The 114,860-nt window shown below is 72.6% G+C and carries 100 protein-coding genes and 2 CRISPR repeat arrays (1 of these 102 running past the window's edge); of the genes, 46 read left to right on the top strand and 54 right to left on the bottom strand.

Annotated features, from left to right (window positions below):
* The 3 genes in view from treZ to treY are tightly spaced (at most 51 nt apart) and all read right to left on the bottom strand, a layout consistent with a single transcriptional unit that may run on beyond the window.
* Window positions 1–1,492, bottom strand: the 5' portion of a protein-coding gene (gene treZ, locus PWG71_RS22815) for a malto-oligosyltrehalose trehalohydrolase (protein WP_274811987.1). Its footprint begins 311 nt before the window's first position; the window shows 1,492 of its 1,803 coding nt (coding positions 1–1,492); its start codon is at window positions 1,490–1,492; the stop codon falls past the left edge of the window.
* Between the two features lie 51 nt (window positions 1,493–1,543).
* A complete protein-coding gene (locus PWG71_RS22810; RefSeq protein ID WP_274811986.1) occupies window positions 1,544–2,425 on the bottom strand; it encodes a putative RNA methyltransferase in 882 nt (293 codons plus the stop codon).
* 40 nt (window positions 2,426–2,465) lie between these two features.
* On the bottom strand, window positions 2,466–4,856 hold the full coding sequence (gene treY / locus PWG71_RS22805) for a malto-oligosyltrehalose synthase (RefSeq protein ID WP_274811985.1): 2,391 nt from the start codon (window positions 4,854–4,856) through the stop codon (window positions 2,466–2,468).
* A 218-nt stretch (window positions 4,857–5,074) separates the two neighbouring features.
* On the opposite strand from treY, the gene pstS reads away from it, so the two are divergent.
* Window positions 5,075–6,193 carry a phosphate ABC transporter substrate-binding protein PstS gene (gene pstS / locus PWG71_RS22800; RefSeq protein ID WP_274811984.1) on the top strand — a complete coding sequence of 373 codons (1,119 nt, stop codon included), beginning with the start codon at window positions 5,075–5,077 and terminating at the stop codon, window positions 6,191–6,193.
* 186 nt (window positions 6,194–6,379) lie between these two features.
* Here pstS and PWG71_RS22795 read toward each other — a convergent pair whose 3' ends face one another.
* The 5 genes from PWG71_RS22795 to PWG71_RS22775 form a co-directional block, all read right to left on the bottom strand.
* Entirely contained in the window at window positions 6,380–8,047 is a 1,668-nt protein-coding gene (locus tag PWG71_RS22795; RefSeq protein WP_274811983.1) for a glycosyltransferase, read from the bottom strand.
* A gap of 148 nt (window positions 8,048–8,195) precedes the next feature.
* Window positions 8,196–8,363, bottom strand: a complete 168-nt coding sequence (locus tag PWG71_RS22790) for a hypothetical protein (protein WP_274811982.1) — start codon at window positions 8,361–8,363, stop codon at window positions 8,196–8,198.
* A gap of 21 nt (window positions 8,364–8,384) precedes the next feature.
* Complete coding sequence (locus tag PWG71_RS22785; protein ID WP_274811981.1) at window positions 8,385–9,386, bottom strand: C40 family peptidase; 1,002 nt, start codon at window positions 9,384–9,386, stop codon at window positions 8,385–8,387.
* 475 nt (window positions 9,387–9,861) lie between these two features.
* Complete coding sequence (locus PWG71_RS22780; RefSeq protein ID WP_274811980.1) at window positions 9,862–11,760, bottom strand: S9 family peptidase; 1,899 nt, start codon at window positions 11,758–11,760, stop codon at window positions 9,862–9,864.
* Window positions 11,761–11,989: 229 nt separating this feature from the next.
* Window positions 11,990–12,472 (bottom strand): Rv3235 family protein, encoded by a 483-nt coding sequence (locus PWG71_RS22775; protein WP_274811979.1) that lies wholly within the window; start codon window positions 12,470–12,472, stop codon window positions 11,990–11,992.
* A 155-nt stretch (window positions 12,473–12,627) separates the two neighbouring features.
* Here PWG71_RS22775 and PWG71_RS22770 point away from each other — a divergent pair, with 155 nt between their 5' ends.
* The gene (locus tag PWG71_RS22770; protein ID WP_274811978.1) at window positions 12,628–13,443 is read left to right on the top strand and encodes a glycerophosphodiester phosphodiesterase; all 816 of its coding nucleotides are present in this window, start codon (window positions 12,628–12,630) and stop codon (window positions 13,441–13,443) included.
* A gap of 12 nt (window positions 13,444–13,455) precedes the next feature.
* Window positions 13,456–14,841, top strand: coding sequence for an MFS transporter (locus PWG71_RS22765; RefSeq protein WP_274811977.1), 1,386 nt, complete (start codon window positions 13,456–13,458; stop codon window positions 14,839–14,841).
* A 52-nt stretch (window positions 14,842–14,893) separates the two neighbouring features.
* Here the strand turns inward: PWG71_RS22765 and PWG71_RS22760 are convergent, their stop codons facing one another.
* Window positions 14,894–15,769: a DUF1963 domain-containing protein gene (locus tag PWG71_RS22760; protein ID WP_274811976.1), complete on the bottom strand. Its 876-nt coding sequence runs from the start codon at window positions 15,767–15,769 to the stop codon at window positions 14,894–14,896.
* A gap of 256 nt (window positions 15,770–16,025) precedes the next feature.
* Between PWG71_RS22760 and PWG71_RS22755 the strand changes: the two genes are divergently transcribed.
* From PWG71_RS22755 to PWG71_RS22745, 3 genes are all read left to right on the top strand, one after another.
* Window positions 16,026–18,947, top strand: coding sequence for a DEAD/DEAH box helicase (locus tag PWG71_RS22755; RefSeq protein WP_274811998.1), 2,922 nt, complete (start codon window positions 16,026–16,028; stop codon window positions 18,945–18,947).
* Window positions 18,944–19,621 carry an SWIM zinc finger family protein gene (locus PWG71_RS22750; protein WP_274811975.1) on the top strand — a complete coding sequence of 226 codons (678 nt, stop codon included), beginning with the start codon at window positions 18,944–18,946 and terminating at the stop codon, window positions 19,619–19,621. Before PWG71_RS22755 ends, PWG71_RS22750 begins: the two co-directional genes overlap by 4 nt.
* Window positions 19,622–19,967: 346 nt before the next feature.
* A complete protein-coding gene (locus tag PWG71_RS22745; RefSeq protein WP_274811974.1) occupies window positions 19,968–20,807 on the top strand; it encodes an SAM-dependent methyltransferase in 840 nt (279 codons plus the stop codon).
* Between the two features lie 220 nt (window positions 20,808–21,027).
* Here PWG71_RS22745 and pcaD read toward each other — a convergent pair whose 3' ends face one another.
* The gene (gene pcaD, locus PWG71_RS22740) at window positions 21,028–21,807 is read right to left on the bottom strand and encodes a 3-oxoadipate enol-lactonase (protein ID WP_274811973.1); all 780 of its coding nucleotides are present in this window, start codon (window positions 21,805–21,807) and stop codon (window positions 21,028–21,030) included.
* A 183-nt stretch (window positions 21,808–21,990) separates the two neighbouring features.
* Between pcaD and PWG71_RS22735 the strand changes: the two genes are divergently transcribed.
* Window positions 21,991–22,809: an IclR family transcriptional regulator domain-containing protein gene (locus PWG71_RS22735; protein ID WP_274811972.1), complete on the top strand. Its 819-nt coding sequence runs from the start codon at window positions 21,991–21,993 to the stop codon at window positions 22,807–22,809.
* A 329-nt stretch (window positions 22,810–23,138) separates the two neighbouring features.
* Here the strand turns inward: PWG71_RS22735 and PWG71_RS22730 are convergent, their stop codons facing one another.
* Entirely contained in the window at window positions 23,139–23,660 is a 522-nt protein-coding gene (locus tag PWG71_RS22730) for a CGNR zinc finger domain-containing protein (RefSeq protein WP_274811971.1), read from the bottom strand.
* A gap of 25 nt (window positions 23,661–23,685) precedes the next feature.
* Between PWG71_RS22730 and PWG71_RS22725 the strand changes: the two genes are divergently transcribed.
* Window positions 23,686–23,838, top strand: coding sequence for a hypothetical protein (locus PWG71_RS22725; RefSeq protein WP_274811970.1), 153 nt, complete (start codon window positions 23,686–23,688; stop codon window positions 23,836–23,838).
* Between the two features lie 455 nt (window positions 23,839–24,293).
* Complete coding sequence (locus PWG71_RS22720; protein WP_274811969.1) at window positions 24,294–25,172, top strand: aldo/keto reductase; 879 nt, start codon at window positions 24,294–24,296, stop codon at window positions 25,170–25,172.
* Window positions 25,173–25,233: 61 nt separating this feature from the next.
* On the opposite strand, the gene PWG71_RS22715 is transcribed toward PWG71_RS22720, so the two are convergent.
* The 3 genes from PWG71_RS22715 to PWG71_RS22705 form a co-directional block, all read right to left on the bottom strand.
* On the bottom strand, window positions 25,234–25,755 hold the full coding sequence (locus PWG71_RS22715; protein WP_274811968.1) for a GNAT family N-acetyltransferase: 522 nt from the start codon (window positions 25,753–25,755) through the stop codon (window positions 25,234–25,236).
* 598 nt (window positions 25,756–26,353) lie between these two features.
* The gene (locus tag PWG71_RS22710) at window positions 26,354–27,106 is read right to left on the bottom strand and encodes a thioesterase II family protein (protein ID WP_274811967.1); all 753 of its coding nucleotides are present in this window, start codon (window positions 27,104–27,106) and stop codon (window positions 26,354–26,356) included.
* Between the two features lie 89 nt (window positions 27,107–27,195).
* On the bottom strand, window positions 27,196–28,383 hold the full coding sequence (locus tag PWG71_RS22705) for a DNA cytosine methyltransferase (protein WP_274811966.1): 1,188 nt from the start codon (window positions 28,381–28,383) through the stop codon (window positions 27,196–27,198).
* Window positions 28,384–28,487: 104 nt separating this feature from the next.
* Between PWG71_RS22705 and PWG71_RS22700 the strand changes: the two genes are divergently transcribed.
* Window positions 28,488–28,871: a very short patch repair endonuclease gene (locus PWG71_RS22700; protein WP_446725081.1), complete on the top strand. Its 384-nt coding sequence runs from the start codon at window positions 28,488–28,490 to the stop codon at window positions 28,869–28,871.
* Between the two features lie 35 nt (window positions 28,872–28,906).
* On the opposite strand, the gene PWG71_RS22695 is transcribed toward PWG71_RS22700, so the two are convergent.
* Window positions 28,907–29,194: a hypothetical protein gene (locus PWG71_RS22695; RefSeq protein WP_446725079.1), complete on the bottom strand. Its 288-nt coding sequence runs from the start codon at window positions 29,192–29,194 to the stop codon at window positions 28,907–28,909.
* Between the two features lie 32 nt (window positions 29,195–29,226).
* On the opposite strand from PWG71_RS22695, the gene PWG71_RS22690 reads away from it, so the two are divergent.
* Window positions 29,227–29,877: a hypothetical protein gene (locus tag PWG71_RS22690; protein WP_274811996.1), complete on the top strand. Its 651-nt coding sequence runs from the start codon at window positions 29,227–29,229 to the stop codon at window positions 29,875–29,877.
* Between the two features lie 201 nt (window positions 29,878–30,078).
* On the opposite strand, the gene PWG71_RS22685 is transcribed toward PWG71_RS22690, so the two are convergent.
* Window positions 30,079–31,074, bottom strand: coding sequence for a LacI family DNA-binding transcriptional regulator (locus PWG71_RS22685; RefSeq protein ID WP_397222478.1), 996 nt, complete (start codon window positions 31,072–31,074; stop codon window positions 30,079–30,081).
* Between the two features lie 210 nt (window positions 31,075–31,284).
* Here PWG71_RS22685 and PWG71_RS22680 point away from each other — a divergent pair, with 210 nt between their 5' ends.
* The 10 genes from PWG71_RS22680 to PWG71_RS22635 all read left to right on the top strand — a co-directional run bounded on the left by PWG71_RS22680 (window position 31,285) and on the right by PWG71_RS22635 (window position 40,269).
* Complete coding sequence (locus PWG71_RS22680; protein ID WP_274811964.1) at window positions 31,285–32,565, top strand: ABC transporter substrate-binding protein; 1,281 nt, start codon at window positions 31,285–31,287, stop codon at window positions 32,563–32,565.
* 101 nt (window positions 32,566–32,666) lie between these two features.
* Complete coding sequence (locus PWG71_RS22675) at window positions 32,667–33,470, top strand: carbohydrate ABC transporter permease (RefSeq protein WP_446725080.1); 804 nt, start codon at window positions 32,667–32,669, stop codon at window positions 33,468–33,470.
* Window positions 33,467–34,375, top strand: coding sequence for a carbohydrate ABC transporter permease (locus tag PWG71_RS22670; protein ID WP_274811962.1), 909 nt, complete (start codon window positions 33,467–33,469; stop codon window positions 34,373–34,375). Before PWG71_RS22675 ends, PWG71_RS22670 begins: the two co-directional genes overlap by 4 nt.
* Window positions 34,376–34,494: 119 nt before the next feature.
* Window positions 34,495–35,118, top strand: coding sequence for a GTP cyclohydrolase II (locus PWG71_RS22665; protein ID WP_274811961.1), 624 nt, complete (start codon window positions 34,495–34,497; stop codon window positions 35,116–35,118).
* Window positions 35,119–35,131: 13 nt separating this feature from the next.
* Window positions 35,132–35,914, top strand: a complete 783-nt coding sequence (locus PWG71_RS22660) for a CDP-alcohol phosphatidyltransferase family protein (RefSeq protein WP_274811960.1) — start codon at window positions 35,132–35,134, stop codon at window positions 35,912–35,914.
* 40 nt (window positions 35,915–35,954) lie between these two features.
* A complete protein-coding gene (locus PWG71_RS22655) occupies window positions 35,955–36,929 on the top strand; it encodes a zinc-dependent alcohol dehydrogenase (RefSeq protein WP_274811959.1) in 975 nt (324 codons plus the stop codon).
* 10 nt (window positions 36,930–36,939) lie between these two features.
* On the top strand, window positions 36,940–37,323 hold the full coding sequence (locus PWG71_RS22650) for a 6-pyruvoyl trahydropterin synthase family protein (protein WP_274811958.1): 384 nt from the start codon (window positions 36,940–36,942) through the stop codon (window positions 37,321–37,323).
* The gene (locus PWG71_RS22645; RefSeq protein WP_274811957.1) at window positions 37,320–38,354 is read left to right on the top strand and encodes a glycosyltransferase family 4 protein; all 1,035 of its coding nucleotides are present in this window, start codon (window positions 37,320–37,322) and stop codon (window positions 38,352–38,354) included. The genes PWG71_RS22650 and PWG71_RS22645 overlap by 4 nt, the downstream gene beginning before the upstream one ends.
* Window positions 38,351–39,139 carry a methyltransferase domain-containing protein gene (locus tag PWG71_RS22640; RefSeq protein ID WP_274811956.1) on the top strand — a complete coding sequence of 263 codons (789 nt, stop codon included), beginning with the start codon at window positions 38,351–38,353 and terminating at the stop codon, window positions 39,137–39,139. The genes PWG71_RS22645 and PWG71_RS22640 overlap by 4 nt, the downstream gene beginning before the upstream one ends.
* On the top strand, window positions 39,136–40,269 hold the full coding sequence (locus PWG71_RS22635) for a lysylphosphatidylglycerol synthase transmembrane domain-containing protein (protein WP_274811955.1): 1,134 nt from the start codon (window positions 39,136–39,138) through the stop codon (window positions 40,267–40,269). The genes PWG71_RS22640 and PWG71_RS22635 overlap by 4 nt, the downstream gene beginning before the upstream one ends.
* On the opposite strand, the gene PWG71_RS22630 is transcribed toward PWG71_RS22635, so the two are convergent.
* The gene (locus PWG71_RS22630; protein ID WP_274811954.1) at window positions 40,156–40,881 is read right to left on the bottom strand and encodes a creatininase family protein; all 726 of its coding nucleotides are present in this window, start codon (window positions 40,879–40,881) and stop codon (window positions 40,156–40,158) included. The two genes, PWG71_RS22635 and PWG71_RS22630, sit on opposite strands and share 114 nt — an antisense overlap.
* 325 nt (window positions 40,882–41,206) lie before the next feature.
* Between PWG71_RS22630 and PWG71_RS22625 the strand changes: the two genes are divergently transcribed.
* From PWG71_RS22625 to PWG71_RS22610, 4 genes are all read left to right on the top strand, one after another.
* Window positions 41,207–41,335 (top strand): SAM-dependent methyltransferase, encoded by a 129-nt coding sequence (locus PWG71_RS22625; RefSeq protein ID WP_274811953.1) that lies wholly within the window; start codon window positions 41,207–41,209, stop codon window positions 41,333–41,335.
* A 173-nt stretch (window positions 41,336–41,508) separates the two neighbouring features.
* Window positions 41,509–42,060 (top strand): dihydrofolate reductase family protein, encoded by a 552-nt coding sequence (locus PWG71_RS22620; protein WP_274811952.1) that lies wholly within the window; start codon window positions 41,509–41,511, stop codon window positions 42,058–42,060.
* A 142-nt stretch (window positions 42,061–42,202) separates the two neighbouring features.
* Complete coding sequence (locus PWG71_RS22615) at window positions 42,203–43,480, top strand: purple acid phosphatase family protein (RefSeq protein ID WP_274811951.1); 1,278 nt, start codon at window positions 42,203–42,205, stop codon at window positions 43,478–43,480.
* Window positions 43,481–43,633: 153 nt separating this feature from the next.
* The gene (locus PWG71_RS22610) at window positions 43,634–44,503 is read left to right on the top strand and encodes a putative protein N(5)-glutamine methyltransferase (RefSeq protein ID WP_274811950.1); all 870 of its coding nucleotides are present in this window, start codon (window positions 43,634–43,636) and stop codon (window positions 44,501–44,503) included.
* A 211-nt stretch (window positions 44,504–44,714) separates the two neighbouring features.
* On the opposite strand, the gene PWG71_RS22605 is transcribed toward PWG71_RS22610, so the two are convergent.
* The gene (locus tag PWG71_RS22605) at window positions 44,715–45,314 is read right to left on the bottom strand and encodes a LysE/ArgO family amino acid transporter (protein WP_274811994.1); all 600 of its coding nucleotides are present in this window, start codon (window positions 45,312–45,314) and stop codon (window positions 44,715–44,717) included.
* A gap of 97 nt (window positions 45,315–45,411) precedes the next feature.
* Between PWG71_RS22605 and PWG71_RS22600 the strand changes: the two genes are divergently transcribed.
* Entirely contained in the window at window positions 45,412–46,308 is an 897-nt protein-coding gene (locus PWG71_RS22600; RefSeq protein ID WP_274811949.1) for a LysR family transcriptional regulator ArgP, read from the top strand.
* Between the two features lie 324 nt (window positions 46,309–46,632).
* On the opposite strand, the gene PWG71_RS22595 is transcribed toward PWG71_RS22600, so the two are convergent.
* Window positions 46,633–47,544 carry a serine hydrolase gene (locus tag PWG71_RS22595; protein WP_274811948.1) on the bottom strand — a complete coding sequence of 304 codons (912 nt, stop codon included), beginning with the start codon at window positions 47,542–47,544 and terminating at the stop codon, window positions 46,633–46,635.
* Window positions 47,541–48,452: a LysR family transcriptional regulator gene (locus PWG71_RS22590; RefSeq protein ID WP_274811947.1), complete on the bottom strand. Its 912-nt coding sequence runs from the start codon at window positions 48,450–48,452 to the stop codon at window positions 47,541–47,543. The genes PWG71_RS22595 and PWG71_RS22590 overlap by 4 nt, the downstream gene beginning before the upstream one ends.
* Window positions 48,453–48,611: 159 nt before the next feature.
* Between PWG71_RS22590 and bla the strand changes: the two genes are divergently transcribed.
* Window positions 48,612–49,544: a class A beta-lactamase gene (bla, locus tag PWG71_RS22585; protein WP_274811946.1), complete on the top strand. Its 933-nt coding sequence runs from the start codon at window positions 48,612–48,614 to the stop codon at window positions 49,542–49,544.
* A 459-nt stretch (window positions 49,545–50,003) separates the two neighbouring features.
* Window positions 50,004–51,410: a helix-turn-helix domain-containing protein gene (locus tag PWG71_RS22580; RefSeq protein ID WP_274811945.1), complete on the top strand. Its 1,407-nt coding sequence runs from the start codon at window positions 50,004–50,006 to the stop codon at window positions 51,408–51,410.
* A 13-nt stretch (window positions 51,411–51,423) separates the two neighbouring features.
* Window positions 51,424–52,437: a CRISPR direct-repeat array (repeat unit 29 nt; unit sequence GGGACCATCCCCGCGTGCGCGGGGAGCAG).
* 555 nt (window positions 52,438–52,992) lie between these two features.
* On the opposite strand, the gene PWG71_RS22575 is transcribed toward PWG71_RS22580, so the two are convergent.
* A complete protein-coding gene (locus tag PWG71_RS22575) occupies window positions 52,993–53,160 on the bottom strand; it encodes a DUF397 domain-containing protein (protein WP_274811944.1) in 168 nt (55 codons plus the stop codon).
* Window positions 53,153–53,965 (bottom strand): helix-turn-helix domain-containing protein, encoded by an 813-nt coding sequence (locus PWG71_RS22570; protein ID WP_274811943.1) that lies wholly within the window; start codon window positions 53,963–53,965, stop codon window positions 53,153–53,155. The genes PWG71_RS22575 and PWG71_RS22570 overlap by 8 nt, the downstream gene beginning before the upstream one ends.
* A gap of 431 nt (window positions 53,966–54,396) precedes the next feature.
* On the opposite strand from PWG71_RS22570, the gene PWG71_RS22565 reads away from it, so the two are divergent.
* Window positions 54,397–54,780 carry a hypothetical protein gene (locus PWG71_RS22565; RefSeq protein WP_274811942.1) on the top strand — a complete coding sequence of 128 codons (384 nt, stop codon included), beginning with the start codon at window positions 54,397–54,399 and terminating at the stop codon, window positions 54,778–54,780.
* A 77-nt stretch (window positions 54,781–54,857) separates the two neighbouring features.
* Window positions 54,858–56,657: a CRISPR direct-repeat array (repeat unit 29 nt; unit sequence GGGACCATCCCCGCGTGCGCGGGGAGCAG).
* Window positions 56,658–57,064: 407 nt separating this feature from the next.
* Here the strand turns inward: PWG71_RS22565 and PWG71_RS22560 are convergent.
* The 3 genes from PWG71_RS22560 to PWG71_RS28710 are packed head-to-tail and all read right to left on the bottom strand — an operon-like array spanning window position 57,065 to window position 59,404.
* Window positions 57,065–57,877 carry a siderophore-interacting protein gene (locus PWG71_RS22560; protein ID WP_274811941.1) on the bottom strand — a complete coding sequence of 271 codons (813 nt, stop codon included), beginning with the start codon at window positions 57,875–57,877 and terminating at the stop codon, window positions 57,065–57,067.
* A complete protein-coding gene (locus PWG71_RS22555) occupies window positions 57,874–59,172 on the bottom strand; it encodes an MFS transporter (protein ID WP_274811940.1) in 1,299 nt (432 codons plus the stop codon). Before PWG71_RS22555 ends, PWG71_RS22560 begins: the two co-directional genes overlap by 4 nt.
* Window positions 59,120–59,404: an SDR family NAD(P)-dependent oxidoreductase gene (locus tag PWG71_RS28710; protein WP_342456000.1), complete on the bottom strand. Its 285-nt coding sequence runs from the start codon at window positions 59,402–59,404 to the stop codon at window positions 59,120–59,122. Before PWG71_RS28710 ends, PWG71_RS22555 begins: the two co-directional genes overlap by 53 nt.
* Window positions 59,405–59,873: 469 nt before the next feature.
* Here PWG71_RS28710 and PWG71_RS22545 point away from each other — a divergent pair, with 469 nt between their 5' ends.
* Window positions 59,874–60,221: a DUF3817 domain-containing protein gene (locus PWG71_RS22545; RefSeq protein ID WP_274811939.1), complete on the top strand. Its 348-nt coding sequence runs from the start codon at window positions 59,874–59,876 to the stop codon at window positions 60,219–60,221.
* A 282-nt stretch (window positions 60,222–60,503) separates the two neighbouring features.
* Here the strand turns inward: PWG71_RS22545 and PWG71_RS22540 are convergent, their stop codons facing one another.
* Window positions 60,504–63,785, bottom strand: a complete 3,282-nt coding sequence (locus PWG71_RS22540; protein ID WP_274811938.1) for a BTAD domain-containing putative transcriptional regulator — start codon at window positions 63,783–63,785, stop codon at window positions 60,504–60,506.
* A gap of 104 nt (window positions 63,786–63,889) precedes the next feature.
* Between PWG71_RS22540 and PWG71_RS22535 the strand changes: the two genes are divergently transcribed.
* Entirely contained in the window at window positions 63,890–64,642 is a 753-nt protein-coding gene (locus PWG71_RS22535) for an SDR family NAD(P)-dependent oxidoreductase (protein ID WP_274811937.1), read from the top strand.
* 129 nt (window positions 64,643–64,771) lie between these two features.
* Here the strand turns inward: PWG71_RS22535 and PWG71_RS22530 are convergent, their stop codons facing one another.
* A complete protein-coding gene (locus PWG71_RS22530; RefSeq protein ID WP_274811936.1) occupies window positions 64,772–65,233 on the bottom strand; it encodes a GNAT family N-acetyltransferase in 462 nt (153 codons plus the stop codon).
* Window positions 65,234–65,373: 140 nt separating this feature from the next.
* Between PWG71_RS22530 and PWG71_RS22525 the strand changes: the two genes are divergently transcribed.
* Entirely contained in the window at window positions 65,374–65,871 is a 498-nt protein-coding gene (locus tag PWG71_RS22525) for a hypothetical protein (protein WP_274811935.1), read from the top strand.
* A gap of 550 nt (window positions 65,872–66,421) precedes the next feature.
* Here the strand turns inward: PWG71_RS22525 and PWG71_RS22520 are convergent.
* On the bottom strand, window positions 66,422–69,481 hold the full coding sequence (locus PWG71_RS22520; RefSeq protein ID WP_274811934.1) for an NACHT domain-containing protein: 3,060 nt from the start codon (window positions 69,479–69,481) through the stop codon (window positions 66,422–66,424).
* Between the two features lie 253 nt (window positions 69,482–69,734).
* On the opposite strand from PWG71_RS22520, the gene PWG71_RS22515 reads away from it, so the two are divergent.
* The gene (locus PWG71_RS22515; protein ID WP_274811933.1) at window positions 69,735–69,950 is read left to right on the top strand and encodes a hypothetical protein; all 216 of its coding nucleotides are present in this window, start codon (window positions 69,735–69,737) and stop codon (window positions 69,948–69,950) included.
* Between the two features lie 52 nt (window positions 69,951–70,002).
* Here PWG71_RS22515 and PWG71_RS22510 read toward each other — a convergent pair whose 3' ends face one another.
* On the bottom strand, window positions 70,003–72,543 hold the full coding sequence (locus PWG71_RS22510) for a M14 family zinc carboxypeptidase (protein ID WP_274811932.1): 2,541 nt from the start codon (window positions 72,541–72,543) through the stop codon (window positions 70,003–70,005).
* Between the two features lie 431 nt (window positions 72,544–72,974).
* Here PWG71_RS22510 and PWG71_RS22505 point away from each other — a divergent pair, with 431 nt between their 5' ends.
* The 3 genes from PWG71_RS22505 to PWG71_RS22495 all read left to right on the top strand — a co-directional run bounded on the left by PWG71_RS22505 (window position 72,975) and on the right by PWG71_RS22495 (window position 75,163).
* Window positions 72,975–74,294: a multidrug effflux MFS transporter gene (locus PWG71_RS22505; RefSeq protein WP_274811931.1), complete on the top strand. Its 1,320-nt coding sequence runs from the start codon at window positions 72,975–72,977 to the stop codon at window positions 74,292–74,294.
* Between the two features lie 57 nt (window positions 74,295–74,351).
* Window positions 74,352–74,870 (top strand): pyridoxamine 5'-phosphate oxidase family protein, encoded by a 519-nt coding sequence (locus PWG71_RS22500; protein WP_274811930.1) that lies wholly within the window; start codon window positions 74,352–74,354, stop codon window positions 74,868–74,870.
* An 86-nt stretch (window positions 74,871–74,956) separates the two neighbouring features.
* Window positions 74,957–75,163 (top strand): hypothetical protein, encoded by a 207-nt coding sequence (locus PWG71_RS22495; RefSeq protein ID WP_274811929.1) that lies wholly within the window; start codon window positions 74,957–74,959, stop codon window positions 75,161–75,163.
* Window positions 75,164–75,203: 40 nt separating this feature from the next.
* On the opposite strand, the gene PWG71_RS22490 is transcribed toward PWG71_RS22495, so the two are convergent.
* The 4 genes from PWG71_RS22490 to gvpK all read right to left on the bottom strand — a co-directional run bounded on the left by PWG71_RS22490 (window position 75,204) and on the right by gvpK (window position 79,604).
* Complete coding sequence (locus tag PWG71_RS22490) at window positions 75,204–77,495, bottom strand: exo-beta-d-1,3/1,6-glucosidase (protein ID WP_274811928.1); 2,292 nt, start codon at window positions 77,493–77,495, stop codon at window positions 75,204–75,206.
* A gap of 377 nt (window positions 77,496–77,872) precedes the next feature.
* Window positions 77,873–78,340, bottom strand: a complete 468-nt coding sequence (locus PWG71_RS22485; RefSeq protein WP_274811927.1) for a hemerythrin domain-containing protein — start codon at window positions 78,338–78,340, stop codon at window positions 77,873–77,875.
* Window positions 78,341–78,404: 64 nt separating this feature from the next.
* Complete coding sequence (locus PWG71_RS22480; RefSeq protein ID WP_274811926.1) at window positions 78,405–79,376, bottom strand: alpha/beta hydrolase family esterase; 972 nt, start codon at window positions 79,374–79,376, stop codon at window positions 78,405–78,407.
* Window positions 79,377–79,502: 126 nt separating this feature from the next.
* Window positions 79,503–79,604: a gas vesicle protein GvpK gene (gvpK, locus tag PWG71_RS22475; RefSeq protein ID WP_274811925.1), complete on the bottom strand. Its 102-nt coding sequence runs from the start codon at window positions 79,602–79,604 to the stop codon at window positions 79,503–79,505.
* 313 nt (window positions 79,605–79,917) lie between these two features.
* Here gvpK and PWG71_RS22470 point away from each other — a divergent pair, with 313 nt between their 5' ends.
* Both PWG71_RS22470 and PWG71_RS22465 read left to right on the top strand, forming a co-directional pair.
* Window positions 79,918–81,348, top strand: coding sequence for a hypothetical protein (locus tag PWG71_RS22470; protein ID WP_274811924.1), 1,431 nt, complete (start codon window positions 79,918–79,920; stop codon window positions 81,346–81,348).
* Window positions 81,345–82,556 carry an ARPP-2 domain-containing protein gene (locus tag PWG71_RS22465; RefSeq protein ID WP_274811923.1) on the top strand — a complete coding sequence of 404 codons (1,212 nt, stop codon included), beginning with the start codon at window positions 81,345–81,347 and terminating at the stop codon, window positions 82,554–82,556. Before PWG71_RS22470 ends, PWG71_RS22465 begins: the two co-directional genes overlap by 4 nt.
* A 19-nt stretch (window positions 82,557–82,575) precedes the next feature.
* Here the strand turns inward: PWG71_RS22465 and PWG71_RS22460 are convergent, their stop codons facing one another.
* Window positions 82,576–83,295 carry a TetR/AcrR family transcriptional regulator gene (locus tag PWG71_RS22460; protein WP_274811922.1) on the bottom strand — a complete coding sequence of 240 codons (720 nt, stop codon included), beginning with the start codon at window positions 83,293–83,295 and terminating at the stop codon, window positions 82,576–82,578.
* 71 nt (window positions 83,296–83,366) lie between these two features.
* Between PWG71_RS22460 and PWG71_RS22455 the strand changes: the two genes are divergently transcribed.
* Window positions 83,367–85,142 carry a CPBP family glutamic-type intramembrane protease gene (locus PWG71_RS22455; protein ID WP_274811921.1) on the top strand — a complete coding sequence of 592 codons (1,776 nt, stop codon included), beginning with the start codon at window positions 83,367–83,369 and terminating at the stop codon, window positions 85,140–85,142.
* A gap of 70 nt (window positions 85,143–85,212) precedes the next feature.
* Here PWG71_RS22455 and PWG71_RS22450 read toward each other — a convergent pair whose 3' ends face one another.
* The 4 genes from PWG71_RS22450 to PWG71_RS22435 all read right to left on the bottom strand — a co-directional run bounded on the left by PWG71_RS22450 (window position 85,213) and on the right by PWG71_RS22435 (window position 88,512).
* Complete coding sequence (locus tag PWG71_RS22450) at window positions 85,213–85,629, bottom strand: VOC family protein (RefSeq protein ID WP_274811920.1); 417 nt, start codon at window positions 85,627–85,629, stop codon at window positions 85,213–85,215.
* A gap of 10 nt (window positions 85,630–85,639) precedes the next feature.
* On the bottom strand, window positions 85,640–86,059 hold the full coding sequence (locus tag PWG71_RS22445; RefSeq protein ID WP_274811919.1) for a helix-turn-helix transcriptional regulator: 420 nt from the start codon (window positions 86,057–86,059) through the stop codon (window positions 85,640–85,642).
* A gap of 187 nt (window positions 86,060–86,246) precedes the next feature.
* Window positions 86,247–87,533 carry a PucR family transcriptional regulator gene (locus tag PWG71_RS22440; RefSeq protein WP_274811918.1) on the bottom strand — a complete coding sequence of 429 codons (1,287 nt, stop codon included), beginning with the start codon at window positions 87,531–87,533 and terminating at the stop codon, window positions 86,247–86,249.
* A gap of 64 nt (window positions 87,534–87,597) precedes the next feature.
* Window positions 87,598–88,512, bottom strand: a complete 915-nt coding sequence (locus tag PWG71_RS22435) for an alpha/beta fold hydrolase (protein WP_274811917.1) — start codon at window positions 88,510–88,512, stop codon at window positions 87,598–87,600.
* Between the two features lie 459 nt (window positions 88,513–88,971).
* Here PWG71_RS22435 and PWG71_RS22430 point away from each other — a divergent pair, with 459 nt between their 5' ends.
* From PWG71_RS22430 to PWG71_RS22400, 7 genes are all read left to right on the top strand, one after another.
* Complete coding sequence (locus PWG71_RS22430; protein ID WP_274811916.1) at window positions 88,972–89,928, top strand: ABC transporter substrate-binding protein; 957 nt, start codon at window positions 88,972–88,974, stop codon at window positions 89,926–89,928.
* 72 nt (window positions 89,929–90,000) lie between these two features.
* Complete coding sequence (locus PWG71_RS22425) at window positions 90,001–90,966, top strand: ABC transporter substrate-binding protein (RefSeq protein ID WP_274811915.1); 966 nt, start codon at window positions 90,001–90,003, stop codon at window positions 90,964–90,966.
* Window positions 90,963–91,802: an ABC transporter permease gene (locus tag PWG71_RS22420; RefSeq protein WP_274811914.1), complete on the top strand. Its 840-nt coding sequence runs from the start codon at window positions 90,963–90,965 to the stop codon at window positions 91,800–91,802. Before PWG71_RS22425 ends, PWG71_RS22420 begins: the two co-directional genes overlap by 4 nt.
* Complete coding sequence (locus PWG71_RS22415) at window positions 91,799–92,698, top strand: ABC transporter permease (protein WP_274811913.1); 900 nt, start codon at window positions 91,799–91,801, stop codon at window positions 92,696–92,698. Before PWG71_RS22420 ends, PWG71_RS22415 begins: the two co-directional genes overlap by 4 nt.
* Before the next feature lie 74 nt (window positions 92,699–92,772).
* Entirely contained in the window at window positions 92,773–93,558 is a 786-nt protein-coding gene (locus PWG71_RS22410) for an ABC transporter ATP-binding protein (RefSeq protein WP_274811912.1), read from the top strand.
* Between the two features lie 57 nt (window positions 93,559–93,615).
* A complete protein-coding gene (locus tag PWG71_RS22405) occupies window positions 93,616–95,076 on the top strand; it encodes an aldehyde dehydrogenase family protein (RefSeq protein WP_274811911.1) in 1,461 nt (486 codons plus the stop codon).
* 226 nt (window positions 95,077–95,302) lie between these two features.
* Window positions 95,303–95,749, top strand: a complete 447-nt coding sequence (locus PWG71_RS22400) for a carboxymuconolactone decarboxylase family protein (protein WP_274811910.1) — start codon at window positions 95,303–95,305, stop codon at window positions 95,747–95,749.
* Between the two features lie 157 nt (window positions 95,750–95,906).
* On the opposite strand, the gene PWG71_RS22395 is transcribed toward PWG71_RS22400, so the two are convergent.
* The 16 genes from PWG71_RS22395 to PWG71_RS22320 all read right to left on the bottom strand — a co-directional run bounded on the left by PWG71_RS22395 (window position 95,907) and on the right by PWG71_RS22320 (window position 113,577).
* Window positions 95,907–96,710 carry a methyltransferase domain-containing protein gene (locus PWG71_RS22395; RefSeq protein WP_274811909.1) on the bottom strand — a complete coding sequence of 268 codons (804 nt, stop codon included), beginning with the start codon at window positions 96,708–96,710 and terminating at the stop codon, window positions 95,907–95,909.
* The gene (locus PWG71_RS22390) at window positions 96,707–98,311 is read right to left on the bottom strand and encodes a class I adenylate-forming enzyme family protein (protein WP_274811908.1); all 1,605 of its coding nucleotides are present in this window, start codon (window positions 98,309–98,311) and stop codon (window positions 96,707–96,709) included. Before PWG71_RS22390 ends, PWG71_RS22395 begins: the two co-directional genes overlap by 4 nt.
* Complete coding sequence (locus tag PWG71_RS22385; RefSeq protein ID WP_274811907.1) at window positions 98,308–99,948, bottom strand: CoA transferase; 1,641 nt, start codon at window positions 99,946–99,948, stop codon at window positions 98,308–98,310. The genes PWG71_RS22390 and PWG71_RS22385 overlap by 4 nt, the downstream gene beginning before the upstream one ends.
* Window positions 99,945–101,552 (bottom strand): class I adenylate-forming enzyme family protein, encoded by a 1,608-nt coding sequence (locus tag PWG71_RS22380; protein ID WP_274811906.1) that lies wholly within the window; start codon window positions 101,550–101,552, stop codon window positions 99,945–99,947. The genes PWG71_RS22385 and PWG71_RS22380 overlap by 4 nt, the downstream gene beginning before the upstream one ends.
* Window positions 101,549–102,898, bottom strand: a complete 1,350-nt coding sequence (locus tag PWG71_RS22375; RefSeq protein WP_274811905.1) for a protoporphyrinogen/coproporphyrinogen oxidase — start codon at window positions 102,896–102,898, stop codon at window positions 101,549–101,551. Before PWG71_RS22375 ends, PWG71_RS22380 begins: the two co-directional genes overlap by 4 nt.
* Window positions 102,895–104,187 (bottom strand): UbiA family prenyltransferase, encoded by a 1,293-nt coding sequence (locus PWG71_RS22370; protein WP_274811904.1) that lies wholly within the window; start codon window positions 104,185–104,187, stop codon window positions 102,895–102,897. Before PWG71_RS22370 ends, PWG71_RS22375 begins: the two co-directional genes overlap by 4 nt.
* On the bottom strand, window positions 104,184–105,338 hold the full coding sequence (locus PWG71_RS22365; RefSeq protein ID WP_274811903.1) for a DegT/DnrJ/EryC1/StrS family aminotransferase: 1,155 nt from the start codon (window positions 105,336–105,338) through the stop codon (window positions 104,184–104,186). Before PWG71_RS22365 ends, PWG71_RS22370 begins: the two co-directional genes overlap by 4 nt.
* The gene (locus PWG71_RS22360) at window positions 105,335–106,540 is read right to left on the bottom strand and encodes a DegT/DnrJ/EryC1/StrS family aminotransferase (protein ID WP_274811902.1); all 1,206 of its coding nucleotides are present in this window, start codon (window positions 106,538–106,540) and stop codon (window positions 105,335–105,337) included. The genes PWG71_RS22365 and PWG71_RS22360 overlap by 4 nt, the downstream gene beginning before the upstream one ends.
* Window positions 106,541–106,624: 84 nt before the next feature.
* The gene (locus tag PWG71_RS22355) at window positions 106,625–107,155 is read right to left on the bottom strand and encodes an EF-hand domain-containing protein (protein ID WP_274811901.1); all 531 of its coding nucleotides are present in this window, start codon (window positions 107,153–107,155) and stop codon (window positions 106,625–106,627) included.
* 152 nt (window positions 107,156–107,307) lie between these two features.
* Complete coding sequence (locus PWG71_RS22350; protein WP_274811900.1) at window positions 107,308–107,778, bottom strand: DUF6917 domain-containing protein; 471 nt, start codon at window positions 107,776–107,778, stop codon at window positions 107,308–107,310.
* Complete coding sequence (locus tag PWG71_RS22345) at window positions 107,775–108,695, bottom strand: Gfo/Idh/MocA family protein (protein ID WP_274811899.1); 921 nt, start codon at window positions 108,693–108,695, stop codon at window positions 107,775–107,777. Before PWG71_RS22345 ends, PWG71_RS22350 begins: the two co-directional genes overlap by 4 nt.
* The gene (locus PWG71_RS22340) at window positions 108,692–109,849 is read right to left on the bottom strand and encodes an Ldh family oxidoreductase (protein ID WP_274811898.1); all 1,158 of its coding nucleotides are present in this window, start codon (window positions 109,847–109,849) and stop codon (window positions 108,692–108,694) included. The genes PWG71_RS22345 and PWG71_RS22340 overlap by 4 nt, the downstream gene beginning before the upstream one ends.
* Entirely contained in the window at window positions 109,846–111,126 is a 1,281-nt protein-coding gene (locus tag PWG71_RS22335) for a M20/M25/M40 family metallo-hydrolase (RefSeq protein WP_274811897.1), read from the bottom strand. Before PWG71_RS22335 ends, PWG71_RS22340 begins: the two co-directional genes overlap by 4 nt.
* The gene (locus PWG71_RS22330; protein ID WP_274811896.1) at window positions 111,123–112,022 is read right to left on the bottom strand and encodes a sugar phosphate isomerase/epimerase family protein; all 900 of its coding nucleotides are present in this window, start codon (window positions 112,020–112,022) and stop codon (window positions 111,123–111,125) included. Before PWG71_RS22330 ends, PWG71_RS22335 begins: the two co-directional genes overlap by 4 nt.
* A complete protein-coding gene (locus tag PWG71_RS22325) occupies window positions 111,994–113,040 on the bottom strand; it encodes an oxidoreductase (RefSeq protein ID WP_274811895.1) in 1,047 nt (348 codons plus the stop codon). The genes PWG71_RS22330 and PWG71_RS22325 overlap by 29 nt, the downstream gene beginning before the upstream one ends.
* Before the next feature lie 228 nt (window positions 113,041–113,268).
* On the bottom strand, window positions 113,269–113,577 hold the full coding sequence (locus tag PWG71_RS22320) for a hypothetical protein (protein ID WP_274811894.1): 309 nt from the start codon (window positions 113,575–113,577) through the stop codon (window positions 113,269–113,271).
* Window positions 113,578–114,860: the final 1,283 nt, after the last annotated feature.

Raw genomic sequence — 114,860 nt, 5'->3', positions numbered from 1 at the left:
AGTCCAGCACCGCCGCGTCCCGGGTGGCCGGGTCCATCGGGTCGGGGATCTCCTCCTCGTCCCAACCCAGCGCGGCGAACTCCCGGCGACGTCCGTTGCGCACCCCCTCCACCAGGTCGGGGTCGGTGAAGGAGGCGAAGAACGGCCACGGGGTGGTGGCCGCCCATTCCTCCCCCATGAAGATCATCGGCGTGTAGGGCGAGCACAGCAGGAGCGCGGCACCGCAGACGAGCAGCCCCGGGGGGACGTGCTCGCCCATGCGGTCGCCCCGGGCCCGGTTGCCGATCTGGTCGTGTGTGGACAGGTAGCCCAGGAAGCGGTGTCCGGGCACCCGGGCGAGGTCCACCGGGGCCCCGTGGGTCCGGCCGCGGAACGACGAGTACGTACCGGCGTGCCGGAACACCCGGCTCAGCACGGTGGGCAGCGCCTCGGGGTCGGCGAAGTCGGCGTAGTAGCCGTGGGTCTCCCCCGTGAGCGCGACGTGCAGCGCGTGGTGCAGGTCGTCGGACCACTGGGCGGTCATCCCGGTGCCGCCGGCCTCCCGGGGAAGCACCGTGCGCGGGTCGTTGCGATCGGATTCGGCGATCAGCGACAGCGGTCGGCCCAGGCCCGTGGCCAGCGCCTCCACCTCGGCCGACAGCTCCTCCAGGATCGGCACCGCCCGGTCGTCGCGCAGGGCGTGCACCGCGTCCAGCCGCAACCCGTCCAGGTGGAAGTGGCGCAGCCACCCCAGGGCGTTGTCGATGACGTGCCGGCGCACCGGGTCGGAGTCGGGGCCGTCCAGGTTGAGGGAGGGCCCCCAGGCGTTCTCCCCGGAGAAGTAGGGACCGAAGCGGGGCAGGTAGGCGCCCGAGGGGCCCAGGTGGTTGTGGACCACGTCCAGCAGCACGGCCAGTCCGCGTCCGTGGCAGGCGTCGACGAACTCCTTGAAGGCGTCCGGGCCGCCGTAGGGTTCGTGCACCGCGTACCACAGCACCCCGTCGTACCCCCAGCCGTGAACGCCGTCGAACGCGTTGACCGGCATCACCTCCACGTGGGTGATGCCCAGGTCGACCAGGTGGTCGAGCCGGTCGATCGCCGCCTTCAGGGTGCCCTCGGGGGTGAAGGTGCCCGTGTGCGCCTCGTAGACCACCGCGCCCGCCAGCGGCCGCCCCGTCCAGGCGTCGTCGGTCCAGACGAACGCCCCGTGGTCGTACACCCGGCTCGGGCCGTGCACCCCGCCCGGCTGGTACGGGGAACGCGGGTCGGGCAGCGGGACGGGGTCCTCGTCGAGGAGGTAGGCGTAGTCGGTGCCGGGCCCGGCGCCGTCGACCCGGGCCCGCCACCACCCGCCCCGGTCGCGCTCCATGTCCACCACCCGGGGCGCGGGGTCGTCGGCCGCCCCCAGGCGCAACCGCACCCGGTCGCGGTGGGGCGCCCACACCGCGAAATCGCCGTCCACGCCCGATCCCGGTGTGGTGGACCCGGTGGTGATGATCTCCGATCGGCTCACATGGAACGGTCTACCCGAGCCGCGCGGGGGCGACCCGCGCGACACACCGGTTCAGCGCGGCCGGTACAGGTGAAGGCGCGTCGACGCGGTCACCGCGACCGGCGCGGGCAGGGCGGCGATGCGCGCGTCCAGGTCGGCGGGGTCGAGGTGGCGGGCGCTGGGGCCCATGCCGACCACGGTGGCGACGTCCTCGCGGGCGAGTGCGAGCGTGAACCGGAGCGGTTCCACCGCGACGGGCTCGAAGACCCCGTGCAGGCTCTTCTCCAGGCGTTCGTCCTTGCGGGGGTCCACCGACAGCAACCCCAGCGGGGCGCGCAGCTCGGCCAGGTGGCCGGCGTCGGGGACGACCACCACCAGGATCCCGCCGGGCGCCAGGACGCGGGCGAACTCCTCGGCGTTGCGCGGCGCGAACACGTTGAGCAGCGCGTCGACCGTGCCGTCGCGCAGCGGCAGCCCCCGCCAGGCGTCGGCGGTGACCGCGCCGGCCCGCGGGTGGGCCTTGGCGGCGCGGCGGGCGGCGAACTTGGACACGTCCACGGTCAGCCCGGTCGCGGTGGGCAGCGCGTCGAGGACGTGCGCCAGGTAGTGGCCGGTGCCGCCGCCGACGTCGGCGACGAACGGGGCGTCGGTGGTCTCGCGGGCCACGACCCGGGCCAGCGCCGCGCCGATGGGCGCGTAGTGTCCGGCCTGCTGGAACCGCACCCGGTCGGCGACCATCGCCTTGTCGTCGCCGGTACCGGGCGGGGTCGCGCCGGTGAGCAGGCTGACGTACCCCTCGCGGGCCACGTTGAACACGTGCCCGGCCGCGCACCCCATCCCCCGGTCGGCGGCGGTGAGCGGATGTCCGCAGGCGGGGCAGGCCAGGGCGTCGGCCACGGTCTCGGGCATGCGCGGGCGAGGGCGAGGGCCGCCGGCGGTGTTCGTACTCGTCATGATCGCCCGTCAGCCTACCGGCGCCCCGGCCGGTCCCGGTTCAGCGCCGGCGCAGCACCGCCACCGGGTAGTGGTCCAGCAGGTCGGCGAGCGGCGGGGCGGTGAGGCCGTCGACGCTCGTCGGGGCGATCTCCCGGTCGGTGAGCAGGTCGGTCCAGGTTCCGGGACCCGAGGGGAGCGGCAGCACCGTGCCGGCCCACCCCCCGGCGTCGTCGAGCGTCAACGGCAGCCGGGTGGCGACCACCGCCAGGTCCGGGTGGGCGGCGCCCCGTGAGGTGCGGGCGAAGGCCAGGGCGTGCCGGGCGGCCGGGCCCGAGGCCTCCAGCGGCAGGTATCCGCGCGGGTCCAGGTCGCGGCGGGCGCGCAGGCAGGTGCGCACCAGGTGCAGTTTGGCGGCGCCGGTGTCGTCGATCGGCGGACGCCACCCCGACTCCAGGCGTTCGAGGATCTCCTCGCGCAGCGCGTGGTCCACCGGGCGGCGGTTGTCGGGGTCGACCAGGGACAGGTCCCACAGTTCGGTGCCCTGGTAGACGTCGGGCACGCCCGGTCCCAGCAGCTGCGCCGCCTTCTGGCCCAGCGCGTTGGACCACCCGGCCTCCCGGATCGAGCCCACCACCGACAGCACCTCGCCGAGCAGGGCCCGGTCCCCCAGCACCCGGCCCGGCCAGGCACGGACGCGGTCCTCGAAGTCGGGCTCCGGGGCGATCCAGGAGGTGCCCAGCCGGGCCTCGCGGGCCGCTTTGAGCAGGTGGTCGGTGAGCCGGTCGGCGTCGATGGGCCAGGCGCCCACCAGGGTCTGCCAGCCCAGCAGGTTCAGTGACGGCTCGGGCAGGGCGCACCGGTCGGTCCAGCGCCGCACCGCCTCGGTGAACCCCTCGGCCACCTCCGACAGCGCGGCCAGGCGGGCGCGCACGTCCTCGGAGCGTTTGGTGTCGTGGGTGGACAGCGCCGTCATGGTGTGCGGGGTGTGCGCCTCGCGCAGGGCGGCGTCGGTGTGGAACTCCTCCGGGGCGACCGCGAAGTCGGCCGGGTCCCCGCCCACCTCGTTGAGCGCGACGAACCGGGTGGCCCGGTAGAACGCGGTGTTCTCGGTGCCCATCGCCACGACCATGCCGCTGGTCTGCTGAAGGCGTCGGGCGAGTTCGCCGCGCGGGTGGGCGCGGACCCGGTCGTCGATGACCTCCAGATGCGTTTCCAGGTCCGGGCGGCGGTGCGTCGCCGTCTCCACCGCCCGTGTCCAGGCGGCCTCCCCCTCGGGCAGGTAGGAGCGGTACACGTCGAAGGCGCACAGCAGTTCGACGACCGCGTCGCGGCGTCGTTCCCAGGCGACCGCGTCCAGGGTCCGGCCGTCGCGGGGCGGCCGGGGCGGCACCAGGGCGCAGATCCGCCGCACCTCGGCCGCCAGCAGGTCGGTGGCCGCCGCGTGGCGCGCGTGGGCGTCCACCGTGACGACGTCCACCTCCACCCCCTGGTCGGCGGCCAGGGTGGTGAGGTCGGCCTCGCCCGACGGGGAGGTGAACACCCCGCCCGTCACCCGCAGCGCGTCGTAGCCGGTGGTCCCCGCGACCGGCCACGATCGGGGGATCTCCTCTCCGGGCGCCAGGATCTTCTCCACCACGATCCAGCCGGGGAACCGGGCGGCCAGGGTGCGCAGGTACCCGCCCGGGTCGGTCAGCCCGTCCACGTGGTCGATCCGCAGGCCGTCGACGCGGCCCAGGTCGGCCTGGCGCAGGATCTCGGCGTGCACCGCCTCGAACACGCCCGGGTCCTCCACCCGTACCGCCGCCAGCTCGCTGACGTCGAAGAACCGCCGGTAGGTGAGTTCGGAGTCGCCGCGCCGCCAGGACACCAGGCGGTAGTGCTGGCGCTCGTGCACGGTCGCGACGTCCTCGCCCGGGGTGTGCGTGCCCGGGGCGATGGGGTAGTGCTTGTCGTGGTAGGCGATGGAGCCGTCCACGATCCGCAGGTCGGCCAGGGCGGCCCGGCCTCCGTCGCCGTCGTCGCCCAGCACCGGGATCGGTATCGGTCCGGTGTCGAAGTCGATGTCGAAGCACCGCGCGTAGGCCGACGCCCGGCCGCGCTCCAGCACGTCCCACCACCACGGGTTGGCGTCGGGCCGGGCCACCGACATGTGGTTGGGGACGATGTCCACCACCACGGCCATCCCGGCCTCGTGGGCCTTGGCCGCCAGTGCCGCGAAGGCCTCCTCGCCGCCCAGTTCGGCGGAGATCCGTGTGGGATCGACCACGTCGTACCCGTGGTCGGAGCCCGGGGCGGCCTGGAGGATGGGTGACAGGTACAGCGCGCCCACACCGGTGCGCGCCAGTCGGTCCACCGTCCCCACCGCGTCGACCAGGGTGAACCCGGGGCGCAGTTGCAGGCGGTAGGTTGACGTCACGGGAACGGCGGCGGAGATGTCATACGTGCTCATCACGCCTGTACCCGTGCCCGCCGCGCCCGCGTGTCATGCACGCGGATCCGTCGTGTCCGGCCCCGAACGGGGCCGTCAGGGGCCGGTGCGGGTCGGTACGGGCGTGATGGTTAAATCTTCGGCGGTGTTCCATCACCTGCCACAACGCGCCCACGACGGGCGACGCGTCGGTGGCCACTGGGGCTCACCGACATCGACGAAAGGGTGAGAAGCAAGCCGTGCTCCCGTCCAACAAGCGCAACCGGACCCACGCCGCCGCCGGTGCCGTCCTCGCCGGGCTGCTCCTGGCGACCACCGCGTGCGGCAGCGACGACGCCGTCCGCGACAGTGCCGCTCCGGCCGTCCCCGACGACCTGGAGTGCTTCTCCGGCAGTATCTCCGGGGCCGGGTCCAGCGCCCAGGAGAACGCGATGACGACCTGGATCGCCGGATACCAGTCGGCCTGCGACGACGCCCGCGTCTACTACGACTCCATCGGTTCGGGGGGCGGCCGCAACCAGTTCATCGACGGCGCGGTCACCTTCGCCGGCACCGACGCCGCCGTGGGCCCGGAGGAGAACGAGGACGCCCGCGCGCGCTGCGAGGGCTCCGACACCATCAACCTGCCGGCCTACGTGGTGGCCATCGCGGTGGTGTTCAACCTGGAGGGCATCGACTCCCTCGACCTGCGCCCCGACACCATCGCGAAGATCTTCGACCAGAAGATCACCCGGTGGGACGACCCGGAGATCGCCGAGACCAACCCCGACGTCGAGCTGCCCGACCTGGAGATCACCCCCGTCAACCGGGCCGACGACTCCGGCACCACCGAGAACTTCACCCGGTACCTGGAGGAGGCCGCGAGCGAGGCCTGGCCGCACGAGGCCGACGGGCAGTGGCCGATCACCCCGCGCGAGTCCGCGCAGGGCAACAGCGGCATCGCCGACACCGTCAAGCGCGCCGAGGGTTCCATCGGCTACGTGGAGATGTCCCACGTGCACGACATGTCCACCGTCGCCGTGGGCGTGGGCGGGACGTTCGTGGAGATCTCCCCCGAGGCCGCGGCCCAGGTGGTGGCCGACTCCCCGCGCAGCGAGGACGCCAGCGGCGAGTACGACCTGGCCCTGGACCTGGACTACGGCACCACCGCCGAGGGCGCCTACCCGCTGGTCCTGGTCAGCTACGAGTCGGTGTGCCTGGACTACCCCGACGACAAGGAGGCCGAGCGGCTCAAGGGCTTCCTGCGGTACCTGGTGAGCGAGGAGGGCCAGCAGGCCGTCTCGGACGAGACCGGCTCCACCCCGGTCAACGACACCCTGCGCGAGCAGTTGCTGGCGTCCATCGACGCCGTCTCCTGACCCGGGCGCGGGTGAGGGCGCGTCGCCGGTGCGGCGCGCCCGTTCTCCGCACCGCATCGGGTACCTTACGTACTGGCAACGTCGCAACGGGTGAGGACCTTGAGGTCGGCGCGCCTTCGGAGGGGTCCGCCCGCCTCCGGGTCGGTGTCTTCCCCCATCTGCCCGCCGCGGTCGGACCCCCGAGACCTACCGGTGCCGCCACCGTCGCGTCAGCGTCCTCCACCGGTCACGCCACCGAACGATCGTTCCCCGCTCCCCGTTCCCCCGGTCGTCGTCCTCTTCCTCCCGTTCCGCGAGGTCGGCGGCGGGCACCGCCTTCACCGTCGCCCGCGCCCGGACCGGCGGCCCGGCCGGGTCGGATCCACTGCGCGGCGGCGGTGGCACCGAGCGGTACAGCGACAGGTCGGTGAGCGTCTCCTCCCCCGCGTGGATCCGGTAGCGACCGTGCAGTTCGGCCACCACGTTCCCCAGGTCCTCGCCCTCATCGCACACCCGCATCGCCCGGGCCAGGGCCCGGGTCCGCCACAGCCGCACGCCCGCGTCCCGGGTCGGCGAGGCCGCCGGGAACAGCTCGGTGAGTCCCGCCCGGGAGCGCTCGGCGCCGGCGAGCAGGCGCGACAGGGCCACCTGGCCCAGCCCCCACGCCACCGGGACCTGCAATAGGAACGGAGAGGGGAACCCGGTGCGCGGCGCCCGGGAGGCGAAGGAGATCCGGGGTTCGCGCAGGTAGTTGGCTTGGATGAGGCGCAGGTCCAGGTGCGGGCCGCCCGGTCCGCCCGAACGGCCGCCCGCGCCCTCCCAGTCGGCGACCAGGGTCAGCGCCAGATCGGTCTCGGCGCTGTCCAGCAGCCGGTCCGCGCATCCGCGGACCAGGTCGTAGGGCGCCCCCGACACGTCGACGACGGCGTGCACCAGCGGTACGCGCCGACGGTGGGCCGGGACCCGTTCGCGGTAGGCGTGCGGGTGGGGCATGACCTCGGCCAGGACCTCGGTGCGGAACCGTTGGGACGGGATCCGGGTGCGGGCGGTGCCGGCCGGCCCCACGTGCCAGGCCGTGGCGGCGGGTTCGGGCACCATGACCGCGCCGGCCTGCCACAACCGGTAGCCGAACTCGGTGTCCTGCCCCAGGTCCAGGTCGGGGTCCACGCCCCCGGCCGCTTCGTACAGGCTGCGCCGCACCGCGGCCGCCGCTCCCACGTAGGCGTGGAATCCCAGGTGGTCGGCGTCGCGCAGGTCGTCGCTGTCGGCCAGGACGCGTTCGATCCACTCGTGGCGGCGGCCGTGGTCCGGCTCCTCGCGCAGGGTGCCGGCCCGCACCCGGGCGAGGACCTCGGCGGGGCTCTCGGGGACGGTCTCGGCGAAGCGGACCCGCCCCAGGGTGACGGCCTCGGCGTGCACGTGGTGCCACCGGGCCTGGGCCTCGACGAACTCCCGGTCCACGATCATGTCGGCGTCCAGCCACACCAGGATGTCGCCGGTGCCGGCGTGCGCGCCGTAGGCGCGGGCGTAGCCGGCACCCCAGACGCCCTCGGGCGTGGACAGGATCCGACAGCGCCGGGGCCGCAGGGCGGGCAGGCGCAGCGGTGGGGAGGAGTGGTCGTCGACGACCAGGACCTCCATCAGGTGCTCGGGGTAGGTCTGGCCGGCGAGCGCGGCCAGGGTCAGGTCGAGCCGGGCCTGTCCGCCGCGCGCCGGGATGACGACGCTGACGCTCAGGTCGGGGGTCCATCCGCCGATGTCGGGGGGTGTCAGCGCACTCCAGTCGTTGCGGAAGACACGGGTGAGGACCCGCTCGACCCGCCCGCGGTGCGAAACCCCGTCGACATGAGACCCTACGTGTTTATTCAGTGACACAGAGTCACTATAGCCCTGTTTCGCGGCATCGTGGGGAGCCTTGCCCCGGTGTCCCCGGACCCTCCCGCCTTCCCCGCACACGCATCACACGCGCGAAGGCGCCCCGCGGCCCGTGCCGCGGGGCGCCCCGGGCGCGCGGAACAAGGGATCAGGAACGCCGCCGGGCCCGCACCATCGCGATCCCCAGGGCCGCCAGACCGATCACCGAAGCGGCCATCACCCACCACACCAACAGGCCCACCAGCGACGACAGCACCCAGAGGAGCAGCAGGGCGACCACGAGACCGGCGGAGACCTTGATCAGCAGACGTCCCATGAGCGGAGAATACGCCCCCGGTCAGCCGACGCGGACGGCGGCCGTGAAGACACCGTCCCAGTACGCGGCCAGGGACACCTCCTCCAACGGCTTGGAGGGGTTGGAGCCGTGGATCATCATCCCGTTGCCCGAGTAGATCCCCACGTGGCTGGGCGCCGACTCGCTGTAGAAGAACAGCAGGTCGCCGGGCTGCACCTGGTCGCGGGAGACGCGCGTGCCGGCGTTCACCTGGTCGTAGGTGGTCCGCGGCAGGTTCACGCCGGCCTGACGCCAGGCGGCCTGGACCAGACCCGAGCAGTCGTACCCGTTCGGTCCGGTGCCGCCCCACACGTACGGCTTGCCGATCTGGGCGCGGGCGAAGTCGAGCACCGCCCGCACGTCGCCGGAGGCGGCCACCGCGGCGGTGCCGCCGGAGTCGGCGGTCCCCACCGAGGTCGGGTCCACACCGCCCAGGCTCTCCAGCACCTCGGCCTGTTCGTCCAGGGCCTCCTCGCCCCGGGCCTGGGCGGCCTCGGCCGACTCCAGCGCCTCGGCGGCGTCCTCCTCGACCTCGGCGGCCTCGTCGTGCAGCCTCTCGCTGCCCTCGACCTCTTCGATGTAACCGGCCAGCACGTCCTGCTGCCCCTCGGAGAGGTGGTCCAGGTCGGCCACGTTCTGGAGCGCGCTGTCCGGCGCACCCCCGAACAGGACCGTGAAGGTGCTGTAGGGCGAATCGGTGTAGGCGACCCGGGCGATCCCGGCCACCTTGCCCGCCATCGCGTCCAGCTCCTCCTGTGCCTCGGTGAGCCGGTCCTCGATGTCGTCGAGCTCGGCCTGCGCCGCCTCGTGGTCCTCCTGCGCCTGGTTGTAGGTCTCGTTCAGCTCCGACAGCTCCTCCTGGAGCCGCTCGTACCGCTCACGGGCCTCCTCCTGCGTCGGCTCCGCCGCGGCGATGCCCGAGGAGAGCAGGACCGCGCCCAGCGCCGCGAAGCCCGCCGTCGCGAAACGACGGCGCGCGCCACCGGATTCAGGGTTGCGAGTCAAGGGACCGACTGCCTTCCTCCCACACCCGCCTACCGGCGCAGGGCATCCCGAGGGCACGCCCGGTGGGGGCGCGCAGGGGATGCGGGAGCGAGGGGGTCCCGACGGACGACGCGGGGGACCGCGGGTGTCGGGCGTTCTGCGGCGGCCTCCGCTCCTGGGAAAAGGACTCTGGAGCGAGCGGAGCGCGGCGGCACCGGGTGCCGTCGCCCTGGTGGCGACTCACGGGGGCGACCCGGTCTGAGGGAACAGTAATCCACCCCCTGGACCGGACGCGACCCTTTCGTTACTTTTCCTTGGGCAACCTTCCCACCTGCGAGGTTGCTTCGGAGATGCGGGAAAGCCCACCGATGGGCGGAAACGACCCGTGTTCATGCCCGACGAAAAAGACCCAAAACAAGGTCAAAACCACCGAAAATGTGACGTGCATCATGTGAACGAAAGGAAGGGGGCGGGGATCCCCCGCCCCCGGCCTCCGTCACAGGTACCGCGACCACCAGTCGAGGATCGCCTCGAACCGCGCCACCCGGTGGCTCGGCAGCCCCGACCGCGACAGCTCGTGCCCCTCACCCGGGAAGAGGAGCATCTCCGTCTCGGCGCCGCGCGCCTTCAACGCCACGAACAGGCGCTGCGCCTGCTCCACCGGGCACCGCCAGTCCTCCTCCGAGTGGATGATGAACACCGGGATGTCGATCCGGTCCGCGTAGGTGAGCGGACTCTGCTCCACCCAGGTCTCCGCCGGCCCGTACAACGGCTCGGGGAACAGCGAACCGATGTCGGACGACCCGCGGAAGCTGTCGATCGCGTTCACCGCGCGCTCGCTGACGGCGGCCCGGAAACGGTCGCCGTGGTGGGCCGACATCCACGTCGTCATGAACCCGCCGTGCGAGCCGCCCATCACCCCCACCCGGGACGCGTCCAGGCGCTCGTCCTTCAGCGCCTCGTCCAGGAACGCCAGCAGGTCGCGCGCGCTGATCTCGCCCACCGCGCCGATGATCGCCCGCCCGTGCTCCTGGCCGTAGCCGGAGGAGCCGCGCGGGTTGCACATCACCACGGCGTACCCGGCGGCCGCGTAGACCTGGGTCTCGTCGAAGAGCTGGTGCCCGTAGGGCGCGAAGGGGCCACCGTGGATCATCAACAGCACCGGGTGCGGCCCCTCGCCCTCGGGGACCGCCACCCAGCCGTGGACCGGGTACCCGTCCTCGGCGTGCGCGACCAGTTCCGTCATCGGCAGCGGGTCGACGCCCTCCGCGAACGACGTCAACGGCCGGGTCCCCGACTCCGAGACCACCACCAGCTCACCGCTGCCACGACCGTCGGAGACCACCGCCACGGTGGTCCCGCCCGCGGTGTCGAACGACTGCACCTGCGCCTTGTCGGCGAGCACCTCGCGGAGCCCACCGCCCTCGAAGGGCACCAGGAGCAGGTCCACCGCGCCGCGCCGCTCCGCCAGGACCAGCAGGCCCTCCGACGTCACCTCGGGGACGCCGGACAGGCGCGGGTCCTCCTCGGGGGTGAGCCGCCTCGGCGCCGCCGACCCGTCGGCGGGCACCGACCAGGCCGCCGTGGTCCGGCCCACGAAGTCCGTGAGGTCGTCGCCCAGACGGTCACCGAGGAAGAACACGGTCGACCCGTCCGCGGAGTACCTCGGCGCGCCGGCGTCCAGGGTCCCGTCCGTGACCCGACGCGGCGTCGCGCCCTCCTCCGGGGCCGCCGCCCACAGGTCCACGACCAGGTCGACGTCCCGATCCTCGTGACGGGCCGCCGCGAAGACCAGTTCACGGCCGTCCGGGCTCCAGGCCACGTCGGAGTGGTCGAAGTCGCCCTCGGTGACCCGCACCGGCTCGCCCGCATCCCGGGCGGGGTCGATCGGCGCGGACACGAACACGTGCGAACGCCGATCGCCGAAGAAGCCGAGGCCGTCCAACCGGTACTTGAACGAGGTGATCCGGCGCGGCGGCTCCTTGCCCGGCTCCACGTCCACGTACCGGCCCGGCTCGGGGACGCGGGCCGTGTACGCCACCCGGGTCGAGTCCGGGCTCCACACGGGGACCCCGGCGCCCAGCGGGTGCGCCGTGATCCTCCACGCCTCACCGCCCCGGGCGGGCAGGACGTGGATCTGCGGGCGCTTGTCCCCGTCCGGTCGCAGGAACGCGATCCACCGGCCGTCGGGGGAGAAGACCGGGGCCCGGTCCCGGTCGCCCCGGGTCAACCGGCTCGGCGCCTCCGAGCCGTCGGTGGGCACCGACCAGAGGGACCCGAGGTAGGCGTCCTCGTCCAGGTCCGGACGGACCAGCGAGAAGACCGCGCGGGCGCCGTCCGGCGCCAGGGTCGGCGCGCCGACGGTGTGCAGATGAACGATGTCAGTGGGTTTCATACGGTCACGGCGCTCCCGGCACGGGGGCACGAGCGCGCCCTCTCCTTGTTCGTTCGGCGGCGGACCCGCCGTCCGGGACCACCGCGTACCGGGCACGACCGTGGGGTGCGGTCGGCCTGTCCGCCAGGGGACGGCCCCGATCCGGGCGCCGGTCCCCCACGGACACTATCGGCGCCGCCCCGGGAAGATCCAGGGAGTTTCGAACACCGATCCGCCCGCACCCCGGCGCTCACAGCGAACCGTCGGTCTCCAGGTCGGTGCACACCCACGCCCCGCCCCGACGGCGGGCCCCGAACGCGAACGCCCGGGAGCGCAGATCGCAGGCGATCACGGCGCCGACCTCCAGCCGATCCCCCGACCGCTGGTGGAAGACCCGTTCCAGGCGGGGCGCCGACCGGCACGGCAGCGCGCCCCGCAGACGGCGCAGTTCCTCGCGCACGGCCGGGCTCGACCGGTCGCGCAGCGCCTCGGGGGCGCGCCGCCCCACCAGCACCTCGGCCATCTGCTGCGCCAGCAGGCGTATCTCGCCCGGGGTCCGGTGCCCCTCCAACACGGCACGGCAGCGGCCGGGGAGGGGACGGCGCACCGGGGTCCGGCCCGGTGTGATCATCGGCCGGTAGGGGTCGGCGGCACGGCCCCGGCGGGCGTGCGGGGCGACCGTGCCCGCGCAGACCGGGCGGGGGCACCGGTGACGGTCGGGAGAGTGGGACATGAACGTTTCCCTTCCACATGGACGACATCCGGTCACATCCACCTACAGAGCACGCTCCTCCGGCCCATCGCCACCTGGAATACCAGGTTTCGTTTCGGCCACCGACCGATCCGCCACGAGGCACGACGTCCCGGTCAGGAGGCATACTGCCTAACGTGACTCACGCGTACCTTTCCTCCCCCGGCCCGCTGGCCCTCGCCCATCGGGGCGGCTGGCTCACCGACGACCAGGGTGTGCGCCACACCGAGCTGGAGAACACCGCCGTGGCCTTCCAGCACGCCGTCGACATGGGCTACACCCACCTGGAGACGGACGTCCACGCCACCTCCGACGGTGTGCTGATGGCGTTCCACGACGACACCCTGGACCGCACCACCGACATGAACGGCGCCATCGCCGACCTGCCCTACCGCGAGGTGGCGCGCGCCCGGGTCGGCGGCCGCGAGCCCGTCCCCCTGCTGGAGGAGCTGCTCGGGTCCTGGCCGCACGCGCGGTTCAACATCGACCTGAAGTCCGACGGGGCCGTGGTACCCCTCATCGAGGTGCTGCGCCGTACCGACGCCTGGGACCGGGTCTGTGTGGGCTCCTTCGACCAGAACCGCCTCGACCGGGCCCGTCGGCTCCTCCCCCGCCCCGTCACCACCTCGTGCGGGCCCGTCGAGGTCGCCCGGTTGCGCGTGGCCTCCCTGTCGGGGCTGCTGCGCCCGTTGGCCCCCCGGGCCCCTCGGTGCGCGCAGATCCCCCTCTGGCAGGGTTCCTTCCCCGTGTTGAGCCGCGACCTGATCCACACCGCCCACCGGCTCGGCGTCCAGGTCCACGTGTGGACCGTCAACGAGCCCCAGGTGATGGAACGCCTCCTCGACGCGGGGGTCGACGGGATCGTCACCGACAACATCACCGCCCTCCGGGACGTCCTGGTCCGCCGTGGCCGATGGACCGGCGACACCGCCACCGCGCACCGCAACCGATAGGAAACCCCCACCATGACCGAAGCCTCGGAGGCCACCGCGCACTCCGGCCCCTCCCCCGACCCGACACAGCGCAGACGTGAGCAACGCGGCTGGTACCTGTACGACTGGGCGAACTCGGTGTTCATCACCTCGGTGGTCACCGTGCTCATCGGCCCCTACCTGAGCGGCCTGGCCTGCTCCTCGGTCGGGGCCGACACCGCCGAGGCCTGTCTGGACCCGGGCCTGTCCCTGGGGCTGTTCGGGCTGCACCCCAACGCGCTGTACCCGGCGCTGACGACCGCGGCGATCCTGTTGCAGATCCTGCTGCTGCCCGTGGTCGGGTCGATGGTCGACCACTCCCGGAACAAGAAGCGCTGGCTGTTCTGGTTGGCGTTCAGCGGCTCGGCGGCCACCGTCGGCCTGTACTTCGCCACCGACGGGTACCTGGTGGCGTCGGCGCTGTTCGTGCTGGCCAACCTGCTGTACGGCTTCTCCATCGTGGTGTACCACGCGTTCCTGCCGGAGATCTCCACCGCCGACGAACGCGACCGGGTGTCGGTCGCCGGCTGGGGCATCGGCTACCTGGGCGGGGCGCTGCTGCTGGTCGTGCACCTGGTGCTGGTGCTGAACGCCGACGCGCTGGGCATCGACGCCGGACACGCCGCCCGCATCGCGTTCGCGTCCTGCGGCGTGTGGTGGGTGGGCTTCACCATCCTGTCGCTGCGGCCGCTGCGCAACCGGTACGGGGCGCTGGCCCTGGGCGGCCGACCCAGGGTCGGGGCGTCGCTGCGCCAGTTCGGACGCACGCTCAAGGACATGCGCAAGTACCCCAACACCATCCTGTTCCTGGTGGCGTTCATCTTCTTCAACGACGGGGTGCAGGCGGCCATCCGCTACGCCGCCCCGTTCGCCACCCAGGACCTGGGCCTGGACCAGGGCATCCTGATCACGACGATCCTCATCATCCAGTTCGTGGCCTTCGGCGGCGCGTTCGCCACCGGATGGCTGGCCCGGTACCTGGGCGCGAAGAACACCGTGCTCGCGACCCTGGTCGTCTGGAGCGGCCTGGTCGCGGCGGCGTACTTCCTGCCGGCGGGGAACGTGCCCATGTTCATCGCCCTGGGCGTGGGCATCGGCCTGGTGCTGGGCGGCACCCAGTCGCTGGCGCGGTCGCTGTTCTCCCAGCTCATCCCCAAGGGCCGGGAGGCGGAGTACTTCAGCCTCTACCAGATCTCCGACAAGGGATCGACGTTCCTGGGGTCGCTGGCGGTGACCATCGCGGTGTCGGTGACCGGCGGTTACCGGGTGGCGGTGGTGTCACTGATCGCCTTCTTCATCATCGGCGGCCTCCTGCTGTGGCGCACCCGCATGGAGGAGGGCATCCGCGCCGTCGGCAACGAGGTCCCCGCACGCCTCTGACCCGGTCCGTGCACCGCGAGGGTCCCGGCGCGAGCCGGGGCCCTCGCGCGTGTCAGGAGCAGTCGAAGGAGAAGGCGCTCGGACGGCCGGGGCAGGAGCGGCACTCGAACACCTGGATCGACCCCACATCGCCCAGCATCAGGCCGGTGGGGTCCAACGCGGGCGGGAACCCGTCCCGCTCCTGTTCCTCCCGGTCCTCCGGCGGCGTCCACAGTCGCTCCGATCCGGGGGAGAACTCCCAGGAGGCCACGGTGAGCAGGTGCTCCATCACCTCCCCGCAGCCCGCGCACGCGGGCCACTGCGGACCCTGGGCCCAGCCGGGCCACCCGCCCAGCTTGGTGCCGGGCACCCGCACCAGCTCGTCCAGGTAGGTCCCCACCTCGGCCGCCGACGAGGAGTGGCGTTCGCCGAGTTCCTTGCGCAGCCCCGGTTCCAGCTCCGCCAGGCCGTAGTCCGCGACCGGCTCGGGTCGCAGGACGCACGGGACGGGCACGTACCGCTCCGGGGCTCCCGCCGGGGCGGACGGAGTAGGGCGCACCTCGCCGACCTCGGCCGCGGTGCGCCAGTACACCCGGGGTTCGGGGCAGTAGAAGCCGTTGTCGTGGTCGAAGGGGCACCACAGCACCTGGAGCAGGTCGCGGCCCTCGGGGAAGGGGACGCCGGGGGCGGCCTCCCGGCGGATCTGCACGATCGGCACCAGGGACGGCTCGTCCTCCTCGGGAAGGCCGTCGCCCATGTCCTCGTGCTCGCCCGCGCACACCGGCCAGGTCTCGTCGGCGGGCCACGACAGCGGCCCGCCCATGGAGTCGTCCCCGGGCCCGGGGACGCCGGGACGCGGGTTCAGCCGCACCGCCTCGCGCCGCCACGCGCGCAACTCGGGGAAGCGCGCCTCGACGTCGATCGGCCGGGGCGGGGTGGTGCGGGTCATGCGCGTCTCCAGGGTGTGCTCTCAGCAGGCGCAACGACCCTAGCCCCATCCGCCGACACCCTCCTCGGGGGTCCGGCACCCCGGTGAAGTGGGAGGCGGGGACGACCGTCCCGGCCGGCCGGTGGACACCCGTGCCCCATCGATGCCGGGCCGAGGTTCGCGCGTGGCCCGGTGGACCCGCCCCACCCCGATCACCTCCACGCCCGGGTGTCGGTGGGGGCCGGGATACTGGGACGCGATGCGAACGGGGGGACGGATGCGGGTGCTGCACGGTGTGTGGGATCGGGACGCGCTGGTGGTGTGGGGTGAGGGCGAGGCCCCCGACGGCGGGCGGGCCGGGGACCGGCCGCACCCGTTCGCGCTCGGCCACCGGGCACTGCGCGACCTGGTCCCGGTACCCGCCGGAACCGTCACCCTGGAGCTGCGACTGCCCGGGACGACCGCCGCGCCCGACCGGTCCACCGCCCCCTCCCCGGAACCGGCGGCGTTCCACACCTGGACCGTGCCCGGACTGCGGCTGGCACCGGCGGCCGCCGAGCGGTGGTGCGCCACGATGCCCCGGGACGTCGGCCCGTCACTGCGGCACCTCAAGGCGGTGCACGCCTTCGCCCGGACCCTGGTGGAGACCGGGTGCGTGCTGCCGGACCTGGTCGGCGACCCGCCCCGGGCGCGGTGGCGACCGGCGCCCATGACCTGGGCCGAGGAGCACCTGGCCGCGCTGAGCGCCGCCCTGCCCGCCTCGGCCCGCGCCCACCTGCCCGACGCGGGGCCCGACACGACCGCCCGGTCCTGTGTGCTGGCCCCCGTGGAACTGCTCACCGACGCCCTGGCCCGCCGGGCCGCCCGCCCCACGGGCCACCCGGCCGAGGCCGCCTCCCCCGGGGCGCTGCTCGCGGCCGCCCTCGTGGACGACGACGGCGCGATGGACCCCGAGGGCGCCGCACGGTTGCGCCCCGCGTTGAGGGACTGGCGGGCGCGGGTGCGCGGCGCGGGTCGCGCCGCCCTGCTGTTCCTGCTGCGCGAACCCGAACGCGGCACCCCCTGGACCGTCGAGTTCTGGGTGCGGTCGGTGACCGACCCCGGGCTGCGACTGCCGCTGGAACAGGTGTGGTCGGGCGAGGGCGCCGCCTGGCTGCCCGGCGACGTGGGCGTCACCGCCCTGGCCGACCTGCGCCGGGCCGCCCGCCACCACCCGTTGGTGGGCCGTGCCCTGGGCGACCTGGCACCCACCCGGCTGTTGTTGAACGTCGAGGACGCCCAGCGGTTCGTGGCCGAGGCCGCGCCCCGGTTGACCGCCGCCGGGTTCGGGGTGGTCCTCCCCGAGCTGCGCAAGGGCCCCGCGCTGGGCCTGCGAATGACCGCCGAACCCGCCAGGGGCAGGCGAGGCACCGGCGGGGTGGGCCCCTCCGACCTCGTCGACGTGTCCTTCGAGGCGGTGCTGCGCGGCGACCCCGAAGGCGCGGCCGACCCGCTCACCGAGGACGAACTGGCCGAACTCGCCGAACTGGCCCGCCTCAAGCGCTCCCTGGTACGGGTGCGCGGCCGGTGGACGCAGATGGACCCCGAGCGGGTCCAGGCCGCCCTGGAGTGGATCGCCGAGCGGGGCCGGCGGATGCGCCCCGACGAGGTGGTGCGCGCCGCCGTCGGCGCGGCCGGGGCCCCGCCGATACCGGTGGAGGAGGTCGTCGCGGACGGCCCCCTGGGCGCGCTGTTCGACGGGGGCGCCGCCGCCGACCGGCGGCCCATGGGCACGCCCGACGGGTTCAAGGCACAGCTGCGCCCCTACCAGGACCGGGGCGCCTCCTGGCTGCGGTTCCTCGGCGACCTGGGCTTGGGGGCGGTGCTCGCCGACGACATGGGCCTGGGCAAGACCGTGCAACTGCTGGCCCTGCTCACCGACGCGCGCGGGCGCGACACGGGCCCCACCCTGCTGGTGTGCCCGGTGTCGCTGGTCGGCAACTGGCGTCGGGAGGCCGAACGGTTCGCCCCCGACCTGCGGGTGCACGTCCAGCACGGCCCGGACCGGCCGCACGCCAACGCCCTGGCCCGGCTGGTGGGCCACTGCGACCTGGTCGTCACCACCTACGGCGTGGTCGCCCGCGACACCGACGAACTGGCGGGCCTTCCCTGGGAACGGGTGGTGTGCGACGAGGCCCAGGCGTTGAAGAACCACGACACCCTCCAGGCGAAGGCGGTGCGCTCCCTGCCGGCGCGCACCCGGATCGCGCTCACCGGCACCCCGGTGGAGAACGACCTGGGCGAACTGTGGTCGATCATGGACTTCGCCAACCCGGGCCTGCTGGGTTCGGCGGCGTCGTTCCAGCAGGCCGTGGCCGGCGAGGAGGGGCCCGACACCGCCCGGGTGCGGCGGATGACCGGCCCGTTCGTGCTGCGCCGTCTCAAGACGGACCGGTCGATCATCGCCGACCTCCCCGAGAAGGTCGAGATGCGCACCTGGTGCACGCTCACCCCCGAGCAGGCGTCGCTGTACAAGGCCGTGGTGGACGAGATGACCGAACGCCTGCGCGAGGCCGACGAACGCGAGCGCAAGGGCCTGGTGCTGGCGACCATGACCCGGCTCAAGCAGGTCTGCAACCACCCCGCCCAGTTCCTCGGCGACGGGTCGGCCCTGGCGGGCCGCTCCGGGAAGCTGGACCGGCTGGAGTCGATCCTGGGCGAGGCCGTCGCCGAGGGCGACAGGGCGCTCTGCTTCACGCAGTACGCCCGTTTCGGCGACCGGTTGGCTCCCTACCTGCGCTCACGCCTGGGCGTTCCGGTGCTGTGGCTGCACGGGGGCACCCCGCGCGCGGATCGGGAGGAGATGACGCGGCGGTTCCAGTCGATGGACGGCCCGGCCGTGTTCCTGCTGTCGTTGAAGGCGGCCGGGACCGGGCTGAACCTGACAGCCGCCAACCACGTGGTCCACGTGGACCGGTGGTGGAACCCGGCGGTGGAGGACCAGGCCACCGACCGGGCGTTCCGGATCGGGCAGCGGCGCGACGTGCAGGTGCGCAAGATGGTGTGCGTGGGCACCGTGGAGGAGCGGGTGGACGAGATGATCGAACGCAAGAGCGCGCTGGCCCGGGGCGCGGTGACCACGGGCGAGGAGTGGCTGGCGGGGTTGTCGGTGGAGGACCTGCGCGAGGTGGTGCGCCTGTCGCCGGAGGCCGTGGCGTGAGCTGGTCGCGGGAGGTGGCCCGGTGCCTGGGCGCCGGCTCGGGCACGGTCGAGCGGTTGTCGGTGGCCCCGGGCGAGATCACGGCGCGGGTGGGCGGGCACGAGGTGAGCCTGATCCGCACGGTGCCCCCGGAGGAGGCGTGGGGACGGGTGTGCGCGGCGCTGGCCTCCCAGGAGGTGTTCCGGGCGCGGGTGCTGGCCGGCGAACTGCCGGTGCCGGTCGGCGAGGTGTGCGCGCTGCTGGGGGTGGACCTGGTGCCCCGGGGGTGGGACGCCCTCGTGGCGACCTGCTCCTGCGACCGGTGGGACGGCGTGTGCGCGCATCTGCGGGCGGTGGCCGGGGCGTTGGGCGCCGAGGCCGACCGGGATCCGTTCACGCTCACCCGGTGGGCGGGGCGGGATCGGCGCGCGCTCCACTCACAGGTCATGGCGCAGGGCGCCATAAAAGGACCTTCGACCTCAGAGGAGACGGCGGGGGATAATGTCTCCGAGGCGAAAATCGAAGACGGTGACGATCGCTTCGAACACGCGCCGAACTCGGCGGCCGCGTTCTGGTCCGCACCGATGCCGCCCGGACCTCCGGAGATACCGTCCGGGGCCGGGGATCGCGTCAGGACAGCCGCTCCGGGGGCGGTGGCCGACGAACTCCCCCCATTCGGCTCCCTTCGAACGTGAACATCCGCCGATCGAATACGCGCTTTCGGATTTCCTCGGGAAAACGCCGGTGGGAACGGACTCGGGCGGTTACGATTCGGCTGAAGATCACGTCGCAGGGCGTGGCGGATTCCCGTATCGGAAACGGGATCCGGTTCCGACGCGGACGCCGCCGCGTCGGCCGAGCACAGGAGGTCGACGATGCCGGTCCGCAGCGCCGCGCCGTCCGACCGCCACCCCTTCCGCCGGGAAGGTCCTCTCTCTTCCGTGCCGCCGCCCCCGCACGCGACGACCGCACTCACACGACGAAGGAGGCAGGGGCGCCCTCTGCCCGGCGCGGGCCGCCGGGTGCCGCCCCGGACCGCTCATGGCCGATCGCTTCCCCCCCGACATCGACATGGAGACACCCAGTGTCGCCCGCATGTACGACTACCTGTTGGGCGGCAAGGACAACTTCGAGGTGGACCGCAAGGCCTGTGACGTCCTCTTGGCGCAGGTCCCCGAGTTCCTGTCGCTCTCCCACCAGAACCGCGCCTTCCTGACCCGGGCCGTGGAGTACGCGGCCGCCCGGGGTATCGACCAGTTCCTCGACCTGGGCGCCGGGCTGCCCACGGCGGACAACACCCACCAGGCCGCCCAGCGCGTCCTCCCCGGCTCGCGGGTGCTGTACGTGGACAACGACCCCATCGTCATCGCCCACGGCAGGGCGCTGCTGACGGGCGGGCAGGGGGCCGCGTTCCTCCACGCGGACTTCTCCGAGGGGGTGGAGTCGATCCTGACCTCACCGGAGGCCCACGCCCTGCTGGACGTGGACCGGCCCCTGGGCGTGATGCTGGTGTCGACGCTGCACTGCGTCCCCGACAGCGCCGACCCGTTCGGGATGGTGGCCGGGTTGATGGAGCGGCTGGCCCCGGGGTCCTTCCTGATCTACTCGCACATCGTCTCCGACGACCCGGAGGCGGCCAGGTGGACGACCGACAAGATGCTGGGCTTCGGCACCCCGTGGGGGCGGGTGCGCAGCCCCCAGGAGGCCGGGGTGGTGTTCGAGGGACTGGAGCCGGTCAGCGCGTGGGCCGACGACCGTGACGAGGAGCCGAGGATCGTGGACTGCGCGAGCTGGCGGCATCCGGAGATCGCACCGCGCACCCGGCCGGGTGACCTGTCGGTGAAGTTGTGGGAGTTCTCGGGAGTGGCCGTCAAGCCTTGAGGGGAGAGCGCCGCCGGTGTCGCGGCACGGGCGGCGCTCGGCCGGGCCGTGTTCCTGTGGACCTCCGCCGCGCTTCGGTCCGTGCGAGGCCGCCCGGAGAACGCGAACCTTCGACCGCTGCGTGAACGTCCTCGTGCCTCGGACGTCTCCTCCGCCGACCTCCAGAACCCCGTGGGCGGCCTCGCGCCCACGGGCGCGGAAGAGCGTTCGAGAACAGGCCCTACTCCCCTGCGCCGACGGAGAAGTGCCGGGTGAGCAGGGCGTTCACCTCGTCGGGCCGCTGCCAGGACAGCAGGTGGGCGGCGTCGGTGAGGGTGACCAGACGCGCGCCGGGGACGCGTGCGGCGATGACGTTCGCGTGGGCGGCGGGCGGGGTCGCGGGGTCCTCGGCCCCGGCGATCACCAGAGTGGGCGTGGTGACCCCGGCCAGGTCCTCGCGCACGTCGTGGCCGGCGACGGCCTCGCAGCAGCCCGCGTAGCCCTCCGGGGAGGTGGCGGCGATCTGGTCGCGGAGCACGGTGACGTCGTGCGGGTGCTCCGCGGCGAAGCCGGGGGTGAACCACCGGCTCACCACCGTGTCGGCGACGGCCCCGGTGCCCTGGGCCCGCACCAGGGCGGCGCGCTCGCGCCAGGGGTCCGCGGGTCCGGCGTGGGGGGAGGTCGCGAGCAGGGCCAGACGGTCGAGACGGTCGGCGTGGTGGACCGCCAGCCACTGGCCCACCATGCCGCCGATGGACAGGCCCGCGTAGTGGGCGCGTTCGATGCCCAGCCGGTCCAGCAGGGCGACGACGTCCCCGGCCAGGTCGGCCATGCCGTAGGGGCCGGGCGGGATCGGGGAGCCGCCGTGGCCCCGGTGGTCGAACCGGATCACCCGGAACACGGTGGACAGCGCGGCGACCTGGGGTGCCCACATCGCGGTGGTGGTGCCCAGCGAACCGCCGAGCAGCAGCGGGGGCGCGTCGGCGGGGCCGCTCTCGACATGGTGCAGATCAACGCTCATGGGCCTGCCGTTCCCTTCCGGGGCGGGTGTCCCGCCCTCGTGACGGTGGTGGTCGGGTGGGCCCATCATCCCAACCGTGCGGGGGCTCCGGGGAACCGGCGCGAGTGTGCGGTATGAGAACATCACCGGGGGCCCTGCCTCCCGCCCCGTTCTCCCCTCTGTCCCCACTCCCAGGAAGACCAGATGCCCGTCGAACCCCAGCCCGCCGGAACCGATCCGGACCGCGGCCCCCACTTCGTGCAGTCCCTGGAGCGCGGCCTGCTCGTCATCCGGGCGTTCTCCGCCGAACACCCCTCGATGACCCTGAGCGACGTGGCCCGGGAGACGGACCTGACCCGGGCTGCGGCCCGCCGCTTCCTGCTGACCCTGGCCGATCTGGGGTACGTGCGCACGGACGGCCGTCTGTTCTCGCTCACCCCCCGGGTACTGGAGCTGGGGTACGCCTACGTGGCGTCGGCGGGGCTGCCCGACGTCGCCCAGCCGCACCTGGAGGACCTGTCGGCCCGGGTGCGCGAGTCGGCGTCGGTGTCGGTGCTGGAGGGCGACGACGTCCTGTACGTGGCGCGGGTGGCGACCTCGCGGATCATGACGGTGGGGATCCGGGTGGGCACCCGTTTCCCGGCGGTGGCGACGTCGATGGGCCGGGTGCTGCTGGCCGACCGCGACGAGGCCGAACTGGAGGCGTTCCTGGCGCGGACGCGCCTGGAGCAGCTGACCCGGTTCACCATCACCGATCCGCAGGAGCTGCGCGTCGAACTGCGCCGGGTCCGCGAGCGGGGGTACGCGATCGTCGACCAAGAGTTGGAGGAGGGGTTGCGGTCGCTGGCCGCGCCCATCCGCGACACGACGGGGAAGGTGATCGCGGCCGCCAACGTGTCGGCGCACGCCAACCGTTCGTCGATCGAGGACGTACGCCGCGACCTGCTGCCGGCCCTGTTGGAGACGGCCTCCCGGATCGAGTCGGACCTGGCGTCGGTGTCCCGGCGCGACGCCGGCCTCTGAGGTCCTCCCCGGGGGGTGAGCCCCCCGGGGGGCTCCCACGGCCTCACGGCCGTGGTCGCGGCGCGCCTCGCGGCGTCCGCCGGTTCCCGCGCGGTGTCCGGGCCCGTCAGGGCGGCCGGCCGGAACGGACCGGGCCGGTCTCAGAGGCGGCCACACGGGTCTCCCCTCCTCCGCTCCGGAATCCCCTCCTCCACCGGAACCCTCCTCCGCCCCGGGATCCGTCATCCGGCGGGGTGGAAGGGCCCGGAGCGTCGGCCTCGGGCGGGCGCCCGGCGCCATCCCCGGGAGGCACGGGGCCCGACGGCGCCCGCCCCCGGTGGCGGGCGCGATCACCCCCGGTGGCGGGCTCGGTGGCGGCGGACGGCGTCGCGGTTGCCGCAGGAGGGCGAGCAGTACCGTTGGCGACCGTTGCGGGAGAAGTCGGCGTAGACGCGGTCGCAGCCCCGGGCCGCGCAGCGGCCGAGCCGGTCCATGCCCCGGCCGGTGAGGTGCAGGGCGGTGCCGACGGAGACGAGCACGGCGATCTGGCGGTGGGCGGGCAGGTCCTCGGGACGGTAGTGCAGGTGCCAGCCGTCGCCGGTGTGGTCGGTGAGGCGGGGCGCCGAGGCGAACTCGATGAGCAGGGGGTTGAGCCGCTCGGCGCGTTCGGGCGGGTCGGCGGCGTCGACGACCGCCGTCCAGCGTTCCAGGAAGGCGCGGACCCTGGCGAAGTCGTCGGGGTCGATCTCCCGTTCCAGGACGAAGCCGACGTCGGCGCAGCGCCGGGCGAGGTCCTCGACGCCCTCGACGGGCCGGTTGACGAGGTCCACGGCCAGTCCCACCGGATCCCTGCCGTAAGGGTTGATGTGCATAATGCCATTACATCAGACTGATCCCATGCGTACCGAGCACGAACACCACTGGATCACCGACTCCGCGCACACCACCAGCGAGGGCCTGGTGGCCTACCAGCACTGCGCCTGCGGCGGACGCCGCGTCACCCTCTCCCCCGCCGTCACCGTGGCCGCCACCCCCACCGACCGACGGTGAGGATGTGGACGGCACCGCTCGCGGGCCCGACCCGCCGACCGACCGACGCCCCGGCCGTCCTCGACGGGAATCGTCGGCCCCGGCGGGCGGCACCGCCGCACGCGCGGCCGACCGGGTGTCCGTGACCGCGAGGGAGCCCGGACCGAGGTCCACCACCGCCTCGCCCGTCCACCCGGCCGAGGCCGGCGGCCCCCTCACGGCCGACGCCGAGGGGCCCCGCGGCCCGCACCCCGGCGCGGTGGGCACGTCGTCCGCACCGGGGGCGCACCCCCGTCCCGGTCACCGGGGAGATCGCCTTCACCGCCCCTGGAGCGGTCGCCGGGACGGGCGGTCCCGGCGCCACGGCCCGGACACGGGCCCGGTGGCGCCTTGCGGGTGCGCGCCGCCGCCTGAGATCCTGCCCGGAACACCGCCGGGACACGTTTCCGGTGGTCGTCGCACACGAAAGGGACACCGTGACCGACCAGCACGACGCGGCGGGCATCGCCGCACTCTCGGGGACCCTCACCCTCGGTGGTGACCTGCCGATCCACCGGCTCGGCTTCGGGGCCATGCGGATCGTCGGAGAAGGGGTCTGGGGACCGCCCCGCGATCGTGACGAGGCGCTGGCGGTCCTGCGCAGAGCGGTCGAGCTGGGCGTCACCTTCATCGACACCGCGGACTCCTACGGGCCCCAGATCAGCGAGCAGCTCATCCGGGAGGCGCTGTACCCCTATCCCGAGGACCTGGTCATCGGCACCAAGGCCGGTTTCCTGCGCACCGGACCGGGGGTGTGGCACCGACTGGGACGCCCCGAGTACCTGCGCCAGCAGGTGGAGTTGAGCCTGCGCAACCTGGGCGTGGAGCGCGTCGACCTGTTCCAGTTGCACCGCATCGACCCCGAGGTGCCGCTGGCCGACCAGCTCGGCGCCCTGGCCGACCTGCGCGCCGAGGGCAAGATCCGCCACATCGGGCTGAGCGAGGTGACCGTGGACGAGTTGTCCGCGGCCCGGGCCATCACCCCGATCGCGTCGGTGCAGAACCAGTACGCGCCCTCGTTCCGGGAGTCGGAGGACGTGCTGGAGCAGTGCGAGAAGGACGGGATCGCGTTCCTGCCCTGGGCCCCGGTGGACCGCGGGGCGCTGGCCGGTCCGGACTCCCCGCTGAGGGCGCTGGCCGCCGAGCACGAGGTCACCCCGGTGCAGTTGGCGTTGGCGTGGCTGCTGCACCGATCGCCGGTGATGGTGCCGATCCCGGGCACGTCACGGGTGGCGCACCTGGAGGAGAACACGGCGGCCGCCGCGCTCCGGTTGTCCGAGGAGGAGACCGAGCGCATCGACAGCTTCCTGAGCTGAGGCGCGTCCCGGACCAAGGCCCGCCGGAGCGCGCCTCCGGCGGGCCGTGCCGGGTGCGCGGTCAGCTCGGGCGCAGCCGGAAGACCTGGAGGCGCATGTCGTAGTACTTCTCCGTCTCGCCGACCCATTCCATGCCCAGTCGGCGGGCCACCGCGATGGCGCGTCGGTTGTGGGGGCGGGCCACCGCGAAGAGCTCTTCGATGCCCTGTCCGAAGGCCCAGTCGATGACGGCGCGGCTGGCCTCCGTGGCGTAGCCATCGCCCCAGACGTCGGGGCGCAGCGCCCAGGTGAGCTCGAAGTCCTCCTCGTAGGGCGGCAGGAGTTTCAGGGACAGACCGCCCACCAGCTCGTCGTCGTCCTTGCGGACGATCGCCCAGCGTCCGGCGGGCGGGATGAGGTTGGGACCCGCCTCGATCCAGGCGTGCAGGACCGAGCGCATCGCGTCCGCGTCGTTCACCGGTTGCCATTCCGGCGTCAGCCAGTGCGCCACCTCGTCCGCCCCGTAGATCCTCAGGGCGGCCTCGGCGTCGTCCAGCTTCCACTCCCTGATGTGAAGTCGGTCGGTCGGCAGCTCAAGGCTCATAACACAACGGTAGCGGCAGCGCGAGCACCGGGACAGGGGAGCAAGGGCAAGAGTCGGCATCCGTTCCGGGAGCGGCGTTCCGGTCCGATCGGGGACCCGGATACCCGGACACGCCCCAAGTGAGCGGAAACGGTTGGTCATCCCCCCTTTACCCAGGGTCGCCGTGTCCCTTATCGTGGAACCCCCGGTGTGGGAGCGCTCCCAATCCTGGGGGCGCCGCGGACCGACTCCCCCGCGACCCGACCGGGGAACCGCCCGGGCCCCGGCCGTGGGGGACGGACCCGGGCCCCCGGGGCGCCGATCCGTTCGGCGCCCCGGGATCACCCCTCCCGGACGTCCTCGGTGTCACGCCCGTCGGCGACGGGGCCCCGGGCGGGCGCCCGCCTCCGGCAGGCCCACGACCTCGTGTCGGCCCCGGCGACCAACGGCCGGGGCAGAGCGCGGGCACCGGCGGGGAGCGGGTGCGTCGACGGGGCCCAGGCGCACGCCACGGCCGGGATCCACGACGGGGCGGCGTTGTGGTGAGGCGGAGCGGCCGGTCGATCACCGGCGTGACGGCGCGCTCCGGCCGGTCGGGGCGCGGTCGGCGGAGCGGGGGTCAGACGCCGGCGCCCACGGCGGCGCGGACGTCGGCGGTGATGCGGGCCGCCACGTCGGCGATCCGTCCGACGAAGTAGAAGTGTCCCCCGGTCAGGGTGTGCCGGACGAGCGGACCGTCGACGTGATCGCGCCAGGCGTCCATGCGCTCGGGCGGCATTCCGATGTCGTCGGCGCCGGCGAACACGGAGACCGGCACCCGCAACGGCGGGATCCCCGCACGGGGCCGCCAGGTGTCGACGAGCTCCAGGTCGGCGCGGATCAGGGGCGCGGCGGCCCGCCACCGGTCGGGGTCGTCCAGGACGCCCGAGGAGGTGCCGCCCATGCGGGCCAGGCCCCTACGGAGCCGCTCGTCGGGCAGCAGGTGGCGGGGTTCGTCCCGTTCGGGTCCGGGCTCGGGACTCCACGCCGACATCCCCAGCCAGGCGGGCGCGGGTCCCTCTCCGGCGGCGGCGAGCAGGGCGATCTCATAGGCGACGAGCGCGCCCATGCTGTGGCCGAACAGCCCGAAGGGCCGGTCGTGTTCGGCGGTGACGTGCGGGTACAGGAACTCGGCCAGTGCACGGCCGTCGCGCAGCGGGGCGTCCGTGCCGTCGCGGCCCGGGGCCTGGAGCAGGCACACGTCCCAGTCGGGCGGCAGGTGGCGCACCCAGGGACGGTAGGCCTGCGCCGAACCGCCCGCGTGGTGCAGGACGAACAGCCGAAAGCCCTTCTCGGGCACGGGCCGGATCCGGATCAGGGTCTCCCGCCTCACCGCACTCCCCCGTCGAGGTCCACCCGCGACGGGTCCGCCGCGACATCGCGAACCTACCAGCCAGTAACACCCACCGGTAACACGGGGGTTCAGCCGGTCGCGGGCACCGGCGCCCCGGTGAGGTAGGCGTGCACGCTCACGGCCAGGGCCGCGGCCAGTCCCACCGGCACGGCATTGCCGATCTGCCGGGCGATCTGGGTCTTGCTCCCGCACCACAGGAAGTCCTCGGGGAACCCCTGGATCCGGGCCGCCTCCAGGTGGGTGATCGGCCGGTGCTCGGTCGGATGCAGGTAACGTCCCTTCTCCGGTTTGTAGAACTCGGTGCGGATGGTCACCGACGGCCGGTCCCGGTGCATGCGCCCCATGACGTCGCCGGACCCGCCCCGGTGCCGCAGCCACCCCCGCGTGGACAGCTCCGGCGGCAGGTCCCACCGGTTGCCGCCGGGCGGGATCGTCGCGTAGCGCAGCAGCGAACGCGCGGTCGGATTCCGTCCCACGTGCAGCTCGGCCATGGTGAACGGGCCGCGGATCCGGACGCCCAACGGAGCGCAGACCCGGTCGGGCAGCACCGTGGTGGAGGTGCCGGCCGGGGTGCGGTCGAACACCGTCGCGGCGCTCACCCACGGCGCCAACGACCCCGCGCCCGGCGCCTTGGCGTGGGTGGGATCGGGGTAGACCAGCCCCCGCCCCGAGGGGTGGGAGGAGATCAGGTCCCGGTGGGTGGCGAGCAGGATGGCCCGACGCCGGGCCTGGGGGACCCCGTGGTCGGCGGCGTTGACGACCCGTTCGGCGGTGAGCGCGTAATCGCGCAGTTCACCGTCGGGGTCCTCCGTCGCCGCCTTGAGCAGAGCGAACTCCGGGGAGCGGAAGAACCGGTCGACGTTCTCGATGATGAACGCCCGCGGCTCCAGGACCCGCACCGCCCGGGCGTACTCGCGCCAGAGCCGGTTGCGCGCGTCATCGGAGCCCACCGGCCTGCGGTTCTTGTGGTTGAGCGAGGAGAACCCCTGACAGGGCGGGCCGCCCAGGATGAGGTCGACCCGCTCGGGGATCGCGGCCGGATCCCAGTCCTCGATGCGGCCGGCGTGCACCCGCGCGGAGTCCAGCCCGGTGTTGACCGCGTAGGTGGAGGCCGCCGCCAGGTCCATCTCCACCGCGCCCACCGCGCGAAAGGCCCTCTCGCCCCCGCCCTCGGGGGCGAAGGCGTGGAACCCGGTGGAGAGGCCGCCGCACCCGGCGAAGAGGTCGAGGACGGTGAAGGTGTCGTCGCTGGACATGGGGCTCAGCGTACAGAGACCGACCCGTCGCGGGCGGGGTCTAGGATGCGGCCATGGCGGTTCCCAGGCCCACCGGGGCGCTCAACGAGGGCGTCCGCAAGAGCATGCGGTCCAACAAGGGCCGCGACACCGGACCCGAGCTCGCCGTGCGGCGGCTGGTGCACGCCGCGGGGCTGCGCTACCGGGTATCGGCGCGGCCCGTGCCCACGCTGCGCCGCACCGCCGACCTGGTGTTCACCCGGCGACGGGTGGCGGTCTTCATCGACGGCTGCTTCTGGCACGGCTGCCCCGAGCACCACACCCGGGCGCGCACGAACGCCGCCTACTGGTCGGAGAAGGTGGAGACCAACCGGTCCCGTGACGCCGACACCGACCGTCGACTCACCGAGGCGGGATGGACCGTGCTGCGGTTCTGGGAGCACGAGGAGCCCGCCGAGGTGGCCGGACGGATCGTCGAGGCCGTGCGCGAGACGGACGGCGCGGCCTGAGAATGGCCGGATCCGGCCACGCCTTCGAGCGCCGATCAGCCCTGGGGGTCGACCTCGCGGCCGAACCGGGCCGGAATCCTCCCGGCGAGGGCGCGCGCCCGACCCAGCAGGCGCCGCAGCCGCCCCGGCGCGGATTCCCCCTGTTCGGGGACGTCCACCTCCGGTCCGGCGGAGGCCTCGGCCTGGGCCAGCCGTTCGCGCAACCGGTCGCGCACCTGGTCGGGGGTGTAGGCGCGGCGCTGTCGTTCGGCACGGGCGATCGCCGCACCGGTGGCCGCCACGCCCACGAACGCGGCCACTCCGAGGACCTTCCACCATCGCATGTGCCTAGGCTAGCGGTGTGGTAGACACCGAGATGTCCTTGGACCGAGCCCTGGAACTCACCCGCACCGGCGACGTGTGGGTCTTCCGGGGGAGCAGCGCCGCCGACCGTGCCATTCAGATCACCACCAACAGCCCGGTCAACCACGTGGGCATGTCCGTGGTGATCGACGACCTGCCGCCGTTGATGTGGCACGCCGAGCTGGGCCGCTCCCTCCCGGACATGTGGACGGGGCAGCACCAGCGCGGCGTGCAGTTGCACGATCTGCGCGACGCCGTCGTGGTGTGGGGGCGCAAGTACGGGCAGCGCGGCTGGTTGCGCCAGATCGACCCGGAGGTGGGCCGGGAGATGGAGGACGCCGTGCTGCGCGTCATCGCGCGGCTGGACGGCACGCCCTTCCCCTCCACCGCGCAGCTGGCCGGCCGGTGGGCGCGGGGTCGGATGCCTTTGCGCCGGCCGTCGTTCCTGCGTCGGCGTTCGGAGGTCGAGCAGGGCGAACGCGCCCTGGAGACCGCCTACTGCGCGGAGGTCATCGCCCTGACCTACGAGGAGATGGGGCTGCTGCCGGCCGGCCGGCGACCCGGTTACTACGACCCGGGACGGTTCTGGAGCGGCGACGACCTGCGACTGGAGGGCGGCCACGCCCTGGGCGGGGAGATCGCCGTGTCGCTGCCGCGGGAGTGAGGGCGAGGACGGGCGACCGGCCCCCGACCGGCCCCCGACCGGCGGCGGGCCGCCCCCGGCGAACCCCGGAGCGCCGGCGGCCCCGACCCGAGCGGCCCGTGCCCCCCGGTACAGCGACACCCCGGGGCCACGGCACGGCACCCCCGCACGCGACCGCGACGGCGGACCTGACCGGGGCGTTCCCCGCGTCCCGGCCAGGTCTCACCCCCGGAGCGGCGGCGCGGTGCTGCCGCGCACGATCAGCGCGGTGGCCAGGTCCAGGCGCAGGTTGGCGGGGCGGCCGCCGCGCGCCAGGATGAGCGCCATGCGGGTGGCCTCCTCGGCCATCTCCGTGAGGGGCTGGCGCACCGTGGTCAGGGGCGGGCCCACCCAGCGGGCGACCGGCAGGTCGTCGTAGCCCACCACGCTGAGGTCCTCGGGGATGCGCACGCCCAGTTCGCGCGCGGCCTCGTACAGGCCCATGGCCTGGAGGTCGCTGCCGGCGAACACGGCGGTGGGCGGATCGTCCAGGGTGAGCAGTTCGCGGCCCCGGTGGCGTCCGCTCTCCACGTGGAAGTCACCGTGCCGGATGAGCGCGGGATCGACGGCGATGCCGGCCGCGTCCAGGGCCGAGGTGTAGCCGTCGATGCGGGCCTTGCTGCACAGCACCTCGCGCGGTCCGCCGATGACGGCGATGCGCCGGTGGCCGAGTTCGACCAGGTGACGGGTGGCGGCCAGGCCGCCGCTCCAGTTGGCCGAGCCCACGGCGGGCATGTCCGGGCCGGGGTCGCCGGCGGGGTCGACGACGACGAAGGGGATGCCGCGCGCGGACAGCCGGGTGCGCTGTTCGGCGGCCAGGTCGGAGAAGACCAGGACGACGGCGGTGGGGCGGCGCGCCAGGACGGCGTCGACCCAGTCGTCGCGGGGGGTCTGGCCGCCGGATTCGGTGAGCACGACGCTCAGGCCCTCCTCGCGGGCGACGTTCTCCACGCCGCGCACGACCTCGATGGCCCAGGCGCTGTCGAGTTCGTGGAAGACCAGGTCGATGAGGGCGGAACGGCCGCCGCCCGGCCCCTTGCGGCGGCGGTAGCCGTGTACGCGGATGAGCTCCTCGACCCGGGCCCGGGTGCCCTCGGCCACGTCGGCACGACCGTTGAGGACCTTGGAGACGGTCGGGACGGAGACCCCCGCCGCTTCCGCAATTTTCGCGATGGTCACCGGCTCGGTGATGGTCGTTCCCGGGGTTTCCCGATTCGGCTGTGTACTCACGCCGCCAGATACTACGCGTCTTCGCGCTGTTCATCACCGTCGACCGGAAACGATCGGTGATCTGAGCCACAGCGGATATTGACGCGCCTCACGTCGCGCCGTACATTCGGGCACCACAAGTTTCGGAATAAAGTCCGATAGTTTCGAAAAGGATGCGCGATGACCTCCCCCCGAACGGCCGCCGCACTGGCCGCGCTCACCCTGCTCACCGTCACGGCCTGCGGCGGTGGCGGCTCCTCCTCCGGCGACGAGATGCACGTGTGGATGTACCAGGACACCCTGGTCGTCGTACAGGAAGGAGCCGTGGAACGCTTCAACGCCGACCACGCGGACGACGGCTTCCAGGCCGTCATCGACCAGGTGCCCGGCGACAACTACGTCGAACGGCTGCGCACCGCCATGGGATCCGGCGAGCAACCCGACGTGTTCTTCAACTGGGGGTCGGGCAGCATCGCGCCCTACGCCGAACAGGGCCTGCTCGAACCCCTCGACGACCTCCTCGCCGAAGACCCCGAATTCGCCGACGCGTTCCTGCCCTCCGTCCTGGAATCGGGCAAGGTCGACGGCGTCCAGTACGGCATCCCGCTGCGCGGCACCCAGCCGGTGGTGCTCTTCTACAACCGGGCCGTGTTCGAGGAGGTCGGCGTCGAGCCCCCCGAGACCTGGGAGGACGTCCTGAGCCTCGTCGACGACTTCACCGAGGCCGAGGTCACCCCCTTCGCCCTGGCCGGCGCCGACCCCTGGACCGAGCAGATGTGGTTGCAGTACCTGGTCGACCGCATCGGCGGCCCCGACGTGTTCGCGCGCATCGCCGAGGGCGACTCCGAGGGCTGGCGCGACCCGGCCGTGCTGGAGGCCGCCGACATGGTCGTCGACCTGGTCGACCGGGGCGCCTTCGGCGACTCCTACGCCTCGGTCAGCTACACCGAGGGCGGCGCCTCCACCCTCCTGTCCGAAGGGCGGGCGGCCATGCACCTGATGGGGTCCTGGGAGTACTCCACCCACCTCGACCAGGCCCGCGAATTCGCCGAGAACGACCTGGGCTACGTGGAGTTCCCGCCCATCCCCGGCGGCACGGGCGACCCCGCCAACGTCGTCGGCAACCCCACCAACTACTTCTCCGTGAGCGCCGACGGCCCGCACGTGGAGCACGCCCTGGACTTCCTCCGCTACACCGCCCAGGACGAGTACGTCGCCGACATGGTCGCCAACGGCGAGGTGCCCACCACCGCCAACGCCGAGGAGGTCCTGGCCGACAGCCCCAACCCCGAGTTCGCGACCTTCCAGTACGAGCTGGTGCGCGACGCCCCCCACTTCCAGCTCTCCTGGGACCAGGCGCTGACCCCGGAGGTGGCCACCCCCATGGTCACCGAGATCGAGGCCCTGTTCAACGGGCAGCGCACCCCACAGGAGTTCGTCGACGCCCTGGCCGCCCTGTGAGCGCGACCGTCCGAGACCGGGCCGCCCCGCGCACCGGGCGGCCCGGCCCCCTGTGGGCCCTGCCGGGCGTCGCGTTCTTCGCGTTGTTCGCGGCCCTGCCGATGGTGCTGGTGGCGTACCTGTCGTTCACCCACTGGGGCGGACTCGGCGACCCCCGGTTCGCCGGATTCGACAACTGGACCCGGCTGGCGGGCGACCGGCTCATGCACCGCGCCGTGGGGCTGAGCCTGCTGTTGACCGTCGCCAGCTGGGCCATCCAGACCCCGATCAGCCTCCTGCTCGGGGTGTGGTCGGCGGGCCGGCAACGCGGACGGGCGGTGGTGTCGGCGCTGTTCTTCCTGCCGCTGCTGCTGTCCTCCGCGGCGGTGGCGATCGTGTGGCGGGCCCTGCTGGACCCCAACTTCGGGCCGCTGGCCTGGGCGGGCCCGTTCCTGGGCCTGGGAACGGTGGACCTGCTGGGCGGGAGCACGAGCGCGTTCTGGGTGATCGTGTTCGTCGCCTCCTGGCAGTTCATCCCGCTGCACATGCTGCTGTACCAGGGCGGCGCCCGGCAGATCCCCGAAACGCTCTACCAGGCGGCGCGGATCGACGGGGCCGGCCGGCTCGGCATGTTCTGGCACATCACCCTGCCGCAGTTGCGCAACACCATGACCACGTCGTCGATCCTGATGGTGGTGGGCTCACTGACCTACTTCGACACGGTGCTCATCATGACCGGCGGCGGCCCGGGCACCGACACCACGATCGTCCCGTACCTGATGTACCGGGCGGGCTTTCGCAGCTGGGAACTGGGGTACGCGAGCGCCATCGCGTTCACCCTGGTCGTCGCCGCGACCCTGATCGCGCTCGTGATGGTGCGCCTGACCGGGTTCGGCTCGATGCGCAGCACCAGGGAGGGGATATGAGCGTCGTTCAGGAGCGCGCACCCGTGAACACACCCGGCGGGACGCGGTCACCGCGCCCCGGGACCGGCCGGATCCGGCGCCGGGGCGTGGGCGAGCGACCCAACGTCCTGGGCGGGCTGGGCGCGCTGATCTGGCTGCTCGTGGTGGCGGTGCCGCTGTACGCGCTGCTCATCGCGACCGTCCAACGCGGGGAGAACTACGTGCCCGAGGGGCCGCTGGCCCCGCCCTCGGACCCCACCCTGGGCAACTACGCCACCGCCGTGGAGAAGGGGCTGCTCGGATTCGTATGGAACACCGCGCTGGTGACGGTCGCGGTGGTGGTGCTGGTCGTCGTCCTGGCGGCGACGACGTCGTTCGCCATCGTGCGCTCGCGCCGCCGCCTCACCGACGCCGCGTTCCGGATGTTCCTGCTGGGGCTGGCGATCCCCTCCCAGGCGGTGATCATCCCCGTGTACCTGATCATCGTCCGGCTGGGACTGTACGACTCCCTCACCGCGATCGTGCTGCCCACCGCCGCGTTCGCGCTCCCGGTGTGCGTACTGATCCTGGTGGGATCGATGCGCGACATCTCCGAGGAACTCTACGAGGCGATGGCCCTGGACGGGGCCGGATCGGTGCGCGCGTTCCTGTGGCTGGTGGTACCGATGTCACGGTCGGGACTGAGCACCGTGGCCGTGTACTCCGCGCTCCAGGCCTGGAACGGTTTCCTCTTCCCGCTCATCCTCACCCAGTCGGCCGACAAACGGCTCATCACCATGGGCCTGTTCGAGTTCCAGGGCGAGTACCGGGTGGACGTGCCGGGACTGCTGACCGCCGTGGTGCTGTCGACCGTGCCGCTGTTCGTCATCTACCTGGTGGCACGCCGCTCCCTCGCCGACGGCCTGATGGGGGTGGGCGGCAAGTAGCGTCGGGTTTCGGACCCCGCCGGTGGGGGCACGCGGCTGGTTATATCGGGCGGGCCCGAACGTGAACCGGTCGACTCTCCCGTCCGTAGTCCTCTACAGACACGGCCCGAGGGGAACGGATGAGCGACGACGCGCTGGACGAGGCCGCCGAGGCGGAACTGGCGACCCGGTGGGGACCGTTCCGCCTGGTGGCCTTCCGCGATCCGGTGGACCACCAGGAACACCTGGCCCTGGTGCGCGGCCCGGTCCGCGACCACGACGAGGTACCGGTACGGGTCCATTCCGAATGCGTGACCGGTGACGTGTTCGGCGCGCTGCGCTGCGAGTGCGGAGACCAGTTGGCCGCCGCCGTCGAGACGATCGCGGCGGCCGACCGGGGTGTGCTGGTGTACCTGCGCGGCCACGAGGGCCGGGGCATCGGCCTGCTGGACAAGGTGCGCACCCTCGCCCTCCAGGACACCGAGGGACTGGACACCGTGGACTCGGCCACGGCGTTGGGCCTGCCGGTGGACGTGCGCGACTACGGCCCCGCCGCACGGGTGCTCCTGCACCTGGGGGTGCGGTCGGTCCGGTTGCTGTCCAACAACCCGGACAAGGCCCGGGTCCTGGAGGCGCACGGGGTGAAGGTGGCGATCCGCGAACCGCTGCACGCCCCGGTCCGCCCGGAGAACCTCCCCTACCTGGTCGCCAAACGCGACCGGCTGGGACACGACCTACCGCACCTGGACGCACCCGGTGCCTGATCCGGTCCGCCACGTGAGCGACGGGCCGGCCCCGGCCCGTCACGCCGCCCCGTCCACGGGAGCCACCGCGGCGCGCCCGGCGCGCCCGAGGGCCCGCCGGGTGCTCGCCGGGGCCGCCACCGCGCAGGCCGCCGTGGCCGTGGCGGTGGCGGTGACCGTGGGGTTGGGCCCGGCCGGCTGGGCGACCCTGGTCCTCGTCGCCGCCACCGGGGCCGCCACCCTGGCATGGGCGGCGGCCCGCACCGGACACCGTTTCGGGCCCGCCGACCTGGTGACCCTGGCCCGTTCGACGCTCATCGTCGCGGTCACGGCGCTGGTCGTCGACGGCGGACCCGCCTGGGCGGTGGTCGCCCTGGCCTCGCTCGCCCTGGCACTGGACCTGGTCGACGGACCGGTGGCACGCCGCACCGGCACCTCCTCACGGTTCGGGGCCCGGTTCGACATGGAGGCCGACGCCTTCCTGCTGCTCGTGCTGAGCGTGTGCGCCGCACCGCTCCTGGGGCCGTGGACGATCGCGATCGGGGCGATGCGCTACCTGTTCGCTGCCGCCGTGTGGTGGGCGCCCTGGATGGGCGGCCCGCTGCCGCCCGGCCGGGCCCGCAAGCTGGTGGCGGCGGTCCAGGGGGTGGCCCTGGTCGCCGGCGTCGCACCGGTCGTGCCGCCCTCGCTCGGGACGGCCGTGGTGGCCGGGGCACTGGCCCTGCTGTTCTGGTCGTTCGGACGCGACGTCGTCACGCTGTGGCGATCCCGCGCGGACGGACCCACCACTCGACCGGCGGGATCGGCCCCGACCTGAAAGGGTGGTCGTCGAGACGATGTCCACGGTGAGGAGAACGATGGGTCGGACCGCGAGGGCCTTCTGGACGCAGTCCCCCGGCCGGGGGGAGATCCGAGAGGTCGGGATCCCCGACCCCGGCCCCGGGGAGGTGCTGGTGCGCACCCTGTACTCGGGGATCAGCAGGGGAACGGAGACGCTGGTGTTCGGCGGCGGCGTGCCGCCCAACCAGTACGAGGTGATGCGCGCCCCCTTCCAGGAGGGCGACTTCCCCGGCCCGCTCAAGTACGGATACCTCAACGTGGGAACCGTGCGGGAGGGACCCGAGGAACTGGTCGGGCGGACGGTGTTCACGCTGTACCCCCACCAGGACCTGTTCACGGTGCCGGCCGAGGCCGTCTCACCGCTGCCCGAAGGGGTGCCCGCCGAACGCGCGGTGCTCGCCGGCACGGTCGAGACCGCCGTGAACGCCCTGTGGGACGCCTCCCCGCTGATCGGCGACCGGATCGCGGTGGTCGGCGCCGGCATGGTCGGATGCTGCGTGGCCCGCCTGCTCGCCGGAATCCCGGGAGTACGGGTGCAACTGGTGGACACCGTGCCCGAACGGGCCGACACCGCCGACCTGCTGGGGGTCGACTTCGCCCTGGCCCCGGACGCCGAAGACGGCTGCGACCTGGTGTTCCACGCCAGCGCCACCGAGGCGGGGCTGATCCGGTCGCTGGAACTGCTCGCCGCCGAGGGCGAGGTGGTCGAGCTGAGCTGGTACGGCGACCGACGGGTGATCCTGCCGCTGGGCGAGGAGTTCCACTCGCGACGGCTGACGATGCGGGCCAGCCAGGTGGGCATGATCTCCCCCGCCCGCCGATCGCGCTACGACCACGCCGAACGGCTGGGACTGGCGTTGCGGCTGCTGGCCGACCCGGCGTTCGACGCCCTGCTGACCGGCGAGAGCCCGTTCGAGGAGCTGCCGTCGGTGCTGCCCCGACTGGCGGACGGTTCGCTGCCCGCCCTGTGTCATCGCGTCGTCTACCCGTGAGGAGAACCCCGTGTTCAGTGTGACGGTCCGCGACCACATGATGGTCGCCCACAGTTTCCGCGGTGAGGTGTTCGGTCCCGCCCAGGGGTTGCACGGGGCGACCTTCACCGTGGACGCCACGGTGCGCCGACCGGAGTTGGACGCCGACGGGATCGTGGTGGACATCGGACTGTTCTCCGAGGTGCTGGCCGGGGTGGTGGGCGAACTGAACCACCGCAACCTGGACGAGGTACCGGAGTTCGCCGGGGTCAACACGACCACGGAGTTCCTGGCCCGGACGGTGGCCGACCGGCTGGTGGAGCGGTTGGACGCCCGGGCCCGGGGACTGTGCGCGATCGCGGTGACCCTGCACGAGTCCCACGTGGCGTGGGCGTCCTACGAGCGCGACCTGTGACGGTGTTCGCGGTCCCGCCGGCCCTCGCGCCCAGCGGCGGCCACACCTACGACCGGCGCCTGGCGCGGGCCCTTCCCCGACTGCGCCCGGTGACGGTGGCCGGATCGTGGCCGCGCCCGGACGCGGCGGCCCGCGCGGCACTGGACGGGGTGCTGGCGTCGGTGCCCGACGGGGCGACGGTACTGCTGGACGGGTTGGTGGCGTGCGGGGTCCCCGAGGTGGTGCTCCCCCACGCCGCCCGTCTGCGGATCGTGGTCCTGGTGCACCTGCCCCTGGCCGACGAGACCGGCACGGACCCGGCCGAGGCGGCCGACCTGGAGGCGCGGGAGCGGTCGGTGCTGCGCGGCGCGGCCGCGGTGATCGCCACCGGCCGCACGGCCGCGCGCGACCTGGCCGCCCGACACGACCTGCCCGGGGTGAGGGCCGTCCCGCCCGGCGTCGACCCGGCCCCGGAGACCGTACCCGGAGACGGTTCCCGGCTGCTGTGCGTGGCCTCCCCCACCCCGCGCAAAGGCCACGACGTGCTCTTCTCCGCCCTGGCCCGGGTGTCGGACCTGCCGTGGACCTGCGTCTGCGTCGGTCCGACACCGGACGGCTCCGGCGGGTGGGCGGAGCGGATCCGGGCCGGGGCGGAGCGTTTCGCCGGGCGCGTGACCCTCCCCGGGGCACTGATCGGCGACGACCTCGCGGCCGCCTACGCGGCGGCCGACCTCCTGGCCCTGCCCTCGCGCGCGGAGACCTACGGGATGGTCGTCACCGAGGCGCTGGCCCGAGCCGTCCCCGTCCTGGCCTCCGACGTGGGCGGGATCCCCGAGGCGCTGGGCCGCGACCGCGCCGGACGACCCCCCGGCCTCCTCGTACCCCCGCAGGATCCGGAGGCGCTGGCGGCCGGGCTGCGCCGATGGCTCACCGAACCGGACCTGCGGGAGAGGCTTCGGAGTTCGGCCCGCCTGCGCCGCACCGACTTGACAGGATGGGCGGAGGTGGCCCGGGGGGTGGCCGCCGCCCTTGACCCGGAGGAGTTCCGTTGAACACCGTCGAGACCGAGGAGTTCGCGCCGGAGTGGTTGGCCGCGCGCGAGGGCGTGGACGCACTGGCCCGCTCGCACGGCCCGCTGCCCGTCCTGGCCGAACACCACCGGGTCGTCGCCGACCTGGGGTGCGGTACGGGCTCGCTGGGCCGCTGGACGGCCGCCCGGGCGCCGGGGGTGGAGCGGTGGCTGCTGTTCGACCGCGACCCGCGCCTGCTGGCCCTGGCCGCCGACCGGGTGCCGGGACGGGTGGAGACCCGCCTGGTGGAACTGGCCCGGTTGCGCGCCGCCGACCTGACGGGGGTGACGCTGGTGGCGGCGTCGGCGCTGCTCGACCTGCTCACCGCCGAGGAGGTACGGGCCGTCACCGACGCGGTGGCGTCGACGGGGTGCCCGGCCTGGTTCACGTTGTCGGTGGCGGGCCGGGTGGCGTTGACCCCCGAGGATCCGCTGGACGGCGCGGTGACCGCCGCCTTCAACGCCCACCAGCGACGGGCGGAACGGCTCGGCCCGGACGCGATCGACGCGACCATCGACGCGTTCGCCCGACGCGGGTACCGGGCGACGACCTTCCCGAGCCCGTGGCGGTTGGGCCCCGACCACCCGGAGGTGACCGGGATGTGGCTGCGCGGGTGGGCGGGGGCCGCCGCCGAGCAGGCCCCGGACCTGCCCGTGGCCGACTACCTGCGCCGCCGACTGGCCGCGCTGGAGGAGGGACGGTTGACGGCGGTGGTCCACCACGACGACCTGATGCTCATGCCCCCCGAACCCGGGGACCGCCCATGAACCGCCCACCGCGCCCGCGCACCGGGGACGACGCCGCGCCGCGCCGCGCCGGGCCGATGGCGTCGACCGTCATCGAGGAGGACGCCCGCCCCGGCGCGCACGGCCACCGGGGCCCGCGCCGGTCCGCGGGGCGCGACGGAGGCGGATGGGCCCGCGGGCACGGGGGCGCGCTCACGCGCACCCTGATCGGGGCGGCGATCCTGGGGTGGGTGCTGTGGTGGTACCCCCTGGAGGCGTTCACCGCGGCGTTCGCGGTGGTGGACGCCGGCGCGGTCGCGACGGCCCTGGGCGTCGGCGCGGCCACCACCGTGCTGTGCGCGGCCCGTTGGCGCGTGATCGCGCGGGCCGTGGGCCTGAGCCTGTCCCCGGTGCGGGCGGTGTCCGACTACTACCTGGCGCTGTTCCTCAACGCGGTGCTGCCCGCCGGGGTCCTGGGCGACGCGTACCGGGCGGTGGGGCACGGCCGGGCCAACGGCGACCTGGGACGCGGGGTGCGCGCCGTGGTCCTGGAACGGGTGGCGGGCCAGGTGGTGCTGACGGTCGCCGTGGCGGCGCTGATCTTCGTGCTGCCGGCGACGTTGTGGGGACCGGGGTGGGGCGCGGTCGCGCTGCCCCTGGCCCTGGTGGCGGTGGCCGGGGCGGCGGTGGCCGTCGGCGCGCGTTCACCCCGGGCGCGCGGCTCGCGCGCGGGCCGGGTCCTGGTGGCGACGGCCCGGGACGTCCGGGTGGGGCTGGTGGGCCGGGCCCCGACGGTGATCGTGCTGTCGGCGGCGGCGCTGGTCGGCCACGTGGCCCTGTTCCTGCTGGCCGCCCACCTGGTCGGGGTGGACGCCCCGCCGACGCGGCTGGTGCCGTTGGCGGTCCTGGCGTTGGCGGCGATGAGCGTGCCGGTCAACGTGGGCGGGTGGGGGCCCCGCGAGGTCGCCACGGCGGCGGCCTTCGGCGCGGCCGGGCTGGGCGCCGAACAGGGACTGACCGTGTCGGTGGTCTACGGCCTGTTCGCCCTGGTCGCGGCCTCACCGGGGGCGGCGGTCCTGGTGGCGCGCCTGTTCCAGGGCGGCCAGGTGTCCGGCGGCCCGATCCGTGAGGAACGCGAGCAGGAGCCGGCCCTTGGCGGCGTCCGCCCGTGAGGGCGCCCCTACCACGCCGTTGTCGGTGTAGGCGGCCAGGCCCAGGGTGCCCATGTGGTCGCGTTCGTCGGCGCGGTGGTCGGCCTTCTCGTACCCCGGTCGCACCAGGTCGGGGTGGGTGTGCAGCAGCACGGAGGTCTCCAGTTCGCCGGCGTGCATGTCCTGGTCGTTGGTGAGGGTGATCCCCGCCGCGACGCGGGCGGCCTCCCACTCCCCCGCCGAGGGGAACAGGGCCATGCGCCCGCCGGACTGCTGGACGGTGTTGGCGAGCACGTGATTGCCGCCGTGCCCGTTGACCAGCATCAGGGGCGTGTCGCCGAGGGAGTCGGCGATGTCGGTGACGACGGCGTGCAGGGTGGTGGCCGAGACGCTGACGGTGCCCGGCCAGGCGGCGTGTTCGTGGGAACAGCCGAAGGTGAGCGGCGGGAGCGCGCGCGGGCCGTGGGCGGCGGCGATCGCCGAGGCCAGGGCGCAGGCGATGAGGGTGTCGGTGGTCAGCGGCAGATGGGGGCCGTGCTGTTCGAGGCTGCCCACGGGCAGGACGGCGGCGGGCGCGGCGCGCTCCGCCTCCTCGGGTCCGGTGGTCGCGGGCAGCGGGATGCGTTCGTCCATGGCCCCTGGTTACCACGCGGGCCGCGAAGGTCGGGCGGTGACGGGCGGGTCGGCGCAGGAGACGCCGCTCCCCTCCGGGCCCCCTCCGGCCGGTGTCGGACGACCGGGCGCGGACGACCTCGCGCACCCGTCTCCGGGCCGGCTCCTCCTTCGTCACCGAGGGCCTGACCGCGGCCGGGACGGACACCTCCGGGGCCGCGGCCTCCACCGGCGCAACACCCGACCTCGACGCCATGCCGCCGTTCCCCCGCATCGTCGTCGCCGACGCCCACGGCCCGGCCACCGGCGACATCTTCCTGGTCGCCCGTGGCCCACGGAGTACCACATGCGCCCGGTGGAGGACTTCACCCGTTACCTCGACGGGTTCGAACCGATCGACCCGGGTGCGGTCTCCGTGCTCCGGTGGCGCCCCGACCCCACCGGGACGGACTCGACCCGCGACCCGCCCCGGTAGCGACCCGCCCCGGCACCACGGGCCCGGCCCGCAAGGTCTGATCGCGACCACACCGGCCACGACCCGCCCCGGACCGGGCCGGCCGGCCGGCCTCCGGAAGAATGTCACGACCGCTTCCTAAGGTGGACCCCGTCCGGTGGGAAGCACCGGACCCGACACCTCGGGGAGCCCCCATGGCGGAACTCGTCCACTTCGTCCACCAGTCGATCGACGGCCACATCGAGGGCCCGAACGGCGAGTTCGACTGGCCCGTCATGGGACCCGAACTGTCCGAGGACTCCCGCGCCCTGAGCGACCGCTGCGACGCCTTCCTCTACGGACGCGTCGTATGGGACATGATGTCCGGGTTCTGGCCCGAGGCGGAGGAGCACTCCGACGACCCGCACGACCTCGCGTTCGCTCCCATCTGGCGGGACAAACCCAAGATCGTCGTCTCCCGCACCCTGGAGAAGGCGGACTGGAACACCCGGGTCGTCGGGGACATCGAGAAGATCGCCGCGCTCAAGGCGGCGGGGACCGACATGGTGCTCTTCGGCGGCGCCGCCCTGGCCGCCGACCTCACCCGCCACGGGCTCATCGACGAGTACCGGGTGTTCGTGCACCCGGTGGTCCTGGGTGGAGGCAAGCCCGCCTTCCCGACCTCCCCCGAACGACTGAGACTGAACCTGGTGGAGTCGCGGGTGTTCGACTCCCAGGTCGTCCTGCTGCGCTACCGCCGCGCCTGACCGGCACCGCCGCCGTGGCGGGGTGCGACGGGGCGGGGCGTCACCCACCATGCGACGCCCCGCCACGGCGGATTCACCCTCCGTTGCCGGGTGGTGGTTAGCGTCACCGGCGTCAGCGACACCGGCAGAAAGGCCCCGGCCCATGCCCGCCCGCCCCAGCGCACCCCTGGCACTGCTCGCCGCCACCACCCTGGCCCTGACCCTGGCGAGCGCCCCCGCCGCCACGGCCGCTCCCACCGCCACCGACACCTCCGACCGGATCCTGCTGTCGCCCACCGCCACCCCCGACACCGCCCGCACCTTCACCTGGCGCTCGGCCGGCACCTCCACCCCGACCGCGCAGATCGCCCCGGCCGCCGCCCCCGACGACGTGCGCGCCGTCTCCGGCACCACCACCGCCACCCTGTCCGGGCGCACCCACCACGCCGCCACCGCCACCGGCCTGACCCCCGACACCGACTACCGGTACCGGGTCGGCGACGGCACGACCTTCGGCCCCTGGCACACCTTCACCACCACCGCCGACGAAGCCGACCCGTTCACGTTCCTGTACTTCGGCGACATCCAGAACAACATCACCGCGGGCGCCGCCCCCGTGGTGCGCGCCGCCCTGGCCGCCGAGCCCGACGCCGACCTGGCCGTCCACGTCGGCGACCTCGTCGACTCGGCCAACAGCGACTCCCAGTGGTCGGAGTGGTTCGCCGCCTTCGGCCCCCGGGCCACCGGCGGCATGGACCACCTGGCGACGCCCGGCAACCACGAGTACTCCGCCCTCTCCCTCAGCTCCCGGTGGGCCCCGCAGTTCCCCACCTCGGGCAACGGCCCCACCAGCGGACGCGACCTGTCCCGGACCGCCCACTACACCGACTACAACGGGGTGCGGTTCGTCGTCCTCAACTCCAACCACCGCAACGCCGCACCCTTGAGCGCCTCCAGCTGGCTGAACACCCAGCAGCGGTGGCTGGACCGGGTCCTGACCGACAACCCCCACACCTGGACCGTGGTGCTCTTCCACCACCCGTTGTTCTCCAACAGCCCCAGCCGCGACAACGGGCGACTGCGCACCGCCTGGCTGGACACCCTGGAAGAGCACGACGTCGACCTCGTCCTCCAGGGACACGACCACTCCTACGGACGCGGCAACCTCACCGCCCACCGCACCGACGACCCCGACGTGCACACCGGGCCCGTCTACGCGGTCACCGTCACCGGCCCCAAGATGTACGACATCGACCCGGGCAACTGGACCGACAACGGCGCCGAGGTCCGGGTCCAGTTCGAGGACACCCAGACCTACCAGACCGTGGACGTCGACGGAGGCGTGCTGGTGTACACCGCCCGCACCGCCGACGGCACCGTGGTGGACTCCTTCACCATCGACAAGGACGGCGACGACAAGCGCGTCACCGACACCCGCTGAAAAACCGTCGCCCGCCCACGGGGCCGCCGCCACCGTGGGCGGGCGACCACGACCGGGGAGGTGAGGACGATCCACATCGCGAACGCACGCGCGTCCTCACCGTTCCGGGGCCACTGACCCCACGGGGACGCCCACGCCCGAAAGGCGCCCACCTTGTCGTCCCCGACCCTCGCCGATTCCCTCACCCCCCTGTCGCGCGACGCCGGATGCGTGTTCGCCGAACAGGAGGCGCACCTGATCGCCCACCACGCCCGCACCCCCGCCCACGCCGCCGACCTGGCCGAGCGCCGCGCCGCCGGCACCCCCTTGGAACACGTCCTGGGATGGGCCCGGCTGCGCGGGGTGACCGTGCGCGTGGATCCGGGAGTGTTCCTCCCCCGGCCCCGCTCCGCCCTCCTGGCCGACCTCGCCGTCGGACTGCTGCCCGAGCGCGGCGTCGCCGTGGACCTGTGCTGCGGGTCGGGGATCCTGGCCGCGATCCTGATCGCGGCCCGCCCCCACGCCCGTGTGCACGCCGTGGACCTGGACCCGAACGCGGTGGCCTGCGCCCGCCGCAACCTGCCCGCGCACCGGGTCCACCACGGCGACCTGTGCGCGGCGCTGCCGCCGCGCCTGCGCGGGCGGGTGGACGTGCTGGTGGCCAACGTCCCGCACGTGCCCACCGACCGCCTGCGCCTGCTGCCCGCCGAGGCCCGCCTGTACGAGGCGCCCCTGGCCCTGGACGGCGGCCCCGACGGCCTGGACGTGCTGCGCCGCCTGGCCCGGCAGGCCCCCGGCCGACTCGCCCCGACGGGGACGGTCCTGGTGGAGACCGCCGCCCACCAGGCGGGCACCGCCCGGAAGGTGCTCGCCGACGCCGGACTGCGACCCGAGGTGCGCACCGCCCCGACCGCGACGCCACCGTCATCACGGCCTCCCCCCGGTGACCCCCGCCCTCGGCCGGCGTCGTCCTCGGTACGCGCCGGGGAGCCGGTCAGAGCCCCCGCGACCCGACCGGCGTCGTCCAGGGTGTCGTACGGGTGAAACGGCGACCGGGTGCGGCCGGGCGGCGACCGGCCGGTGACGCCCCGGCCCGGGACCGCCGGGAAGGCGCGTGCGACGCGCACCGGTCACCCGCACCGGACCGCACCGCACCGCACCGCACCGGACCGAACGGCACCGGAGCCGCGTTCGACGGCGGTGAACGGCCGGAGCCGGCCCCACCGGTCCGGCCGCCCACCACCCGGGTCCGACCTCAGGCGCTCAGGAGCATCCGCATCCCCAGGGCGAGCATGACGAGGGCGATCACCCCGTCCAGGACCCGCCAGGCCCCGGGACGGGCGAACACCGGGCGCAACAGGCGCGCGCCGAACCCCAGCGAGAAGAACCACAGGAAGCTGGCGGAGACCGCGCCGGCCGCCCACCACCAACGCGCACCGTCGTACTGGTTGGCCAGAGAGCCCAGGAAGAGGACCGTGTCCAGGTAGACGTGGGGATTGAGCCAGGTCAGCACGACGGCGGTGGCGATGGCCGCACCGCGCCCGACGGTGGCCCCCGCCCCCACCGACAGGGCCTCCCCGGCGGGTCGCAGCGCCCGACGGGCCGCCAGGGCCCCGTAGACGAGCAGGAACCCCGCGCCGAGCACACGGACGACGGTGACCAGCGCGGGCAGCGCGGCGACGACCGCGCCGATGCCCAGGACCCCCAGGGTGATGAGGAGCGCGTCGGAGACGGCACAGACCAGGACCACCGGCAGGACGACACCGATCCGGCCGTCGATGCCCAGCCGCAGGACGAAGGCGTTCTGCGAGCCGATGGCCACGATGAGGGCGAGCCCGGTCCCCAGACCGAGCATCGCGGGAAGAAGCGTCGCGTTCACCCGTGGAACGCTAGGCCCGGACACCGCATGCAGTAAAGCTAAACTTTCTTAGAACCCCTAAGAGAGGCTTCACATGCCGTTCCAGTACGAGCACCTGCGCACCCTGACCGCCCTGGTGGACGAGGGGACGTTCGAGGCCGCCGCCCGCCACCTGCACGTCACCCCCTCCGCCGTGTCCCAGCGGGTCCGGGCCATGGAGCAGGCGGTGGGCAAGGTCCTGGTACGGCGCACCACCCCGGTGACCACCACCCCGGCGGGCGACGTGGTGCTCCGCCACGCACGACAGGTACTGGTACTCGACGAGGACGCCCTCACCGAACTGGGCGCGGGCGACGGGAACCGGCTCCTGCCGGTCGCCGTCAACGCCGACAGCCTGTCCACCTGGTTCCTGGAAGCACTGGCCACCGTCGCCGAAGAACTCGGAGAGGTCTTCGAGGTCCACCGCGAGGACGAGGAGTACACCACCTCGCTCCTGCGCTCCGGAACCGTGATGGCCGCCGTCACCTCCACCCCCGAAGCCGTCCAGGGCTGCACCGTCGAAGGCCTGGGCACCATGCGCTACCTGGTGGTGTGCACCCCCGGGTTCGCCCGCCGCCACCTGGGCGACCCGGCCGACCCCGCACTCCTCGCCCAGGCCCCCATGGTCACCTTCGACCGGCGCGACGACCTCCAGGACCGGTTCGTACGCCGGGCCCTGGGAGGGGAACCCCGAGGACCGCGCCACTACATCCCCGCCTCACAGGACTTCGCCCGCGCCGTCCACCTCGGCATGGGCTGGGGCGCGGTGCCCGAATGGCAGTGCCGGGAGGCGCTCGCCACCGGGGAACTGGTACCCATGGCACCCGACCACCCGGTGGACGTACGCCTGTACTGGCAGCGCTGGAACCTGCGCTCCCCCGCCCTGGACCTGCTCACCGACGTGGTCCGCCGCCACGCCGCCGCCCGCCTGCACCCGCTGGCCCCGGGGTGAGGAGAACCGTTCTCGTGGCCGGCCCCGGCCCCTCCCCGACCCGAAGACCCGGCGGACGAGGGACCGAAGACCGGACCGGCCGCCCCGGCGTCGACACGACCACCACGGGGCGAAGCCCCGAAGACACCGGACCGCCGGCGACGGCCGCCAGGAGGGCGGGCCCGGGGCAGGAGGGCGGGTTCGGGGCATGAGGACGAAGTCCCGGACACCGAGCGCCCGGCGACGGCCACCACGAGCGCGGGCCCGGGGCGTGGGGCGAAGGCCCCTTGGATCCACCCACCGAGCGCCCCCGACGCGAAAAGCCCCGGTGCCGCCGGATCGGATTCAGTCGACCCCGCCGGCGCGCAGATGATCGCGCAGCGTACGGGCCACCCGGGCCATGAGCGCCTCGGCCCCGGGCTGGTGGACCGCCGGGACCCGCGACTCCGTCAGGGCCGCCACCGCGTACATCGCGCCATCGGAATGCTCGACCACACCGATCTCATGGCGCAGGTTGAGCAGACTCCCGGTCTTGGACGACCAGGTCGTGGCGTCGGAGACGAAATCCGGGGTGAGCCGGTGACGCAGCACGTTGTTCGACATCAACCGGCGCACCCGGGCCGCCACCTCCGGATGGATCTTCGACGGGGTCCACAACGCCTGGAGCAGATCGGTGAACGCCCGCGCCGTACCCGTGCTGGCCCGAGCGACGTCCAGCTGCGGAATCCGATGACCGCGCCCCGCCGTCCCGGCGTCGATGGCCAGACTGTGCGCCAGATGCCCCTCGTCCGGATTCAGCCGATCGACCGGGGTGTGGTGCAGCTCGCCGGCGGCGTGCCGCACGGTGATGCCGACCAGACCGGCGGCGCGCAGCGTCGCCGCGACCCGGTCGGGCGGCGTGAGCTCCAGCAGGGCGTCGGCGGCGGAACCGTCGCTGAGACAGGTGCTGAGGTAGACCAGATCGTCGACGGCGACCCGGGCCGGGTGACGGAACCGGGCGATGCCGATCGGACCGAAGGTGGTGACCCCGCCGGGCTGGACCAGCACCGGAGCCGCACCGTCGATCTCACCGGCGTGAACGCGCTCCAGGACGGCGATCGCCAGGGGGACCTTCACCAGGGACGCCGAGGGGAACTCCACCTCGGGATCGATACCGACCTCCTCACCGGTGCGCAGGTCCCGGACCAGGAAAGAGCCGCGCAGCCCGCCCTCCTCCAACTCCCGGCGCAGTTCTCGCAACAGGGCGGTCGTGGTCAATCGGTCCTCCTCGGTCCGGGGGCGGCCGCCCCCGACGGGGCGGCGTCCAGGCAGTGGGCCAGCGCGTCGGCGAGGGGATCGCGCAACCGCTCGGACTCCTCGGTGCTCTCGGCCACCAGATCGTAACCCCTCGCCAGAACGGGCTCACCGAGTTCACACCAGTACAGACCGAGCGACTCGGCCTGCCCCGCCGGGCACAACAGGAGATCCGAGGAGACCAGGACCTCGGTGGCGGCGTCGGCGAGGGACGGGGCGACGGCGATCTGGGCCGGGCCCAACCCGAGCGCGTCACGCAGGCGCAGCAGCGGATCGCGCACGTGCGGGACGTCGTCCTCGGGTTGGATCCACAACCTGCGACCGGTGGAGGGACGCTGCCCCCGCCCCACCCGCAGGGTCTCCAGGTAGACGGCCCGAACACCGGGCCGGGCGGCCGCGCCCACCCCCAGCGGAACGGTCCAGGCCGCCCCGTCGGGGGGCACCGCCAACACCGCGGCGTGCACGTCGCGGTCGCGCAACGCGTCCGCGCGGGCGGCGGGTGGGACCTGACGGAAGTCCAGACGCAGGCCGGCGTCACGGCCGGCCGCCCCCAGGGCCGCCAGATCGCGGGTGCCGCACACCTCCGGGACGGCGAGGCGCACGGGGCTGTGCCGGGCGCGCTCGGCGTCGTACTCCAGCTCCTCGGCGAGCAGGATCAACCGACGGGCGGCGGGCAGCACCTCCCGCCCGAACGGGGTGAGCACGGCCCGCCTGGTCGACCGGTCGAACAGACGGCCGCCCAGATGACGTTCCAGCGCCGCCACCCGGCGACTGGCGACCGGTTGCGGGATACGGGCGGCCGCCGCACCGAGGGTGAAACTCCCCCGGTCGCTCACATGGACGAAGGCCCGACAGGCTCCGACGAGATCCATGAGCTGATCCTATGCGGGAAACGCATGGAAAAGCCGGTTTCCGTCTTGGACAGCATGACCACACCGGCCACAGACTGCTCTCGACGCCGCTTCGCGCGGCTCGACGTTCCCCGGGCCCTGGTACGTCCGCGCTCTCCGTACACGAAGGGACACACGAAGATGTTCATCCGATCCGCCCATCTCCCCACCACCGCGACACTGGCGGCCCTGTCACTGGCCGCGCTCACCGCCTGCGGGGCGACGGGAGCGGAATCGCAGTCCGGTTCGGCGCCCGCTCCTCCCTCGGCATCGGCCTCCGCGCCCGACGCCGCCTCCGACGCGCTGTTCGCCTCGCTGGAGCAGGAGTTCGACGCCCGCCTGGGCGTGTACGCGATCGACACCGGCACGGGCGAGGAGGTGTTCTACCGGGCCGACGAGCGCTTCGCCTACGCCTCCACCCACAAGGCGCTCTCGGCGGGGGCCCTGCTGGACGAGTACACCTTGGAGGAGATGGAGGTGACCGTCACCTACACCGAGGACGACCTGGTCGAGTACTCCCCGGTCACCGAGGAGCACGTGGACACCGGCATGACCCGCATGGAGATCATCGACGCCGCCGTGCGCTACAGCGACAACACCGCCGCGAACCTGATCCTGGAGGAGCTCGGCGGGGTGGAGGCCTTCAAGGAGGACCTGCGCGCGATCGGTGACGAGGTCACCGAGCCGGTGCGCTACGAGACCGAACTGAACGAGGCCACCCCCGGCGACATCCGCGACACCAGCACCCCGCGCGCCATGGCGGAGAGCCTGCGGGCCTACACCCTGGAGGACGTGCTCCCGGAGGAGAAGCGGGACGTGCTCATCGACCTGCTCATCCGCAACACCACGGGTGACGAGACGATCCGCGCCGGCGTCCCCGAGGGGTGGATCGTGGGCGACAAGACCGGCTCGCCCGCCTACGGGGGCCGCAACGACATCGCCCTGGCCTGGCCGGAGGAGGGCGCGGACCCGATCATCATCTCCGTCTTCAGCAGCCAGGACGAACAGGACGCCGAACCGATCAACGAACTGGTGGCCGAGGCCACCGAGGTGGTCGTCGACAGCCTCGGCTGACCCCAGGGGGGTGCGGGGCGTCTCCTCGGCGCCTCTCACCCCCGTTCCGTCACCCTCGGAGCACAGAAGGGTGCCCAGGGTGATGGGGCGGGTGCGGCGTAGCCGTACTCGTTTTCTCTTTTCGGGGTTTTCTTCTCGAAAACCCCCACCTTTACGACGTAGATTCATGCAGTCGCGCGGGGAACTCGAACACAAATCCAGAAAACCGCCCCCGGCCGGCCTTCCGATGCCACTAGGCTTCAGCCGGTGACTCCCCGTCACACGAAAAGCGGAACCGCCCGGTGCGCCAACACCGAACGGCTCCTGACCGACCGTCCTGCAACACCAGGAAGGCGGCTAGGCATGAATCCTAGTCCCCGAATACCGCATGCCCGAAACCGGGCCGCGAGTCCCGTCCCCTACCCGCGCAAACGTCCCGAAGGTTCACTGGACCTTCGCGGGTTCTCCCCTCTCCACTGGGTGACCGCGGCACTCAAGAAGGGGCTGTTCCCCACTCCCCGCTCCCACATGGCGGCCGTCCTCATCGCCGACGCCGCCGACCGCGACGGACGCTGGTGCTTCCTGCGCCAGGCCACCCTGGCCGAACGCTCGGGCGGCAACCTCAGCGTCACCACCGCCCAGCGCGCCATCGACGATCTCGTCCGGGCCGGCCTGGTCCGCAAACTCCCCCGCGAGCACGTGCGCGTGTTCTTCGCCGAGGACTTGGCCGCCGGGCACCGCCGTCCGGACGCCCTGCCGGACGTGCTGGAACTGCTCATCCCCGCCGAGGCCTTCCCCGCCGATGTCCTGGAGCGGGTCAACGAGGCACGCGCCCTGCTGGGCGAGGAGCCCCTGACACCGCGGAACCGGCCCGCCCCGCCCACGACCGGTCGGATCGACACCTCGCGGCCGGTCACCGTGACCGGCCGCGAGGTGTCGGATCGACCGACAGACCCTTACTCCACCGACCCCCACTCCAGCGACCCTTCTCCGGATCCCGTCCGTGGGCAGGTCACCACAGGGCGTCCGGGGTCCGCGGTGCCGCTTCCGCGCACAGCGTCCGGCGCAGAGGTCGAGGCAGAGGTCGGCACAGCGTCCGGCGCAGAGGTCGGCGGCCCCACGGGCCCGCGCCGGGAACCGGAACCGGACCGGCGGCCCTCACCCCGGCCCACCGGACGGCCGGTCCCCTCCGTGCCCCGCCCGCGCACCCCGGGGGAACCCGCCCCGGCCCCGGCCCCGGCCTGGGCGCTGGACCTGCTCCGACCCATCCCGGACGCGGCCCTGACCCATCCGCGCCGCGACCGGGGCACCCTCGCCGCCCGGCTGGTGGACCTGCGCGCCTCGGGTGTGTCCGTGGAGGAGCTCACCGATGCCCTGACGGGGTGGCAGGACACCGCCCGTCCCTTCCCTGCCTTGCGCACCCGGCTGGTCTCCCCCGAGTCCGTGCGCGCCTGGAACGGCGGCGCCCTGTTGCGGGCCCTCCCCCGGCCACCTGCGCCGCCCGAGGACGCCTTCTCCCGACGGCCCGCCTTCGCCTCGGACGCCCGGGGCAAGGCCACCGGCACCTGCCCGGCCCATCCCAGCGTTCGGAACGTTCCGGGCGGGACCTGCGCCCTCTGCGGGGGTCTCTGCCGCACCGAACCCGACGAGATCGTCCACCCGCCCGCGTCCGCCGGGGCCGCGCCCTTCGGAACCTGGCTCGGCCCACCCGACGTCGACACGCGTTTCCCGGCACCCAAGTGCGACAACGAACGCTGCAACCCCGACAGGGGGTCGCCTCGCTACCGCACCGTCCTGCGCCCCACCCCGGACGGCCGGGAGGTCACCGCCGTCCCCTGCCCCACCTGCGGCCACCCCACCGACGAACGGTCCGTCCTCGCCGCCTGACCTACGAAGGCATCGAACCATCCCCGCGTGCGCGGGGAGCAGACCTCGGACGCGGTGAGCACCACGAACCCGCAGGGACCATCCCCGCGTGCGCGGGGAGCAGCGGGGCCCGGCCGCCAGCGGCCCGGGTCAGGTGGGACCATCCCCGCGTGCGCGGGGAGCAGCGGGATGCCCCGCTGCGTTGAGCTGCGCGCAGGGGACCATCCCCGCGTGCGCGGGGAGCAGTTGCGGAACCGGCCGGCCTCGACACTGTCCGGGGGACCATCCCCGCGTGCGCGGGGAGCAGGACGACTTCGAGACGTACTGCGGGTTGTGCATGGGACCATCCCCGCGTGCGCGGGGAGCAGCCCTGCTTGCTGATGGAGTAGGCGGCCTTGGCGGGACCATCCCCGCGTGCGCGGGGAGCAGACCCTCCGGCCCACGCGGTAGCCGTCCGGGTTGGGACCATCCCCGCGTGCGCGGGGAGCAGTACTCGCACATCACCCCGGCGATGCGGGAGGAGGGACCATCCCCGCGTGCGCGGGGAGCAGAGCGCACAGGCGCACCTCCATCAGGGATGCCGGGGACCATCCCCGCGTGCGCGGGGAGCAGCTCCTCGCCGTGGTCATGGGCCTCGCGGTCCGGGGACCATCCCCGCGTGCGCGGGGAGCAGAGGCCTTGCGCTCGCCGGGCTTCTCCTCGTTGTTGACCATCCCCGCGTGCGCGGGGAGCAGAGCGGCTCCCGGAACGCCGACCGCAACCACGCACGACCATCCCCGCGTGCGCGGGGAGCAGAGATGGTCTTGGACCACGTCCCGAGCCAGCGCCGGACCATCCCCGCGTGCGCGGGGAGCAGAGTCAGTGGTGCAGGTCAGGAGGCCGCGCAACCTGACCATCCCCGCGTGCGCGGGGAGCAGAGATCGCGACCGCCGTCCTCGTGCTCCTGCTCGTACTCGCAGCGACCATCCCCGCGTGCGCGGGGAGCAGAGCTGACCCCGCTCGCCATGGTCGTGCGCCGCTGGACCATCCCCGCGTGCGCGGGGAGCAGAGAGTAAATGACCTGGGAAGATTCCAATGGAAACCAGGCGATTTTGCAACTTCTCAAGAAACAGACAAATCACCCACCCGACGACCACGCCTTCCGACTTCCTACCGGATCCCACCCTCCGAAGCAACGCCACCTCCCCGGCAGAAGCACCGGAGAGGAAAACACCGTGTCGATGCCGCAGGACTCGGTCGTACAGGACATGTTCATCAAAGCGGTTCAGGGCCGGCCGAACGGTTGCCTCGACGAAGCACTACAGGAAGCGCAAATGGCCGCATGCAGCAACGGCCTGTCCCCTTCGGCATCTCTGGTAGGAGCCGGTCTCGTCCCTTCGGTGCTACTACATGAAGGCACCCAGGAGCACGACCCACTCCCCCGACCTCGATCGTGTGGGGCCCATGGGACGGCGGCCATGAGCGGGACCCCAAAACGTTGAGAAGTAGATGCGGTCCATGCTCGCGGGACCGTCGCTTCCGCGCTCACGGATGAAATTCACATCCGCACACGAGAAACCCCCTGCGAAAACGCAGGGGGCCAGGCGAGAGAATCGGGAAGAGATCAGCGTCCCACGGACTGCACCAGTGCGGCCCACTCCACCCGATCGAATCTCAGGTGCCCGGCCTCACGGTTCTGCGTGTCACGGACATCCGCACCGTGGGAGCCTTCCCGCGCCTCCAAGCAGTCATTCGATCCCCCGCTATAGCTCGACTTGTGCCACTCAGTCACTGACCAACCTCTTCACTTCTTCGCGGACGGCCCGGAGCGAGGTCTCCGGTTCCCATGCCAACCCTTGCAGACTCCCCAGCAGCATCCTGCGTTGGGCGACCACCGTCGGGCTGGTCAGGATGCGCCCTTCTTCGGCGCTCTCAACGTAGGCGAGTTCTGTGGCGTCCCGCATGGTAATCACCCGGAAGGAACCCGAGTTACCAGGATGTCCAGTATGATCGGCCGGCATGATCTGTAGCGTAATGCGCCCGCTCTCTGCCAGATCAGCGAGGTAGGTAAGCTGATCCTTCGCGACACGGACTCCCCCGTACCGGCGGTGGATCAGGGTTTCGTCGAGTACCAGCCACAGCAGTGGACGCAGTGACTCCGCGAAATTCTTCGCCCTCGTAACACGCTCCTCCACGCTCTTCGCGAGTTCGTCTGGAGAGAGCCACGGCAAAGCCGTTCGGATCAGGGTGTGGGCGTAGCGCTCGACCTGAAGGTAACTGGGCAGAGCCAAGGCCTGATACTCCCATATCGCCTCAGCCTCCTGGATCGCCGTCGCGATCTCCGACAGCCAGGGAGCGCGATTGCTACCGGTCAGGTCCTCCCACAAGCGCGAGAGCCTCCCGAAGCCGATCGTCCCGTCCAGCGCCTTGCGAAGCGCGGGGGACGGCGGGGCCTTCCCTCGCTCCACGTCCGATATCTGGCTTTTACTGCTCTGAACTCGATGGGCCAGAGCGGTTTGTGTCAGTTCCGCCTCGGTGCGTAGACGTGCCACCTCGCGGCCATAACGCAGCAGAACTTGCTTTGGTACAGGAGGCATGTTCTCAGCAGACCACATTCGCCGCACCCGCTGGAGCGATTCCGAAGAATTCCGAAGCGAACGGAACACTGCCGATGGGCAGACAACGCGCTTTACCTGCGGCTTTCCACGAGCGGACACTTCAGGTGTACCGAGTTCGCTACGCACTGGGAGCCGCCAATGCCACCCGCACCGTCTTCGGAACTTCACGAGGAAGCCGTGCTCGCTCTGCACTCCGCCTTGCGGCGTCGGGGTATCGCCGCGATCGAGGGCGACCTGCCCGGGAGCGTGCGTGTGGAGTACACAGGTCACCGGGTGACAGTCCGTTACATAAACCGGCGGTGGTGGCGACCGATGCCGGGCGAACCGGACGTCACCATCCCCGTCGCCCGCTCCGGGGACGAGGACATGCTCGCCCGTGATCTGGTGGCCGAACTCCTGGGGCGGCTGTGATGGCGCGCAAGCCGCTGAACTGGGAGGAGTTCGCCCGGCTCACCGCGCCCCGGGGCCGCGCGGTCCCGGTGCCGCGCCCGGAGGAACGGATCGCGCTGCCACGACGCACTCGCGCACAGCGCCTTCCCACAGGAGAGGAGGCGGGCATGTCCGAGATCGAGTCCGGCACCGTGCGCTGCGGGCGGCCCTCGACCGGCTCCCAGCGGGAGCGGGCCGATGAGCTGTTCGATGAGGTCTCCTCGGCCCTGCGCGACATCAAGGAACCCGGCGTCGACCCCGCCACGGCTCTCCGCCGAGCCGACCGGGCCTTCAACACCCTCCATGACCACCTCAAACGCGGAGGGACGCTGCCCGCCCCTTGGAACAAGGCCCGCCACCGTTAAACGCACAGAACAAGCCCCGGCCGACATACGGCCGGGGCTCGTCCTTCCGCCTTGGAGACGAACATCCACCCGCACCGGGGACTATCCCCGCGTGCGCGGGGAGCAGAAGACGAAACGCCAGGAGGAGCGGAGGGGGACGGGACCATCCCCGCGTGCGCGGGGAGCAGATCAGGTCGGTGGTGATCCGCTGGACGCAGTCGGGACCATCCCCGCGTGCGCGGGGAGCAGATCAGGTCGGTGGTGATCCGCTGGACGCAGTCGGGACCATCCCCGCGTGCGCGGGGAGCAGTTCATGATCCCGAGCGCGGGCCGGTCCGCCTTGGGACCATCCCCGCGTGCGCGGGGAGCAGGCCACCAGGCCGACCGCGACGTACACGGCGGGGGGACCATCCCCGCGTGCGCGGGGAGCAGCGGGAATAGGTTCATCGTGGGTCCTAGATCAGGGGACCATCCCCGCGTGCGCGGGGAGCAGGCCACCAGGCCGACCGCGACGTACACGGCGGGGGGACCATCCCCGCGTGCGCGGGGAGCAGCGGGAATAGGTTCATCGTGGGTCCTAGATCAGGGGACCATCCCCGCGTGCGCGGGGAGCAGGCCACCAGGCCGACCGCGACGTACACGGCGGGGGGACCATCCCCGCGTGCGCGGGGAGCAGACTTTCGCGATAGACGTCTCAAGAGGGTGACGGGGACCATCCCCGCGTGCGCGGGGAGCAGCACCACGACCCCGAGGCCGCCGCGATCCTGCGGGGACCATCCCCGCGTGCGCGGGGAGCAGATCGGGGGACCCTGTCCGGACACATGGGGATCGGGACCATCCCCGCGTGCGCGGGGAGCAGCGTCCGGGACCACCGATCTCCCCGTGCTGAACGGGACCATCCCCGCGTGCGCGGGGAGCAGGTACTCGGCGATGCGCTCGTTGGTCGCGGCGTGGGACCATCCCCGCGTGCGCGGGGAGCAGTCGACCTCCTTGGCGATCGCGTCGATCTCCTCGGGACCATCCCCGCGTGCGCGGGGAGCAGGGCGGGGATGTCCTTCAGGTCCGGGGAGATTCGGGACCATCCCCGCGTGCGCGGGGAGCAGCCGTTCCGGCGCCCACCTGGGACTCGGAGATCGGGACCATCCCCGCGTGCGCGGGGAGCAGGCGGGCGGCGCCTACCACATCATCCGGTTCCCGGGACCATCCCCGCGTGCGCGGGGAGCAGGCCCTCCCGTACTGGTCCGGATCGAACCCGTTGGGACCATCCCCGCGTGCGCGGGGAGCAGACAAGCCCGAGGAGGCCCCCGATGCCGCGTGAGGGACCATCCCCGCGTGCGCGGGGAGCAGGCTCCTTGTGTCGGTTCAGGTGCTTGCTGATGGGGACCATCCCCGCGTGCGCGGGGAGCAGGGCCGCCAAGGACCGCGCCGAGGACGATGGTCGGGACCATCCCCGCGTGCGCGGGGAGCAGGTCGACCCCCGGTCCCGTTGCACCTCGATGTCGGGACCATCCCCGCGTGCGCGGGGAGCAGACCAAGGAGGGTCTGAACCCCACGTCCGTGCTGGGACCATCCCCGCGTGCGCGGGGAGCAGCACAGGTGCTGCATGATCATCCGGGCGGCGATGGGACCATCCCCGCGTGCGCGGGGAGCAGAGGAGCACCACCCGATGAGCACCACGACCCGCGGGACCATCCCCGCGTGCGCGGGGAGCAGCCAGCCGCGGGTCACCGGAGTGGGTGAGGGTGCGGGGACCATCCCCGCGTGCGCGGGGAGCAGGCACTGTTGCAGGACCGATGGGCCGGTCGCAGGGGACCATCCCCGCGTGCGCGGGGAGCAGTGCGTAGAAACGTTCGATCACGGAGAGTGTCGGGGACCATCCCCGCGTGCGCGGGGAGCAGAGTAAATGACCTGGGAAGATTCCAATGGAAACCAGGCGATTTTGCAACTTCTCAAGAAACAGACAAATCACCCACCCGCCGACCACGCCTTCCGACTTCCTACCGGATCCCACCCTTCGAAGCAACGCCACCTCCCCGGCAGAAGCACCGGAGAGGGAAGACTTCACCGGACAGAGGACGGCGCCCCACTGGGAAACCCTCCTCCTGAGCCGGATCGTCTCGGGCTGGTGGTGGTCGGGACCGGGATGGTGGCCGGGTTGCCGACCGGCCGCCCTCCCTCGCGGATCGCCCGCCGCGTGATCGACCGAGCGAGCCCCCGGCCTCCGGACACCCCGACACCCCGACACCCCGGACGCAACCACGCCCCGGAGGGGTCCCTCCGGGGCGCGGCGCACGCGGGGAACCCCCTACTCGTCGTCCTCCGCGTCGTGGTGGTCGAGATTGGCGGTGCCGCGCCGCCAGTAACCGTCGACCTCGCAGGTGACGTTGCGGACGAACCCGCGCTCCTTGAGCAGGCGGCGGATCGGCTTGAGCGTGTCGGCCTCACCGGCCGCGTAGACGAACCCGTCGCCCTCGGGCAGCTCCAACTCCCGGAACGCCTCCGGCAGCAGGTCCGTGCTCCCCGGCTCGGCGTCGCCCCGGTGCAGCCAGGTGATCCGCACGTCGTCGGAGACGTCGAGCCCCTGCTCCTCGGCGGCGTCGACCACCTCGAAGAACGCGAACACGCGCGCGTCGGCCGGCAGCTCCTCGATGTAGCGGGCGGCGGCGGGCAGCGCCGTCTCGTCCACCAGCAGCACGTGGTAGTCGAACTCCACGGTGATCCACGTGGTGCCGCGCGGGCCCAGCACGCCGATCCGGTCGCCGGGCTCGGCGGCCTGCGCCCAGCGTCCCGCCGGCCCGTGGTCGTGGGACACGAAGTCGACGGTGAGCCGTTCGGCGTCGAGGGCGCGCACCGTGTAGTCACGGAAGACCACGTCCGGGTCGCGGAAGTTGAGGCAGCGGTCGTCCTCCACCACGGGCAGGACGTGCTCCCCCCTCTCGTTGGGGAACCACAGCTTGACGTGGTCGGCGAAGTGGTCGCTCCGGAGGCCCTCCAGGTCCGGTCCACCCAGGTGGACGCGGATCATGCGCGGGGTGACGCGTTCGACGGCGACGACCTCCAACACGCGCGACCGCAGCGGGTACATCTCGATGCGGCGCTCGTGGGTCGGGGTGGTCATGCGTTGCTCCTTGTGATCGGTGTTCCGTTACGGGACGGAGGGGTCTTCGGGTCCGGTGCGCACGCGGGCCGTGCGCAGGCCCGCGCAGGCCAGGGCGATCGCGCCCGTCCCGGCGACGGTCGGCACACCGCCGGCCACGAGGGCGCCCGCCGCGCCGATGATCGGCGCCAGCGCCCCCAGGGTGAGGGCGCCCGTCGAGTCGCCGACGGTGGCCTGGGCGGTCCACGCGGCGTTGACGCGCCCGCGCAGCCGGTCCGGGGTGTGCGATTGCGGCAGCGCGTAGCGCAGGATCTCCTCCACGACCGGCCCGAACCCCAGCAGGGACGAGGAAGGCGAACGCCAACGGCGCCCACGGGGACGCCCCCAGCGCGAGGACCGCCGCCCCGCACAGGACGACGGCGAGGATCAGCGCTCCCCCGGTGCGGCGGGGCGCGCCCCGCCCATCCGCTGGTGAGCGAACCGATGAGGGCGCCCGGTGCCGGGGCGGTGTACAGGAACCCGACCATGGCCTCTCCCCCGCCGAGGACCTTGTCGGTGAACTCGGGGATGAGGACGGCCGGGGCGGCGAAGAGCATCTGCACCAGGCCGAGCAGCAGCAGCGGTCCCACCACGCGGTGGCACACCGTGAACGCCGTGCCCTCGCGCAGGTCGGCCACCACCGAGGGGCGTCGCCCCTCCTCGGAGGCGGGTGCGTCCAGTCGGGGCAGCCGCCACACCAGTGCGGTGGTGACCAGGGACAATCCGGCGGCGATGACGTGGTTGGCGCCCATCCCCCACGTGGCGATGACGACGCCACCCGGTGCGGAAGCGAGCACGGAGCCGAGTTCGGCGTTGAGGGCCGGCAGCGCCCCCGCGGAGGGAAGCCGGTCGGGGGGCACGAATCCGGGGGCGGCGGTCTGGAGGGCGACGGCGCTGAACGACCCGAAGAGGCCGTTGACGATCGCCGCCGCGTAGATCACCCACAGCCAGGGGGTGTCGAAGACGAGGGTGTCGGCGGCCAACGCCCCGAAGCCGATGACGGCCGAGGCCCGGCCGATGACGATGAACCGTCTCCGGTCCCCCCGGTCGGCGAGGAGTCCGCCGATGATCGTCCCCGCCAGGACGCTGACCGCGGTGGTGGTGTGGACGGTGGCCACCATCAGGGAGGACCCGGTGAGCCCGTACACCTGCAACGGCAGGGCGACGGTGGCGAAGCCCAGCCCGAACACGGAGATGAGCCGGGCGGTGAAGACGATCCTGAACTCACGGCTCAGGCGCAGGGGGCTGGTGTCGACCATCACCCGGGAGAGCTTCACGGGTTCCTTCGCGGGGTTCGGGGACGACGGTGTCCGGAGGCGGGGGGCGCGGGCACGGGGCGGTGGGGGCCCGTACGAGGGCCCCCACCAGGTTGCCCAGCCCGGTGGGGTCGACGTCCACGGCCGCGATCCGTGCGCCGTGGGCGGCCAGGTCCAGGGCCACGGCCCGGCCGACTCCGCTCGCGGCACCGGTGACCACGGCGACGGTGCCGTCGATACCGTTCTCGCTCACCTGCGGGTTCTCCTTTCGACACGCCCTTGACCTACAAATTAGGTAAACCTTACCTAAGAAGTCCGCGGCAAGTCTCCGACCGGACGAGGGGCGATGTCAACAGCGACCGGCCCGTGAGCCGGATCGCACGGGGGCCGCGCGAGAAGGTCGTCGTCGGGCGCGCCGAGCCCACGTCGACCACGCGCCCCACCGGAGTCCTCCCAGTTCACGTACGCCGGGGAGGGTCGGACATTCCGGCCGACACCGCCCCGTGGGCCACTCGGGTGCTCACTCGAAACCTCGCCGAAGCACGCCCGAAGTGAGGTGGTTGTCACTCGAAAGAACACCCTGTCCCGGCAGGGGATGGTCGAGAGGGGGACCTCCGACCCCCGGAAACGGCCGTCCGGAACGGTGATCTAGCCTGAGACAGATCCCGGGACCCGTGTACCGGGATCGGTCGTGTCCGCACCACCGTGACCAGAGGGAACCCGTGAACATCGCAGTCCTGCTGAACACGATCGCCTTCCGCGTGATCGCCATCGTCGAGGCCCTGACCTGGGTCGGCCTGCTGGCGGGCATGTACGTCAAGTACCTCGGGAGCGGCAACGAGCGGGGCGTGGAGATCTTCGGCATGCTGCACGGGATCGCCTTCGTCCTCTACGTGCTCGTCTGCCTGGTCTCGGCCGTCCATCTGCGCTGGGGCGTGTGGCCGACCCTGCTGGCGCTGGCCGCCTCCGTGCCGCCCCTGTGCACGCTGATCGCCGACCTGTGGCTGCACCGCAGCGGACGCCTGCCCCGGGTCCTCGGCACCGAGCCCGTCCCGGAGACCGTGGGCTGAACCGCCCCGCCAGCAGGGGTGCCGGCCTTCACGGAGAGGTCGCCCTCGCTCTTTCCCCGCAACGCGGAAGGCATCGGGTCGAGGAAATGCGCGGCACCGGAGAAGCCTTTTCGGGAAGGGCCTCCGATAAAGACCGTCGCGATCCGGGGGAATGCCGGGAAAGCCACCCGCGCACGCGCATCGGCCCCTGAGTGGAAACGGCCAGAAAGGGTTCCGCGTCCCCTTTCGATCGTCTTCCGCGCCTCGGCCGCGTCCCCCGCCCGTGAACGCGGCCGAGGCGTGTCAGGGGAGGACGCGTGCCAGGGCCCGGTCCACGTCCCAGCGTTCGACCTCGGTCAACGGCGCGCCGGCGCTCTCGCGCAGTCCGGCGGCACGGGCCAGCAGCTCCGCGGCCGCCGTGTGCTCCCCCGCCAGGGAACGGGCGCCGGCCTCGCCCTCCAGGGCCAGGGCGATGGCCCGGGGGTCACCGCTGAGACGGGCCCGCTCCCGGCCACGGGCGTGCAATTCCAGGGCACGCTCCGGTTCCCCCCGCTGTTCGGCGATATAGCCCAGTTGGGCGAGGATGAACGCCGCGCCGACGTGACCGTCGGTGCGGTGATTCCATTCCAGCCAGCGGGTGAGCGACCGTTCGGCACGGTCCAGGTCGCCGCGCCGACGCGCGATCAGCGCGATGCCCGCGTCGGCGAACTGCCGGGCCACCGCGTCGTCCTGTTCCTCGGCCGACCGCAGGGCGCGTTCGTGCAGGGCGTCGGCGCGGTCCAGGTCACCGGTGAGCAGGGCGACGCGCCCCAGCCCGGCCAGGTGGCGGGAGACGACGAGGTCCAGGCGCAGGTCCTGGGCGATCCGCAGGCCCTCCTCGTGGCGACGGGCGGCGTCGTCCAGGTCGCCCCGGGCCTCGGCGATCCGGGCCAGGACGTCGGAGGCCTGGAGGAGACCCCACGGGTCGCCCAGGTCGCGCAGGAGGGCCTCGGCCTCCCGGCCGGCGGCCGAGGCCTCGGAAAGGTCGCCCCGCCCGAAGGCCGCCAGGGCGAGGGTGACCTGTGACAGGGCCGCGCCCCAGCGGTCCCCGGCCTCTCGGGCCGTCTCGTGGGCGGCGGCGACCCTGGCGGTGGCGACGGCCGGATCGCCGAGCGCCCACCGGGTGAACTCGGCGAACCAGGCCAGCCGCGCCCGGGCCACCGGATCCCCGATCCGTCTCAGGTGGTCGTGGACGTCGTCCCGCCACCGTTCGTCGTCGGTGGCGTGCACCGCCAACGCGGCCCGCAGCACCGTGGCCCGCGCCCGCGACTCCCCCGGCGGACCCCCCGTCCCGGCGGGAGCCCCGAGCACGGCGGCACCGGCGGCTTCCACAGACCCGGCAGGCACGACGGACCCGATGGCCCCGGTGGTCCCGGTACCCTCGACGGACCCGATGGCCCCGGTGGTCCCGGTACCCTCGACGGACCCGATGGCCCCGGCCGCCCCCGGGTCAGCGGACATCCCGGGCACCTGCGACGTCACGGCCCCGGCGGGCGCGGCGGACCGGCCGGTCGTTCCGGCGGGGGTGTCCGGGAGGGCGAGGGCGGTGTCCAGGGCCGCGCGGGCCTCTCCCGCCCGGCCGCGCAGGAAGCGGTACCAGGTCAGGGCGACCACCAGCCGCAGCGCGGTGCGCGCGTCGCCGGACCGGGCGGCGAACGCGGAGGCGGCGCGCAGGTTGGCGTTCTCCCGATCCAGGAGGGCGAGCGCCCGAGCCTGTCCCGGACCGCGCAGCCGACCGTCGGCGTCCTCCGCCACGGCGGCGAAGTGGGCGGCGTGGCGGGCGCGCGTCCCCTCCTCCTCCGACTCCGACAGGTGTTCCAGGGCGTAGGCCGCCACCGACTCCGGCAACCGGTAGCGGGTCCCCTCCGCGTGGGTCGTCGTCACCACCAGTGACCGGTCCACGAGCGCGCCGACGAGTTCCGGCGACCCCCCGCAGACCGTGTCGACGGCGGCCGGGTCGCAGCCGTCGGCGAACACCGCCAGCCGGGACAGCAGGGCGCGCTCCGGGCCGGTGAGGGGCTCCCAGCTCCAGTCGATGGCGGCGCGCAGCGTGCGCTGGCGGGCGGGCGCGTCCCGGCGGCCCCCGCCCAGCAGGGCGAACCGGTCGTCGAGACGGGCCGCCAGGTCGGTCGCGCGCAGGTGGCGCAGGCGGGTGGCGGCCAGCTCCAGGGCCAGGGGGATGCCGTCCAGGCGGCGACAGAGCTCGGCGATCGCCGCGACGGTGTCCGGGTCGGTGCCCGGCCTGGCGCCCGCGGCCTCGGCGCGGGCCAGGAACAGGCGGGCCGCCCCCGAGGCGGCCAGCGCCCGCGGGGTGTCGTCGACGGGCACGTCCAGGGGCGCCAGCGGATACAGGTACTCCCCCGCCACCGACAGGGGTACCTGGGAGGTGGCCAGGATCCGCAGGTCGGACACCCCCGCCAGTAACCGGGCCGCCAGGTCGGCGACCCCCTCGACGAGATGCTCGCAGTTGTCCAGGACCAGCAGGGCGCGCCGTCCGCGCAGCAGCGCGCCGATCCGGCCGGTGAGCGGCCCGTCCCCGTCGCGCACGCCGAGCGCGGTGGCCAACGCGGTCACCGGGTCTCCCTCGGAGTCCAGGGCGGCCAGGTCCACCGGCCGGGCCGGGTCGCCGGCGGCGACGGCGCGCGCCACCGCCAGGGCCAGGCTGGTCTTGCCCACCCCGCCGGGACCGGTGACGGTGACCAGACGGTGTCGGTCCAGGAGGTCGCGCAGGGCCGCCGCCTCCGTGTCGCGACCCACCAGGTCCACCACGGCGGCGGGCAGGTTCCCGGCGGGCGGCGCGGGGATCAGGCCGTCGTCATGGACCAGGATCGCGTGGTGCAGGGCGACCAGTTCCGGCCCGGGGTCCACGCCCAGGTCGTCGGCCAGACGGGTGCGCAGCAGGTCGTAGTGGCGCAGGGCCTCGCCCTGACGGCCGGCGGCGTACAGGGCTCGGATCAGGGCGGCGTGCAACCGCTCACGGTAGGGGTGCTCCCGGGCCGGTGGGGCCAGGGCGTCGGCGAGTTCGACGTGCGCGCCCAGGTCGAGGCGGGCCTCGGCGAGGTCCTCCAACGCGGTCAGCCGCCGTTCCTCCAGGTGCGCGGCGGCCTCGCGGACCGGCTCCAGGTCGGTGAAGCCGGCCGCGGCTGACCCCCGCCACAGGTCCAGCGCCCGGGTGAGCAGGTCGACGCGCCCGCGCGGATCGGCGGTGTCCCCGGCCCGGTCGATCAGGTCCTCGAATCGGGCGAGGTCCAGTTCGACGGTGTCCAGCAGGTACCCGGGCGGTCGGTGCCGCACCAGGGCGCGACTCCCCGCCTCGGCGCGTTCCAGGGCACCGCGCAGCTGGGAGACCCGGGCCTGGAGCACGGCCCTGGGCCGGGCCGGCGGGTCCTCCCCCCACAGGTCGTGGATCAGCCGGTCGGTGGGGACCACGCGGCCCCGGGCCAGCAGCAGGAGCACGAGGAGGGAGCGGACCTTGGTGTCGTGGACGGGCACGGGCGTCCCGTCCTCGGCCCGTACCTCCAGCGGACCCAACACCCCGAAGCGCATGGGCTCACCGTAGCGTTCCCGTAGGACACCCGTGGCGGAGGGCGACATCGTGATCCCACCGGGGGCGGCGAGGTGCCGCCCCGTGAGAGGGAACGGGGACCGACATGGGCGTCTATGAGAACCGCAGGGCCGTGGTCATCGGCGGGACGCACGGCATGGGCCTGGGCGTGGTGGAGGGACTGCTCGCCGGCGGGGCCCGGGTGCTGCTGACCGGCAACAACGAGAAGAACCTGGAGGCGGTGCGCGGTCGGCTGGGCCCGGACGTGTACGCGGTACGGGCGAACGTCGCCGACCCGGCCGAGACCGACGCCCTCGCGGAGACCGTGGAGGGGACGCTGGGCGGTGTCGACCTCCTGCACGTCAACGTGGGCGTCTCCGAACTCGGGATGTTCCCCGAGGTCACCGAGGAGTCCTTCGACTGGATGTTCTCGATCAACGTCAAGGGGGTGTTCTTCACCGTGCAGCGGCTGCTGCCGCTGCTGGCCGACGGTGGGGCGATCGTGTTCACCACCTCGATCACCAACGCGACCGGTTCGTCGGGCATGGCCGTGTACAGCGGGACCAAGGGCGCGGTGATGGCGTTCGCCCGGGTGCTCGCCGCCGAACTGCTGCCGCGCGGGATCCGGGTGAACGCGGTGGCGCCCGGGTTCGTCCACACCCCCTCGGGCGGGTTCACCCGCGCCACCGAGGCGGAGAAGGCGGAGATGGCGCGGATCGGCGACGAGGCCACCCCGATGGGGCGGCACGGCACCATCGCCGAGGTGGCGCGAGCCGTGCTGTTCCTGGGGTTCGAGGCGACCTTCACGACCGGGGTCGAACTGGCGGTGGACGGAGGCCTGGGCCAGGGTCTGCAATGACCGGACGTGTCCGTCCGGTGCGCGCCCCGGAGCGGACGGGGGCCGGGCGCCGCCGGGCGAGCGGTTCTCGGACGCCTCTCCGGGGAGGCGGGCCGTTCGGCTCGGGCCCTGTCGGGGCGTCGCCGCGCCTCAGTCCAGGAGGAACTCGCCGACGACCTCGCCCTCGTCGACCCGACCGGTCTTACGGAAGCCGAGCCGGAGGTAGAAGTCCTCGGGGGATCCCTCGCCGGGCACCCACGAGACGGTCACCCGCTTCTGGCCCCGACGCCGGGCCTCCGCCAGGACCGTCTCCACGGCGAACCCGCCGTAGCCCTTGCCCTGTTCGCCCTCGGCGACGTTGAGCCGCCAGATCCCGCAACGGTGATCGGGTTCGTCCTCGTCGGGGTCGAAGTCGGCCATGACGAACGCGACGGGCCGGTCCCCGTCCAGGATCAGTCGGGGCCAGGCGGTCTCGCGTGAGGCGTAGGCCTCGGCGAGGGAGTGGACGACGGGGGCGACGAACGTGTTCTGGTCCTCGCGGACCCGCACCTTGATCGCGGCGCGGACGTTCTCGGGGGTGATCTCCACCGCGCGGAGGGATGAGCTGTTCATGCCGGACACCCTAGATCCCACCACCGACGGATCACCACGGGTTCTCGTCGTCCAACGCCCGTCGCCGACGGAACGGTTCGTTTTCGGCCACGATCGGACACCGGGGCTTCAGGGGGGCACCGCACGGATAGGAAGGGAACGTGAAGAAGAGAACGCGTCCTCTGTTCCCCGCGCTGGCCGGGGCCGTCCTCGTCGCCCTGATCGGCGCCCTGATCGCCGTGCCCTTCCTGAACCGTGGTGGCGACGACCCGGAGGTCATGGTCCTGGCCTACATCGAGGCGGTGGCGGCGGACGACGCCGAGGCGATCCGTGCCCTGACCGGCCCGGGTACGGGGCGCGCGGACGCCGAACGGGCCCTGGCGGCGGAGGGCGGCGGCCCCGCCCTGGAGGTCGAGGGCGTGTGGTCGGAGCAGCTGGGCGCGATGTGCACGGTGCGTGTGGACGGTGTCCGCGACGGCGTCGAGGAGACCTGGGTGGTGCGGGTGGTCGCGGAGGCCCAGCGGTGGCCGGTCCGCGTCCTCCTCGGCCGGGACCAACGCTGGTACCTCGACCTCCCGGAGGAGGCCTCCGCCGGCCCGCGCCCTGAGGAGCCCGACTCCGACGCGCGTTCCTGGACGAGCGGTATGTGCGGGTCCTGATCACGTTCACGCAACTCCTCGGGATTGGCCGGGAGCAGGAGTTCACCGCCCATCAGTGGTCGTGACGAGCATCAGCGTGCAACCCCGCAGAACCAGTGGTGAGAGGCGTCGTGCCCGTGCGCGCACCTCGCCGGGCAGAAAGCGTTCCAGGATGGTGTGTGAGGCCCCGTCCGGTACGGGGTACCGCTCATCGGCCACAGATTCCATTACCGGGCTGGGATATGGCGGGCTGGTCGGCCCGGTCGGTGAACATGACCGACTCGGAGTGCCCGGTGTACTCGGGTCGGGCAAGCGGCGAAAGAGGCGCCGACCCGGCAGTGGGCCCATACGGAGTCAGCGGCGTTCGGCATCGGCGAGTAGGCGGACCAGGACGCTGGTTCACAGAGGCGATCACATCATCGTCCAGAGGGACGTAGGGTGCGGCCGGAAGGACGCCGAGGTCACGGGTGACATTCTGATCCTCGACGCCCTTCGCCCGTCCGCTACCGGTTCAGGGATTTTCCATCAACGAGCCGGGGCAATCGGCATCGAAGCGTTGTGGCATGAATTCTTACCTGCTCTCAACCCTGTCCCAGAATTCACGCACGCCCGACTGCGTTCCATCGTTGGCCAAGATCGCTGCGGCATTGCATTTCAATCGCAGCCTGACTTTTGGCTCGCCACTGGCAGCGAGAGTTTCAAGCGTAGCCAATTCTGTTGAACTCAAGTCACTGACAAAATTCTTCCAATAATCCGGACCGTAAGCCTGGGTCCACTTCAGCCTGTTTTCTTCCGCCTGATGATTGCGACGCAGAATTACTGACATTTCTGCTTTTCTCGAAAAGTTTGTCAGGAAGTGACGCGCGGCCAGCACATCGGCGGTGGGGGAGACATCGGATTCTTCCTCCGCGTCCACGACTTCTGCTCCGTGCTTTCGAAGCGCGGTGAGGATTTTTTCTTTTCGATCAAAAAGCTCACTGGGGAGAAGCAACTCGATCAGATCAGCGTGGCGCACGCCTCTCAATCCAGAAAGATCTTCGGAGGGGCCCACCCTACGAATTTTCTTGATTCTGGTACCTTCGAGATCGAGATGCCATCCCGAAGCACTCGGGAGGACCAGCGAGGAAACTTCGCAATGGACCATGCGAAAATGACCGAACTGCACTTCACCAAGATCGAGCTCATCCGTGAAGATGGCGTTGGAGATGTCAACGCCAGGAATTCTTTTTGTTTCACGTACCATGGCGGACCAGAGCGATCCCAGATTGGTCGCGGCAACGGTTGACTCTCTGTGGCGTTCGGCTTCGAAAATCCCCGGGAGAAATCCTTCAATGGCTTCAGCGATTTTCTCTGCACCGGACGTGGCCACTACACTTGTGACGGTGGCTGATCTCCAGTGGGACTGTTGCAGCATGGTTCTGAAAAGATTGACGTGACCGGCTTCGATATACTGGCTTGCCGCACCAGCCAAGAACTGATCGAAGAACAGTTCATGTTGGAAGCGGAAGCGGGACGCAGACGTTTCATCCGAACTGGAAGTGATACCGCAGAGCACAGGAAGGCGCTGCTTTAAATGACGCCTTCCGGGACTCGTGAGTTCTTCACCGATGGCACTCTCGGCCGCAAGTTCTAATTCACTGATATCAGCTTCTCTCTCCTCATTGCTCGCCATGAACTCGGCTACGCACTCGAACATACGTCGAAGCTCTGAGCTACTGAGCAGGGCTTTGTCCGACTGACCCAGGGTCAGCTTTCCCTCTTCGCGCTCAACGTACTTTTTAAGCAAGTGCTCGGTGAGCGTACCAAATTCGGCGCCGTTTTCGCTTGGCGACAGTATCATTTCAACAAAAGCGCGAGCGAAGAAGGGGAGGCCGAGCAACTGGAGATCATGATCTGACAGGCGTTCCAGATTTTCCTTATGGACACCATGATCTTCTAAAAAAGAAATGACATCATCAAAAGTCCAGCGTTGCACTTCCGCGATGCGGTGGCGCACGAGCGGAAGTCCTTGCTTATTGGCACGCTCCACGCTAGAACGGTACTGGCCCATGTAGTACGAGGAGCGGGCGGACACGACGACCACGCCACGCCCTCCGAGTTCGTTGAGCCACGGCCGCAGCGATCCGATGGCATCACTATAACCAACGCCGCCCAGAAGTTCATCGAAACCATCGATGAGAAGTGTCATCAGTCCATTGCGGCATAGAGCTTTCACACCGGCATCGGTAAGATTCCGGGTGGACGCGACCGCGCTCGACACCACCGTTGGCAGGCTATCGAGAACCTGGCCGGTGGAACGGACGTAAAGAAAAAGGGCCTGATCCGAGGACTGGCCTTCCTCCAGCGCCTTTTCAACGGTTTGAGCCCTAGTCTTGGCTGCGTTCACCATGGCCCTGGTCTTACCGATACCGGCCTCTCCGTTGATGAACACCACTTGGGTTTGCCCTCGGTTGGCTTGAAGATCCTCATCGACCCCGTCGATGAGTTGGTTGAACGTGCAGGCCGGCTGGGAGTGACTACCGTCCATGTCAGAAACGATGACCTTGGCCATCCGGGTAGTATTTGATTCTCGCGGCGGCCAACCCAGCGTCTCGGTCTCCTCTTTGGCGAGTTGCGTCTCGATCTGCTCCAATTTCTGTCGTAGACGTGTGGCTACGACTCGCCAGTTGGCCAGTGACCTCAAGTATTCAGAGTACAAAACCCATCCGTCTTCGCCTCTCCATTGCCTTGTGTCGTTGGGTCCGAGACGGAAGTAGTCCCGACGAGGCTGGGTTCCCGTTCCTTCACCGGTTGCCTTGGTCCAATAAAATTCAAACCCCTGTTCACTTTCCGAGTACACGGGAGAGGAATCCTCATCAGCGAATCCCTGAATATCTCGCTCGACATCTTTGGCAAAATAATTCAATGCATTGTTTTCCTTGATGCCTTCTTTGAGGAGTGGGTGAAGCGCACTGATGATGGTTTCTTCCGATGTGGTGGCGAACACTTTTACTCCACCGAAACTGAGGTATGTGGGATTGGCCCCCCGGGATCTGGAGAAAAGATGCCACTCACTTTCTCCAGTGACGTACATGAAAGGCCACAACACCACTTCGTCCTGATTCCAAACAAATGAAGGACGACGCGGCTTCGATGAATCTTGGCGGTCCTCAGAGATATACAGCTCAGCCCCGGATAGACATTCGATGATAATGCCAGAGACAGACTCTATGAGATTATCCAGGGTAGTCAGCTCATTCTGTCCGGTGGGCAGAGGGCCGCCATGACTGATGTGATCTCGGAGACGCTTGACATTGCGAAGTTCTCCCGGGACCTCAGACACACCTTGGTCATAGATTTTCAGAACGTCGCTGACGGCCTGACACACCCGGGATGCCGAAATATTCTGACATTGTTCCAGCTTCGATCCCGTTCGACGCAGCACTCCAATCCATTCCCCAAGCCCAGGAGACCTGCCAATGGCAGAATCCGGCAAGCCAGAAGACCGAATCGTGGAAGAAGCCAGAAATGCAAGAAACCGGAACTCGAAATCAAGAATGGAAAACCCTTCATGGACACTTCGAGGACGTTCTGCGACCGAAGAATAAGAGGACATCATATGGAGGAAGACCGCCCGTGGCGTGTCGATCACTGGACCTCCGGCATGGCATTGGATCGGCTTACCGTGCCCATCTTATCGATTCCCAGGAGATCGCACCATAATTAATCACAAAATGCTCCCAATGGGGTGTTATTTGCATTTTGGGTCTTTTGCGTGAAATAAAACAAAAAAGACTTTTTGATGCATTCCGTGTCTTGATCGCCACTTCGATGCGCCACCGCGACCAGGATGAGGGCCGCAGCTCGTCGTCTCGTTCACCGACACCTGAACGGGCACGGTGCGTGTGGACGGTGTCCGCGACGGCGTCGAGGAGACCTGGGTGGTGCGGGTGGTCGCGGAGGCCCAGCGGTGGCCGGTCCGCGTCCTCCTCGGCCGGGACCAACGCTGGTACCTCGACCTCCCGGAGGAGGCCTCCGCCGGCCCGCGCCCCGAGGAGCCCGGCCGCGAGCGGGCCACCGGCTACGGCGTCTGCGCCTCCGCCCACTGCGACGGTTCCTGACCCCGCCCCCGGGCCGCCCCGGGAACCCCGGGGCGGCCCGTCACGTGCGGACTCAGTTCCCCGGAGTGGACGACGCCCAGTAAAGGGACTGGGCGACCTGGCCGAAGAGGCCCTTGGGGTGATGGCGGAACATCGGCTCGGTGCCGAAGAGCACGACCGGGGCGCCCTGGGCCGTGCCGCTGATCACCGACGCCCGCCCGGCCGCCGCGTCGGGCCCGCCGGAGCCGTTGGCGGCGGGCCGCCAGTACCCGGCCACGAGCGGGTCGTCGCCGTAGGCCTGCTCCACCGCCACTCCCTCGCCGAGCCCGGTGAACCAGCCCGGCGAGTACACGAACGCGTGCCCGCCGGTCCCGGTGAGCACCCCCTCCCCCGCCGTCACGGCCACCACGCCGTTGGCGTCGGAGCGGCCCGTGATCCGGGTCGCCGCCAGCAGTCCCGCCTGGTCGTTGAGGCGGGCGCCGGTCGCGCCCCGGCCCACCAGGCCGCCCCCGGAGGACAGGAACCCGTCCAGGGCCGCGCGGGCGTCGGCGTTGAGGCCGGTGTAGGTCAGACCGGCGCCCGCGTAGAGCACGTCCACCTCCGACCAGTCGAATCCGGCGTTGAGCACCGCCGTGGACACCGGCACCAGGTCGAACCCGAGCGCGTCCAGGGTGAAGACCTCGTCGGCGGCGCCCGCCACCGCCACGGTGACCGGTTCCAGGACGGCGTCGCCCGGTTCGGCGGCGGCCTCGAACACCGAGCCGTGGCGGTCCGCGGCCCCTTCCACCGCGTCGGCGGCCTCGGGCGCGATGACGGCGCCGCCCTCGGCCCAGGTCACCTCGGCCCCGGTGGCGAGCACCTCGTTGAGGGCGGCCGCGTCGGATCCGTCGGTCACCGTCAACCGCCAGCCGGCCGTGTCGGGCGCGTCCACCCGCCCGGTGGGCGCGGCCACGGTGACCGGCGCGGTCGCGACCGTGACGGCCTCCTGGACCGGATCGACCTCGGCACCCCACAGGAGCCCGTGACTCCAGCCGGATATGTCGTACATCGCCTCGACGTCGTCGCTGATGTCGCGGCCGGCCTCCAACAGCACGTTGGCCATGCCGCGTTTGGGCTGGTGCATGTCCACCACGTGGGAGCCCGCCGGGTAGTCCTCTCCCGCCACGGTGAACGACTCCTCGGCGCGCCCCACCCGGACGTCGTTGGCGATGAGGAAGTCGACCAGCCGGGCGGTGGCGCGGTCGGTACCGGGCAGCACGTAGGCGCGCGGGAACTCGGTGGTGTACACGTCCTCGGGACCGAACCCGGGCACCCACCCCTCGGGCGGCACGACCTGCTCCTCACCGGCCGCGCCCCGACGGAAGACCTCGATCTGGTCGCCGACCAGTTTCCCGCGGTTCTCCCGGGCGAAGTCGATGGTGGCCTCGATGGTGGCGGCGGAGATGTCGGTGTTGATCGCCGCGCGCCGCCGCAGCTCCTCCTCGGGCAGGTTCCCGTAGTCGGCGTTGTTCACCCGCATCGGGAACTCGACCGTGGCCGAGGCGACCGCGCCCTGGTAGGGGGCGTACATGGGGGTGAAGACGGGCGGCCAGTCGTCCCATCCGTCGGTGCTGTCGCGGAACGGGATCTGCGGCGGCAGCACCCCGTCGTCCTCGGGCGTGTACCCCAGCTCCAGGACGGCCTCCTCCATCCTCAGCGCGTTCTCGTACGTGTTCTCGATGAAGATGTCGTACTCGTAGTTCTGGCCGTGCGGGGGCGTGCACGGCTCGATGAGGGTGCCGTTGACGTACCCGTGCTGGTCCACCATGACCAGCGGCTGGGTGTCGATCATCACCTGGCGCACCGCCGCGGTCTCCGGCTGGGACACCGTGACGAAGTCGCGGTTGAGGTCGAACCCGGCCGCGTTGGCCCGGGTCCCCGCCACCCGACCGTCGGGGTTGGCGGTGAGCACGAAGTACAGCCGCGCCCCCTCCAGCATCTCCTCGGTGTCGGCGTCCCCGCTCGTCGCCAACTCCTCGATGACCCGCAGCGAGGCGTCCGTGCCCTCCCACTCGTTGCCGTGGATGTTGGCGTTGACCAGCACCGGGGCCTTGTAACGGTCGGGCAGGGTGCGGTCGCGGTCGGCCCGTGCGGGATCGTCGGAGATGAGTTCGCGCATCCGCCGCTGTTGGTCGGCCCGAGCCCGGTTCTCCGGTTCGGTGACCGTGACCAGGTAGAGGTCCCGCCCTCGGGTGCTGGTGCCGATGACCTCGGCGCTGACCCGGTCGGAGGTCTCCATGAGGTCGTTGAGGGTCGGGGCGAGCTCGTGGTACGGGGTCAGGCCGAGCTTGATGGAGTGGTCGGCGGGGTCCTCGGGGTGGACCGGGAGTTCGCCCTGGCGCGGGTAGGGGGCGGTGTCGTCGACGCCGGGCGCCCGGGGCGCGGGGGCGGCGAAGGTCTGCGCGGGCGCCGGGAACGGGGTGGCGGCGACGTCGTGGCGTTCGGGTCCGTTGCCGTGTTCTCGCTGGGCGGGATCGGCCAGGGCGGGCGCCGGGGCGATGAGCACGCCGGCGGCGACCGCCGCGGCCACGGCCGTCAGCGCGGCACGCCGGTGGGTGGGCGGGGATGGGTACACGGGGGTCCTTCCTGGGGGGCGTCCCCTGCTTCCTACCGGGGCGTCGCCCGGCGGACAAGACGTGCAGCGGTGAAAAGACCGTTTCGTGCGACATCCGGTCGTGTTACCGGCCCCATGACCTGGCATGGTGTCGGCTCGGCGCCGCGTGTACCCCAGGCCGGCGCCCGAACGCGCCGTTTCCCCCCATGGGCGTCGTCACTCCGACCCGGATCGCCCGTCCCACAGGGGATCCCGGCACCGTAATCCGGATCACGGGATTTTCCGGGTCGAGCGGGGATTGCCCTCCCCCGATCACGTGTTGGAGGCGGGAGTGCGGCCCTTCCGGGTCATTCACGGCGCCCCGCCCGAAGGCGGCTCACGGCGGCCATGCGCACAGTGCGTTCCGCGCACCTCAGAACATCCCTTTTTCTTCCGGTAATGGAGATTCTCCGGTGACCCTTGCCTCCGTGCGCCCCGATCGCCGCCACGCGGCGACCCCGACACTCCCGACGATCCCTTCCGTCCCGGCGCCCCCGCGGCGGTCGACGCCCCCTGCGGCCGGTCCCGGCCGTGCCCGCGCGCTGCTGCTCATCGTGGTGCTGGGCGCGCTGTCGGCCATCGGCCCCCTGGCCACCGACCTGTACCTGCCGGCGCTCCCGGAGATCGCCGCCGACCTCGGCACTAGCGAGTCCGCCGTCAAGCTGACCCTGACCTCGGTCATGGCCGGCATGGCGCTGGGCCAGCTGGTGGTGGGCCCGCTCAGCGACCGGTGGGGGCGGCGCGGTCCGCTGCTGGTGGGCACCATCGTGTTCACCCTCTCCACCGGTGCCATCGCGTTCGCCCCCAACGTGGAGGTCTTCACCGTTCTCCGGTTCGTCCAGGGCCTGTCGGCCGCGGCCGGGCTGGTCGTGTCCCGGGCGATCGTGCGCGACGTGTTCGACGGTGACGCCGCCGCCACGTTCTTCTCCCGGCTGGTGCTGTTGTCGGGCCTGGCCCCGATGCTGGGCCCGATCCTGGGCGGGCAGCTGCTGGTCATCGGCCCCTGGCCGCTGCTGTTCGGCGTGCTGGGCGCGGCCGGGCTGCTCACCACCGCCCTGGTGTGGTGGGCGCTGCCCGAGAGCCTGCCGGTGGAGCGGCGCACGGCGGTGGACCCGCGCGGTCAGCTACGGGTGTTCGGAGCCCTGCTGCGCGATGTCCGGTTCATCGTGCCGACCATGACGCTCGCGCTGAGCTTCGGGATGAGCTTCACCTACATCTCGGCGTTCTCGTTCGTGTCCCGCAACGAGCTGGGGGCCGACGCCCGCCAGTTCGCCCTGGTGTTCGCGGTGACCACGCTCGGCATGATCGTGGGCAACCAGATCAACGCCATGCTCATCAGGAGGGTGGAGATCCACCGTCGGCTGATCCTGGGCCTGGCCGGGTCGATCGCCTCGGTGGTGGCGCTGGGCGTCCTGGACGTCTCCGGTTCGGCCTCCCTGCTCTCGGTGACCGTCGCCCTGTTCGTGATGATGCTGTTCACCGGGCTGGTCTCCCCGAACGCGACGGCGCTGGCGTTGGCCGGGCAGCCCTCGCGCACGGCCGGGAGCGGCTCCGCGCTGCTGGGCACCCTTCAGTTCGGTATCGGGTCCGCGGTGGCGGCCCTGGCCGGCCTGGGCGGGTCGGTGACCCTGTCGGGCATGACCGCGGTCATGCTCACCGCCGCCGTCGGCGCGGCCGCGGTGTTCGCGTTGGCGGCGGTGCCCGCGAGGCGCGCCCGCGCCGCGACCGTGTGAATGTCGGCACGGAACGTTAATCTGGGCGGTTCACGTAAGGCGACCCGGGGGGAGCGCATGTCCACTTTTCCGAACCCGCAGGCCCGATCGTTGACCTCGCAGGAGCCCGGTGAGTGGGGGGAGACGCTGGCGCGGTTGACCCGGGGCACGGGGACGGCCTGGTTGACGGTGTCGCGTCCCGACGGGACCCCGCACACCCGTCCGGTGCTGGCGGTGTGGGTGGGCGGTCAGCCGTTCCTCGCCTCCGGTGAGGGCACCGCCAAGTCCCGGTTGCTGGCCGGCTCCCCGCAGGTGAGCCTGGCGTTCGCCGTGGAGGGGATGGACGCCGTGGTGGAGGGGGTCGCCGAGCGGGTCGGTGACCGCGATCGCCTCACCTGGGTGGCGGCGGCCTACGCCGAACGGTACGGGTGGGCGCCCGAGCCGGGTGAAGGGGGGTTGATCGGCGCCGAGGGCGCTCCGACGGCCGGTCCGCCCCCGTACCTCGTGTACACGGTGGTGCCCTCCACGGTGTTCGCGTTCCCCACCGGGGAGGACGGCCCGGCCCCCACTCGTTGGCGATTCGACGTGTGGCCGTGACCCTTATCGGGTGAAACGTGCCAGTCTCAGGGGTAAAGGTCGGTCAGAACACCGTGGGCCGCCCCCGACCCCTCTGGAGACGGAAGATGCGCGTGAAGATCGTTCTCTCGACCCTCGTCGTTCTATGGCTGGTGATCGGCGTGGTGGCCGTGTTCCAGCGCGGACTGTTCAGCGACAACACGTCGTGTTCCAATATCGGCTACACCCTCGGGACCGTCTTCGTCGGACCGTTGAACTACATGGGGGTGAACCCGACCATCGAATGCCCGGCCATGCCCGAACCCTCCGAGTGATCGACGCGCTGGGGCGGGGTCTCCCCCGCCCCACCGGCGATCAGGCGCGGACGGTGAAGGCCGCCCGCAGCAGGTCCTCCTCGCGGGAGGAGGGGCCCACCCGCAGCTCGAAGTCGCCCGGCTCCACCCGCCGCGCCCCGGCCGCGTCCACCAGGGCGCACTCGGCCACCGGCACCTCCACCGTCACCCGGCGGCTCTCCCCCGGGGCCAGCTCCACCCGCCGGTAGGCCTTGAGCTCCCGGTCGGCCCAGGTGACCGAGGTGACGGTGTCGGAGACGTAGACCTGCACCGTCTCCAGCGCGGGCCGGTCACCGGTGTTGGCGACGGTCACCTCGGCGCGCACGACGTCGTCGGCGCCGACCTCGCCCCGCTCCACGGTCAGGTCCGAGTAGGCGACCGTCGTGTAGCCCAACCCCTCCCCGAACACGAACGCGGGCCGCTGGGTCAGGTCCGCGTAGCGGTCGCCGTGCTGGCCGCGCACCTGGTTGTAGTAGGTCGGCTGCTGCCCGGCGTGGCGGGCGTAGGAGATCGGCAACCGCCCGGACGGCTCGATGAGCCCGAGCAGGAGCTCGGCGACGGCCCGGCCGCCCTGCATGCCGGGGTTGGCGGCGTGCACCAGGGCCGCCGCGTCGAGCGCCGACGCGGGCAGCACCAGCGGCTTGGAGGAGATGACCACGACCGTCATCGGGGTGCCGGTGGCGGCCAGCGCGTCCAGCAGCGCGATCTGGGCGCCGACGAGTTCCAGGGTGGCGGTGGAGCGTCCCTCCCCCACCAGTTCGATGCGGTCGCCGACGACGGCGACGACGTGGTCGGCGGCCTCGGCGGCGGCGACCGCCTCGGCGATCATCGTCTCGTCGGGTTCGGCCGCGTGGACCACCGAGGGTCGGGGCTGGCCGTCGGGGAAGGTGTCCCCGGCCGGGTCGGGACCCCAGTGGCAGATGTCCGCGCCCCGGGCGTGGACGACCTTCCAGCCCTCGGGGGCGTGGTCGCGCAGCCCGTCCAGGACGGTGCGGGTCATCTCGCGGGGGTGGCCGTCGGGGAGCCAGTCGACCTGACCGGAGGCGCCCGCCCAGTCGCCGAGCTGGGTGTGGGGGTCGTCGGCGTTGGGTCCGACGACCGCGATGATGCGCACGGCCTCGTCGTCGCGGGCGCGGGCCCGACCGGTGTCGTCGGCCTCGCGGGCGTCGGTCAGCGGCAGGGTGCCGTCGTTGGCGAGCAGGACCAGGGAGCGCCGGGCCACCTCCAGGTTCAATTCGGTGTGCTCCCGGGAGCCGATGACGGCGCGTTGGCGGGCCGCGTCGGGGTGGCGGGGGTTCTCGAACAGGCCCAGCTCGAACTTGAGGGTGAGGACGCGGGCGACGGCGGCGTCGATCTCGGACTCGGTGAGCGTCCCGAGGGCGACGGCCTCCTGGGCGGCCTCGAAGAAGGCGGGGGTGGCCATCACCATGTCGTTGCCGGCCCGGACGGCGGCGGCCGCGGCGGCCGTCTGGTCGGGCCGGATGCGCTGTTCCCACACCATGCGGCCGACGTTGTCCCAGTCGGTGACCAGGGTGCCGGTGTAGCCCCACTCGCCGCGCAGCACCTCGTCGAGCAGCCAGGAGTTGATCGTGATCGGCACCCCGTCCATGGACTGGTAGCCGAGCATGAAGGTGCGGCACCCTTCGCGCGCGACCCGTTCGAAGGGGGGCAGGAACCAGGAGCGGAGCTTGCGCCGGGACAGGTCGGCCTCGCTGGCGTCGCGGCCGCCCTGGGTCTCGGAGTAGCCGGCGAAGTGCTTGGCGCAGGCCAGGATCGCGGTGGGGTCGTCCAGGCCGGCGCCCTGGTAGCCGCGCACCATGGCGGAGGCGTACTCGCCGATGAGGAAGGGGTCCTCGCCGAAGGTCTCCCCGACACGCCCCCAGCGCAGGTCGCGCGTGATGCACAGGACGGGGGAGAAGGTCCAGTGGATCCCGGTGGCGGCGGCCTCCACGGCGGTGGCGCGGGCGACGCGTTCGAGCAGGTCGGGGTCCCAGGTGGCGGCCATCCCGAGCTGGGTGGGGAAGATGGTGGCGCCCTCCCAGAAGGAGTGTCCGTGGATGCAGTCCTCGGCGATGAGCAGGGGAACGCGCAGCCGGGTCCGTTCGGTGAGCGCGGCCGCCTCCAGGACCGACTCGGGCGAGGTGTGCAGCAGCGAACCGACGTGCATGTCCTCCACCAGTGGGCGCACCCCGCCTCGGGCGTCCAGTTGGAGCATCTGCCCGACCTTCTCCGGCAGGGTCATCCGGGCCAGTAGGTCGGCGACCCGTTCTGCGACACTCCGTGAGGGGTCGAGGTAGGGGTGAGGGGCGTTCACCGGGGCTCCTCCTGTGATGACAGAACGTATCGAAGGGTTACCGTAAGGCATGGGAGCGATCCCATGAGGGCTACGCTACGACACCGGGCCTTGTCCCACGACGTCGGGTCCCTCGACATCGGCGTCCCGATCGTCCCTTTCGTCCGCCCCTTTCCCCTCGGGCGAACGCCGCTACGGCCGGAGCGAACGGAATCCGAGGGCCCGGCCGGCGGTCCGCGCCACGACCCCGGCGGGGTCGGTACGGGCGTCACCCGTCCGGATCGCGGTACCGGGAACCGATCGCGCGTCCCACCCGCCCGGCCTCCCCCGCCTCGGAGCGGCGGACGGACCGGTCGGGCCGGTCGGGCCGCCGCCGATCCTCCCGGCGTCCGGGCGGTTCACGCGATGGGGCCGAACAGGTCGACGCGGTCCAGGGCGCCGCTGTCGAGGGTGTCCAGGGCGGGGCCGATCTTGCGCTCCTCGTATCCGAAATGGGTCTCCATGATCGCCTCGATGCCATCGAGGTGGCGGTGCAGTTCCTCGGACCCGGCGCCCTGGGACAGGGCCTTCTCCAACGCGCCGATGAGGTGATCGAGCATGGAGTGGTCCTGCTTCAACCGGGCGACCACCGGTTTCAGCGCCGGGTCGGCCGCCACCAGCAACGGGAAGAGGGCGGCGTCCTCACCTCGGTGATGGCCGGTGAGCGCCTCGCAGAAACCGTGGCAGTAGAGCAGCAGGTCGCGGGACGGGCTCGCGTCGGCCTCGCCACGGTCGATGGCGGCGCGGGCGATGCCGATCGCGTCCCGCAACCGCCGGTGGACGGCCGCCAGCTCCTCGCGCCACGCCGTGACCCGTTCCCCGCTCATCGTCCCCCTCGTGGTCGAAGCCCAGGAGAAGATAACAGGATCCCGGCCGGGCCGCCGGTTCTTCTCAGGGCCCCGTCCGGTTCAGGGGAAGGTGGTGCCGGGACAGGAACCGCCACAGCTCGTGGTGGGCCTCCACGGTGTCGGTGGTGCGCCCCTTGTCACCGGAGACGTCGGCCCCCGGCCAGGTGTGCCCGCCGCCGTCCACCACCAGGTGACGCACGTGGGCGCCCTGATCGCATCCGGACCACTCCAGGACCGTGACGTCGAGACCGGACCGGGTCGTCTCCGGGCCGGACCGGCAACCGTTGGCGAGGGCGCGGTCGGCGTTCCAGCGGGCGAGGTCGGGCAGGCCGCGCCCGACGTCGCCCGTGTAGGGGGTGGTGGCGTCGTCGGTGCCGTGGAAGGACACGATCGGAACCGGCCGGGCCGGGTCGCACTCCAGGCCGTGGGGGTAGAAGGCGCCCGCCACCGTGGCGATCGCGGCGACGCGGTCGGGGATCGCGCAGGCCAGGAGCGCGGCGAACCCGCCGCCGTTGGACATGCCGACGGCGTGGATCCGGGTACGGTCCGCGCAGAGTCCGGCCTCCACCGTGTCGAGGAGCGCACGGGTGAAGGCCACGTCGTCGACGCCGGGTGGGGAGTAGGGGGCTCCCTGCCATGCCGATCGGTCGTCGTCACCGATGAGGCCGTCGGGCAGGACGACGACGGCGGGCAGCCCGGTCAACCCCGACCACTCGGCCATGCGTTCGCCGCTGCCCCCGCGTCCGTGGTAGGCCAGCAGCACCGGCCAGGAACGGTGTTCGGTATAGCCCGGGGGCAGGTGGAGCAGGTAGGAACGTTCCGATCCGCCGCTGGTCAGCGAGTACCGCACCGCGGCGCCCGGTTCGTGGGGCGGGGACAGTCCGCACCCCGTGGACCGGTGGGCGGCGACCGGGTCGTCGGGGAGCGGGATCGTCGCCCCCGGCACGGTCACCAGCAGGACCGCCAGGGTGAGAACGAGCGCCGAGCGGCCGAGCGCGCGGACCGGACGTGGCAAAGGCGCTCCCCCATCCACTGTCCGAAACGGTGCCTTGACATCTCGATGACGCTATCGCCCACAGGGGGTGAAAAGGGTTCTCCGACGCCCGATGGTGAATCGGGTCGGTAAGCGGAGGGATCCGGCTCAGTCCCGAGGCGGCAGGGAGCCCAGCGGCCCCAGATCGAGGTTGAGGTCGGCGGCGGACAGGTCATGGCGCTCACGCAGTTCGGTCATGCGCTCCTCCAAGAGCAGGATAAAGCAGGATGAGGTGAATTGATTTTTCCGCCCATCCGGGTTCTGGAAAAACAAACGAATCGACCCGAGCGCGCACAGAATGAAAAAGCGGGTGCGGACGTCGCCGACGGCGTCCGCTCCGATCGCCCCGCCCGAGGGACGGTGGGACGAACCGCTTCCGAGCCGCCCGCCGGTTTTGCTAGGGTCGGCGGGCGGGCCGTGGGACTTCGACCGTGACTTCCGAGAACCGCCTTGTAAGCATCATTCACGCCGTTCACGCCTCCACTCCCCGGCCCGCGCCACCTCCTCCCCTGGACGGGCCCCGATGACCGACACCTACGCGGACCTGCTGGCCTGCGAGGACCTGTTGCTGTTCGCCGGCGCGGCGATCTCCTCCACCGGACAGCGGGAGTTCCACGGCGACGCCGACGCCCAGCGCCTGTCCCTGGACTTCCTGCACGAATACGTGCACGGCACCCTCCCCGACCTGTACGCGCTGATGCTCGCGCTGCACGTCAACGACCACAACGCGACCCGGATCGTCCACACCCTGCTGTCGCGCCCCCGGTCCGAGGCCCCTCCCGAGGAGCGGGCGCGGGAGAACGGCCTGATCCGGCGACGGTTGGCGCTGATGCCGCCGCAGCGCGTGTACCGCCTGTTCGCGCGTCTTGCCGCCGAACGGGTCAACAACCGTCGCACCCGGGCGGTGATGCGCGACTGGATCGCCGGCCGCGCCTTGGACCTGGACGCCCTGAAGTACCGCGCCGGGTTGCGCGCCGCCGCCCGGCACGCCCGGGTGCCGCTGCCGGACGAGGTGGCCCGGTTCCTGTTCTCCGCCCCGGCCGCACGGCGCGCCCGCCCCTACGCCTCCTCCCTGTTGGAGGCGCACCGCCGCGCCCACTACGCGGCCCGGGACCTGTACGACCTGCCCTACAGCGTCGCCGAGGGTTTCGCCGCCCACCACCGGGTGCCGAGGGCGGTCTTCCTGGAGGGCATCGCCGCACGCGCCACCCGCGCCGAACGCCTGCGGCTGGACCGGACCGCGCACCGACACGGTCTGGCCCCGCCGCTCGCCGACCTGGCCTCGGTCCCGCTCCTGCGGCTGTGCTCCTACGTGCTCGCCCTGTCCCCGTCCGAACGCCGGGCCCGCCGCGCCGAGCTGGAACAGGCGCTGGAACGGGCCGCGCTGCGCACCGCCGGGCCCCTGGCGGGGACCTGGCCCCGCACCGCCGCCGTCCTGGACGACAGCCATTCCTCCACCGGTTCGCGCGCCCGCCGCGATCGTCCGCTGGCCCTGGCGTTGGCCTGCCATCACCTGGTGCGCGCCCTGGCCCCCGAGTCCTCCTCCCACTGGGTCTCGGGGCGCACCGACGCGCTCACCGCGCGCCCGCTGGGACCCACCCCGCTCATCGAGCCGATCCTGGACGCCCTGGAGACCGGACCCGCGCGGGTGGTGGTGGTCTCCGACGGGTACGACGACACCCCTCCCCTGCTCGCCGACGCCCTCACGCTGTGGCGGCGCCGGGTGGATCCGGACCGGTCGGTGACGATGGTGCACCTGTCCCCGGTGTGGGACGCCGACTCATCCGCCCCGCACCGCCTCTCGCCCGCCGTGCCCACGATCGGGCTGCACGACCCGGCCGTCCTGCCGTCCCTGGTGGAGTTGGCCCGCTTCGGCGAGGGCCGACTGGGGCTGTCGGAGCTGCGCGGTCACCTGATCACCACCGCCGACGCCCACCTGGGGGAGGGCTCGTGAACGCCGGCCGACACCTGTCCCTGGAGGGGATCACCACCGGCACCGCCCAGCGGTGGGGCGGCGTCCGGCTGGTGCCGCTGTCGCGCGCCGAGCCGGTTCCCGGGCTGCGGTTGCATCCGATGGCCGCCGAGGACGTGCGCGACGACCCGGCGCTCGCGGCTGAGTACGAGGACGCGGGGACCTGCTGCTACGTCCCGCACGCCTACGTTCTGACCTGGGACGGCGACCCCGAGCCCAGCGCCGCCTACGGCACCCGGCTGATCCCGCCGGGCCGGTCGTCGGCTCCTCGGCGCGTGCACCTGGACCTGCGGGGCCGCCGGGTGCGCGAATCCGTCCGGGGCCGGGCCCGGTTCCTGCCGATGCGGTCGGCGGTGGACGGGCTGCTGTCGCTGTTCGCGGGCGGACCCGAGATCGCCTGGGCGGAGTGGTCGCGGAGGCTGATCCGCGACGGGCTGTCCGCGCCCGCGTTGACGACCTACCTGGGCGAGGAGATCGAGGGGCTGGCCGAGGCGCTGCGGGTGTTCGAGATCCACCCCGACCAGTGCGGGGTGGCCGTGTACGTCGCGGACGTGTTGGCGTCGGTGCACCTGTACCCGCACCCGGACGACTACCGGGCGCTGCACACGAGCATGCTGCTCGACCTGTTCGGCGAGTCGTTGTACATGTACGGGCTGCTGCGGACCGGGGTCGCCCCGTTGTACGCGCCGCTGCGCGAACGCGAGGTGCGCTCCCTGGCGGACCTGCGGCGGGAGGTGGCGCGCAGCCGTGCCGGGACACGGAGCGGCCACGACTCCCTCATGGTGTCGTCGCTGACCGAGGGGCTCTACCGGAACGGCGGGGAGATCGCCTTCGGCCGCTGGGAGTCCCGCTCCGAGGGCGGCCCCCGGAGTCCGATGTTCCGCGTCGGATGGCTGGCCCCGGAGCCGACGCGCGGGGACGGGGCCCACGCCGGCGAGATCATCGTGGACGCGCACGGCCGCCCCGCCTACCTGAAGACGTTGCGGCTGTCGACCGGCCAGGTGCGGCGGGCCCGGCTGTTGTCCACGCTGCGCGAGGCCGACTGGCGGTCGGCGGAGGCCGCCGACTCGTTGGGGATCACCGAGTCGGAGCTGGTCGCCCGCCTGGACCGTACCGGGCTCGGCCACCTGCTCGCCCCGGGCCTGCTGGAGGCGCACCGCGCCGAACGCCGCCGCGCGGCCCGACGCTGACCGACCCGGACGAGGGGCTTCACGGTCGGTCGGCGGCGGCGCGGATACGGTGTTCGACGCCGTCCAGCAACCAGCCCAGGCCTTGTTCGAAGACCTCCTCGGCGTCCGGCCCCGGCTCGGTCAGCCGCTCGATCGCGGTGAACCGGCCGGGTTCCAGGTTCCGGGCCAGGTACTCCAGCTGCGCCTCGGACCGGCCCGCCCTGCGCGCGGTGCGGTCGGCCTCCACCACCCGGGAGGCGTGTCCGCGCACGTAGCCGTCCACGGACTCGATCACGGACAGCACCTCACGGTCGCTCAGCCCGGTGCCGTCGAACATCCGGATCGCCGAGTCCGTCCAGGCCAGCGCGCCCGGACCGATGGGGTGGTCCGCGGCCATGAGGTCCACCAGCCAGGGGTGGGCGCGGTAGCCGGCCAGGTCCTCGCGCGACTGGCGGGCCATCTTCTCCCGCCAGGTTCCGGGACGGGTGTGCGGCAGGGGGACCTCGGCGATCATCGTGTCGACCATGAGGGCCAGCAGCGCCGACTTGTCCGGGATGTAGGTGTACAGGGTGGCGGCCCCGACGCCCAGGGCGGCGGCGACGCGGCGCATGGACAGGGCGGCCAGGCCCTCCTCCTCCGCGATGCCGGTGGCGGCCTCCACCACGGCGTCGACCGTGAGCCGATGGCGGGGGCCGCGGCGGGGTGCGGCGATCCCGTGCCACAACAGGTCGAGGGTCGGCCTCGGATCATCGTCGATCACCACTGGCGCCTCCTCCGATCAACACGTACATTGAAATCCCGAACAGTGTACGGAGTTTTTTGGAGTCCGCCATGACCGACCCGCCCTCCCGTCCTCTCGTGACGGCGGTGCTCGTGACGTCCGCCGCCACCATCATCGCCCTGGGGGCCGCCGCCCTCGGCGACGACGGGACGACCGGCCTCGCGGTGCGCGCCCTGGTGTCGCTCCCCGCCACCGCGCTCCTGGTGTGGGCGGCCCTGCGCGTCACCGGGACCCCGTTCTCGGCCCTGGGGCTGACCGCGCCCGACGGTGCGCCGGCCGCGCTGACGAGTGCCGTCGCGGGCCTGGCCGCCGTCCTGGCGGGCGCGGCCCTCGTCCTGGGCGGGGCCCTGCTCCTCGGCGGAGCGACCGCCCCGACGATGACGGCGTCCCTGTGGCTCGCGATCCCGTTGCTCGTGCTCGCGGTGGTCCTGCCCGAGGAAGCGGTGTTCCGGGGCCACGTTCAGCACGCCCTGGGCCTGCGGTGGCGGGGCCTGTCGGTGGCCGCCGGCCAGGCGGCGCTGTTCGCGCTGTCCACGGCGGTCGTCCAAGGGGACGCGCGGAACCTCGCGATGCCCTTCCTCCTGGGCTTCCTCCTGGGTTACCTGCGGCTGCGCTCCGGAGCTCTGTGGAACGTGCTGGGGGTGCGCACGGGCCTGGTCGTCGCCGGGATCGTCGCCACCGGCACGGACCCGTCCCCGGGTTGGGAGATCGCCCTGGCCGTCGTCCCGGGCCTGGCCGCCGTGGGTGTGGTCCACCTGCTGCGCCCGGCCACCGGGGCCGCCGGCGGGGGTCTGGAGCCGCTACCGCGTCACCCGCTGTCCCAGAAGGGCGTGCTCTACGACGTGGGCTCCTCCTACCTGCCGGGACAGCACTCCCGGGAGCGGTGGCGGCCCGACGTGGTGGCCGAGGAGATACGGGTCATCGCCGAGGAACTGCGCTGCACCGCGGTCACCGTGTTCGGACACGATCTCGGCCGGCTGGAGGAGGCGACCCGCCTGGCGCTGGCGCGCGGGCTGTTCGTGTGGGTGCAGCCCCGTCTCGTCGACGGGTCACAGGACGAGATCGTGGAGCGGCTGGAGCGCGCCGCCGTGTTCTGCGAGCGGCTGCGCGCCGAACACCCGGACCGGGTCGGGCTCAACGTGGGCTGCGAACTGACCCTCTTCGCCCGGGGGATCATCCCGGGGCGTTCGTTCGGGGGCCGGACCGTCGCCCTGGGCGCGCTGTACCCGCTGAGGCCCCTGTTCGACGGAAGGCTGAACCGGCTGTTGCGACGCCTGGTGGACACCGCCCGCCCCCGGTTCTCCGGCCCCCTCACCTACGGGTCCGGGAGCTGGGAGGGCGTCGACTGGTCCCCGTTCGACATGGTGGGCGTCGACCACTACCTCGACATCACCACCCGGGGCGATGAGCGGGGCGGGCTGCGGACGCTGCGCCGCTGGGGCAAGCCGATCCTGGTCACCGAGTTCGGCTGCTGCGCCTACGAGGGCGCCCGGGAGGCCGGCGGGTCGGGGGCGGACATCCTCGACTGGCGCGACCTGGACGACCGGAAGGTGCGACCCGGGTACGTCCGTGACGAAAGGGTGCAGGCCGACGTCATCGAGGAACTGCTGGACGTGTACGAGACCGAGGACGTGCACGGCGCGTTCGTGTGCATGTTCATCGAGGGCGACTGTCGTTACTCCCCCGACCCCGACCGCGACCTGGACAAGGCGAGCTTCGGCATCGTGCGTCCACCGTCCCTGGAGTCGGGCCTGTCCCCCGACGACGGCCATTGGGAGCCCAAGGAGGCCTTCCACGCCCTCGCCCGCCGCTACGCCTCCCCCTGAGCACCGACGCGCCCCGGCCGAAGACACGGAAGGCGCCCCCGGCGCTCGGGGTGCCGGGGGAGGTCGGGACTCACCCGCCGTGCGACCGGGCGAAGCGCAGCATGTTGCCGGAGGGATCGCGGAAGGCGCAGTCGCGGACGCCGTAGGGCTGGTCGACCGGCTCCTGCATCACCTCGCCGCCCGCGGCGCTGATCCGCTCGAAGGTGGCGTCGACGTCGTCGGTCGCGAAGATGACGCCGCGCAGCATGCCCTTGGCCAGCAGCTCCGCCATGGTCCGCCGGTCGGCGGACGAGGCGTTCGGGTCCGCCAGGGGCGGCTCCAGGACGATGTCCACGTCCGGCTGTGCGGGCGATCCCACGGTCACCCAGCGCATCCCCTCGAACGCGACGTCGTTGCGCACCTCCAGGCCGAGCACGTCCCGGTAGAAGACGAGGGCCTCGTCGTGGTCGTCGACGGCGATGAAGCACTGCGAAAGGTTGATGTTCATGACCCCAACGCTACGGGCGGGACCCGGATCCGGCTTCTCGATTCCTGATCGGTCGCGTGTGGATCTTGGCGACGCAGGCCGGGACGGCGGCGCCGTGGTCGTGGTCGCGGGCCCGGTAGGCGCTCGGGCTCTCCCCGACCAGTTCGGTGAAACGCGAGCTGAACGACCCCAGCGACGTACAGCCGACCTCGAAGCAGACCTCCGTCACCGACAGGTCGCCCCGCCGTAGCAACGCCTTGGCCCGCTCGATCCGGCGGGTCATCAGGTAGCCGTAGGGCGTCTCGCCGAAGGCGGCGCGGAAGCTGCGCGAGAAGTGGCCCGATGACATGAGTGCTTCGCGTGCCAGCGCCGACACGTCGAGCGGCTGCGCGTGGTCGCGGTCCATCCGGTCGCGGGCCCGGCGCATCCGGACCAGGTCCTCCAGTGTCATGGGGCCACCCTCCCACACGGCACCGACCGTCGCCGCTCGCGTGCGGTGTCCTGCGGGTTCGAGCACGGCGCGGCCTCCCCGCGAGCGGTGCTGTCACCGCCGCCGTCGGCCGGGCCGCCCGTGTTCGCGGGCGGCCCGGAGGAGGGACGCGCCGCATCCGCCGTCACGTGCGTGAGGGGGCGGCGCGTCACCGCCCGTCTCGACCGGGCCCACCCGTCCGCCGCTGGTGGTCCGAAGGCGTGTTCCGCGCGACGCGGTGGTGATCGCTCAGGAGCCGGATCGAGATGACCAGTTCCAGCAGATCGGCGAAACCGCGCAGGTCGCATCCGGATCGCTCCGCGATCCGGTCCAGCCGGTAGTAGGCGGTGTTGACGTGCAGGTGCAGCTCCTCCGCCATGGCCTTGGCCCGCAGGTCGTGCGCCGCGTAGGCCAGCACGGTCTCCACCAGCGCCCCGTCGCGGGCCAGGTCCTCCTCGACGAAGCGCCGCAGCTCCGGCCGGATGAGCCGCAGGGCGGTCACGTCGTCGCGCAGGACGAGGTAGTCGAACACGGACATGAGCGACAACGGCACCAGGCCGGGGGAACCGCGCAGGCCGCGCCTGGCGACGCACGCCTCGGTGTAGGCCTCGGGTACCTCCGCGAGGCCGGGTCGGACCGTGCTCACGCCCACCGCCAGGTCGACCCCGCCGCGTCCGAGTTCGGACACGGCCCGGCGCACCCGGTCGACGACGGCATCGGAGGTGTCGGCCTGGACCGGGGCCAACCCGATCACCTCTTGTTGGCGGACGACCGTGAGCCCGGGTGAGGGCGGGGCGAGCGCCCCGCCCAGGGTGGCCGCGACCTCGGGCAGGGTCTGCCGCTCCGGCAGGGGGCCGACCGGGAACACGGAGGCGACGATGAGGTGGGCGCCCGGTTCCAGGCCCGCGGTGCGCAGGAGCGACCGTTTGGGCCCCGGGGGGACGTCGCGTCCCGCGAGGAGGTCCTCGAACAGGTCCCGGCGCAGGCGGTCGTGCTCGGCCACCTCGTTCCGCTGGGCGTCCAGGTAGGCCTCCGCCGCGACCGAACTGCCCACCTCGATCAGGTGCATCACGCGCCCGGCCAGCGACATCGCGGCGTCCCGCAAGTGTGGGTCGTCCCGCACGGCGGCGCTCACCCCGTCCCACAGGGTGAGCTGGCCGATGCGGAAGGCCTGGAGGAAGTCGGGGAGCGACACCCCCTGCCGGACCCGCTCGCGCGCCTGTTCCGCCGTGATCGGGAAGTCGGAGGGCACGACCGGCCGGTCCTCCTCGACGCTGGTCAGCAGCGCGCGGAAGACCAGTCCGACATGGGTGGTGAGATCGTCGCGCAGGTGCGGGTCCGCGCTGGCCCGGTAGGCGGGGACCTGCTCCCAGATCTCGGCGACGGCGTCCAGCGTGATCCGTTCCAGCGACGACTCCAACGCGCCGATGACACGTCGCAGCCCCGGTTCCCTCACGTTCGCCCCACCGACAGCCCTCTTCCGTATGCCGCAGGTCACCCTACGGTGATGGTAGCCCGCGTCACCCGCCGGAGGGCCCCGGAGCAGGACCGCGCCCACCCGGCGCCCACTCGGCGCCGATCCGGTCGAACTCGCCGGCGGCGACCCGGTCGATCCAGTCGGCGAGGTCGGCGACGACCTCGTCGCGGTGGGTCTCGTTGAACAGTTCGTGGTGGGCGCCCTCGTAGGTGCGGTAGAGGAGGTGCGCGACACCGGCCCGCCGGTAGCGCTCGACCAGGCGGTCGCTGTGGGCCAGCCCCTTGTTGAGCGGGTCCCGGTCACCGACGAACAGGTACAGCGGCAGGTCGACGGGGGCTCCGGAGGGGTCGGCCAACCGCGTCGCCGCCGCGGCCAGCCCGCCCATGCCCTCGTCGTCCAGGGAGAAGCCGCACAGGGGGTCGGCGATGTAGGCGTCCACCTGGGCGGGATCCCGGCTCAACCAGTCGAAGTCGGTCCGGGCGGGCTGGAAGGGCGCGTTCAGGGAGGCCATCACGTCGGGGCCCGCCTGGGCGAGGTCGGCCAGGAGCAGGTCCACGGCGGTGGTGCCGCACAGCGCGACCCCGTCCGCCAGGCCGGGGTGCTTCAGGAGGTACTGCTGGGCGGCGAAGGAGCCGAGGCTGTGGCCGACGAGCACCAGCGGCAGTTCGGGGTGCCGACCGCCGACGACGCGCGACAGTTCGGCGACGTCCTCCACCAGCAGGTTCCATCCGTCCTTCCCCAGGACACCGGGGCCCGCGTGCATGGTCGCCCCGTGGCCCCGGTGATCGTTCGCGTACACGGTGTACCCCCGCGCGTTCAGCGCCCGCGCGAGCGGGTCGTAGCGGCCGGCGTGCTCGCCCATGCCGTGGGCGATCTGGACGACACCGCGCGCCGGCCCTTCGGGCCGCCACTCGTGCACATGGATCCGCAGGCCGTCTCGGCCGGTGAAAGTGAACATCCTGGGCTCCTGTCGGGAACGGGCGGGTGCGGGGACGGGGACACCGTCCCGAAACCCGGCGTTGACGTTCACCCCATTCTCACCGTGCGGGACGCCCCGTCCCATGTGCGGCTTCACAGTTTCCCGAGCGCGTCCCTGGGATCGGGAACAGTCCGTCCGGGCGGTGGCGGAGCCCGCGTCAGAGGGCCGCGTCGCAGGCCTCTCGCCGCGATCACCTCCCCGAACACCGACCGGCGCTCGGGAGCGGCGTTCGGGGCCGGCTCGCAGGACCCGTTCCTTCCCCTGCACCGGGCGCGACACGGCCGCTGACCAGGCGCGGTCATCCGACCTTTCGCGGTTCACGTGTTCGAAATGTGCCCTGTGCACGCCTTGACCCGGTGACGCCGATCACTTATGTTCACCTAGAGAACACTTGTTCGCCAAGCGCACAATGCGCAGCCCACCCCCGTTGGAGTCCCGATGCGCCCCTCTACGGCCCTCCTCGCCGCCGCGACCACGGCGCTGCTGGCCGCCACCGCCTGCTCTCCCTCCGGAGAGGAGCCGGCCGAAGGAGAACTCATCACCGTCACCGCCGGCGTCATCCCGATCGTCGACGTCGCCCCCGTCCACCTCGGCGTCGAACAGGGCTTCTTCAGCGACCGCGGCATCGACCTGCGGCTGGAGGCCGGATCGGGTGGCGCGGCCATCGTCCCCGGTGTGGTCAACGGCGAGTTCGACTTCGCCTTCAGCAACGTCGCCTCCCTCATCGTCGCCCGCGAACAGGGACTGCCCCTGGTCGCGCTCGGCAACGGCGCCACCAGCGCGGGCGAACAGGGCGCCGACTTCGGCGGGGTGTTCGTCCTGGACGACAGCGACGTGACCGGCGCCGCCGACCTCGAAGGCCTGACCGTGGCCATCAACAACCTCAACAACATCGGCGACACCACCGTCCGCCAGTCCGTGCGCGTCGACGGAGGGGACCCCGGAGAGGTCGACTTCGTCGAACTGCCCTTCCCCGACATGCCCGCCGCCCTGGAGACCGGCCAGATCGACGCCGTCTGGGCGGTGGAGCCCTTCGCCTCCGTCATCCGCGAGGCCGGACACCGTGAGATCGCCTCCAACTTCGTCGACACCCACCCGGACCTGTCGGTGGCCGCCTACTTCACCTCCGAGGACCGATCGGCCCGGGACCCCGAACTGTTCGAGGACATCACCGCGGCCCTGGCGGAGTCCCTGACCTACGCCGAGGCCAACCCCGACGAGGTCCGCCGCATCCTGGGCACCTACACCGAGATCGACGAGCAGGTCATCGAACGAATGGTCCTGCCGCGCTTCCCGGAGGAGATCGACGAGGAGTCCGTGCGGACCCTGGCCGACCTCATGGTCACCGACGGCCTCCTCGACTCCGAGCCCGACCTGGACGCCCTCCTGCCCTGATCCGGGCTCCACCGAACGACACCCACCGATCCCGCCGCCCGCCCCGATCCCGTCCGTCCCTGGAGAGAACACATGACCGCTCGAAAGACCACTCCGTGGGTGCTCGCCGCAGGCGTCGCGCTCGCCCTCACCGCGACCGCCTGCGGCGCCGACGACGGCGCCGAGACCGCGGACGGCCTGACCCCCGTCACCGTGGGCGTGCTGCCGATCACGGCGGTCGCCCCGCTCTTCCTCGGAGTGGAGCAGGGCATCTTCGAAGAGCACGGCCTGGACGTGACCATCGAGACCGGCGGCGGTGGGGCGACCACCGTCCCCCGCGTGGTCAGCGGCGAACTCGACTTCGCCTTCGGCAACTTCGCCTCCCTCATCATCGCCCGTGAACAGGGGCTGCCCCTGACCGTCATCGCCAACGGCATGACCACCACCGGCGACGCCGACACCGACTACAGCGCCCTGGTCGTGCCCGCCGACAGCGACATCGCCTCCCCGGCCGACCTCGACGGCGCCACCGTGGCCATCGACAACCTCAACAACATCGGCGACACCTCGGTGCGCAACTCGGTGCGCGTGGCCGACGGCGACCCCACCGACCTCGACTTCATCGAGCTGGCCTTCCCCGACATGCCCGGCGCCCTGGCCAACGGGCAGGTCGACGCCGCCTGGGTGGTCGAGCCCTTCCTCACCGTCGCCCTCGAACAGGGCGCCACCCCGATCGCCGGCAACTTCGTGGACCTGCACCCGGAGCTGTCCATCGCCGGCTACTTCACCGGTGACGAGCTGATCGCCGAAGACCCCGAGACCGTCGACGCCTTCACCGAGGCCATGAACGCCTCCCTGGAGTACGCCGAGGCCAACCCCGACGAGACCACGGGGATCCTCACCGAGTACACCGAGATCGACCCCGAGCTCATCGACCGGCTGCGCTGGCCGCGCTTCCCGGCCGACATCGACCGCGACGCCCTGAACACCCTGGCCGACCTGATGGTCACCGACGGCGTCATCGACTCCGAGCCCGACCTGGACACCCTGATCCGATGAGCACCGCCACCGCACAGGCCCCGACCCCGGGCGGCGTCCGCCGCCCGGGCGTCCGGGCCCGCACCGCGCCCGACCGTCCGCTGCTGGGAACCCTGGGCATCCTCGCGCTGCTCCTGTCGTGGGAGGCCGTCCCGCGCCTGGGGATCGTGCCCGAGCGCTACTTCCCGCCGGTCTCGGAGGTCCTCACCACGCTCGTCGAGCGCGCCGGCACCGCGCCCTTCTGGGAGGCGGTGGGCCACACCCTGTACGGGTGGGCGCTGGGGCTGGCCATCGCCTTCGCCGCCGCCGTGCTCCTCGGCTTCGTCCTGGGCTCCACGCCCCGGGTGCGGGCCTTCACCACCTCCACGGTCGACTTCCTGCGCCCCATCCCCTCGGTCGCGCTCATCCCGCTGGCCGTGCTGATGTACGGCACCGACATCCGCTCCACCCTGCTCCTGGTGATCTACGCCTGCTTCTGGCTCATCTACATCCAGGTCCTCTACGGGGTCGCCGACGTCGACCCCGTCGCCGAGCAGACCGCTCGCTCCTACGGGCTGGGCCGGTTGTCGCGCATCCGTCACGTCGTGTGGCCCACCACGCTGCCCTACCTGATGACGGGGCTGCGCCTGGCCGCCGCGGTGGGGCTCATCCTGTCCATCACCGCCCAGCTGATCATCGGCTCGCCCGGGATCGGCCAGCAGATCACCAACGCCCAGCAGGGCGGCGCGGTGGCCCTGGTCTACGCCTGGATCGTGGCCACCGGCATCCTCGGCGTGGTCATCAACATCGGTGTGCGCGCCCTGGAACGCCGTGTCCTGCGCTGGCACACCTCCGTCCGAGGGGAGGCCGCGGCATGAGCCGTCCCACCGTCGACGAGGACCGGGAGACCACCCGGGAGACCGTCCCCGCGACCCCGACCGAACAGGAGTCCCCCGTGGCCCGCCCACCGCGGCGTCGCACCGGCGCCGCCCGGGCCGCCGGCCCGGCCCTGCGCACCGCGCACGTCCTGCTGCTGCCCACCGTGCTCGTCGGGGTGTACTGGGCCTTCACCGCCCAGCCCGGGGCCGGGTTCTACACCCCCACCCCGGACGCCATCGCCGTGGCCTTCGCCGAGCTGTGGTTCTCCGAGCGGTTCTTCGTCGACGTCCTGCCGAGTCTGGGCCGGCTGCTCGTCGGCTTCGCCGTCGCCGCCCTCATCGGGATCGCCCTGGGGACACTGCTGGGGCTGGACGCGCGCGTGCGCGCCACCGTGGAACCCGTCCTGGAGTTCCTGCGCGCCATCCCGCCGCCCGTCCTGGTCCCGCTCATGATCATGCTGGCCGGGATCGACGACGGCATGAAGATCATGGTCATCGTCTTCGGGTGCGTGTGGCCGATCCTGCTCAACACCGTCGAGGGCGTGCGCGCCGTGGACCCGGTGCTGGCCGACACCGCCCGCTGCTACGGCGTCACCGGGACGACCCGACTGCGCGTGCTCGTGCTGCGTTCGGCCTCGCCGCAGATCATGGCCGGCCTGCGCCTGTCGCTGGCGCTGGCCATCATCCTCATGGTGATCAGTGAGATGTTCGCCAGTTCGAGCGGGCTGGGTTTCGCGATCGTGCAGTTCCAGCGCACCTTCGCCATCCCCGAGATGTGGGCGGGGATGGTCCTGCTCGGCATCATGGGCTTCGCGCTGTCGTCCCTCTTCGAACTCGTCGAAGGCCGCGTCCTGGGCTGGTACCGGGGTTCGCGCGCCGCGCACCGGGGAGAGTGAGCGCAATGCACGCAACGGACAGAACAGATGGAACAGACGAAGCGACACGGAACCACCGAGGAGAGCGTCCCACCATGCTGAAGGTCACCGGCCTCCAGAAGATCTACAACGGAGGCTCCACCGCGGTGGAGGCCGTCCGCGACCTGACCTTCGAACTCGCCGAGGGCGAGCTGGTCTGCCTGGTCGGTCCGTCCGGCTGCGGCAAGACCACCCTGCTCAAGTGCATCGCCGGGCTCATGACGCCCACCGGCGGCACCGTGGAACTGGCCGGGGAGCCCGTCCTGTCCCCGCCGCCGGGCATGGCCGTGGTCTTCCAGGAGTACGGGCGCAGCCTCTTCCCCTGGATGAGCGTGCGCGCCAACGTCGAACTGCCGCTCAAGGAGAAGAAGCTCCCCAGGGCCCGCCGAGAGGAACTGGTCACCGAATCCCTGGAGGCCGTGGGACTGACCGCCTTCTCCGACTCCTACCCCTGGCAGCTCTCGGGCGGCATGCAGCAGCGCGTGGCCATCGCCCGCGCGATCGCCTACGAACCCCAGGTGCTGCTCATGGACGAGCCCTTCGCCGCCGTGGACGCCCAGACCCGCGCCGACCTCGAAGACCTGGTCCGCGAGATCTGGCAGCGCCTGGGCGTGACCGTCCTGTTCGTCACCCACGACATCGATGAAGCCGTCTACCTGGGCGAACGCGTCCTGGTGCTGTCCAATTCGCCCACCGTCGTCCAGGATGATGTCACCGTCGACCTGCCGGCGGAGCGCGACCAGCTCGGCACCCGACAGGACGAGCGCTTCACCCGGCTGCGCGCCCGGGTCTACGCACAGATCCAGCAGGCCAAGAAGGGCACCGCCCCGGCCCCCGCCTGAGCGCGCCCGCGTCTCTTCGCCTTCCACCCGCCCTACGACGCAGAAGGAGAGCACACCGTGAGTCTGCTCGATGCCCGGGAGTTCACCTCCGCCATCTTCACCGGCACCTGGACCCACGCCAAGGGGGGCGACGCCGAGGTCGTCTCACCGTCCTCGGGCACCGTCCTGGGGCGCATCGGCATCGCCGGGGCCGACGACGTCCGCGAGGCCGCCGAGCGCGCCGCCGGAGCCCAGCGCGGCTGGGCGGCCGCCACCTTCGAGGAGCGCGCCGCCGTGCTGCGCCGGGCCGGCGACCTGTTGCGGACCCACGAGGCCGAGATCATCGACTGGTTGCGGCGCGAGGGCGGCGCCGCCGCGGGGATGGCCGGTTTCCAGGTGCACGTGGCCGCGGAGGAGTGCTTCGAGGCCGCCGCCCTGGCCTCCCAGCCCCACGGGGAGATCCTGCGCACCGCCAAGCCCCGGCTGAGCTTCTCCCGCCAGGTCCCGGTGGGCGTGGTCGGGGTCATCGCCCCGTTCAACGTGCCCCTCATCCTCGGTATCCGCTCGGTCGCCCCGGCCCTGGCCCTGGGCAACGCCGTGGTCCTCAAGCCCGACCCGCGCACCGCCGTCTGCGGGGGCGCGGTCCTGGCCGAGGTGTTCCGTCGGGCGGGCGTGCCCGAGGGGGTCCTCCAGGTCCTGCCCGGCGGGGTGGAGGCCGGTGAGGCGCTGGTCGCCGACCCGCACGTGCGCGTCATCTCCTTCACCGGCTCCACCCCGGCCGGGCGCAAGGTCGGCGAGGCCGCCGCCCGCCACCTCAAGCGCGCCCACCTGGAGCTGGGCGGCAACTCGCCGCTGGTCATCATGGACGACGCCGACGTGGACGCGGCCGCCTCCATCGGCGCCTGGGGCTCGTTCCTGCACCAGGGGCAGATCTGCATGACCACCGGGCGCCACCTGGTGCACGAGTCCATCGCCGACGCCTACGTCGAGAGGCTCGCCGCCAAGGCGGAGGCGCTGGCGGTCGGCAGCACCGAGGAGGACGGCGCCGCGCTCGGCCCGATCATCGACGCCTCCCAGCGCGACAAGATCCACGGCCTGGTCACCTCCAGCGTGGAGGCGGGGGCCGAACTGCGCGCGGGCGGCACCTACCGGGACCTGTACTACCGGCCCACCGTCCTGGACCGGGTCACCCCCTCCACCCCGGCCTACGCCGAGGAGGTCTTCGGCCCCGTCGCGCCGGTGGTCCGCTTCTCCACCATCGAGGAGCTGGTCGAGCTGGCCGGTTCGAGCGAGTACGGGCTGTCCCTGGGAGTGGTCACCTCCAACCCGATGCGCGGCCTGGAGATCGCCGACCGCGTTCCCAGCGGCATCGTGCACATCAACGACCAGACCGTCGACGACGAGGCGGTCGCGCCCTTCGGCGGTGTGGGCGACTCCGGCACCGGGTCGCGCTTCGGCGGGACCCGGGCCAACCTGGAGGCCTTCACCGAGACCCAGTGGGTCACCATGCAGGCCGACCCCGCCCGTTACCCGTTCTGAGGCGTGTCCTGCGAGCCCGATCACGGCCCGTCCGCGTGCGGACGGGCCGGTCGGGTTCCCTCTCCCTCTCGCGTTCTCGCAGGTGAGGGCCCAGGAGGCGAGAACATACACGGGCCGATCGCCATCAAGGCGACCTTTCGGAAACCCCCGGTGCCACGAGCGTGACCCTTGGTATTTTCCCTCTGTCCGGCGGCCTCGTCCGGACGCACCGAGGAGAGGACGTTCGATGGGCTCGCCCCGCGCACAGTTGGCACGACACCTGCCCGAGGCCTATGCCGAACTGGCCCGCCTCGGCGCGGTCGTGGACGCCGCACTCGACGCGGACCTGCACACCCTCGTCAAGCTCCGGGCCTCCCTGCTCAACGGCTGCGCCTTCTGCGTCGACACGCACACCCACGAGGCCCTCAAGTCCGGCCTGTCCCCGCAGCGCGTGTCCCTCGTGGCCGCCTGGCGTGAGGCGGGCGACCACTTCACCGAGGTCGAGCGCGCCGTCCTGGAACTCGTGGACGCCCTCACCCGGGTCGGTGAGAACGGCCTCCCCGACGACGTGTACGCGAAGGCCTCCGCGCACCTGTCGGAACGGGAGACGGTCGCCCTCATCACCGCCGTCGGCCTGATCAACCTCTACAACCGCCTGGGCGTCGGTACCGGCATGACCCCGCCCGTCCGCTGACCGCGCGGGACGTCGTCGGACTCGCCATCGCGATCGTCGGCGCCGCCCCCGCGCGGGCCGGCGGTCCCGGAACGCCTCATCGCGGGAGAACGCGCCGCCCCGGGCCCTGGCCGCCCGCCCTCGCGGGGGCGGGCCGGTGCGGCCCGCCCCGGGGAACTCACTCGGGGCGCCGCCCCTGCACGGAGTAGATCACGCAGGAGCAGGCCCGGAACCCGGGATCGGCCAGCAGGTCCCGCACCCGGGCCAGCCGTTCGTCCGTCATCCCCTCGCGCACGAACGCGTCGCGCAGGTGCCGGGTGTGGTGGGAGATGAGGTGAACGCCCGGGGAGTCGGCGTCCCAGGACTCCACGTACGGGCGCGGGTCGACGTCGACCAGCCCGGCCCGGCGCATCGCCTCTCCGGCGTTGCGGCCCCACGCGGGGTCGGCCCCCGCCCGGGTCATCAGCCCGATCTTCGCCGCCAGGAACTCCTCGTACAGTTCACGGGCCTCGGGGTCGGGCATGAGCAGGGACGGCCCGTAGGTGATGTCGAACTCGTCGAGTTGCAGCACCCCGCCCGGTTTGAGGGCGCGCACCAGCCGGTCCAGCACCTCGACGCGTTCGGGCAGGTGCAGCAGCACCAGACGCGAGTGGACGAGATCGAAGGCCGCCTCCGGCAGCGGGTCGCGGGTGACGTCGTGCCGCCACACCTCCAGCCCTTCGGCCGGGGCGATGTGGTCGGGTTTGACGTCGGTGGCGATGACCCCGCCGCCGGGGGCGACCCGCCGCGCCAGCCAGTGGGCGACACCGCCGCCCCCGGCGCCCACCTCCAGGCAGCGCCACCCGGGACCGACCCCGGTCTCGGCGAGCCTGCGCGTGGTCAGGGGGTCGTAGGCGGCGGCCAGGAACCGGTGCTGGTCGTGGGCGTTCTCGTTGTGGTTGTCGAACACGTAACCGGGTTCGACGGTGACGGTGTCCGTCATCGTGGGCCTCCTGAGAGTACGGTCGGTCGGGCGCGGACCGCCTCGGTCGCCATCCGGGTCAGGGTGGACGTGCACACCTTCCCCGTCGGGCCGAGCGGCAGCGCGGGCAGGAACAGCACGTGTTCGGGCAGGGCGCGGACGTCCACACCGTGCCGGTCGCGCAGGTGGGAGAGGAGCGCGCGGGGCGTGGGCGGGTCCACCCCGGGCAGTGGGCAGACGCAGGCGCACATCCGCTCGCCGAGATCGGGGTCGGGCACCGGGACGCACTGCACGTCGCCGAGCGAGGGATGGGCGGCCAGGGCGCGCTCCACCTCCGCGGGGAAGAGGGTGACGCCGCCCCGGATCACCGTGCGGCGCAACCGGTCCACGACCCACAGGGTCCCGTCCTCGTCGAGGCGGCCGGCGTCGCCGGTGCGCACCCACCCGCCGGCCCCGCGCCGTCGCGCGTCGAGTTCGGGGGCGGCGACGTGGCACAGGGGCGTCATCGGGCCCCGGGCCAGGACCTCGCCGACCTCCCCGGTCGGCAGCGGTCGGCCCCGGGGGTCGCACACCCGGATCTCGGCGACCTTCGGGTCGGGTCGACCGGCCATGCCGGGTTCCCACGCCCCGGGGTCGTGCGCGGTGTGGCAGTTGACCCCGTCGGTGGAGCCGTAGACGTTGACCACCGGCCGCCCGAAGCGCCGTTCGCACAGGTCGCGGACGTCCCGGTGCAGGGGCGCGCCGCTGGACACGAGTGCGCGCAGGGACGAGGTGTCGACGGTCTCCTCCACCAGGGCGGTACGCCGCAGCATGGTGGGCACGCCGATCAGGTGGGTGGGCCGGTGGCGTTCGACGGCGCGCAGGACGGCGGCCGGGTCGAACCGTCCCGGTAGGACGAGGGTCGCTCCGAGCCGGATCAGGGAGACGATGCCCAGGGATCCGAAGGAGGAGGCCAGGGGGACCGGGATCAGGGCGCGGACGGTGTCGCCCAGCAGCGCACGCGCGTAGTTGCCCCGGCCCCCGGCCATGGCGTCGTGGGAGTAGGCGACCATGCCCGGTTCGCCCTCCGACCCCGAGGAGATGAGGATGCGCGCGGGCGACGCGGGATCGGGACGCGCCGGTTCGGGCGCCCTCGCGTCCGCGTACGGCCCGTCGGGATCCAGCGCCCCGGTGTCGACGCACCAGACCGGCACGCCCTCCAGGTCCTCGCCCCGGTCGGTGACCACGAGCGCGGCGCGGGATCGGCCCACCAGGGAGAGCGTGTCGACGCGGGAGCGCCCGTGCGGGATCGGCAGGGCGACCGCGCCCAGGGCGGCGATGGCGAGTTCGACGGCGATCGCGTCCCGGCCGTCGGGCAGCAGGACCCCGATGACGTCGCGTTCACCGCACCCGTGGGCGGCCAGGCCGGCGGCGGCCCGCAGGGCCCGCGCGGCCAGCCCGGCGCGGTCCAGGCCTCCGCGCCCGTCCACGATCGCCTCGTGCGCGGGATCGGCGCGCACCGTGTCCAGGAACAGGGAGTACAGGTCCCGTCCCGGGCACAGTCCTTCCCGGACCCACCGCGCCCGCAACCCGGCGGGCACCAGGTCGGGCAGGACCAGTCCCGCCGTGGACGTCCAGGTCATCGGGCGCCCTCCCCTTCCAGTGTGGTGAACGTCCACGGGGCGCGGGGCAGGGCGACCCCGTGGACCGTCGTGAAGGCCGCCGGGAAGGCCTCGGCCACCGACACCGGATCCGCGACCGGGGGTGTGCCGGCCCGGGGTCGGTGGGCGGTCCCGCGTCCGGCCAGGCGCAGCAGGCGGGCGGCGTCGACCAGCGAGGTCCGGGCGCTCGCGCCGACGCCCGCGCGGGCGCGCGTCAGCAGACCGGCCAGGGCGGCCTCGGCGGCGATCATTCCGCCGAGGACGTCGGTGAGGGTGACCAGGGACGGGGCGGGGTCCGCGCCGTCGGACAGCAGGTCGGCGATCCCGCCGTGGGCCTGGACCAGGAAGTCGGTGGCCGGGGTCCCGGGGTCGGGTTCGCCGCCGGCCCACCCGTCGGCGTGGACGCGCACCAGCCCCGGGGCGCGGGCGGCGAGGTCCTCGGCGCCCAGGCCGAACCGTTCGGCCCGGCCGGGCGGCCAGTTGTAGAGCAGCACGTGCCCGTCGACCGCCAGGTCGACCGCCGCGCGACGGCCCCCGGCGCTCTTGAGGTCGCACTCGGCCGCGTCCTTGCCCCGGTTGAACGCGGCGAAGCGGGCCGAGAGCCCACCGGCCAGGGGCGGGACACCGCGCATGGGGTCTCCGCCCGGCGGTTCGACGCGCACCGTGTCGGCGCCCAGCAGGGTCAGCAGGAGTCCGGCCAGCGGCCCTTGGACCCGGTTGGTGGCCTCCACCACCCGCAGTCCGGCCAGCGGTCCCGTGGGCGACCACGCCGGCAGGGCCGGTGCGGGCGGCACGTCGACGGCGTGCGGTCGCCACGTCGACGCCGACCCGTCGTCGGTGACCTCGGCCATCGGGCGCAGGGGGACCGCGCCCACACCGCACTCCCGGGCGGTGTCGCGCACGACCTCGAACGGCAGGGACGCGAGGGTGGCGAACAGCGCGGCGGGCAGCGGGCACATCGCCGTGGCGAACCGGCGCTGGAACGGCGCCCACCCCGTGGCGATCGCGTCCCGGGGGGCGTCCAGCGTCCGCCAGAACCGCAGCCACGACTCGGGGTCGAGGGTCTCGATCTCGAAGCGGATCCCGTCGGCGGAACGGAAGGGCGGCGGTTCGCCCGTCTCCGGGAGGAAGGCCCTCCCCCGGGTGGCGGTGGCCTCGGCGACGTAGGGGGCGACCGCGAGCAACGCAGCCCCGGCCACCGACACCGATCCGCGCAGCGCGGGCCCCCCGCGTTCCAGGACCAGCGCCGCCGCCGTCACCGCCTGGGCCGTCAGCACCCCGGCGCACACCGACGCGTAGTCGACCGGCAGGAACCGGGGGCCGCCCCGGGCCCGGCCGTGCAGGTGCGCCAGTCCGCACGCCGCCTGGACGTCGCGCTCATCGGTCAGGGGGACGTCGGGGGTGGACCACGCGACGTCGCACCCGGAGGTCGCCCCTCCGGTCCCGAGCAGGTCGATCCGCCCGGCGGACGCGGTCGCCGGGGGCGCCCCGTCCACCCGCTCGACCGCGCAGCCCAGCGCCCGCAACCGGGACACCGCGACCCGTACCGGCACCGTGTCGCCCACGGCCCGCACGGCGGTCCCCGCCAACGGGGCGGCGGTGACCGCCGTCGCGGTCACGTCCACCGTCCCGTCGCACGGGTGTGGGAGGGCAGTCCCAGAGCCTCGCGCAGCGCGGCGCGCCGGACCTTGCCGGTGCCGGTGCGCGGCAGGTCGTCCCAGGTGAGGACCACGGGGTCGGCCATCGTCGGCAGGTCGACCACGGCCTCCTTCCACACCCCCGGGTCCAGGGTGCCGTCCTCGGTGGCCACGACCGGGACGGGCGGCCCGTCGGCGACCCCCAGCACGACGCACTCCAGCACCCGGGGCAGGCGTTCGTCCACGACGTCCTCGATCTCCAGGCAGCCGCCCTCGGCCAGGGCGTCCACCTCCCGGTCCACCAGCCGGACCGCGCCGGTGCGGTCGATGGAACCGATGTCGCCGGTGCTCCACCACTGGCCGACGAGCTTGTCCCGCCAGCGTCCCTCTTCGCCGACGTAGCCCGGGCACAGGGCGTCGGTGCGACAGAACAGCAGGCCGGGCGTGCCCGGCGGGACGGGGAGCAGGGTCGCGGGGTCGACGGCGCGCAGCCGGGTCCGACCCGGGATCGGGCGCCCCAGATCGCGGGTGGTGGGTCCGGGCCCCTGTCGTTGGGACAGCGATCGGCGGGTGAAGAAACGGAAGGTCAGCGGCCCCGTCTCGCTCTGGCCCCACCCCTGCATCCACACCGGGGCGCGCCGCTCGCTGGCGTTGAGGAACGCGCGGACGGTGGAGGGGTGCACGGCGTCGAAGGTGCTGACGAACAGGCGCACCCGCCGCAGTCCCTCCCCCCGCTCGTCGAGGTGCCGCTGCCAGCGCACCAGGGTGGAGGGCTGGGCCTCCAGGGTGGTGGGGCGGTGCAGGCGCAGCGCGGGTCCGGCCTCGTCCCAGTCCGGTGAGGTGATCACCGAGATCGCCTCGGGGAACAGCCACAGCACCCCCGCGGTCCAGGCCAGGGCCCGGCCGTGGGCGAAGGAGATCGAGGAGGCGACGGTGTCGTCGCGGCGGCTGCCCAGGATCGGCCACCGGTGCGATTCGAACCCGGCCAGCCGGCGCATGATGGTGCGGGTGGAGTGCACGACCAGTTTCGGGACACCGGTGGTCCCGGAGGTGTGCATGATCGCCAACGGGGCGTCCAGGTGCGGACGGCGCGGCGGGGGCGCGGTGCCGCCGCGCACGTCGCCGAGGGAGAGCGCGCCCTCGACGATCCCGTCCACGACCAGGGTCCGGGCGGCGTGGGTCGAGGGGTCGTGGCCGGCGTCCCGCGCGCCTCGGAGCAGGGCGGTGTCGGTGACCAGCAGCGCCGGGTCCAACCGTCGCAGCAGGGTCTCCAGGGTGCGCGGCGCCAGGTGCGCCGACAGCGACGCGGGCACGGCGCCCAGGCGCGCGGCGGCGCAGGAGAGCAGCACGTAGTCCCAGTGGTTGCGCTTGACGATGGCGACGCGGTCGCCCGACCGCACCCCCGCCTCGGCGAACCACCCGGCGGCCCGGCGCACCAGGGAGGACACGGCCGGCACGTCGAGTTCGACGCCCGCCTCCGGGGCGATGTCCAGGGGCCGGCTCAGCCGTACGGCGGTGGTGGACCCGCGCGCGGCCATGTCGTCGAAGAGGGTGCCCAGGTGGATGGGCTTGTTCAGCGGTGTCACGAGGCCTCGATCAGGGTCGGTTCGCGGGTCGCGGCGAGGAAGGCCGAGGTACGTTCGGCGGCGGTGAACGCCGATGCCACCGCCCCCTCGCTGCACGGGCGCAGCGAGATCCAGTCCCCGGCGTAGTCGACGGCCGCCGGGGGGCGGGCGACGAAGGCGGGGCGGGCGGCCAGTGCTCGGGGCTCGGGCAGGGGCAGACCGTGCCGGAAGCGGTGCACGACCGACCCGCGCACGCGCGCGCCCACGCCGGGCAGGACGTGTTCGGCCCGCTCGACGAGCCCGCGGACGACCTCGTCGTCGGGGGCGTCGAGCAGTTCCCCCACCCCGGTGGGTGCGGCGATCAGGGAGACCAGGCCGCGCCCGCGCGGTGCCCGGCCGGGGTGTTTGGCGTGGTCGAGGGTGACCACGCCGAGCAGGGGGTCGCCGGGGACCAGGACGGCGAAGCCCCGGCGCGCGCCGCGCGGGGACAGCGGCGCGTCCAGCATCAGGGACAGTCGGAGCATCGGCGCGTACCCGCAGGCCGCCAGGTACGCGCGTTCCGCCTCCGGCGCCCCGGGGTGGAGACGGGCGGCGACGGGGGCGGGTACGGCCAGGACGGCCGCCCGGGCGGTGAGCGCGCCCTCGGGCGAGTCCAGGCGCACCCCGTCCGGGCCGGGGACGACCCCGGTGACCGGGTGGCCGGTGCGCACGTCGAGCCGGTCGGCCAGGGTCCGGGCGAGGGTGTCCATCCCGTCCCGGTAGGTGCGCCAGGTCGCGGTGCTGCCGGAGGCGACGAGGTGGGCGGCGAAGGGGGCGGCGGCCGCCCGGTCCAGGGACCAACCGAAGAACCCGGCGGCCAGCGGGCCCAGGAGGCGTTCGCGCAGCTGCGGGTGGTGGGGACGCAGGAGGTCGGCGACGGTCGACTCCCCCAACACGGCCTTCTCGGGGTGCTCGGGGTCCAGTCCGGCCCGCTCCAGGCGCAGTCGCAGACGCATCAGGTCGAGGCGGGCGCGCGGTGACAGTCCCATTCCGGTGAGCAGGCCCAGGGGGCGGCCGGCGTGGCGGCGGGACCGTCCGCCGCACCACACCGACAGGGCGTCGCGCACCCGGGGGATCGCCTCGGGGTCGGTGTCCAGTCCCATGGCGCGGATGAGCCGCCAGGTCGCCGGGTAGGCGTCGGCCGAGGGGATCATCTCGGCGCCGGTGTCGATGAGGTGGCCGTCGGTGCGCAGGGTGCGCGTCCGGCCGCCCACGGCGTCGGCGGACTCCAGGACCCGGACCGTGTGTCCGGCGGCGGCCAGCAGGTGCGCCGTGGCCAGTCCGGCGGGGCCGGCGCCCACCACCGCCACGTCGATCGACGTGCTCACAGCGCCTCCGGGAGGAACGGGGCGACCAGGTTGGCGCCGATGAGCAGCACGACCGTGGCCCGGTGGGTGTGGATGGCCAGGCGGCGTGCGCGCAGGATGTCGCCGAGGACGAACCCGATGAAGAGCTGGGCCACCCTCAGCCCGATGACGGGCAGCAGGGCCAGGGGGAACCACCACGGGGCGATGCCGAGCAGGTGGGAGCCGGTGACCAGCAGCGTCTCCGCGACGGTGAGCGCGATGATGAAGACCATGTTGACGCGCGGTGAGACCTGCGCGGCGACGGTGATCCGTCCGGCGGACCGGTCGCCGTCGGCGTCGTTGGTGTTGGAGTACAGGCCGAAGATCATCGGGCCGCCCCCGAAGATCAGCGCCTGGACGATGACGAACCCGTCGATGTGCCCGACGAGCAGCCCGTAGGGCACCAGGACCCAGCCCACGCCCAGGCCGATGAGGAAGATCTCCTGGAAACCCCGGTAGCTGATCTTCAGCCCCCAGGAGTACTGGACCGACGCGACCAGGCACAGCGCGGCACCGACGACGGCCCACAGCGGCCGGTGCGGGGCCAGCGCCACGACCAGGGTCCACAGCACCACGCTCGCGACGGTCGCCGCCCGTCCGAAGCGCAGCGCCTGGGGTTCGGTGAGGGTCCCGGCGACCAGGGGTTTGCGGGCCAGTCGGCGGCGCGCGGCGTCGGAGCCGTAGTTGGCGGCGTCGGAGCCGTCCCGGTAGCCGGTGACGTCGTCGAAGGAGACCATGGCGGCCACCACCGCGATCTCGGCGACCAGGATCAGCAGGAGGAGACCGACCGTGTCGACGCGCGCCCCCAACAGGGGCAGCGACATGGCGAACACCAGCGGCAGGCCGATGTAGTAGTCGACGATGTCGAGTTTGGCCAGCCGGGCGTAGGTGCCCACGGTGGGACGCCGTGGAGCGGCCGGGACCGGCGGGGCGGGCGGGGTCTCCGAGACCGGCGGGCCCATCGGGACCAGCGGGGCCCCCGAAGCGGGCGACCCCATCGAGGCGGCCGGGTCCAGCGAGTCGGGCGGGGTCTCCGAGACCGATGGGCCCACCGGGGCCACCGGGGCCCCCGAGACGGGCGACCCCTCCGGAACGGGCGCACCCATCGGGTCGGGTGAAGCCACCGGAGTGCCCGGGGCCGGGGCGGTCGGGGCCTCCGAAGCCAGCGGTGCCACCGGGTCGGGCAGGGCCATCGGAGTCGTCGGGGTCGTCGGGGCCTCCGGGACGGGCGGGGCCTCGGGCGCGGGCGGCGCGGTCGTGTGGTCGGTCATCGCTTCCTTCCGTGGGCGAACGCGCGGACGGCGGCGGCCACATGCTCGACGTGGGCGTCGGTCAGGTGCGGGTACAGGGGCAGGGAGATGTTGCGGCGCGCCGCCTCCCGCGCCCGGGGCCAGGGCCGACGGGACCCGTCGAGGTCGGCGTGCGGGGCGAAGGCGGGCTGTTCGGGCAGGATCCTGGGGTAGTAGACGTGGGTGTCGATCCCCTCGGCGGCCAGGTGGTCGCGCAGCCCGTCACGGTCCTCGCACAGCAGTGTGTAGACGTAGGGGAACCGGCCGTCCCCGCCCACGGGGGGCGCGACGACACCGGCCTCGGCCAGGTCGGCGAACCGTTCGGAGTAGTACGAGCAGATCTCCGTGCGGCGGGCGACGCGCGAGGGGAGGCCGGCCAGGCGGTGCGACTGGAAGGCGGCCATCACCTCGTCGAAGCGGCTGTTGTGGCCGACGTGGTGGTGCAGGAAGCGGTTGCGGCCGTCCTGGCCGTGATTGCGGAGCATCCGCACCCGCCCGGCGAGCTCGGCGTCGTCGGTGAGGACCACACCGCCCTCGCCCGGCATTCCGAAGACCTTGACCTGCACGAAGGAGTACACCCCGGCGTCGCCCCACCGTCCGGCGGGACGACCCGCGAGAGAACCGCCCTGGGCGAGCGCGGAGTCCTCGATGAGCCGCACCCCCGCTCGGGAGGCCAGGTCGCGCAGGCGCGGCATGTCGGCCATGACGGAGAACATGTGCGCGGGCATCAGCGCCCGGGTCCGGTCGGTGACGAGCGTCCCGGCGTGCCCGGGGTCCATGGTCAGTGTCACCGGGTCGATGTCGGCGAACACCGGGACCGCTCCCCGGGACAGGACGGTGCTCGCCAACGGGGCGCACCCGAAGGCGGGGACGACGACCTCGTCGCCGGGCCCGATGTCCACGGCGGCGAGGATCAGGGTGAGCGCGGAGGTCCCGCTGGAGCAGGCCACGACGTCGGTGGAGCCCAGGGAGGCGCGCAGCGCGTCCTCGAACCGGGCGGTGCGCCGGCCCAGGATGAACTTCTGTTCGGGGTCGGTGCCGACCTCGTACAGCGTCGCCAGGAGGGCCTCGCGGTCGGTCTCGAAGAGGTCGGGCGGGAAGAACGGAATGGTCCGTTCGACGGTGACGGTCATCGGGACCCCCCGGTGAGGAAGCGTTCGATCTCGTCGCAGACCCGGTCGACCCGGTCCTCGGTCAGGTCCGCGTACAGCGGCAGGGCCACGGCCGAACGGCACACCGCCTCGGCGCGGGGCAGGTCGCCCGACCGATGTCCCAGGTGGGCGAAGCACGGTTGCAGGTGCAGCGGGCGCGGGTAGTAGACCTCGGTGCCGATGCCGGCGGCCGTCAGGTGGGCGACGAGGCCGTCGCGGTCGTCCACCTCGATGAGGTGGACGTAGACCACCCGGTCCTCGCCGGGGCGGGCGGCGGTGTCGCCGGGGACGGCACGGACTCCGGGCAGGTCGCGCAGCCGGTCGTCGTAGCGGCGTGAGAGCGCGGCGCGGTGTTCGATGTCGGCGTCGAGGCGGGTGAGCTTGGCCAGCAGCACGGCGGCCTGGAGGTCGTCCATCTTGCTGTTGCCGCCAATGACGACCGTCGGGTTGGAGATACCGGGGAAGGCCGCCAGGGTGCGTCCGGAGCGGCCGTGGTGGCGCAGCATCCGCGCGGTGTCGGCGATGGCGTCGTCGTCGGTGAGCAGCGCCCCGGCGTCACCGACCGCCCCCAGCGTCTTGGCGGGGAAGAAGGAGAGCACACCGCCGACGCCGAGCAGACCGGCGTGCACGCCGTTCGCGCGCATGCCGATGGCCTCGGCGCTGTCCTCCACCACCGTCAGCCCGTGGGCGCGGGCGACGCGACCGACGCCCTCCATGTCGGCGAGCCGGTCGAAGAGGTGGACGGGCATGACCATGCGGGTGCGCCCGGTGACGGCGGCCGCGACCGAATCCGGGTCGATGCCGTACCCGCCCTCCTCGATGTCGGCGAAGACGGGGACCCCGCCGGCGTGCACGACGGCGGTGGCGGTGGCGACGAACGTGTAGGCCGGGACGATCACCTCGTCGCCGGGGCGCAGCCCGGCGGCGCGCAGGAGCAGGACGAGTGCGTCGGTCCCGGAATTGACGCCGACGACGTGTCGGGCACCGGTGTAACGCTCCAGTGCCCGCTCGAACCCGGCGACCATGGAGCCGTGGGAGAATTTACCGTCGTCCATGACGCGGACACAATTTCCCTCGATCTCCGACCATAGTCTTCGAAAGGTCTCCGACTGATCGAAGAAAGGTACGTCCGAGCGCCTCCCGTTCCTTTCTCCGGTGACCGGCGGGGGGAGAGTCGACTTCATGTGTTCCGTTCCACGAAAGGGGTCGGGGGGCCCGGCCGCACTCGGGTCGCGGCCGGGCCGGAAAGGATCGTTACCGCAGGTGGGTCAGACGCCCAGGAGCGGGATGTCGTTCTTGCCGAGGTGGTAGTCGCGCACCGCGGCGACCAGCTCGGTGACACTGAGGGAACCGTTGCCGTCGGTGTCGATCTCCTGGAAGGCCTCGTCGGCCTGCCCGGGGTTCAGACCGATGGCGGCGAACCACCGCTGGAACTCGTTCGGGCTGATGAGGCCGTCACCGTCGGTGTCGGCGATGGCCATGATCGCCTGGATGGTCGGCTGGAGGACCTCCGCGAAACCGGCGTTCCCCCTGCTGACGATCTCGCTCTCGGCGGCACGGACGAAGTCGTCCTTGGACATCTGCTCGGTGCCCGCGGCCTGGGCGAGCCGGTCGAACAGGCCCAGGTAGGCGCCCCGGAGGCCGGCCGCCTCGGGAGCCGAGGAGGCGACGCCGAAGCGCGAGAGGATGCCCTCGATCTCCTGCTCGAAGTCCGAGCGCTCGATCACGCCGTTGCCGTTGTGGTCCCACAGGCGGAAACGCTCTTCGAGACGGTCGTTGGCCTTGACGGCGATCGTCATATTACTCCCTTGAAAAAGAAAACAAAAGAAATGGAAATACGAACGAGGAGAAACAGAGGCGACCCGTGAATCGCCTTTCCTCACTCGAAGATTACCCAATGGAGAGCCCGGGAAAAACCTCTCGGAGGAAAATCATGAGACCTGCTTTAAATTTACATCGGACATTCTTGTGCATTGCCGCTCAATGGTGCCCGGAAAATTTCCTCCACTGCCCGGGGGGCTCCCTGCCGGAACACCACCGGCTCCTCCGGGGACAGTCCCAGATCGCGTCCGGTCGGCATCGGATCGGTGTGGATCAGCACGTTGTAGTGGTTGGGCGTGTGGCAGGCGTCGAACCCCAGCACCACGCCCACCCGACGCGGCCCGATCCACACCTCGTCGCCCCGGTCCACGACCCCCGCCGCGGTGATCTCGGCGAAGCCCAGGAACCCCACCCGGTCGATCCGGGAGCCCTCGGCGGTCTCGGTGTGGTCGGTGGCGACCAGTTCGTGCACCTCACCCGCACGCACGCACCGGCTCGCGAACGGCTCCAGCCGCATCCCCCGCTCGGCCCTGCGGTGCACCAGCACCTTGACCAGGCTCCCGGTCACGTCCCGTTTGGGACCGTCCTCGTGCGGGTTCACCGTCCCACCCTCTCCTCACGCACCGCCGCGCGGTAGACGTCGCCGACCAGGCGCAGCGCCGACACACCCGCCCCGTCCTCGATCGGTCCCCGGCGTGTCCGCCGCGCGAAGTCGGCCGCGACGCCCTCGTACTCGTGCCACAGCGACTCCTTGAAGGCGGGCCGCCCGGCCAGCAGGTCGGCCGTCCACACGCCTCCGTCGGCCGTGCGCACCTCCACGTCCTTGCGCTCACCCGGATGGGACCAGTCCAGGACCACCCGGGCCCGGCCCGCCCCGGCGGTCAACGCGATGTCCGCCCGGCGGTCCACGCCCGCCTCGTCGTACCCCACCCGTGCCCCGGCGACCTCGGTCCGGCCCAGGAGCGTCTCCACCAGGTCGAAGGCGTTGGGCCCGTTGTCGGCCACGCACCCGCCCCCGCACCGCGCCGGGTCCAGGTACCAGGTGTCGTCACCCGCGTGCTCCTCGATCCGCTCCTCGTAGCGCACGGTCACCTCCGTCACCGCACGGTCGCCGATCCGCTCCCGCAACGCCGCGAACCCGGAGTTGTACCGGCGGTGGAAGGCCGTGAACAACGGCACCCCGCGCTCCCGGGCCAGGGCGGCCAGCGCCTCCCCCTCCGCCAGGTCCAGGGCCAGCGGCTTCTCCACGCACACCGCCGCCCCGGCGGCGATGGCGTCCGCGCAGATCCGGGCGTGCGCGTCGTTGGGGGCGGTGACCACGACCGCGTCCAGGTCGGCCTCCGCCAGCATCCGGCGGTGATCGGTGTGGCCGACCGCGCCGGGCGGAGGGTCCGCGATCCGGCCCGGGTCCAGGTCGCACACCGCCACCGTCTCCCAGTCCGGGGACGCCGCCAGCGCCGCCAGATGGAATCGGGAGATCACTCCCAGGCCGACCACTCCCACGCGCAACGGGTTCATCGTTCCCCCCTCAGGGTCACGGGGGCGGGGATCCCCGCCCGTTCGGCCACCTCCACCAGTTCCGCGTAGAGGTCGACGGTCAGCGGCACCCCCCGGGCGCGGCGCTCCGACGCCAGGTGGTGCTCGTGCCAGCCGGGATAGCGCACGGGGTGCCCGGGATCGACGGGCGGGCAGTCCGTCAGGACGCCGAACAGCTCCTCGGCGTCGGCCTCCGCCCCGTCGCGCAACGCCCCGGGGGCGATGGCCAGCATCAGGAATCCGATGTCGTCGTCGCGCCCGGTGGGTCGCCCGTCCCCGGCCAGGGCGTCCGGGTGGGGGCCCCGACCGGAACCGGAGACGACGGCGGACAACACCTCCACCAGCACCCCGAGCCCGAACCCCTTGAAGCGGCCCACCTCGCCGCCGAGCCACATCAGGTGCGCCCGACCGGCGTCGAACGCGGACGGGTCGGTGACCGGGGTCCCGTGGTCGTCGCGCAGCAGCCCCTCCGGCACCGGCCGCCCCTCTCGGGCGGCCTGCCGGATCCGCCCGGTGGGCGCGGCCGTGGTGCTCATGTCCAGCAGGAACGGGGGCAGCGCCCCGGCGGGGGCGGCGGCGCTGAGCGGGTTGGTGCCCAGTACGGTCACGGCGCCGCCCGGCGGCCGGGCGATGCGCTGGCCACCGCAGTTGCTCGCGACCACGCCGATCATGCCGTGTTCGACCGCGCGCAGCGCGTGGTACCCGGCGCAGCCCAGGTGGGTGGCGTCGCGCACCGAGACCAGTCCGACCCCGTGGTGTTCGGCCCGTTCGGCGGCCAGGTCCATCGCCTCCGACGCGGCCCACAGTCCGAGGGAGCGGCGGGCGTCGAGCAGTACGGCGGCGCCCAGGTCCGCGATGATCCGGGGTTCGGCGCGGGGGTCGGCGCGGCCCTCGTCGAGCAGGGGCAGGTAGAGGCGGGTCAGGTTGGCGACTCCGTGGGAGTCCATCCCGGTCAGATCGCCGTGGCACAGGGCGCGCGCCGCCTCGGCCGCGCGCCCCGGAGGCACTCCCCGGCCCGTGAAGACCTCCGTGAGGAAGGAGAGCAGGACGTCGTGGTCGACCGGGACGGTCTCCCGTGTCGGGACCGGGGTCGCCTCCGGCGCCGCCGGAGGGGGTGCGGGGGAAAGGGCTGTCACTGGTAACCGTTCGTCTCGTCGGTGAAGGAGGTCAGGAAGCGGGTCACCGTGTCGGCGAACCCGTCGAGGTCGGACAGGCGGGCGCGTTCGTCGTCGCCGTGCGCGCCGTCCGCGGCCAGGTCCCCCGGGCCCAGCACCACCGTGCAGGTGTCGGGGATCCCCGCCATCCAGATGGCGTCGCAGGTGAAGGCGGGCTCGTCGGCGGGCCAGTCGGGCACCCCGGCCCGGCGCAGCAGGTCGTGGCCCCACCGGTCCCGGTCGTCCAGGACCGGCAGTCCCCGTTTGGGCCAGTCCAGGCGGGTGAGGCGGCGGGCGTCGGTCGCGGTCCGGGCGAACAGGGCGGTGTCGGCGAAGGAGTCGGTGAACTCGGTCAGGGCGGTGTCGAGCGCGCCGGTGACCGCCGCCTCCAGGGTCCGACCCGAACCGGCGTCGGCGTAGGACAGGTTGAGCAGCAGGTCGCCCGTGCCGTACACCCGGTTGTGCAGGGTGCCGGTGTGCAGTCCCGCCACGCACACCGCCCCGTCGCGGGCGTGTCCGTCCAGAGCGCGGCCCATCCGCTGGGCGAGGAACCCCAGCAGTACGGAGGCGTTGTGCCCGGCGTGGGGGCGATCGTCGATGGCGTCGTCCCCCCGTACCGAGACCCGGGCGGTCATCGACGCGGTGGAGCGGGTGAGGAGGCGCCCCGACGTGGGTTCGCAGAACACGTTGAGACGGCCGATGTGACCGCGTTCGACCAGGGGGCGGGTGCCCAGCACGCCCATGGCGCCGCCCTCCTCCCCCGCGACCGCCTGGACGATCACCGCGCTGTCGCGGCCCAGGGAGGTCGAGCGCTCCCGGGCGGAGCGCACTCCGGCCAGCAGTGCCACCGCCGGCCCCTTGGCGTCGATGGCGCCCCGACCGTGGAAGACCTCGCCGTCGAAGGAGACCGGCGGGCCGCCGGCGACGGTGTCCAGGTGCACGTTGAACATCACGGTGCGCTCGCGCGGGACGGTGTCGGGGCCCAGCCGCAGGACCAGGCTGGGCTGGCAGGTCAGGAAGTCGGGGTCGGCGGCGGCCGCGCGCACCGTCGCGGGCACCCCGGGCGCCGCCAGGTCGGCCGGCTCGGCCGGGGCGTGGCGCACCACCCGGAAGCCGATCCGTTCGGCGGCGCGGGCGTAGTCGCGCTGGGCCTCCCACAACCGGGGCGGCGGGCCGGCCTCGCCGACCTCCAAGGGGCCGGCGGTGGGGGTGGCCAACAGGCGCAGCAGGAGGGAACGGTCCTCGTCGGTGAGCGTCATCGGACCGCCTCGGCGTCCGTGCGGGTGTGCCGGACCCGGCGCACCAGTTCCTCCAGGACCCGTCCGTACTCGACGAACGCGGCCCGGTCGCCCCGACCGGGGTCGCCGCCATCGGCCCGCAGGTGGGGGCGCAGGTGCAGGTGGGGCTCGATGGACAGGGCACCCCGGTAGCCGTGGTCGGCCAGGACGCGCAGGCACTCCTCCACTCCGGCCCCGCCCTCGCCGGGCGGCACGTAGGCGGTGTCGCCGTCGGGGGTGCGGACGGCGTCCTTCACGTGGACGTGGGTCACGTACTCCACGAGCGGACGCAGCATCGCGGCCGCGTCGTAGCCGTGGGCGACCCCGTTGCCGACGTCGAACAGGATCCGCAGCGCCGGGCTGTCGACGTGGGCGATCAGGTCCAGGGCACGGTCGGCGCGCTCTCCCGCCCAGCCGGCGCAGTTCTCGTGCGCCAGGACCAGACCGGCGTCCTCGGCCCGCCGGGCCAGTTCGCCCACCCGGGCGCGGACCGTGCGCCCCCATACGGGTTCGGTCAGGCCGCCGGAGGGATAGGACATGATCCGCACCGTGCGCACGCCCAGGACGGCGCAGCGTCGGGCCAGCACGTCGAGTTCGGCCAGGTCCACGGTGAAGTCGCCGGTGGCGGGTCGGGACCAGTCGCCGATCTTGGCGGCGACGGCGACGACCTCCACACCGGACGCGCGGATCTCCTCGGCCGCCCGCGCGAAGGCGGTTTCGGACAGGTCGGCCATCGGTGTTCCGTCCAGGGTGCGCAGCTCCAGCCGGTTCCAGCCCAGTTCGCGCACGGCGGCGAGCTGGTCGGGCAACGCGGGGGCGGCCTCGTCTCCGATCCCGGCCAGGACCGGTTCAGGCTCCGACGACGCTGTCCACCTCACCGGCCACCTCCCGTCGCTCGGTGTACGGGGGGTACGGGTCCGGGGAGCACAGCCTCTTGGCCTCGACCAGCAGACGGACCGCCTCCACGTGGACGGGCAGGTCGCCGCGGTCGCGATCGCCCCACGGGCGGGAGTAGCGGGTGTAACAGGAGCGCAGGAAGGCGGTGAGGGCGTCGTCGGGGAAGACCGAGCGGGTGGCCTCCCGTCCGGGGAGGGCCACCGACAGTTGCGCGGTGTGGTCGGTCTCGCTGCACGGATAGTGGCCGGTCAGGACGGCCTCGTCGAACTCCAGCACGATGCGCCTTTCCCGCAGTGGGGCGGTCAGGTCGGATTCGAGACGGGTCAGCACCCCGGTGTGGTGGACCAGGTCCATGCGGGCCCCGCCCATCCCGGGCAGGCGGGTCCCGTCGAGGACCATGTCGTCCAGTTCGGCGGCGGCGACGTCGGCCCCGCCCGCCAGGGTGACGACCACGGCCAGGGCGTGGGGGACCTCGATGTCGAAGGCGGTGGGGTGTCCCGGGGACTCCAGGGTGCGGGTGAACCGGGGTTTGTGCTGGAGCACCGTGGCCGCGCGCAGGGACCCGAAGGCGCCGGAACGCCGGACCGCCAGGAGTCGGGCGCTCAGGGTGCTGGCCGACCAGGGGGTGGCGACGGTGAGGTCCAGGCCCCAGCGGCGGCGCAGCCGGGCGATCGCGGCCAGTTCCATCAGGTCCAGGGCCAGCGGTTTCTCGACGATGATCCTCCGGTAGCCGAGGCCGGCCAGCCGTTCCAACGCCCGCACCCTCAGATGCGGGGGCGTGCACAGGTGGACCACGGTGTCCCGGGGCGGTCGACGGCGGGCGGCGTCCTCCAGGGAGGCGACCTTCCGGATCCCGTCGACCTCGCCGACCCGAGGATCGTGGCCCATCACCGGACCGGCGGCGAAGAGGCCGGGGGCCGCCGCCCGCGCTTTGGCGAGCGACGGCGCGTGCAGTCCTCGTCCCGATCTCCCCAAGCCCACGATGAGGGTGTGCAGCATGAAGGGAGGACACCTTTCCGTTCACCGTCCCCGTCGTTCCGCACCTTTTCAGGCGTGCGGAACCATCGAACGGAAACCCAGCTTGGGCCATCCGGGAAAAGACGTCAACGAGGGGAACCGGTCCTCATGCCCCAAACCCCGGGGACCCGATTCCTCAACCGACAAAGAAAAATATGACATACAGGGTGATCGCCCGATAGCGGCTTTCGCCCTTTTCGCCCCTCCGGGTCAGCCCACCGAGAAGCTGAACAGACCGCTGGGCGGGGCGTGCCACCCGCGCTCGGGCGCCACCGTCACCCCGGGGCCGGAGCACCAGGGGCCGGCGTGGATGCGCACGTCCGTGTCGGTCAGGTTGACCAGCACGTGCGCGGTGGCGGGGAGTCGCACGCAATCGCCCGAGGCGGGGTCGGCGTAGCGCACGACGTCCTCGAACTCGGTCGTGAAGACCACGACCTCACCGGTCGCGGCGTGCGCGGGGGCGACGCCCAGGAGCAGGCTTCCCAGAGCCAGGGCGACCACGGTGAACGAAGACCTCATTCCACCATCCTTTCTCACTGTGTAAGCGTTTCACGGCAATGATCCCCTCTCGCGCCAATGACACGGAGGATCACCACAGCGATCTTCTCCGAAACCGTGTACCGCCGCAACAGGAACAGCGCATGAGCCCTTTTCGGTCCATCCGACGACTCCGAATAAAACTCACATCACGAGATTCACAAAAAGCCATATTCCACCTTTTGTTCGCTCGGGCGTTCGGCGGAGTCCCACCGAGTGGAGAGGGGCCTTCCCGGGTGCGCCGACACGGGTCCACTCCGCCGGGCGCCGTGAACGCGGATGACGCGAAGCGACGCCGAGGCGTGGTCCCGGGGCGGGGCGCGACCCGTCGCGGCGTCGACGGGTCCGATGTCGCGGCCGTCGCCCTCGAAGCGCCCGATGGGCGCGGGCGGCCCGACCCCGTCGCCGCCACCGTCCTCCGGAGGACCTCGTCCCGGCCGCCGTCGCCTCCGCGACCCGGGCCCGGCCGCCCACCGCGACCGGGCGCGCCGTACACGTGCGGTCCCTCCTCCCGGAGCGGCGGGACCGGCGTACGGCGGCCACCCGCCCCGCACCGCGCGGACGGCACGCTCCGACGCTTTTCGCGCTCGGCGGATTCGCGCCGGGAGAAGAGCGACTCCGGAGCCGGCACGGGGTCGGTGCCGCGCACCGTCCGCGCGAGACCGCCGGAAAGCACGGTGCCCCCGTGGAGGACCCGAACGGATTTCCATGACACCCGCCCGGACCGTTTTCCACGATCCGGGGCGATTCTTCGCACAGACCCGCGGACGTCCGCCGCTTTTCACCGGGAGTACTGAATGAATCAGGATCCGGGCGCGATCGCCGGACACGTCCCGCGCCGTGATGACCGCAGGTCCGCCCCGGATGACGACGTGCGGACGACGAGAACGCCGAGGAGCGTCCGCACCGCCGGCGTCGGGACGAGGCCGACCCCCCGGATCACGGCATATCACTTCTGATTTCTCGGGGAATCACGCGGAATGAAAACGACGATCACACCGCGCGCCGTTCGCCGCTCCCCGGGAATACAACTAGTGTGTTCACCGCCCACGCGAAAGAAACCGCAAAAATATCAACATATATGACTCATGGGCTGAGTAAAACTTATGTCCATTTATTCCGGTGGTGACCAGATGGCAGAGACATCCACGACACGGAGCCTGGCGGACGTCCGGGAGGAGGACCGCGGCAAGGGCTCGATCATCGTCAGCTGGCTGACGTCGACCGACCACAAGGTCATCGGGTACATGTACCTGATCACCTCG

Origin of the sequence: Nocardiopsis sp. N85, assembly GCF_028882275.1 — a bacterium.
GTDB lineage: Bacteria > Actinomycetota > Actinomycetes > Streptosporangiales > Streptosporangiaceae > Nocardiopsis > Nocardiopsis lambiniae.
The sequence above is the reverse complement of the archived record's forward strand: the minus strand, read 5'-3'. Positions and strand labels throughout refer to the sequence as shown.

Excerpts from the sequence above, each read along its gene's own strand:
- PWG71_RS22810 (WP_274811986.1), bottom strand. The coding sequence starts at position 2,425 with ATGACGAGTACGAACACCGCCGGCGGCCCTCGCCCTCGCCCGCGCATG.
- treY (WP_274811985.1), bottom strand. The coding sequence starts at position 4,856 with ATGAGCACGTATGACATCTCCGCCGCCGTTCCCGTGACGTCAACCTAC.
- PWG71_RS22790 (WP_274811982.1), bottom strand. The coding sequence starts at position 8,363 with ATGGGACGTCTGCTGATCAAGGTCTCCGCCGGTCTCGTGGTCGCCCTG.
- PWG71_RS22780 (WP_274811980.1), bottom strand. The coding sequence starts at position 11,760 with ATGAAACCCACTGACATCGTTCATCTGCACACCGTCGGCGCGCCGACC.
- PWG71_RS22775 (WP_274811979.1), bottom strand. The coding sequence starts at position 12,472 with ATGTCCCACTCTCCCGACCGTCACCGGTGCCCCCGCCCGGTCTGCGCG.
- PWG71_RS22765 (WP_274811977.1), top strand. The coding sequence starts at position 13,456 with ATGACCGAAGCCTCGGAGGCCACCGCGCACTCCGGCCCCTCCCCCGAC.
- PWG71_RS22760 (WP_274811976.1), bottom strand. The coding sequence starts at position 15,769 with ATGACCCGCACCACCCCGCCCCGGCCGATCGACGTCGAGGCGCGCTTC.
- PWG71_RS22755 (WP_274811998.1), top strand. The coding sequence starts at position 16,026 with ATGCGGGTGCTGCACGGTGTGTGGGATCGGGACGCGCTGGTGGTGTGG.
- PWG71_RS22745 (WP_274811974.1), top strand. The coding sequence starts at position 19,968 with ATGGCCGATCGCTTCCCCCCCGACATCGACATGGAGACACCCAGTGTC.
- pcaD (WP_274811973.1), bottom strand. The coding sequence starts at position 21,807 with ATGAGCGTTGATCTGCACCATGTCGAGAGCGGCCCCGCCGACGCGCCC.
- PWG71_RS22735 (WP_274811972.1), top strand. The coding sequence starts at position 21,991 with ATGCCCGTCGAACCCCAGCCCGCCGGAACCGATCCGGACCGCGGCCCC.
- PWG71_RS22730 (WP_274811971.1), bottom strand. The coding sequence starts at position 23,660 with ATGCACATCAACCCTTACGGCAGGGATCCGGTGGGACTGGCCGTGGAC.
- PWG71_RS22725 (WP_274811970.1), top strand. The coding sequence starts at position 23,686 with ATGCGTACCGAGCACGAACACCACTGGATCACCGACTCCGCGCACACC.
- PWG71_RS22715 (WP_274811968.1), bottom strand. The coding sequence starts at position 25,755 with ATGAGCCTTGAGCTGCCGACCGACCGACTTCACATCAGGGAGTGGAAG.
- PWG71_RS22705 (WP_274811966.1), bottom strand. The coding sequence starts at position 28,383 with ATGTCCAGCGACGACACCTTCACCGTCCTCGACCTCTTCGCCGGGTGC.
- PWG71_RS22700 (WP_446725081.1), top strand. The coding sequence starts at position 28,488 with ATGCGGTCCAACAAGGGCCGCGACACCGGACCCGAGCTCGCCGTGCGG.
- PWG71_RS22695 (WP_446725079.1), bottom strand. The coding sequence starts at position 29,194 with ATGCGATGGTGGAAGGTCCTCGGAGTGGCCGCGTTCGTGGGCGTGGCG.
- PWG71_RS22690 (WP_274811996.1), top strand. The coding sequence starts at position 29,227 with ATGTCCTTGGACCGAGCCCTGGAACTCACCCGCACCGGCGACGTGTGG.
- PWG71_RS22680 (WP_274811964.1), top strand. The coding sequence starts at position 31,285 with ATGACCTCCCCCCGAACGGCCGCCGCACTGGCCGCGCTCACCCTGCTC.
- PWG71_RS22675 (WP_446725080.1), top strand. The coding sequence starts at position 32,667 with ATGGTGCTGGTGGCGTACCTGTCGTTCACCCACTGGGGCGGACTCGGC.
- PWG71_RS22670 (WP_274811962.1), top strand. The coding sequence starts at position 33,467 with ATGAGCGTCGTTCAGGAGCGCGCACCCGTGAACACACCCGGCGGGACG.
- PWG71_RS22665 (WP_274811961.1), top strand. The coding sequence starts at position 34,495 with ATGAGCGACGACGCGCTGGACGAGGCCGCCGAGGCGGAACTGGCGACC.
- PWG71_RS22655 (WP_274811959.1), top strand. The coding sequence starts at position 35,955 with ATGGGTCGGACCGCGAGGGCCTTCTGGACGCAGTCCCCCGGCCGGGGG.
- PWG71_RS22635 (WP_274811955.1), top strand. The coding sequence starts at position 39,136 with ATGAACCGCCCACCGCGCCCGCGCACCGGGGACGACGCCGCGCCGCGC.
- PWG71_RS22630 (WP_274811954.1), bottom strand. The coding sequence starts at position 40,881 with ATGGACGAACGCATCCCGCTGCCCGCGACCACCGGACCCGAGGAGGCG.
- PWG71_RS22625 (WP_274811953.1), top strand. The coding sequence starts at position 41,207 with ATGCGCCCGGTGGAGGACTTCACCCGTTACCTCGACGGGTTCGAACCG.
- PWG71_RS22620 (WP_274811952.1), top strand. The coding sequence starts at position 41,509 with ATGGCGGAACTCGTCCACTTCGTCCACCAGTCGATCGACGGCCACATC.
- PWG71_RS22615 (WP_274811951.1), top strand. The coding sequence starts at position 42,203 with ATGCCCGCCCGCCCCAGCGCACCCCTGGCACTGCTCGCCGCCACCACC.
- PWG71_RS22605 (WP_274811994.1), bottom strand. The coding sequence starts at position 45,314 with ATGCTCGGTCTGGGGACCGGGCTCGCCCTCATCGTGGCCATCGGCTCG.
- PWG71_RS22600 (WP_274811949.1), top strand. The coding sequence starts at position 45,412 with ATGCCGTTCCAGTACGAGCACCTGCGCACCCTGACCGCCCTGGTGGAC.
- PWG71_RS22590 (WP_274811947.1), bottom strand. The coding sequence starts at position 48,452 with ATGGATCTCGTCGGAGCCTGTCGGGCCTTCGTCCATGTGAGCGACCGG.
- bla (WP_274811946.1), top strand. The coding sequence starts at position 48,612 with ATGTTCATCCGATCCGCCCATCTCCCCACCACCGCGACACTGGCGGCC.
- PWG71_RS22570 (WP_274811943.1), bottom strand. The coding sequence starts at position 53,965 with ATGCCTCCTGTACCAAAGCAAGTTCTGCTGCGTTATGGCCGCGAGGTG.
- PWG71_RS22565 (WP_274811942.1), top strand. The coding sequence starts at position 54,397 with ATGGCGCGCAAGCCGCTGAACTGGGAGGAGTTCGCCCGGCTCACCGCG.
- PWG71_RS22560 (WP_274811941.1), bottom strand. The coding sequence starts at position 57,877 with ATGACCACCCCGACCCACGAGCGCCGCATCGAGATGTACCCGCTGCGG.
- PWG71_RS22540 (WP_274811938.1), bottom strand. The coding sequence starts at position 63,785 with ATGCGCTTCGGGGTGTTGGGTCCGCTGGAGGTACGGGCCGAGGACGGG.
- PWG71_RS22535 (WP_274811937.1), top strand. The coding sequence starts at position 63,890 with ATGGGCGTCTATGAGAACCGCAGGGCCGTGGTCATCGGCGGGACGCAC.
- PWG71_RS22530 (WP_274811936.1), bottom strand. The coding sequence starts at position 65,233 with ATGAACAGCTCATCCCTCCGCGCGGTGGAGATCACCCCCGAGAACGTC.
- PWG71_RS22500 (WP_274811930.1), top strand. The coding sequence starts at position 74,352 with ATGTCCACTTTTCCGAACCCGCAGGCCCGATCGTTGACCTCGCAGGAG.
- PWG71_RS22495 (WP_274811929.1), top strand. The coding sequence starts at position 74,957 with ATGCGCGTGAAGATCGTTCTCTCGACCCTCGTCGTTCTATGGCTGGTG.
- PWG71_RS22485 (WP_274811927.1), bottom strand. The coding sequence starts at position 78,340 with ATGAGCGGGGAACGGGTCACGGCGTGGCGCGAGGAGCTGGCGGCCGTC.
- PWG71_RS22470 (WP_274811924.1), top strand. The coding sequence starts at position 79,918 with ATGACCGACACCTACGCGGACCTGCTGGCCTGCGAGGACCTGTTGCTG.
- PWG71_RS22455 (WP_274811921.1), top strand. The coding sequence starts at position 83,367 with ATGACCGACCCGCCCTCCCGTCCTCTCGTGACGGCGGTGCTCGTGACG.
- PWG71_RS22450 (WP_274811920.1), bottom strand. The coding sequence starts at position 85,629 with ATGAACATCAACCTTTCGCAGTGCTTCATCGCCGTCGACGACCACGAC.
- PWG71_RS22445 (WP_274811919.1), bottom strand. The coding sequence starts at position 86,059 with ATGACACTGGAGGACCTGGTCCGGATGCGCCGGGCCCGCGACCGGATG.
- PWG71_RS22435 (WP_274811917.1), bottom strand. The coding sequence starts at position 88,512 with ATGTTCACTTTCACCGGCCGAGACGGCCTGCGGATCCATGTGCACGAG.
- PWG71_RS22430 (WP_274811916.1), top strand. The coding sequence starts at position 88,972 with ATGCGCCCCTCTACGGCCCTCCTCGCCGCCGCGACCACGGCGCTGCTG.
- PWG71_RS22425 (WP_274811915.1), top strand. The coding sequence starts at position 90,001 with ATGACCGCTCGAAAGACCACTCCGTGGGTGCTCGCCGCAGGCGTCGCG.
- PWG71_RS22420 (WP_274811914.1), top strand. The coding sequence starts at position 90,963 with ATGAGCACCGCCACCGCACAGGCCCCGACCCCGGGCGGCGTCCGCCGC.
- PWG71_RS22415 (WP_274811913.1), top strand. The coding sequence starts at position 91,799 with ATGAGCCGTCCCACCGTCGACGAGGACCGGGAGACCACCCGGGAGACC.
- PWG71_RS22410 (WP_274811912.1), top strand. The coding sequence starts at position 92,773 with ATGCTGAAGGTCACCGGCCTCCAGAAGATCTACAACGGAGGCTCCACC.
- PWG71_RS22400 (WP_274811910.1), top strand. The coding sequence starts at position 95,303 with ATGGGCTCGCCCCGCGCACAGTTGGCACGACACCTGCCCGAGGCCTAT.
- PWG71_RS22395 (WP_274811909.1), bottom strand. The coding sequence starts at position 96,710 with ATGACGGACACCGTCACCGTCGAACCCGGTTACGTGTTCGACAACCAC.
- PWG71_RS22390 (WP_274811908.1), bottom strand. The coding sequence starts at position 98,311 with ATGACCTGGACGTCCACGGCGGGACTGGTCCTGCCCGACCTGGTGCCC.
- PWG71_RS22370 (WP_274811904.1), bottom strand. The coding sequence starts at position 104,187 with ATGACCGACCACACGACCGCGCCGCCCGCGCCCGAGGCCCCGCCCGTC.
- PWG71_RS22365 (WP_274811903.1), bottom strand. The coding sequence starts at position 105,338 with ATGACCGTCACCGTCGAACGGACCATTCCGTTCTTCCCGCCCGACCTC.
- PWG71_RS22360 (WP_274811902.1), bottom strand. The coding sequence starts at position 106,540 with ATGAAGTCGACTCTCCCCCCGCCGGTCACCGGAGAAAGGAACGGGAGG.
- PWG71_RS22355 (WP_274811901.1), bottom strand. The coding sequence starts at position 107,155 with ATGACGATCGCCGTCAAGGCCAACGACCGTCTCGAAGAGCGTTTCCGC.
- PWG71_RS22345 (WP_274811899.1), bottom strand. The coding sequence starts at position 108,695 with ATGAACCCGTTGCGCGTGGGAGTGGTCGGCCTGGGAGTGATCTCCCGA.
- PWG71_RS22335 (WP_274811897.1), bottom strand. The coding sequence starts at position 111,126 with ATGACGCTCACCGACGAGGACCGTTCCCTCCTGCTGCGCCTGTTGGCC.
- PWG71_RS22325 (WP_274811895.1), bottom strand. The coding sequence starts at position 113,040 with ATGCTGCACACCCTCATCGTGGGCTTGGGGAGATCGGGACGAGGACTG.
- PWG71_RS22320 (WP_274811894.1), bottom strand. The coding sequence starts at position 113,577 with ATGAGGTCTTCGTTCACCGTGGTCGCCCTGGCTCTGGGAAGCCTGCTC.